We start from the raw sequence: 114703 nt of genomic DNA on the forward strand, positions 1-114703 counted from the left end.
AGGAACAGATTGCCGGTGAGGGTCGCGCCCTCGCTGTCGAAGGTGACGGTCTCGCGTCGGGTCATGTCGTGTCCTCCGTGGAAGCGTGCGGACGGAAAGGTGTGTGAGCGGACGGGGCGATCGAAGGGACGGTGCGGCCTGGGCGCCGGCGCACGGGTGCCCGGGCACGGACGCCGGGCACGGGCGGCCCTTCGGCCGCTGTTCAGGCGTACTGCCGTTCAGGCGTATTGGAGGTCGGCCCTGGTGATCAGGCCGTCGGCGATGTCGAAGCTGTACGCGGCACGGAAGCCGCCCGTGCCGCCGGGCTGGAAGCGGACCAGCATTGTGGTGCCGTTCGTGCGCGGGGTGTGGCCGAGCAGGGTGTAGACCCCGCCGACGACCTCGTCCGCCGCCCATTGCCGGATGGCGGCTCGGCCGCGGATCTCCCGGCCGACGTCGACGACGACGGCGTCGGCCGCGAACGCGGCGGCCACCGCGTCCGCGTCCTTCGCCGCGACGGCGTCGAGATAGCGCTGCGCGGCCGGGTCCAACGGGCCGGACGACGGACTCGGCGACTGCGAGCGCCGGGCGGCGTCCGGGGCGTCCGCGGGGCGCGGAGTCGGGGAGGTTCCACAGGCCGCCGTGGTCCCGGCGAGGGCCAGGACGAGCGCGGCCGCGCAGGCGGCGGTGACGGCTCTCACGGCAGCAGTCCTCGGTTGCCGTCGCCCCAGGTGGCGGTCATCGTCACGCCGGTGATGAGCCAGCCGGTGTCGAAGCGCGCGAGCTCGAAACGGTAGGTGCCGCCCAGTGTCCACAGCGAGCCGCCGAAGGCGCCGCGTCCGCGATGGGTCGCCTGGAACGCGGCCGTGCAGACGGCGGTGTCGCCGTCGATCGCCACCAGGTGGTTGGCGAGCAGGTGCTGGGTGGCCTCGTAGCCGCCGAGCACCTCCTGCCAGCCGTCCACGATCTGGTCCGGGGTGAGGGTGACGGGCTCACCACCGTTGAGGCTGGTGTAGTCGAGGCGCACCCGCGGTGCGAACACGCCCCTGAGGAGGTCCCATTCGCGCTGGTCGGCGTACCAGACCAGCCGGGTGCAGGCGTCGATGACGTCGAGTCGGTCCATGCGAACGATCATGTCGGCCCCCGTCCCGGGGGCGGCAGGGGCAATGGCTGCATTCGATACTGCAGGATCTTGCAGCCGCGCCCGCTACAGCCAGCCGAGTTCCTTGGCGCGTACGGCGGCCTGGAACCGGGTGGCCGCGCCGAGGCGGGCCAGCAGGTCGGCGACATGGGAGCGGAACTTGCGTACGGAGATGTTGAGGGAGCGGGCAGCGGCCTCGTCGGTGTCGTGCCGGGTGAGCGCGTGCAGGACCTGCTGCTCGATGGGAGACAGCGGCAGGTCGTCGAGGTCCCGGGCTCGTGCCCACATGCCGTCGAAGAGGTCGCCCAGCAGGGCGACAAGGCCGGGTGACCGGATCTGCAGGGCGCCTGACGCCGGGTCGGCGGGGTCGGCCTGGACGAAGGCGACCGACCGGTTGACGAGGGCCAGGAGCCGTACGGGCTCGGTGGTGACCCGGTGCACGTCCCCGAGCGCCTGCAGGGAACGCGCGTAGGCCTCCTGCCCGGGGGCCTGGAGGGCGTCCGAGGAGAACAGCGTCCGGCTGCGGAGCCCGGCCGCGAGGAGGCGTTTGAAAGGGGTGTTGTCGTAGACGTGGGCGGAGGACCGGGCCCGGGTCTTGAGCGCCATGTACGTGCCGGGGTGGTCGGTGAGCAGCGCCCGGATCCGGCGGGTGACCGCCCGCCCGTCCACCACGTGCTCGACCATCTGGAGGGGGCGGCCGCTGCGTTGCTCCTCGGTCAGTTCGGTGAGTACGTCCCAGGCGAGGGTGAGCCCGGTCAGCTGCCGCTGAGTCCGCTCGATGCGCCGGCGAACGAGCAGGTCGACGGCGGCGGCCGGGCCGACCGCCGTCAGCTGCTGATCCACCAGCCCCAGCTCGCGTAAGTCATGGGCGACCAGCCGGACATCCGGCATCGCCAGGTCGACGCGGGCGGCGTCCAGGCCGGCGTGCGGATTGCGCAGCAGGTAGCGGTAGAGACGTTCCTGCTCGGTGGTCAGCCCCAGGCTGGCCATGCTCATGCAGATCTCCCGGGTGAGGTGGGGCGGCCGTGGTGAGGAGGGCCGGGCGGCCGTCTTGGCCTCGACGGCGCCGGATCCTAGCCGGGTTGTGCGGTGTGGGTGCGCTCTGTCTCGTGGGCGCGCCTGACCGGCCGACAGGGCACCTTCGGCTGCGCCATGGTCCGGCGCGTCGGGCGGATGGTGGCGACGGTGCGTGCCCCGCGGCGCGCGGGGCCACGCCCTACGCGCTGGTCTGCGCCGCCCGATCGTCGCGCATCGCGCGGGCGGCCAGGGCGCGGAGGAATCGGACGTAGGGCGACCATCGGGCCGGGCGGGCCACTGTGCCGGTGCAGGCGAGTTCGGCGCGGTCGAAGCTGTCCTCCATGCAGGCGTCGTGCATCGGGCGCCAGGCCAGGGGCCAGGTGACGCGCGCCAGGCCGCTGGTGGACATCGTCAGGGTGTGGTGGAGCAGGGTGTGTTCGGGGTCGACGGGCAGGACGGCCAGCTCGTGGAAGCCGTCGAACCCGCGCGGCCCGGTGAATTGGAAGCGGATCCAGCTGCTCGGCACGTACCCGGCGATGGTGTAGCGCACCGGCCCGTGTCCGCCCACCGCGCCGACTCCCAGCGGACGGTCGAACTCCATCGGCCCCCAGTCGAGACCCGGCCACAGCATGTCGCCGTCCCCGCTCGCCAAGGTGTCGATGAGTGCGCCGACCTCGCTCTCCTTCGCGGCCAGCAGGCGCTCGTGGACGTTGTAGACGCCCATGGCGTCCTCCCCTCAACAGTATTGGAGACCTCTCTCCAATAAATTGGAGGGTACTCTCTTATTCATGGCGAGACCACCCCGCTTCACCACCGATCAGCTCCTCGACGCCGCCGTACGCCTCGCGGCCGCCGACGGACCGGCCGCCGTGACCATGTCGGCCGTCGCCCAGGCCGTCGGCGCGCCGAGCGGCTCGGTCTACCACCGCTTCCCGGGGCGCGTGGCGCTGCTCGCCGAGGTGTGGCTGCGGAGCGTGGAGCGCTTCCAGGAGGGCTACTTCGCCGTGATCGACAGGGCCGCCGAGCCGCTCCGGGCGGCGCGCGCCGCTTCCCGGTACGTCGTGGCCTGGAGCCGGGAGAACTCCGAGGAAGCCGCACTCCTCCTGTACGGCCCGGCCGAGTTCGGCCGGTCCGAATGGTCCGAGGAACACACCCGGCGCGCGGACGCCGGCAACGGGCGGGTGTTCGCCTCCCTGCACGACCTCGCCGAGGCCCTCGGCGCCAGGGACGAACCGGCCCGGGACCGCGTCACCCTGGCCCTGATCGACCTGCCCCTGTCCGTGGTCCGCCGCCACCTGCGCGCAGGCACCCCCCTGCCACCCCACGCCGAGAACCTGGCCGAGGAGTGCACGGCCGCCCTCCTGGGCGACGACCGGGGCGGGCCGGCGTAAGAGGGGGTAGCCGCGGAACACCGAGGTGTCGGCCGACCTCTATGGTCGCTGCGTCGGTACTGGCTGAAGTGCGGGCCAGCGAACGAGCATGCGTTGCCGCATGGCGGAGCTGAGGCCGCTCAAGCCGCTGAGAGAGGTGTGGTCGGCCGTCAACTGGCTGACGACACCCAGCCGGTGGACGAGCCGTTGACGGGCGGTCGCGGTGCCCCACTTCCAGTCACGGTGCGGAATCCGGGCCAGGTGATCAATGCTCTCGCGTCGTGCCCGCTCAACCAGCGCGTCACCGCGCAGCAGCCAGCCGGCGCACGCGTCGGCGAGCCCGTCTTGGGCTTCGTGGCCCGTCACAGCGCGCCACTCCTCGCGGTAGGCGCTCTCCGCCCGTCCCAGCAGCGGCTCCGACGCTGAAGTGACACACCAGCAAGTCGGAAAGCCGATGCGCAGATACGCCAGCTCCATCGAGCCGCTACCCAGTGAAGCCTGCTCGAAGTCGATGAACCGGATACCCGTGGCAGTGTGGAGATCATTACCGGGACAGGGGTCCCCGTGGAGAAGAGCATGCCCGGGTGCCTGGTCGAGCCGGTTCACGAGGGCATGGAGCTCGTCGGACACACCAGACGCGACAGGAACCTCCAGCGCCCCCGCCAGTCGTAGGAAGGACTCGACATCGGCCTGGTTCGGGCCCTGCCACCGGGGAAGTACTCCGACGTCCTCCGGACGGCCCACGGCATGCAGCCGTGCCAACGCGGCCGCGTAGCCGACGATCCAGTCGCCGGCCGGGCGCCCGTGATCCAGATGCTCCAGCACCAGGACCCGCTCGCCGGGATCGGTCGCCAGCACCGCGGGCACCACAGGCATGTCGGCTCGGGCGGCGAGCCGCAGGGCGGCCACCTCGCGGGCGTATCGCTCGTCGGCATCAGGACCGTCGACGATCTGCTTCACCACGACCGTTGCCTCGGGCAACTCGACGCGCCACACGCGCGAGCGGGGACTGCTGCTCAGTCTGCGCGAGCACCTGGGTGATCCCAGTTCGGCCCGTAACTGTTCCGCGAACGGCAGTCTCCACCCCATGGGCTCATCCTTCCACGCGGCCGAACGAGCGTGTGGCGCCTGTCCACAACGGGCCGTCCTGACGAGCGCCTCACTTCGGGGAGTGCAAGAAGCCCATGACGGGCGATGACCGGCCAACTTGCGGGAGTTGGCGTCGCGCGCGGAGGCTGTTCGAGTGAGATGCCCGGCACGGCGGATATCGTTCCCGGCGTGAACATGATCAAGCATTCTTCTGGTCGCCTGCCCCTCGTGGGGCTGGCGGTGATGATCCTGGCGGCGTCCTTGGTGTGGCTCCAGGCCGGATCGGCGCAGGCGGCGTACTCCGACTGTCCGCCGCAGAGCTTCTGCCTCTACACCCAGGCCGACGGGAACGGCGAGATGGTCCCCGTGTCGCCCGGGTCCCAGCTCGACTACAGCACGGCTCCAGAGCTGGCGGCGAAGTCCTTCGCGTCCTTCCGGAACAACACCACGTCCTGGGCCTGTCTGTACGACTCCCCGAGCTACGGCGGCACCGAGACGCAGGCCGTCCTCCCCGGGCACACCGGCGCCGACCTCCCCAAGAACCCTGACGGCCAGCCGCGGTGGACGCCCGCTTCGCACAAGTTCGCCAAGTCGAAGGCGGGCTGCCGGACGGGGTACGAACGCTGCAAGGTCACCCGCGTGTGCATCTTCCAAGGCCCCAGCGGGCGCGGTGTCGCCGGCGTGACGAACCAGACCGAGGATCTCGGCAACGGTGTCCTCGGCAACCGGGACTACTCCGTCACCTGGGACGACAAGGTCGTGTCCGTCGCGAACCGATCGAACAACGTCGTCTGCTTCTTCCCGGATCCCGGCTATGCCGGGAGGTGGGAGGTCGGCGGCGCGGCATTCCGGGCCTTCGTCGTCCCGCCCGGTCACGAGACGACCCTTCCCCGGACCTACCAGGCGTCCATCAGCTCCCACAAGCTCGCCGGCACGGAAGCGGGGTGCTGACCATGGGCAGGTCCATGAATTCCACCGAGAGTTCCAGCGGCCGCCGCCTGCGCCGCATCGCCGCGGTTCCCGTCGCCCTGGCGACCCTGGCGCTGACCCAGTCCGCGACAACCGCCGCGACCGCGGCGGCCGACCCCACGACCAACGATGTCGCCTCGGTCCTGGACGGGCTGACGCCCCACCGCCTCGTGGTGGCGGAAGGGATCGAGCGGACGACGTACTCCAGCCCCTCCTCGCCCCTCGTCGTCCGCGTGGCGGTCATCGATCCCGACCTGGGCGCGGTCACGCTGGACAGCACGGTGGGCGCGGCGGTGAGCGTGAAGGAGACGACGACCGCGATGCTGGCCACCGTCGGGACCACGGCGACGGACGCACCGTACGTCGGTGTCAACGGCGGCTACTCCGTCTCGCACAAGGGCCAGGACGCCGAGCGGAGGGCGATCTCCGAGGACCGGTCCCTGCCGATGGTGGCCTCGGTCCAGGAGGACGTCGTGCAGGGGGCCTCCTGTGCGAGGGGACAGAACGCCGTCGTCCTCCAGCACGGCCGGCCGCACTTCACCAAGGTCACGACCACGCTCGAGATCACGTCCGACCGGAAGACCGCGGACGTCACCGACGACGTCAAACGCTCTGTCGACGGGGTCAACCGGTACCCGGGATGGATCCCGTTCTGCCCGCAGGGGGCCTGTGACAGGCCCCTCCCGTACAAGAAGGACGCCGCCGGCGAACCGGTCCTGGACGAGGACGGCCACAAGGTCTACCTCGACGAGAACGGCCTGGAGATCAGCGGCGGCCCGTACTACGAGGACGACAGCGAGATCGTCGTATTCACCTCCGCCTACGGCCAGAAGACGCCGGAGCCCGGCCACACCTCGTGGGTGAAGGCGGACAACGTCCAGGGTGTCGAGGTCGCCGTCGACCAGCGCGGTTACGTCACCGAGAAGAGGTCCAGGCGAGGCGGCATGGAGATCCCGCCGAACGGCATGGTCCTGCAGGGCATCGGTACGACGCAGAGCGACGCCGGCGCGAAGTGGCTCGACGACCACACCCAGGTCGGAGCGAAACTCACGTACACGCAGCGCGTCACGGACATCGGCTTCCCCAGGGAAACGGCTACCGGCCTCGTCAACGACACGGCCGACGACGAAGACCTCGTCCTCGACCCGGCCTACCCGTCCCTCGACGTCATCAACGGCACCCACCTCCTGATGCGGAACGCCAAGGTCGCCGCCGCACCCGGCGACAACGACAACACGGACCCGCGGACCGCCATCGGAACGGACGGCTGGGGACGCACTCTCCTGGTCACCGTCACCTCCACGACCGACGGCGTACGCCACGGTGTGCCGATCTACGACCTGGCGAAGATCATGGAGGACCTCGGATCCGTCGACGCGCTCAACCTGGACGGCGGCGGCTCGACCACCTTCGTCGTCGACGGACAGGTGAAGAACGCGATCTCCAACGGGGGAGGGGTCGAACGCCCCGTCTACGACAGCGTCTACGCCGGCCGCGGCGGCCACGCCCTCCCGGCCCCCGCCAACTGACCCCCGGGACGCTGAAATCGCCCCGGCCCCCAGGACACGGGGGCCGGGGCGCCCGTACGAGCCGAGACACCGAACCCCAAACCCGCAGCGAGGCCCCAAATGACCGACACCCCCGCCACCTCCGACTCCTTCCGGTTCCACCCCGGTTCTCCGGACTCTCCCGTGATCCTCCATGTCCCGCACTCCTCCCGGGCCGTGCCGGCGGAGGTCCGCGCCGGCATCACGCTCGACGCGCCGGCGCTCGCGCGCGAACTGGACCACATCACCGACTCGCACACGGAGGAGATCGCCGCCAGAGCGGCCGAGCAGGCGCCCGTCACACCCTGGCGCTTCGTCAACCGGCTCTCGCGTCTCGTCATCGACCCCGAGCGGTTCCCCGACGAGCGCGAGGAGATGCTGGCGAGGGGCATGGGCGCGGTCTACACACAGACGACGCACCGCGAGGAGCTCCGCCCGGCCGACTTCGACGGACAGCCGCTGATCGAGCGCTACTTCCACCCCTACGCGGAGGCGATGACGGCCGCGGTGGCGGAACGGCTGGAGGCGGTCGGGCGCGCCGTGATCCTGGACGTCCACTCGTACCCGTCGAAGGCGCTGCCGTACGAGCTCCACGGCGACGGCCCGCGACCGCCGATCTGCCTGGGAACGGACCCCCACCACACACCCGCCCCCTTGGTCGAGGCCGCGCGGCAGGTGTTCGCGGGCTTCGGCGGCACGGGGCTGGACAGCCCGTTCGCCGGGACGTACGTGCCGCTGCGGTACTACGGCAAGGACCCGAGGGTCACGGCGCTCATGGTGGAGATCCGGCGCGACCTCTACATGGACGAGCCGGGAGGCCCGGCGGGCTCCGGCCTCGACGGCCTGGCGAGCGCGCTGGCGCGTCTCGTGGAGTGGGCTTCCGCCTGACGTCAGCGGTTGATCATGTCCCGGGTCTGGGCGTACACCGTCGCGTCGGTGAGCAGGCCCGTGTGGCTGAGGCAGGCGGTCCGGCTGTTGGCCGCGCCGGACAGGGACACGGAGCTGTCCGGGTTGATCACCGTGTCGCAGGGCGACCACCAGGTGGCGTACCGGGATGACCCTGGGGTCTCGTCGCCGGAGTTCAGGTCGATGAGGAAGCTGGAGCCGATGCGCATCTCGGTGCAGGACGTGTCGAAGCAGCTGTTGGCGGTGTCGGTCCCGTGGTTCGGGCCGCCCAGCGACACCCAGGCGTCGACCTTGGAGGTCCCGCCGAGGTTCTTGAGGTAGTGGCGCGAGGACAGCCCGCCCATGGAGTGGCTGACGATGTCGACCTGGGTCGCGCCCGTGGCCGCGAGGAGACGATCGACCTCGGTGGAGAGCTGCTGGGCGGTGACGGTGTTCGACTGGCGCGAGTCGTAGGTCCACTGGCGCAGATGGGAGGACGGCCATCCGTCGGCCCTGAAGCGGTCGGCCATGGTGTTCCAGTTGCTGCCGTCCCCGTTGTAGCCGTGCACGAACAAGACGGGGTTGCTGCCGGAGCCGAAGAGGGAGCCGGTCGATGCCTGGGCGGGAGCCGACGCCTGCACGGCGAGAAGGGCACCGGCTATGGCTACGGCTGCGGTCACGACGGAACTCTTCACACGGGCCTCCATGGGCAGGGTAAGGAAACGCGCTCGATGGGCGCGTTCTGGCGGAGAGATCGCGCTCGGGGCTTCCCGGATCACGGGAGCGGTACCTGCGGCACGTGGGGCGTGCCGAGCGGCCGGTTCGCCGCGGCCGCAGGGGGAGGGACACCGGTGTCGTCGAGGGGTGGGCTGAGCGTACTGATCAGTAGGTGCATGTGGTCAAGAGGTGTGCGTCGAGTTTCTCGCCCGCCCGCTCGCCGGGCCCTCGCATGCCTGCCCGGCCGCGTCAGGGGTACGGGGAAGAGCATGCAAGCACTGTCACAGGATGTGATCGAGTTGGTCCGTGAGGATATCGACCAGGTGAAGGCGGAGTTGGTGGCCGCCGTGTCCGAGGGACGCCGGGGATCGGCGGCTCTGGGGGCCGGCGGGGTGCTCGGCGTACTGGCCCTGCTGGCGGCTCAGGAGTCGGCGGTGCGAGCGCTGGAGCGAGTGTGGCCGGCGCCGCGGGTGGCGGGGGCGCTGGCGGCTGCGTACGGCATCGGTGCTGTGGCGTTCGCCGGGTACGGGTACGAGAGACTGCGCCGGGCCCGAGCCGCCTCACGGGAGGCGCTGGCAGGTTCGCTGGACGCGGTGAAGGAGGTGGCCGACGAGCTGGCGAACTGATGGGGTCGGCTGATGGGCCCGGCGGATGGGGCCGGTTCCGAAATTCTGGATGGCGCAGCGGAGTTTGCGTGCGGCGCGAGCGCGGCCTCCGGCCCGTGGTTCCCACGGATTCTCCGCATTTCATACGGATGTCCTGAGACTCGGGGGGCACTCGTACTCCGAGCTCGCCGATATGTGGGCGGGCGGGACAGCGGAAGGCCGACAACGGAACTCAGGGAGCACAGATGAAGGTCCGCCCGTGGCCCGCCGGACCGGATCTCCGGCTCACGGCCCACGCGATCGCCGGCCGCTATCGGCTCGACGACCTGTTGGGGCGCGGTGGTTCGGCTGATGTGTACGAAGGGCGGGACCTGCGGCTGGACCGGCCGGTGGCGGTGAAGGTCTTCCGGCCGGGCAGTGAGTCCCAGACGGAGGAACGTTTCGACGACGAGGGCCGCTTGCTGGCCCAGATGCGTCACCCCGGGCTGGTGACCGTGTACGACTCCGGTCAAGAGGACGGTCGGCCGTACCTGGTGATGCAGCTCATCGAGGGGACGACGCTGCGCAGGCGCATCGCCGCGGGTCCGCTGACTCCCGCCGAGACCTCCCGTATCGGATCCGCACTCGCCTCGGCGCTGGCCCATGTGCACGCGGCCGGCGTGGTGCACCGCGACGTCAAGCCGTCCAACATCCTCCTGGACGGGACGGGCGCGCCGCACCTGACCGACTTCGGCATTTCCCGGCTGCTCGACGCCACCATCCACACCCACACCGGCACCGAAACCGGCACTCTCGTGGGAACCGCGGCCTATATGGCGCCGGAACAGGTGCTGGGCAGAGGAGCGACGCCGGCCGCGGACGTCTACAGCCTCGGACTCGTGCTCCTCGAGTCCCTGAAGGGTGAGCTGGAGTACGCCGGTGCCCCGTTGGAGGCGGCGATCGCGCGACTGCACCGGCCCCCGGCCATTCCTCCGGACCTGCCGGCGGAGTTCGCCGAGCTGTTGCGGGCCATGACGGATTCGGAGGAGGCCGGTCGGCCCGACGCGCACGCCTGCTACCGGGCACTGGCCGCCATGGAGGCTGGGGACTCCGGCCCGTCGTCAGACGTCCGGTACGCGGGTGAGGGCCGGAACGCGGGTGACGACACGCTGCGGGCGGAGTACGCGAGTGTGCGAACGGGTGGCGCGGGTCTGCCGATGCCCGCGACGACGCCGAGCGACGGGCCCCCGCCGCCGGAACCCCTTTCCGCGGTCCCCGCTTCCCCTCGCTCCGGCCGCCGTGCCCTTCTTGCTACGGGGGCGGCGCTGGCCGTGCTCGGAGTCACGCTGACCGGCTCGATCGGTGGTCCGCCCTCCGAGAGCGAGGATGCGGCCTCCCGGCCACCGCGCCAGGCCACGACGGAATCCACGTCGGCCCGGCCGGAGCGGACGACCGAACCCTCGCCGGCCAGGACCGGGCAGCCGGACCCGTCCACCTCACCGGCGGCAACGCCCGCCGTCGCCCCTTCGCGGACGATGCCTTCCCGCACCGCCGAGGAGCCCACCGGGAAGCCCAGTTCCACGGCCGAACAGCGTAAGGATCCCGGCGGCTCGCAGGGCGAGGCCGTCCGGGGTCCCGTCCGCGGGGAGGCCGAGCCCCGCCCGGGGAAGGACAAGCCGCAGAGGAAGAAACACGGCGAATGAACCGGCCGTACCGGGCAACAAGGAAGTGACGTACAGACCAGGCCGCGTGTCCCGGTCGTCCCCGAAGGAAGGAAGTAGGCATGACCCCCGACATCTGGTCCTTCTCGGAGACCGCGAGCCACGCGTCCGACATGGACCTGACCGGATACAAGGTTGAAGCGACGGACGGTGGTATCGGAAAGGTCGACCGGCACTCCACCGAAGTCGGCGGCTGCCACCTGGTCGTGGACACCGGACCGTGGATCCTCGGCAAGCACGTCGTGATCCCGGCCGGCATCGTCACGACTGTGGACCCGGCGACCGAGACCGTCTTCGTCAGCCGCACCAAGGAGCAGATCAAGAACGCCCCGGAGTTCGTGCCGGAAAGGCCCGACACGGACGAAGACCACCGCATGAAGTTCGCGGACTACTACCTGGCGTTCTTCCGGTAACCGCGAGGTTCCATGTCCGCATTGTTGACCCGCATCAAGCGGCGTACTCGAACCGGGACCTCGTACGGCGCGGCTGCGGGAGGTCGGCGCCCGTGAAGCCGTGGAGGCGGCCCGGTGTGCACCCCGGACCTCCTCACCCGGAGTCGTACCCCCACCGGGCTGAGCCGTCCCTGCCCATGAAGCACTTCGCCGGACGCCCGTCGGAGGTTGTGGCGGTGGCTCCCACCGGGGAGCAGAACTGGCCGAAACCGATGCCGGTTCCGCCGCCGGTGCTACCGCCCGAGCCGTCCGAGCCACCGCTTGTCGAGCCTCCATTGCCGGACGACCCGCCACTGCTCCCGCCCGTCGTGCCGCCGCCCGAGGAGGAGTCGTAGGAACGCTGGGGACGCGGCTTCGGCTCCCAGGCCGGCTTCGGTTTCGGCTTGGGCTTGGGCTTCGGTTTGGGTTTCGGCTTCGGGGTCGGGCTGGGCGCGGTGCAGGAGTCGCCGGGACCGATGAGCCACAGGTCGACCTGTGTGGTGGTGGGGACCTCGATGCCGGCTTCTGGCTGCTGTCGGCAGACCTGCCAGTCCGCCAGGTCCTGCGACCGGTCGTCCAACTGCCGCCCGGTGTGAGCGTGGAAGCGCACCACGCGGCCGAGGCCGAGGTCCTCCAGGACGCGCGAGGCATCGCCGAACCGCTCGCCGACGAGACCCGGCATCACCACGCGCCGGGTGCCGTCCAGTTGCGCCGGGCACACTTCCCGTTCCGGCACCGCGTAGAGCGTCAGCGTCCTGCCGGACGGGCGTACCGTCTCGTCGTGGGAAGGGTTCTGGAAGCAGACGCGCCAGCCGGTTCGACCCGTCGTCACCGTCCGGTACGCGGAGGAGGCGTCGGCCGCCACCACCACCCGCCACCGATCCCGGCGCGCCTGCGCGGCGGCTGTGACCAGGGAAGCTCCGCGGAAGTCGGGGACGATCAGCGGGTGGTCCGTACCGTCCTGCGCCACGGCGTCGCCCTGTCCAGGCCCTGGGTTCAGGCCGGCGATGAGCACCGCGGCCGCCACCGCGGACACCGAGACCGGATGCCGCCGTACCCACGTGAGGGACCGCTTCCCGCCGCCGGGCCGCAGGGGTGAGCCAGGGGGCAGGAGTTCTCCCACGGCTTCCAGGAACTCCCCCTTGGGATCGAGCTTCGAGCCGTGCAGCTTGTGCGACCTCCCGTCGACGAGGATCTCGACGGAGTCGAACATGCCGTGCGAGCGGCGGAGGATCCGCAGGGGCCCGACCACACGGGTCGCCTTGGGCGCCACGAGATTCCGGAGGAGGATGAGCCCCTTCCTGGTGAGCACGGCGTAACCCCAGCCGTCGTGGTAGACGGAACGGACGACTTCACCCGGTCCGAGCTCCCGCAACAACACCTCCTTGTGACTCTGGGAGAGGGAGATACTCTCACCGGATGCGACCGCGGCGGTACGCGGGTCCTCGCTCAGCGGATCGGACACCGGCTTCCCTGTGCTCGGAGGTACGGAGGAGAGACCGAGGGATACGCGGCACGGCGATCTCGGACGTACGGATGCTAACGGCTGCCGATCTACGCTCGGACACCAGTACGCCCACGTGCGAGCCGGCCGGATCCTTGCACTCCCCGGTGCGCGCGTCGGCACGCGGCGAGAAGGGCATCCGGCTGCGGCGGCGGCCCGCTTCCGGCACGGGCCTGACCGTCTGCCACGGGATCAGATGTCGCCTTGGACGAGGGCGTGGAGGTGCTCGTCGTGCCATCCGTCCGCGTGGAGCAGCGCGCTGCGCATGGTGCCTTCGCGGGAGTATCCGGCCTTGTCGGCCACACGGCAGGATGCCGGGTTGGCCACCGAGTGGCACAGGCGCAGGCGATGCAGGCCGAGGTCGTTCAGGGCCCAGTCGCTGACGCGTTTCGTGGCCTCGACCGCTACTCCGCAGCCGCGCGCCGAGGGAAGGAGCCAGTAGAAGATTTCCGCGCTGCCGCCGCTGAGGTCGATGTCGCCCCACCCGATCAGGCCAACCGTCTCGCCACTCGGTCGTCCGATGGCCCAGATCGCGCTCATCTCGGCCCGCCAACGCTCGTGCATGCGTTCAATCCTCCGGCGCCCCTCTTCAGGCGTCTCCACCAGCAGCCGGTTCCACTGGCGAATTCCGGGATCCTGGCTGGCGGCTACCAACACGTCGGCGTCGGAGAGATGCCAGGGACGCAGCTCCAGGCCACTTGGAAGACCGAACACCGGCTGCTCCATATTGGCCATCTGACCCGTGGGAACGACCGCTGGTATGCCAGAGCTGGAGATCATCGCCGCATCCTGCCACAGGCCTCGGCCGGCAAACCGTCGACCGCCGCCCGTCGGTGAAAGGCCTGGCGCTAGACTGCCCGCCCTTGAATTGGCGAGTAATGGGGGCGACATGGCAAGTGACGGCAGCAGCTCCGGCAGAGCGCGACGCGTCGACTTCGCCACGGTCACGTTGTTCGGCGCGGTCTATGCCAGCGCGTTGTTTCTCATCGTGACTGGCTTCGTTGTGGAACCGAGCGGCTGCGGAGGGCGCTTCCAAGCGCCGTGCTCAGGTGAGTCGTACTGGCGCCTCGGCCTCGGCTTTGGTCTTATCGCGGTGGTGGGGCCCGTCCTTCACAAGGTTGTGCCGAGCGTTCCCTTCGAGCAGGGCGTCGGCCGGCCGGCTGCTGTCACCGCCATGCTGTTGGGCGCGACGGTTGGCATCGCGCTGACTGTGATGGCTTTTCGCATGGCCGGGTGAGGCTTGGGGACCACGCGGACCAGCTGACGGCAACGTCTCGATAGGAAACCCTCAGAAGGCACGCCTCAGGGGCTGTCCGGTGGATCATGTGATTACTAGGCTACGACGATGGAACGCTTAACCGATGCGCCCGAGAGTCTCGCCCGGTCCGCAGAACCGGCCCGGGTGAACGACTACGACAGTTTCGCCGAAGCCTACTCGGCGGAGAACGAGAAGAACCTCCTGAACGCGTACTACGAGCGGCCCGGGATGTTGGCCCTCGCCGGCGACGTGACCGACCGTCGGATCCTGGACGCCGGCTGTGGCTCTGGCTCCTTGTCCGCGGCACTGCGCGACCGGGGCGCGGTCGTCACCGGCATCGACGCCAGCGCCGGAATGCTGGCGTTGGCAAGACGGCGGCTGGGTGACGACGTACCCCTGCACCTGGTCGACCTGAGCGAACCTCTGCCGTTCGACGACGGCGCTTTCGACGACGTGGTCGCGTCGCTGGTGCTGCACTACCTGGAGGACTGGGGGCCGACGCTGGCCGAGCTGCGGCGGGTGCTCAGGCCCGGCGGCCGACTGATCGCGTCGGTGGACCACCCGTTCGTGGCCTACACGATCCAGGACCCTCGGCCTGACTATTCTGCGACCACCAGCTATTCCTTCGACTGGACGTTCGACGGGCAGTCCTTCCCGATGAAATTCTGGCGCAGGCCGCTGCACGCGATGACTGACGCCTTCACCACCGCTGGCTTCCAGCTTTCCGCCATCAGCGAGCCGCAGCCCGACCCAGCCGCCCGCGAGCTGTTCCCCGACGGCTTCCATGCCCTCTCGACCAAAACCTGCTTCCTCTTCTTTGTCCTCGAGGTACCGCCGTCGGCTACCGGCTGTAACGAATGCGTGGTCGTTTCGTAGCGGACGGCTCGTTTTTCGTCACGTGTGGTCATCCGGCCGCGAGGCGTGCTGCGGCCGCCCGGTCGTCCTACCGACGGGTGGAGGTCCGGCCTGCGGCGACGCGGCCGGACGGCCCCAGACTGGTGAACGGGGTGCGGAAAACGGCGGGAACTGGCCGTACGGTGGAGGAAAGGCGGGTCGTGGTGGCGAGCATGTCGTTCTCACCGCGCGAGACCGACTCTCCGCCCGCCCGCCCCGCCTGAGCTCCGAGCGGTAGGAGGCAGCTGTGCGCGCCCGTGACCTGGCCGAGCCGTATCCGTTCGTGACGACCGACGACGACGCCTTGGTCGCTGCGCGGATGTTCGTGGAGAAGTCGCTGCCGGCCCTGCTCGTCCTGGATGCCGACGGGCAGCCACACGCGATCGTGCCCGGCTCTCAGGTTCTGCGCCAGACGCTGCCCGCCTACGTGGTCGACGATCCCCTGCTGGCCTCCGCTCTCCAAGGCCGTGCCGATCGGGAGATCGTTGAGCGGCTGGAGGGGATCACCGTCGCGGAGTGGCTGCCGCGCCGCCTGTTTCCGCCTCCGTACGTCGGCCCGGACGCCCTGCTGATGGAGGTCGCCGCGCTCATGGCCCGCACGCACAGCCCCCTGATCGCGGTGATCGAGCGCGAAGCCGGCAAGGTCCGACTGCTGGGCACCGTGACCGCGGCCCGCCTGATGAACAGCTTCCTCACCGGGCCGCCCTCCGGTCCAGCAGTCCCCGGCCCGAGTGGTTGACCGGGCAGTCCGGTATCGGCGTCAGTCTGGGCACAGCCACAGGGCGAGCTCAGCCGCATCGCTGTTCGAGTCCGATTACCTCACCGTCGAACACGCGAAAATCTATGGTGGCTGGAGTAGACATTGGGCGGTGGTGTGGATATGTTTCTCTCGTAGCCAAGAGAGACCGCAGGGCCCGGCAGACACGAACTGCCGGGCAGCAGTACCGCAGTTGAAGTTCGCAGGACGGTGCGGTGGTGGAGTTTCGAAGCCAGGCTTGTTGCGGTAACGGCGACGGGACTGACGACCGGACCGGGTGGCCCGCAGTGATCAGGGGCCGCCGTCAGCAGTACCGCATTACCGCAGTACACGCAGTGGAAGTACCCCGGTGAAGGCGTCGGCTGCGGACGCGCGCACCGGGAAGTTCGGCAGTGGGGTTCTAAGCCAGAGCAGACGCAGGACGGGCGACGGGGCTGGCTGCCGAAGAGTGGCGCTGTCACAGGCCACTGAGCAGTTCGCATCACCAGCAGTACGCAGTCCCCTTTTGGTAGGCAGTTGATCACCGAGGGAAGAACGGAGGAACGGAGCACCATCAGGATCGCCCGGGCGGAGTCTTGAGCCCGGGTACCGCAGGACATCGATAGTGAGGTGGTCTCCGGTCAAGCAACCGCGATCCCCGCACCCCCGACAGCATCTCGGTCGGGTCGGCGGACACAGAAGGCCGGCGCAGTACCAGGGCCGGCAGATGGTGTAGCAGTTCCTTCGGGGCCCTGGCGCCAATATGGCACCAGGGCCCCTCCACGCGTTCCACAGAGAGGTGTAATGACCGCGGACGACTCGTACGGCCGTCTCGACGACGACGATTACCCCGCCTACACCATGGGCCGGGCCGCCGAAATGCTCGGCACCACGCAGGGCTTCCTGCGCGCCATCGGGGAAGCCCGCCTCATCACCCCGCTCCGATCCGCGGGCGGTCACCGGCGCTACTCCCGCTATCAGCTCCGTATCGCCGCCCGGGCCCGGGAACTCGTCGACCAGGGCACCCCCATCGAGGCCGCCTGCCGCATCATCATCCTCGAGGACCAGCTCGAAGAAGCCCAGCGCATCAACGCCGAATACCGCCGCAGCGCCGAATCACCGCAATCAGCGAACCCAACGGCCGCGGCCTGAGACAGCGCGCGCCCGCCGGAGCCCGGCGGACGCCGCGCATGTGTCGGGAGGGGACAGGCTGTGCGTGCGCCCCACGGCCACCTGCTGGCGGAGTCAGAACGTCGTCGATGCCCAAGGCGCGCCCGCTGAGGCTTGGTTGCGCCTCCACTTCGGACTGATCGACGCCGTCCTGGGGCACGAGATGGGTATGCGCGAACAAGACGCGGAGAGCAGACCCTCAACCTCACGCCGAACGGTAGGGTTCGCCGGCCTCCTTCGCCGGTGGTCCGGCTGCGCCGCCGTACTCCTCGTCCTGGGTGTGGCCCTGGTGGTGCTGGGGCGGTTGGTTCAGCTCCCCGGTTGGGGAGACGTGTTCGGGACGGACACCAAGGACCGTTCCGGGCCGGCGCTGCTGAAGTCGATCCAGGACATGCACCGGTACGAAGGCGCGGTCGGCAACTTCCAGGTCGTCGTCGACCTGGAGAAGGACGCCAGGTTCCTTCCCAGCTCCATCCGCGGCACCCGCACCCTGTACGTGGCGAGCGGCAGCGTGCGTGCGTACGTCGACCTCGGCGGCATCGGCCAGAACTCGGTGAGCGTCAACGAGGACCGCACCGCCGCCACCCTGCGGCTGCCGCACGCGCGACTGGCCGAACCCGCGCTGGATCCCAAGCGGTCCTACGCGGTCTCGAAGCAGCGCGGCCTGCTCGACCGGCTCGGTGACCTGTTCTCGGACAACCCGGCCGACGAACGCGCCGTGCACGTGCTGGCCGCCGACCACATCGGCGCCGCCGCCGAGGAGAGCGACCTGGCCCTTCGGGCCGAGCGGAACACGACGTCGATGCTTCAGGGACTGCTGCGCGCGCTGGGCTTCCAGCAGGTCACCGTCACGTACATCTGAGTGGGGAGGCGGATTCCGCTAGAGCGGGTCCTCCGCCACCCCGCCCCCACTCCCGCCCCGAGGGGCGCGGTGAGGCGGCGGAGGCGACGGAGACAGCGGGCGAATCGCACGGGCGCCCGGGACTCTGCCCAGGCAAGGACGGGTTTCAGCGGAACGGAGAGAAACCCTGCTCCTCCCTGGGCTGCCGGGAAAACCGGACATCGCTCCAGTCCAACGCCTGCCGCGCCTGACGCTGAGCCTGCTCCGCCACCTCGCGCGCCTCAACGAGGACGTCACCGCGTTCCTTCACCAATCCTCGGTAGATCGGCGGCTGCTCGTGTATCTCTCCATTGCTCATGAAGCTCATACTGACTCTTCGGCGACGTTCTGTCAGTCCAAGCCCGCCCTGTAGTTGTGAGATCGCCCGTGCCTCACGTCACACGACAGCCCTCGCGCCACAGTCCTCACCCTTGAACTTGCCCGTTTCCGCGAAGGAACGGGGAGAGTGCGGCGGCCTGTTCCTGCCCCGCCCACGGTCGGCCGCCGACGGTACTCCCGTATCCAGGCGGATCCATGCTGATCCAGTCGAATTCCTGGCCCCGCCGACTCTACAGATGTAGAGTCCGCAGTATGAGTGGGCTTGCAGACACGTTCGTTCCCCGCCCGGACTTCGGGTCCCGGCATCAGACGGTCATCCCGGCTCCGGTGGAGGCGGTGTGGGCTGCGTGGCAGAAGATGGAGCAGGCCGGCGGCGAGGGATGGGGCCCGGTCGTCCGGGCGCTGTTCGCCGTACGGGGGCAGCTCGGCCGCCTGAAACGAGGGGGCGGTGAGGCGCCGTCGTCACAGAAGGACCTCCGGGAGAACTTTCTGCTGTTGGCCGAAGATCCGCCGCGAGAGATGGTCCGGGGGATCGTGGGGCAGTGGTGGACCATGGGGCCGGCCGACGGACGGCCGGACGTCACAAGCCCGCGCGAGTTCATGGCATTCGACGAACCCGGCTACGCCAAGGCGACGTTCAGCATGCGATTCGCCCCCGACGCCGCCACCGGCGGCACGCGGGTCGTCACTGAGACACGGGTCCTGTGCCTCGACGAAGCGGCTCGTCGCGCCATGGGGCGGTACTGGCGGATCGTCGGGCCGTTCAGCGGCCTCGTCCGTCACATGATGCTCCGCGGTCTCAGGAAGCGGGCCGTCGCGTGAGCGGCGCCAGAAGCCCCCGCGTACAGGCGCTGCTCACCGCGGCGGTGGCGATCATCGCTGAGGAGGGCCTGCGAGGGCTCACCCACCGGGCGGTGGATGGACAGGCGAAGGTGCCGGCCGGGTCGACCAGCTACTACTTCCGTACCCGACAGGCCCTGCTCGCCGCCGTCGTCGCGTTCATCGCCGAACAGGAAGTCGCGGACATCGAAGCGGCGACCGTCTCGGAAGAGCTGGCCGACGCACCACCGATACGCCAGGTGGCCGACAGCTTCGCGGGCGTACTCGCCCACTGGCTCGGCCCCCGACGCGACCGCACCCGGGCCCGCCTGGAGATCATCCTCCTGACGGCGCGCCACCCGGAAGGGGAGCTGGGCACCGAGCTGCTCCGCGCCCGGGAGCGCTTCGTCGGCCAGGCGCAGCGGTTGGCAGCGGCGCTCGGCAGCCCCGATCCGGAGGAGGGCGGGCGGATCGTGGTCGCCTTCGCCGAGGGACTGACGTACGACGGGGTGACGCGACCCGGCCCGGACACCACCGACCGGGCGGCCCTGCGGCGGATGTGGGAGAAGGTCCTGCTCACCCTGGCTCCGTAGCCGGGTGGGGAGGGCCGCTGGGTTGCGGTCTCACTGACAGCTCCGACAGTTCGGAGAAGTTCGAAAGGTTGGCCTTCGATCGGACGTCACCGCAACACTCACACGTGACCAAGCCCCGACGACACGGATGAAAGGCACCGGCCATGACCCGAAAGCTCGGACTCCTCCTCGGCGCAGCAGCACTCACCGCAACCAGCGCCCTCCTCGGCGCCCCAACAGCCCACGCCGCCACAACCGCCACAACGGACACGTGCGGAGTCAACGGCACCACCGGAACCCTGTGGTGCAACAACAACGCGCCGAAGGCCCTCTACGCCCATCGCAGTTTCTACTCCGACTTCCGCGACAACCTGCGCACCACGTACAGCTCCTTCGCCTGCTACGGATGGGGCGACTCCCACCAAGGCAACAGCATCTGGTACTGGACCCAAGGCGACGACTACGGCGCATGGGGCAACATCTGGTCCGGTCACGTACACATCGACCCCAACCTCGCCATCCGCCTCGGCATGAAGAAGTGCTGACAACACCACTCGTGGCCCGGGGCGTGACCGCGCGCCGGGCCTGATCGCCCCGCAGCCGGTCACCCACTACCTCCGGCGGGAGCAGTCGCTTGACGGGGCCGTACAACGTGCCGCAGGCCAGATCGTCCGTCGGTGGCCGGTGTGTGCACCCCGCCGTGGGGAGTCCGGCCCGGGATGCGGCACGATGGCCGCATGAACGCACAACGGGGAAGCACCACAGAGGAATCCATCGGAGAGCTCGCCCGGCGACTCGTCGCGGCGGACACCGACGGCTGGACGCCGGAGGGCGTGAAGGCTGTGGCGGACGAGCTGGGATGGGCTTGGAGCGGCACATCGGACGCACCTGTGCTGATCACCGGTCGGGCCTCGGGCGACGCCCGGCTGCGCCCGGTCGGCCAGTACGAGAAGCGCTACGTCAACGGCGAGTCGTACGTGGAGATCGCGGTCCCGGTGTCGGCTCCCGAGCCGGACGCCGCAGCCCAGGCGGCCGCCTTCCGCGCCGCCAAGGAGGAAGTGACCGCGGCGCTGGGTAAACCGTCCATCATGGGCTCGCACGGCGACATGGGTCCCTTCTACGACAGCGAACCGCTCTGGGGAGCGCCCTTCCTGCGCTGGCGCGGCAGGCCGAACACTCTCGAACTGCGCGCCGGGAAGTCGGGGCCGGAGCTGGTGCTCCAGCCCACCGACCCGGCGGAGAACTGGTTCTGGCGCCAAGGCGTCGGCGAGGAGCACTCGATCAGCGGCTTCTTCGGCAGTACCCGTGACCAGGCCAACGCCGGCCTCGGCTTCCCCGGCGGCTGGACCGCCCGGAGCTGGGAGACCGTCACCCGCTCGCTGGCGGACTTCCTGGGAGCGCTGCCCGCCGAGACCACCGCCCTGGGCGTCAGGATCGGAATGCCGTTCTACGGGCGCAACGGCCAAAGCGCGCCTCTTCTTTTCGAGTTGGTGTGCGACGACCGGCTCTCGATCGGCTGCTTCGCGCCGGACGACGTCGATCCGGCCGCACTCGGCTGGGGCACGGTCGCCGAGCACCCCCACACGGCGTCGGTCTTCAGCGACGACGATCCCGCCTGGCGCGTGGACGCGGGCGGCCCCGGTGAACCGAAGGGACGCGCACTCGCGGAGATGCTCGTGGCGACGGCCAAGGCGGCGGGGGCCGGCGATCCGGCCGACCTGATCGTCGGCGGTGAGGCGGGGTACGTGGACGGCTACCACGTCACGTACTACGGACTCGGCCTGCCGACCGGCTGACCGGCCGCCCCCAAGGCGCGCAACGGCAGACCGGCACCGTGCCGCTCCGCGCTGCCACCGGGGTGCCGCGCGTCCGCGCCTCAACTGGCCCGCCCCGTCAGGCCCGTGCGTGAAGAAGACCGGTCCGTCGTTGATAGCTTTGCTCCCCTTGCCTTCTTTGCTCAATGGGATCAATGAGCCAGCCTCAGTTCCAGTCGCCGCAGCACAATCCGTACAACCAGCAGCCCGGCCAGCCACCGATGCAGCCAGTACAACCGCCGATACAGCCCTGGCAGCAGCAACAGTCGCAGATGCAGCACGGCCAGCCGTACCCGTATCCGTACCCCGCGCACCCTGCACCGTCCGGCCGGCAGCCGCGGCGGGGCCACCCTGTCGGTGCCTTCTTCCTCGGGTACCTCGCCTCGGTCGTCCTCTCGGTGATCTACAGCGGCATCACGGTGGCCACCTACAAGGAACAGTCGGCCGATACGGCGCAGATCCTGTACGTGCTCCACGGCCTCCTCAACGGAGCGGCGGTGGGCGCGTTGATCGGCCTGGTGGGCCGCAGCAGCACCGGCGCCCAGATCAGCGGGGCCGTCATCGCCCCGCTCGGTGTCTTCTTCGGCTACACCAATGCCTTCACGCTCATCATCGCCGACAGTCAAGGGGCCCCCGCCATCGGGGACATGATGGAGATCGACCCCTTCATACCGGCCAAGGCGTGGTGGGGCAGCCAGAGTGACACCGAGTGGCTCTCCCTGCTCGGTCTCGCGGTCGCCGCCGGAGCGGCCTGGGGCCTCGCCCACGTCATCGGGAAGCGTCGCTGAGGAGTCACACGCGCTCACGGGGGGCAGAGGCTCCCCTGCTATGGTGCGCCGATGTCATCGATCAAACAATTCCAAGTCACCTTCGACTGCGCAGAACCTGAACGCGTCGCTCGTTTCTGGTGCGAGGTGTTGGGGTACGTCGTACCGCCGCCGCCGGAGGGGTTTGCTACTTGGCGCGATTTCGATCGCTCGCTTCCGCCTGAGGAGCGGGGTTCATGGTTCGCATGCAGTGATCCCTCAGGGGTGGGCCCGCGACTGTACTTCCAGCGTGTCCCCGAGGGTAAGGTCGTCAAGAATCGGCTGCACCTCGACGTGCGGGTCGGAACCGGGCTCGTGGGTGAAGAGCGCCTGGCCACGCTTGAGGCAGAGTGCGCACGACTGGTCGCGCTCGGCGCGGTACGCGTGCGACTGCTGCCTGCCGATGAGGACAACGAGTCGTGCATCGTGATGCAGGATGTCGAGGGCAACGAGTTCTGTCTCGACTGATCATCCTCATAGACGGTGAGGTGGGCAGCAGCTGCCTGCCTTGAGCCGCTCTGAGAGGTGCTTCCGTAGAGGGAGGAGCCCTTCTTCGGGCATGTTGAGCGGATGGTGGCGGCGCCGGCCCCGAGTGGACCCCCGAGGAACTGGCGACGTGGGAGCGGATCAAGGTGGGCCGCCCGTGGTTCGACGGCCCGATCCCGCTCCTCCCCGTCGCCCAGCTCTACGCGCGCGACGTCCCCTTCCCATGCCTACCCGACGCGGACCTCCTCCAGGTCCTGTGGTGCCCTTTCGACCACGAGATGGCCCACCCCCGGACCGCTCTCTTCTGGCGCTCCTCCGCCACCGTCACCGACGTCCTCGACGCACCGCCCGAGCCGCCCATCGTTCAGATTGGACGGCGGCAGCGGGACCTGGATCCCCGAGGAGGAACGGATGCCCCAGCCCCCGCGTCCCTTGGGGGAACCGGACGGCAACTTCACCAAGATCGACATCACCGGCGGCAACAACCTCCAACTCCACGTCTGCCCGACATCCCCGGACCATCCGCACATCGAACTGCTCCAGTGAGCCATCGCGGAAGTCCTCCGCGCCACCGTGTACACCACGATCGGCACCGCGGTCTGGTTGGAGCGCGGCGGTGTCCGTCATGGTGAAGGGCTCGACCCCGGGACTCAGCCGCGGATGCCCGCGTACGCCGAAGGGGACATCCCACCCTCCGCGCCGGCCGAGCCGCCCGCGGTCCAGACCCGGCCGGTCGCGTCGGCTGTGGCACCGTACAGGTACCCGGCGCCGGGCGGCTCCTCGGTGCGCGTGAAGACGCCCTGAGCGTCGAGGGTCAGTACGTAGTTCCCGGACGGGTTGACCGCCGGGTCCTGGGTCTCGCCCACGGCCACCGGCCGGCCGGCGCCGTCGAAGGCTATGTCGTACAACTGGCCGGTCTCAGCGGGGGTACGGACCTTGCGCCACGCCTGCCCGTCGAAGTGCACGATCACGGGGCGCCGCCACAGGCGGGCGTCGCGCACGTGGCCCACGGCCCATATGTCGTCCGCCGCCCGCACCTCGATGCCGTCGAGGAGCGCACCGTCGAGCGTGCGCGGAATGCTCTGCTTGGTCCAGGCCGTGCCGTCGAAGCGCGAGACGCCGTCGCCGATCGCGTGGACGATCCCGCCGGGGCCGGCCTCGAGCTGGGAGACCCAGGCGAGTCCGGTGTCCCCGGGCAGCCGGGTCCAGCCGCCGCCCCCACCCGCGTCCCCCCGGAACAGGACCGACACGTACTGCCCGGCCGCGTCGGCGTAACCGCCGTACACCCAGACCGAGCCGTCGGCGTCCACGTCGACGGCGGACACCGACGTCTGCACCACCCCTTCCGGGAACGGGAGGACGATCTCGCTCCACGCCGCGCCGTCCCAGTGCTGGAGCAGCGCGCGCCCGCCGTCCCAGCCGTCTTCGCCCACGGTCTCGTGCCGGGTTCCCACCGCCCACACCTCGTCGGGCGCGCCGACGGCGACGTCCGCCAGGCGACCGTGCGCGGCGGGCTGCGCGGGTGCCTCCCAGCCCGTTCCGGTCCAGCGCATCGCAACCGGCGCGAAGGGGCGGGTGGTCGCATCCCTTCTCAGGCCGACCGCCCAGGTCGCACCGTCCGCGGTCTCGATGTCGAACAGCACGCTGCCGTCACTGTCGGACGGGCTGATGTCCCGCCAGGTGTGGATGTCCGCCGCGGCGGGTGAGGCGGCGGTGGTGACGGCCACGGCAAGGCCGACAGCGAGCGCGGTCGCCGCGCGGGGCAGGGAGAGGAACATCGATGGGCATCCTTGGAGTGAGTGGAGGACGTGTGTTACGTGCTCTCGCCCCATTGATGCGCCGGGTGATCGGAAATGTTTCACCCTCCCCGGCACGGCGCCGTCCGAACCTCCACCGCATCACGCGGCGTGTGGGCGTTGTCAGTGGGGGGTTGTAGCTTCGGAAGCGTTCGAGAGGTTGTGCGGGAGGGGTGGATTCGTGGGTGTTCAGGGTGCGTTGAGGGTCGTTCTGGTCGATGTGAACGACGAGGTGGTGGCTGCCTGGCGGTCCGCGTTCGCGGACACGCCCGGGGTCGAGATCCGTCGGGGCTCCATCCTCGATGTGGACGTCGACGCGTGGGTGTCTCCCACCAACGCGCGGGGCCGGATGGACGGTGGGGTCGACGCCGTTGTCAAGCGGCATCTCGGCGCCGGTATTCAGGTGCGCGTGCAGCGCGCGATACGGGACCGGTTCGGCGGGAGCCTGCCGGTGGGCAGCGCGGTGTGTGTCCCGTCCGGGGCAGCCGTGCCGCGGTATCTGATCTCGACGCCGACCATGCGGCAGTCCTCGCAAAACATCAGCGAGACGATGAACGTGGCGCTGGCGTGCGCTGCCGCGTTCCAGGCGGTGCATCTGCAGAACCGCGCCAAGCCCGGCAGCATCCGGTCGGTGGCGCTGGTGGGGATGGGCGCGCAGACGGGGCGGGTGCCCGCGCGGGTGTGCGCCAATCTGATGTGGACGGGCTACACCCTGTTTCACGATCACGGGTTCGCGGACTACGACCAGTTGCGGGCCGTCATGTTGGGGCAGCTGGACGACATCGAGGGCGCGGGGGCCTCGCGGCGGGTGCGGATCAACGTGCCGGGCGGCCCTCCTCCCGTCGCTGGGACGAACACGCCGCAGGGCGGGACTTCGCAGGGCGGCACCTCGCAGGCCGTGACCTCGCCGGGCGGGGACGCCGGCGACGTCCTTGTCGACGTTGCGGCCGCGGGTGAGGCGGGTTCCGCGGGCGGGGACCCGTTGGGCCTGGCCGAGCTGTTCACCGGTGGCGGTGAGCCGTGGTTGCCGTTGTTGGGGCCGGTTATCGAGGCTCAGCCGGGGGCTGCCGATTTCATCGGTCCCAAGCGCAGCCCGGAGGTGGTTCCGGTGCGCGAGTTGACGTTCCAGGCGTTGAAGCCGCACCCGCCGCAGAAGTGGAAGGTGGTGGTCTTCGGACAGAACCCCTACCCGCGGCCGGAGAGCGCGACCGGCATCGCGATGTTCGACAACACCTTCAACGACTGGAAGGACAGTCAGTTCGGTCGGGTGGTCAGCATTCGCTGCATCATCAAGGCGGCCGCGATGTGGAAGTACGGCATCGCCAAGAAGACGCCGATCGCCGACATCCGGGCCTTGTTGAAGAAGGAGGACACGGTTCAGCCGCCGGAGTGGTTCCAGGCGATGCTCACCCAGGGTGTGCTGCTGCTGAACGCGTCCCTGACGGCGAGCGCGGACGGGGCGTTGCCGACCGATCGGCACACGTCGTTCTGGCGGCCCGTCGCCGAGCAGATCGTCGAGGAGATCCTTCGCGCGAAGCAGGATGCCGAGGAGGAGGACCGGGGCGTCGTCTTCGCCTGGTGGGGCGCGCACGCCCGGAGTCTGAAGAGGGTCGTCCAGCGGCTGGAGAAGAAGTACCCCGGGGTCGAGGTCCGGCACCTGGACCACGCGAATCCGGCGGCGCAGGGGGACATCTTCTGCGAGGGGGACCACTTCGCCCAGGTGAACGACGCCCTGGGGGCGGTCGGGGCGGATCCGATCGACTGGTTGCCGCGGAAGGGCTGGGACCAGGAGACGGCAGGGGCGGCCGGTGCGTCGGAGGGTGGTGGCGTCGCGGAGCGGATGGGGGCGTTCATCGCGTCGACGATGGAGCTGCACCAGCTGTATCTGGAGCGGCTCACGAGCGTCAAGGACGAGGGGCTTGTCCTGCCGCCGATCACCGGAGTGTTCGACACGCCGCTGATGGATTTCCGCAAGGCCGTCGAGCCGGTGTCGGGGGTGCTGGCGAATCTGGACCGGCACATCGAGCGGTCGAGCCGGTTCGGGCAGGCAAAGGTCACGGAGGCGGCCACCGTGGGCGGGCTGTCCGGCGAGGAGGTGAGCGGGGAGGGATTGTCCGCCGACGCGATCTCTGCTCTGTACCTGTACACGTGCGAGTCGGCGTTCTACCGCGAGATCAACGCCGTGTTGCGTTCTTCGGACCGTGAGCGGGTGGTGCCGTATCTGCCGTACCTGCGGTTGCTGTTCTCGGCGGTGGCCGCGTTGCCGGCGCAGACACGGCCGTTGTGGCGTGGTGTGGCGTTGGACCTGCGGTCCCAGTATCCGACGGGGCGGACGGTGACATGGTGGGGTGTGTCGTCGTGTACGTCCGAATTGAGCGTGGCCCGGGCGTTCCTCGGAAGCCGTGGCAGGCGGACCTTGTTCGAGGTGAAGCCGGCTCGGGCGGTGGGGATCCGACGGTTCTCCGCGTTCACGGGCGAGGAGGAGTACATCCTCGCCCCGGGCACACAGCTGACGGTGACGGAGGTGAAGGCCGAGCGCGGGGGACTGTGCACCGTGCGGCTTACGGAGCTGGAGGGGCAGGGGTTGGTGTCGTAGAAAGCCGGCCCGGGGGAGGGGGGGAGCCCGAGCAGTGCGGGTGGCGCGCTGGCGTGGCGATGCCTCAAGGACGGTGCTCCTGCCCTTTGCACGAGCACTATCCCACTCGTCTAGAGTGCACCGCTCGGAACCACCGGCAGGCATTCGGCGAGCAGGCCGACGATGTCGCGCCAGGCTCGCCGCGCGTGCCGCGGGTGGTGGCCGACGCCGGGGACCACGGCCTGGTCGACCGGCGGGTGGTGGAAGGCGTGCAGAGCCCCGCCGTAGACCACGAGGCGCCAGTCGACGCCCGCGGCCTGCATCTCGGCGGCGAACGCGTCCCGTTGCGCGGGCGGCATGATCGGGTCTTCCGATCCGACCCCGGCCCACACCGGGCAACGGATGCGTGCCGCCTCGCCCGGTCGGCCCGTGGTCAGTGCGTTGACTGTCCCGATCGCTCGCAGGTCGACGCCGTCGCGCCCGAGTTCCAGCGCGATTGCGCCTCCGGTGCCGTAGCCGATGGCGGCGATCCGGTCGGGGTCGGTCCGCGGTTCGGCGCGCAGCACATCAAGTGCCGCGTGACCGATGTCCCGCATCCGGCCGGGGTCGGCGAGCAGCGGCATGCAACGGGCAAGCATCTCCTCAGGGTCGCCCAAATAGCGCCCGCCGTGGAGGTCGAAGGCCAGCGCCACGTACCCCAGCTCGGCGAGTACATCGGCCCGGCGGCGCTCGACGTCGCTGAGGCCCGGCCCTTCGGGCCCGATCAGGACGCCGGGCCGACGATCGGCATCGGCGGGGAGCGCCAGGTGCCCGATCATCGTGAGGCCGTCAGCCTGGTATTCGACCGTGCGTGCGGTGACCGTCGTCATGAGACCGACTGTAGTGATCGTCGAGCCCGGCCGGACCGGTCTTCACCGTCGGCGGAACAGCGAGGGCGTGGGCCCGCCCTGTGTCGCCGCAGCGGCCCGGCCTCTAGCCTGAGGTTCATGCATCAGTCCCGAAGGCGCGACCGACGCCTGGCTCGCCGGCTGCCGCCGGAGCCGGCCCGGCGCCAGGCTTCAGCGCTCAGGGTTGCGGGGGCTGATGTCGTGTTGGTCGGGTACTTTTCCGCGAAGGAGAAGGAATTCAAAACGCTCATGGAGTCGGCAGCCACAGCGCTGGCAGCACGTGGCGCACGGGTCGTCGGGCAGATCGTGCAGCGACGGGGCGTCTCGGACGGCGGGGCCCAGAGGATGGGCTTGCCCTACTCCTCGCGGACCCTGCTGAGCTATGGAAAGGTCCGAGAGGTAGCTGAGGCCGCCGAGCAGGCCAACGCTCACGCAGTGATCTTCACGGCCGCTTTGACCGAGCGCCAGCAGCGCGCGCTTACAGCGATACTCGGCTGCCCAGCCGTGGGTCTCTCGGAGATCCTCGCGCCCGAATGACCGCTGACTCGAGGGACGGGGCCGACGTGGTTCAGCCGAACCTGACGCATCGGTGGGGACGCAGCGTGACCGGCAGCGGAACCGGGAGAGGGCGTCATCGCCGCGACTCAGGTCGGCGGTCGCCACTCACGTCGCGCCCGAGGGCGACGAGGGGGAGGGGCAGCGGAGGGCTTCGGCGGTGACAGGGGCTCCTTCGGCCGTGTTGCGGTCGTAGGTGACGGTCTTGACCCGGACGAGCTCGGTACCGACGGTGACATCAAAGGCCTTGCCGTGGCCTTTGGCCGCTTGGAGACGGGCTCCGGGCAAGGCTGCCGCGAGGGTCGCCGCGTCCGCTTCCCCGCCGGACGCGTACCTGATGACCGGGGGACCTTCTGGACGTACGAGCGGTGCGGACTTCGAGGTGTCGGTGGCCTGGAATCCGTTGCTGCGCAAGGCTGCCGCGACAGCTGCGTCGTCGACGCGGACGGTGATCCGGGCGGGGTCGGTTCCGACAGGGTTTTCGGGGACTGGCTGGATCCGCACATCGCCGGTGATGGGCCGGTCGGCGGCGAGCGCGTTCCACAATGCCGCTGAGCGTGCTTCGTCCCAGACCAACGTCGAGCCGACGCCGGGGACCCGGTGGTCGAAGAGCCGGATGGGTACGGTGGCGAACTCGATGCGGTCGGCCTGGAGGCGGCCGAGCCTCCAGCCGACGCGTACCAGGTCGTCCAGCCCGGTGTTCTCGTCGGTACGGACGGATTGCAGCAGAGCTCGGGCTGTGCGGACGATGGCGGCGGGCCCCGAGAGAGCACCTTCGGCGGTGAGACGGGCCAGAAGGGCGTTGACAGTGCGCTGCTGGCGGCGGACGCGGCCGAGGTCTCCGGGCGGGTCGAGGCGCCGGGCGCGGACGTAGCGCAGTGTCTGGTCGCCGTTGGTGTGATGGATACCGGCGGGCATGTCGAGCCCTGAGCCGTCGTCCTTCAGGGCTTTGTCCGTACAGACCGTCGCGCCCCCCAGGTCGTCGACGGCCTGTTCGAAACCGGTGAATCCGGTCTCCAGATAGTGGTCGATACGCAGTCCGGTGGCCTGCTCGACGGTACGTACGGTCAGCGGGCCCGCTCCGACCGCGTACGCCCCGTTGATCTTTCCGAAGCGAGGCGACCCTGGGCCAGAGCGCCCGAGAGGCTGGTCGGCGTAGCGGACGTAGGAGTCGCGGGGGATGGAGACGACGCTTGCGCGGCGCCCACCGGCGGAGAGGTGGACGAGCATCATCACGTCGGTGCAGTTGCACCCCTTGCCGCCGACATGCAGGCGACGCTTCTCGGCGGCTGAGAGGCCCGCCCGGCTGTCGACGCCGACGACGAGGATGTTCGTACCCCGGCCGCCACCCGGCTCACGCTCGGCGGAAAGAGCACCTGGGCCCGCGTGGACTCCCACGGCAAAGGCGCCCAACAGCGTGATGGCAGCGATTCGTCGCAACGCTTCTCCCCTGATGTAACACCAGAAAGCCGCAGAGCGACGCTACCGGCGCTCACGACCGAAGGCGGCACTCCACGCCGGTGTTGCGGTCATTTAGCTCAGACTCCTTCGTCACCCCGGACACTGCGTACAGGACGCCGTTGACGAGTCCGGCTGCCCATCAGCCTCAGCCTGGTTCAGAAGCCGTTCAAGCGCCTACAGGCCAAAGGCATGCGGATCCGCAGCGAGCGCCCTGAAGTACTCGCGCGGGTCCGCGACCAGTTTGCGCTCCTTGAGGTCCAACAGACCGCCGACGGCGGCGATGTCGGCCGCCGCGGTGCCGTCGGCCTTGCGGATTCTCTGCTCGACGCGGAACGTCTTCCCTTCGCCCCACAGGAACCTGCAGTCCACTTCCACATCGTCGCCCGCGCGCAGCTCCCCCAGATACCGGATGGTCGTCTCCAGGACGACCGGGCCCACGCCCTTCTCCAGAAGGTCGCGCTGGTCGATCCCGCCATGCCGCAGCAGCGACCAGCGCGCGTGCTCGGCGTACTGCAGGTACACAGCCTGGTTCAGGTGTCCCTGCGAGTCGGTCTCGTATCCCCGCACCTCGATGCGCACGGAAAACGGCTCTGCCACGGTGGCCCCTTCGTTCTCGGCTGAGCGCTTGCTCACTGATCCAACCGGTCGCCACAGGACGGTATTCCACACGCTACGTGCACGAGATGGTGACCCGCGCGGCGGAGTGAGAGCGGGCGGGGATACGGTCCTCTTCGCGGCGGGCTCGAAAATCTGTGCGCGCCGCGACAGGGAGGGAAAGAATGCGCACATCACTGCTTCGGCGCCTGGCCACTGCGACCACGGCACTGGGGCTCACCTCGCTGGGCCTGTTCGGCGCGGGCGCCGCACCCGCGCGGGCCGCGGTCAGCGATTGCCCTTCGGGGTACTTCTGCGCGTGGAAGGACCAGAACGCCACGGGATCGATGTTCAAGACGAACACGAGCCAGGCGACGCTGGGTACCTGGGACAACACGTTCGTCACGGTCGTCAACCGCACGTCCATGATCGCCTGCCTCTATGACGATCCGAACCACGGTCTCACCCAGGGATACTTCACGGTCGAGCCCGATCCCATCGCCACCGACTTGGGCGGGTCCATCGCCGTCAGCTCGGTGAAACTCGTACGCACCGCGCGGGAGTGCGAAGCGCCCGCATACCCCAGCTGGTACGCGGCGACCGCGCCCAAGCTGTCCGGCTTCGGCGACATGAACGCCGACCGGAGGTCGGACATCCTCGTACGGGACGTCATCGGGCGGCTGTGGTTCCTGCCCGGCGACGACTCCGGTCGCCTGGTCGGCAGCGGCGGCTGGAACGCCTTCAATACGCTCGTCCGGCACGGCGACTACAGCCGCGACGGCCGAGAAGACGTGATCGCCCGCGAGACGGCCACCGGAAAGCTGTGGCTCTACCCCGGCACCGGGACCGGTACGCTCGGCAGCCGCAAGCTGCTCGGCAGCGGCGGCTGGAACGCCATGAGCCGGATCGTCGCGTACGGAGACCTGTCCGGTGACGCCCGCGCGGACCTGCTCACCGTCGAGAAGTCCACCGGCAAGCTGTGGCTGTACCCGGGCACCACCACGGGCGGCCTCGGCGCGCGCAAGCTCCTCGGCAACGGCTGGAACGGGATGAACGCCCTGGTGGGCGCCGGCGACATGAACGGCGACGGCCGGGCCGACCTGTACGCCCGTGAGGCGTCGAGCGGCAAGCTCTGGTTCTACCCGGGAAGGGCCGGGTACCTCGGTTCCCGTGTGCTGGTCGGCAGTGGTGGCTGGAACGCGATGAGTTCCCTCGTCGCCGTCGGCGACTGGTCGGCCGACGGCCGCCCCGACCTTGCCGCGCTCAACGGCGACTGGCTGGTCCAGTACAAGGGGCTCGGTACCGGCGGACTCGGCTCGGGTGTGAAGACCAACGCCACCTGGTGGAACGTGAACGGCGCCTTCTGACCCATCGCGCGGGCGGCCTATGCCGCCGGGCGCGGGCCCGCCGAGGGCGCGTCCTGCAGGCGGTAGCCGGTCCCGGAAGTGCCAGGATCCGCCGGGGCGCCGTGCTGCTGATCCAATGCGTCAAGGGCGCGGACGGTGGTCGGCGGGCTCCTCGGTGATCTTCACCTGTTGCGGGGCGTCTCGGGGGAAGGTCCAGACGCGGCCCGCGGTGCTGGTGGCGGTCACCGAGGTGGCGTCCAAGGTGACTCTGGTGAACGGGTTGGAGAAGCAGGAGACTGCCAGCCACTCCAAGGCGCCTTCGTCATCGTCCCGCGTCTCCCGCGTCAGGGCGACCCACCCGATACTCCCGTGGTCCAGGCCCTCGCCGCTCAGGGCACGGCTTCCCCGGTAAGTGGACGAGGCGTGCGTGATGTCGATGCTCATCCAGTCCGTGGGGGTCCACGCGGTGGCTCGTAGACTCTCCCCCCACTGCCAGTCCTCGGCCCGGGGGTCATCCCGTCGGTCGGGCCGGGAGAACCGCATGAGACTCATCACTGACAGGGAGCCGTCGGAGAACACGATGAAGTCTCCGAACGGCGCCTCGCGGGCCCTCCAACGTTCAAGTGCGTGATTGGTGTGGGGTATCGCGTCGAAGGAACTCACGCCCCCCATGATGACAGCGAGGACGGATTACGGACCGAACGGCGGCTGTGGTGAGGGTGCCGTGCCGCCGTGCATCGCGACGTCGATGGGAACATGGCCTGATGGGGACGACCGATGGCGAGACCGTCCAGTTCGTACGCTTCCAGTCGCCGCACCGGAACAGCCGAGGTCACTTCACCGGCGTGTTCGGACTCGTCAACAATCTGGCGAGGGAGGGGAGGCTCTCCGATGACCAGGAGTCCTTCCGCCGCAGCAACAATCGCTGGTACGACGCCGCATACACCGATCCCTCGACCGTCGACCCCACTGTCTACGACGACGCGATCAACCCTGGCGCCGCGGCCTGGTTCAAGCCGTCAGCCGTGCGTCTCCTCGATCGGGTCCCCGGCTATCTGAAGATCCTGGCCGCTCATGGCGTCGATTGCCAGGTGCTGCGTTCCGCGGATCCGGGGCGGGTGATCTACGAGGACGACGTACAGGTCGTGGTCGTGCCATACGCGTCGGATCCCATGGCTCACGCACACAAGAGCGCCAACGAGTAATGACGTACCGCGTCATCGCCCTGGCTACGCGTCAGGCCCCCCGTAGGTCGGCGCCGCGCGCCGCGCATCGCGGGGAGCAAGACCTGCCGACGTGGCGTGCCGGTGCCTCGGTAGAGTAAACACTTGCCATGGGGCAATGTTTCCATGCGGCTCATGCTCATCCAGTCGCCGCGAGCCCCTGTGCGGACGGCCTGCGCCGCCCTGTCCATCCACTTTTTCTATGAAATGGTCCTGACGTGACGAACCTTCTGGCTGCGTGGCGGGCTGTACGGTCGGCCGCACCCCATGCGCTCTTCGACGCGGTGCGAGCCGCCCTGACCGAGTATTACGGTGCCGTTGACGTCGACCTGCTCATGGCCGACTACAGTCTCACCTGCCTGCAACCGGTGACGGCCTTGCCTCATACGGCGAAACCGTTGTCGGTGGAATCCAGTCCGCAAGGGCGCGCGTTCGGCAGTCAGGAGCCGTTCGGTCGGTATGTGGTGCAGGACGGGTCCGTGGATCTGCACCTGCCGGTGACCGTCCGCGGAGACAGACTCGGGATCCTGACGGTGCGTCTGCCCGAGCACAGATGCACGCCCGACGTCGTCGAGGAGCTGACCGAGCTCGCTGAGGGGCTCGGGCACGAGATCATCGTCGCCGAGCGCGACACCGACCTGTATCTGCAGGCCCGGCGCGCCAGCCGCCTCACCCTGGCATCGGAGATGCAGTGGCAGCTGCTCCCGGCCCGAGCCTGCGCGCGTCCGGAGTACGCGATCGGAGCGCAGCTCGAACCCGCGTACGACATCCATGGCGACAACTTCGACTGGTCGAGCACGGCCGAGAACCTCACTCTCAGTGTCACCAACGGCATGGGTGACGGCATCCAGGCGTCCTTGCTCACCAACCTGGCCGTCAACGCCCTGCGCAACGCCCGCAGGGCCGGCATCGGCATCGCCGATCAGGCCGCCCTTGCCGACCAGGCCATCTACGCGCAGTACCGCGGAGACGTATACGTTTCCACCCTGCTCCTGTCCTTCGAACTGGCCACCGGGCGCGGCCGGGTGGTGGATGCCGGATCGCCTCAACTGTGGCGACAGAGGGGCAAGGTCGTGGAGCGTGTCGAATTCGAGGCGCAGCTCCCCTTGGGCATGTTCGACGAGACCGCTTATGTGGCCCAGGAGTTCCAAGCCCTGTCGGGCGACCGCCTGATCTTCGTCAGCGACGGCGTGTACAGCGCTCTCTCCGGTGCTGGTGAGGCGTACGGCGAGCGCGCCCTGGCGCGCGCCATCCAGTCTGTCGGCCTGCTGCCGGCCGCCGCGGTCCCGCGGGCGCTGCTGCAGGAACTGGAGTCGTACCGCGACGCGGACGCCGAAGACGACGCGCTGGTCTTGTGCCTGGACTGGTTCGGCCGTACCGATTCCCCTTCGGACCAGATCGGTCGCGGCGGGGCCCGGGCGCGCTTCCCATAGACGTGTGTCGCATGCTTATATTTGCATCACGGCAACAATCAAGCTGAGTGGACCACCCGGCCAGGGATTGCCGCCGGGGATTGCCGCCGGCGATTCGCGAAGGGAGTCCGGGTGAGCAGGAGCGAGGTGGCGGCGCGTAGGTGTGTCGTGAGCGCCATGGAGGGCCGCGTCGATGAGATCGCGGACCGTTGGGTCCAACTTCAGGCGCAGCAGGCCGCACTCGGTACCGGCATACGGGAGAGCGAGCTGCGCGAGGAGGCCGACGCCCTGGTGGCGGCCGTCACCGCCGGTCTCGGCAGTTCGTTGCCGGTGGAGCGCATCGTCGCCTCCCATGCCGATCTCAACCGTGCGGTCACCGAACTCTCCCTGCGCAGAGCCAGGAGTGGCGAGTCTCCGACGGCCACGTCGCTGGCCGTCCTCGCGCTGAAGAAGGCACTGCTGGAAGCGGTGCAGGAGAGCACGCAGGACAGTGGAGAGCTCTTCTCCGCGGCGCTGCTGATCAACGAGCTCCTGGACGCGGCAGGTGCTCTGTCCTTCGACACCTACGTCGAGGGGCGCGAGAAGATCATCCGTAGGCAGAGCAAGCAGCTCCTGGAGGTGTCCACCCCTGTCGTGCGGCTGTGGCGGCAGGTCCTGGTCGTGCCGCTCATCGGCACCCTGGACACCGCCCGTACCCAGGTGGTCATGGAGAACCTGCTGCACGCCATCCAGGACCAGGAGGCGACGGTCGCCATCGTCGACATCACCGGCGTGCCGACGGTGGACACCGCGGTGGCGCAGCATCTGATGCAGACCGTCAACGCCGTGCGGCTGATGGGTGCGGACTGCATCATCAGCGGGATCCGGCCGCCGATCGCGCAGACCATCGTCCAGTTGGGCATCGACCTCTCCACCATCACCACCCGCGCCACCCTTTCCGACGCGCTGTCCGTGGCCATCACACTCACCACCGGCACACTGCCGTTGACCGATGCGCCGGCTTCGCGGTGAACGGGCCGGTGGCCACGGGCGTTCCCATCCTGCGCCTGGGTGACATCCTGGTCACCGGGCTGCTCAACGAGCTGGACGACAAGGCCGCACTGGCCTTCACCCATGAGCTCACGGAGCGCCTCTCGGCGGACCGCGTACGCGGCGTCCTGATCGACATCTCCCGGCTCGAGATCATCGACTCGTTCGTGGCACGCACGCTCATGGAGCTGAGCATGATGGCCAGGCTGCTGGGAGCGCGCGTGATCGTGGCCGGGATGCGGCCACCCGTCGCCATCACGCTGGTCGAACTCGGAATCGAACTCGTCGGCGTGGAAACGGCTCTCCATGCCGACCAGGGCATGGCAGCCCTGGGCTGGCACCAAGGTTCGCAGCCCCCGGAAGGGGCCCGACATGACGCAACGCGCTAAGACAACCAGCCCCGACACCCCGACTCCCGCCCCTGTCGGGGACCGCCCCGCGCCCAGCGGCGCCACGGCGGAGCAACCCCCTACCGAAGTGGCACTGACCACCGAGGAAGATCTCCTCGCGGTTCGCCACGCGGTCCGGGCGGCGACCGTCGCCGTCGGCTTCGGCCTTGTCGATCAGACCCGGGTGGTGACGGCCGCCAGCGAACTGGCGCGCAACGCCTACATCCACGGCGGCGGGGGAGTCCTCACCATCGAGTTCCCGCACCGTCAAGGAGTGAAGGGCGTGCGGCTGACGATAAGCGATGAGGGGCCGGGCATCGCCGATCTCGAATCGGCGCTGATCGACGGCTTCACCACCGGGGTGGGACTCGGCCATGGCCTGGGCGGCGCACGTCGCCTGATGGACGACTTCGAGGTGCGTACGAAGCCGGGCGCCGGGATGACAGTGATCGCCACTCGCTGGGCGTACCGGTGACACGGACGGCGATCAGGCCGACCGCCTTCGCGCGCATCGATCACCACAGTGCCGTCCAGCCGGCCGCGGCCCTCGCCCACGACCACCGCTCCGGCCGGGACGACGCCACCGTGCTGACCGTGAGTGCCGCACCCCGGGAATCACCATGACCGGCCACCCTTATCACTCCATGCCACCGCTGCGCCGGGCCGTGCGCCGCCTTTCACGCGCGTACCGGCTGCCGGCGGACGTCAGAGCCCGCCTCGTGCTGTCCGTCGCCGGCCTGGCCGAAGACGAAGTGCGGGCCGGCCGTCCCGTCACTCTGCACACGTCCCAAGAAGCGGGGGCGGGCGCCGAGTCCTACGTCCTGGCTGTCACGCTGCGCTGCCCGCAGGCACCTGGCCCGCTGCCCGCGCCAGGCATACTGCTGCCCTCCGCGGAACCGGCGCCCAACTCCGTCACCTGGAGATTCACCATCCCCCTACCACCAGGTCAGCCGTTGTCCAGCAGCCTTCCGGACGACATCCGAAGCCGACGTGCTCCGTGGCCGGACCGGACACCCTGGACGGAGACCCAGGCCGTCGAGGAAGAACTCCGGGCGTCCTTCGCCCAGACCGACGCGCTCGGCGCCGAACACCGTCGCCTCAAGCACGAGCTCGCCGAGACCAACGCCGGCGTCCTCGCCCTCTACGTACAACTGGAAGAACGCGACGAACAGTTGCGTCGTGCGCACGCCCTCATCCTGCAGGAGCTCGAAGACGCGCTGCGCCCACCGCCGCTCACCGTCGAAGGTCTCGAGCTCGGTGTCCATTACGAACCCGCCGACCCCACCGCGCCCACCGGCGGTGACCTCTACGACTGGTTCACACTGCCGGACGGCACCCTGCACATCACCGTGGTCGACGCACTCGGCCACGGACTGGGCAGCACCCGCAGCGCTCTCAACGTGACGCACACCGTGCGCACCCTGGCCCTCGAAGGCCACCCGTTGGAGTCGATCCTGGCCCGCACCGACGAAATCCTCATGCCTCTGGTGCCCGACCTCATGGCGACGGCGCTCCTGGCCCGGCTGGATCCCGTGACCGGAAAGCTGCGACTGGCCAACGGGGGACACCCTCCCGCGCTCCTGCTCCGGACCGATGGCCAGGCCCGCTTCCTGGAGGCGAAAGGCAGAGGCATCGGCTTCCCGTCGCCGGGCAGCGAGCGGGTGCTGCATGCCGACATCAACCCGGATGACCTCCTGATCCTCTACACCGACGGTCTCACCGAAAGCCGCAAAGACCCCATCGACGGCGAGAAGCGCCTCATCGAGGCGGCACGCCGACACGCGTCCAGGCCGCTGACCGAAATCCCCGGCTCCCTCGCGGCCGACATGCGCTCCGTGGTCCTTCACTCCGACGACACCCTCGCTCTGGCCATCCGCATCACCGGGAGCGGGGCCGTCATGCTGTAGATCCAGGGCCTGGCCCGACCGGAGAGCGTAAGCGTGCGCAGAATGGACGAATGGGCGGGAGCTGACAAACCACTCTCCCGGGTGAGAGAGTGGTGCAATGCCCCGCAGTCTGCATTCCGTTGATCATGGCCAGGTGGCTCACGCCACATGCGCGGTGTCGGAGCTCCTTCACATGCTCTGGGGGCGTGGCCAGGAAGCCGCCCCCTCGGGCCCTGTCTCCCCTTCGCAGCTGCGTGCGCTCACGATTCTCGAGGGGCAGGAGGGCGTCAATCTACGAGCGTTGGGCGAGGCGCTCAGGACTCGGCCCTCATCGGTGAGCCGCCTGTGCGACCGGCTGGAAGCGGCCGGGCTCATCCGGCGATACCCGAGTACGACGAGCCGCCGAGAGGTCGAGGTGCGACTGAGCCGGCGAGGGCGCGCTGTGCTCGCCGAATTCCGCGAGTTCCGGGCGCGTGAGGTCGAGACGGTGCTGCGGGAAATGTCTCCGTCGCAATTGGCCGCGCTGGCCCAAGGTCTCGAAGCCTTCCAGACCGCCGCCGCGAAGGTCGGTCTCGCGGTGGATGCCGAGGGGAACGAGCGCGCTGCGGACATCGCCTAGAGCCACAACTGTCCGTGTCGCCGGTTTCGCCACCGCGTCTCCGGCACAAGGCTGATGCTCCTGCCTGATGCTGGACCATGAGAGAAGAGACCATGACTGACCAGTCCAGCGGTTGGCTCGGTACAGCCGAAAGCGCCCTGAGAGCGGCGGCTCCCACCCGCCTGTTGTCCACGGCGCGTTCCCTGCTCGCCACCTACCTGGATGCCCGCTGGGTGAGCCTGCTGCTCGCCGACTACGGCCTGACCGTGCTCCAACCGGTGACCCGCCTGCCGCGAACGGGAGAAGCAGTGCCCGTGCGCGGCGAGCACCCGGCCGGCCGCGCCTTCTCGACCCAAGCGGCTGTCGTGGAGGTCACGACAGAGCCCGGCATGGTCACCGTGCACCTTCCCATCACCGTACGCGGAGACCAGCTGGGCGTGCTGTCCGTGCATCTGCCGGAGCCGGCCAAGGGGACCCTGGGGGTCCTGGAGCTGGCGGCCTTCGCCACAGCGATGGGACACGAACTGCTCGTCGCCGAGCGAGACACCGACCTCTACCTTCAGGGACGCAGACGCAGGCGTCTGACCCTGGCGGCGGAAATGCAGTGGCAGCTGTTGCCCGGCCGGGGCTTCACCCAGGACGAGTACACCCTCGGCGCCCACCTCGAGCCCGCCTACGCGATCGGCGGGGACAATTTCGACTGGACCACCACCGACGACCACCTCACCATCACGGTGTCCGACGGCAAAGGGACGGGAATCCAGGCAGCGCTCCTGACCAACCTCGCCGTCAGCGCACTGCGCAACGCGCGCAGAGCCGGGATCTCCCTCGCCGACCAGGCATCACTCGCTGACCAAGCGATCTACGGCGAGTACGCGGGAGCGCTCTACTCCGCGACGCTCCTGCTGCGCTTCGATCTGGCCACCGGGCAGGTTCAGGTGGTGGACGCGGGCTCCCCACAGCTTTTCCGACTGCGGCAGGAGGCGGTGGAGCTGATCGAGCTGGATCCGCAGGCACCACTGGGCATGTTCGAGGAAACCGAGTACTACGAGCAGTCACTCACCGTGGAACCGGGAGACCGACTGGTCATCGTCAGCAGTGGCGTGCACCAGGCACAGTCGCGAGACGGCAGGTTCTTCGGACAGGACGCTCTGCGCGAGACCATCGCCGCTACGCGCAGCTCCACGACGCACGAGACAGCACGCGCCGTGGTCGACGGACTGGTGCAGTACCACGGTAGTCCCGAACTCTCCCAGGACGCCGCCGTCGTGTGCATGGACTGGCACGGAAGGCCCGCCCGTGCGTGACCGGCACTCCGCTCCTCCGACGGATCGGGCCGCCTACTCCTCCGCCGAGTCGGGTGCGGCGGGCTGAGCAGCGTCGGTGAAGGCCTGCAATCCGCTCAGGAGACCCGTACGTTCCGCTGACGGCATCCGGCTCAGCACCTCCCCGAACCGTGCGTACCGGCGGGCGAGGAGAGCACCGATCAGGTCATCACCCGCTACGGTCAGGACCAGACCGATCTCCCGCCGACTCGCGCGGCCGGGCTCGCGGCGCAACAGACCGGCCGCCTCAAGGCGATCGCACAGCCTGCTGACAGCAGGAGGAGCGGCACCGATCTCCACGGCCATCCGAGTCAGATTGATCCCCGGCTTGTGCCGCACGATCATCAGTGCTTCCCATTGAAGCGCCGACAGCCGGGGCGATGCGGCGTGAGACGCCTTCGTCCACGCGTCCACCAAAGCCTCCGCGGCCTCAGCCACCTGGACCGACAACTCGTGCAGGGGGCCCTCTGGTGCTCCCGCGAGGTCCATACGGCCGTCACTCCCATGAACAGTTGCGCACCCCAGCAGGAGGTTGACGCTCTCGCGGCACGTACTGGGCGAATCTATTCCTCGTCGTCTGCCCGCTCTGCCGAAAGTATCCCTGCCCGCGCGTGATAGTTACTGGAGCGGCACGAACCGTTCACTGCCGCCGTGAGAGGACGAATACAAGCGCTGCGAGAAAGGCGAGCACGATCAGAGCGATGCCCCATATCGGCAGCTCGGATGCTGACGGGGGCATGAGAGCTGCCAGCCTCATTCCCGCCCCCGCCCGGACAGGACGAACCATCCTCCGGCACCGATCAGTGCCACTCCCGCGATGACGGGAATCGCTGCTCGACCATGTCCGGCCGAGGCATCGCCGACTCCCATGACGAGCAGAAGCACGCCGCAACAGATGGCCACCAGCGCACCCGCGATCACTACACGTCGACGCATCGGATCCCTCCTGGGTGCAGGGGGAGGACGCTCCACAGCGCGTCCTCCCCCTGCGATCGTCAGTTGTTGTATACGGCTGTCGTGGCCGCTGCGGCACCCGCGGCGACCACCGAGCAGCCGGTGAATCCCGCGCCCAGAGACAATCCCAGTGTCGCGAACGTCCCGGCCGCGGCTCCCGCCATGCAGAGGCCCTCGATGCCGAGGCCCATCAGGATGCCCATCTTGGTCGCATTGGCGCCCTCCGCGTTTCCGGTCAATGTGTCGGTGACCAGGCTGACGGCGTCACCGATCCCCGTGATCCCCCCGAAGCTGAGGGTCCCGTCCGGGTCGATGCGGTTGACGGGGTCGCCTTCGGCGTAGAGGTAGGGGTTCTTCTCCCGGCCGGAGGGGTCGGGCTGCGTGAAGCGGCCGATGTTGGGGTCGTAGTAGCGGGCGGCGAAGTGGTAGAGGCCGGTGGCGTCGTGGTAGCCGCCGGCGAACTGGTACGGCTGCGGGGCCTGTTCCGAGGTCCCGGCGCGCTGGACGCCGCGGGGACTGTAGGAGTACGTGTTGACCTTCGTTCCGGCATCGTCGGCGAGCGCTACGACCGAACCGAGCGCGTCGGTGAGGTAGTAGTAGGACTTGCCCCCGGTGGTCATGGAGTTCAGGGTGCCCCCGGGTTCACGGTTGAATCCCATGTCGACGCCGCCGGTGCTCTTCGCGGACAGGCCCAGCGGCCCGTTGTGGAAGAAGGTGTCGCCGAGCTTGATCCGTTCGCTCTGGTCCGTCGAGCCGTACTGGCCGGCGTAGGTCTTGCCGCCCACGGTGACCGAGGTCATCTGGGAGTGGTCGGACCAGGTCGCGGCGGTGCGGGTGCCTTCGGGAGTGGAGGCGCCGGCGGTCTCGTTGCCGGCCTTGTCATAGGTCCAGTTCGTGGCGACGCCGTTCTTCGCGGTGATCTGCTGGGCGTCGTTGATCGTGTAGGTGGTGCCGCGGGGGCAGCCGGGGTCGACGCCCTGTGAGGTGAGGTTGCCGGCCAGGTCGTAGCAGTACTGCCAGGACGAGTTGAGGGCGGTGCCCTTCTCCTCCTTGGCGTAGGAGAACCGGCCCGCCCCGTCGTAGGTGTAGGTCGTCTTCATCCCGGCGACCGCGTCCGTGCGGGTGCGGATCTTGCCACCGTCCTTGAGGGGGGTGGTGGTGTTGGCGTCGTGGTCGTAGCCGTAGGTGTAGGCGAGGTCGACCAGCGTGCCCTTCGCGGACGTCGCCCGGACCTTCTCCGGACGGCTCGACTTGTCGAGCGTGACCTCCTGGGCGGTGCCACCGGGGTACGTCGTCTTCGTGCGGACGTCGTTGTTGTTGTACGTGTACGTGGTCACCTTGCCGGTCGGGTCCTTGAACTGCGTGAGCCTGTTGACCTCGTTCCAGGTGTAGTCGGTGAGGCCGGCCGGGTCCTCGTACGTGTCCACGTTGCCCGCCGGCGTGTAGGTCAGGCGCGTCTGCGAGCCGTTCTGCAAGGTGCGCACGGTCTCGCGGGACAGCGGGTCGAACGCGTACGCGGTGACGCCGGTGCCGTCCGAGCGCTGGGTGAGGTTTCCGTCTCCGTCGTAGGAGTAGGTGACGGTGGCGTAGCCGGAGGTGTCGACCTTGGTGATGCGGTCGCGGTGGTCGTAGGTGTAGAGGGTGGTGACACCGCGGCCGTCCTGGACGGCGGCAGGCCGCCCGAGGTCGTCGTAGGTGTACGTCGTCACACCGAGCGGGGCGGGCGGCGTGACCTTGGTCAGATTGCCCTTCGCGTCATACGTGAAGGACGTGGAGACCGACTTGGTCGACGACATCTTCGTCGTGACCTTGCAGCGCTGGCCCTCGAACCCGCCACAGGTGGCGGTGGCCGGGTTGTAGTCGAACGACTGTGTCCCGCCGCCGGTGCCGGTCACCGCGACCGACTTGGTGTTGCCGGCCGTGTCGTACGTGTAGTCCGTCTTCTCTCCGTCGGCCGTGGTCACGCTGCCGGGAAGGTCTGCCCCCGACAGGGTCTGATAGCCGCTCAGGGCCGACGTGGCTCCGGTGGGCAGCTTCGCCGAGGTGAGATTGCTGCGAGTGTCCCATCCGTAGGTGGTGACATTCCCACCGACGCCACCGACACCCATCGCGTCCGTCGCGGTCTCCACGTTGTTGTTGACGTCGAAGGTCTTGGACCGGGAGCGGCCAAGCGCGTCGGTCACCTTGGTGACCCTGCCCTCGCTGTCGTGCTCGTACTTCGTGGCGTGCCGCTCGGGGTCGGTGACGGTCGTCGTCCCCGCGTCGGAGGGCCAGGCGCCGGTGTAGGAGTACGTGTAGGTGGGCCCGGTGTGTCCGGACGTTCCGGTCTGGGTCGCCCGCAGCATGGAGGTGACCCGGTTCTCGGCGTCGTAGGTGAAGACCGTCACCCGGCCCTCCGGGGTCGTGACCTTGGAGATCCTCCCGTTGGCGTCGAAGGCGTAGGTTGTGCTCTTGCCTTCGGTGTCGGTGGTGCGCGAGAGGTTGCCGCCGCCGTCGAGATCGAAGACGGCGGTGCGGCCGGTGTGGTCCTTGGCCTGCCACTGGTTGGGGTACGTCTTGAGCAGGTCGATCCAGCGGCCCGAGCGGGTCTCGGTGAGCTTGAAGCCCTTGTGCTCGCCGGTCTCGTCGTGCTGGTCGACGGTGATCGTGCCCTTGTTGCGGTCGGTGACCTTGGTCAGCGTCCCGTTCGCGTCATAGGTGTCCTTCACCCCCGACTTGCGGTCGGTCAGGGTGTACGTGCCGTCCGCGTTCCTCTTCAGGTCCTTCGCATAGCCCTTGGGCGTGGTGAAGGTGCCGTCGGCGTTCTTCGTGAACCGGACCGCGTCACCCGTCGCGTCGTAGACCACGACCTCGTTCGTGAAGATCTGCAGGTAGCGCTCGTACTCCTGCCACCAGCGGTCCGAGACCTTGCCGTAGGGCGCGTTCAGAGAGTTGTACGTGCGTGCCAGGCGCAGCTTCTGCCCCACGCCGGCGACCTCGAAGTCGGTCGCGGCCAGCATCAGGTTGCCGTTGGACAGGTTGATCCGCGCCACGAGGGAGTCGGTGATACGGAACTCCGAGATCTGATGCCAGGGCACCGACCCCTGCCCCTCCGGCACCCACGTGAGCACACCCGCTTCCGCCGAAGGGGCCGCTGAGGAATGCTGCTCCTTGGACGGCGCCTTCGCCGAGGTGCGTACGCGCTCCCTCTGTGCCGAACGCCAGGCGGTCTCCTCCTTCGAGGGAGCCGCCTCGGCCTGGGAGGCCACCGGCTTCGTCGATCCCACCTTCACCGGCGGGACCTCCAGAGGCGCCGCCTTCTTGCCCCACACCGAGCCGGGACCCGGCTCGGCCGCGGGCGAGGCGGCGAACGCCGGCAGCGACGACGCGCCCAGCGCGAGGGCCGCTGCCACTGCGGTCAGGGAGTGTCTTGCCGTCATTGCCGTCATACGGGCACGCCGAGAAGGCGTGCCGGAAGCACGCGAAGTCATGCACTTCCCCCCACGAGAAGAGATGTCACAGCGGCCCCAACGGCCACCGGAGCCGCACACGCTGCCACAGCCGCTTTCCGAACGGCCGCTGCGTGCCCGGCATCCGGTCGCACACACGGGCGAGAACAAGCCGGAGTTGGGGCCGTTCCTTTTCCCGTCAAAACATGCCGCACGACAACACTTGCCTTGCGGAAGGGGCCGGGAGCCTGATGGGCAACGTGACCGGAAACCGACCACCCCATCAACGTTCGCTGATCCCTCTTCAGTATCACTCGCTGTGTTTACCGTCCGCCATATTGGAAACGCTGAGTAATCACAAGGTGTAAGGTTCAAGGCGAAAGGCGAGATTCATGTCCGTGAGCATCGGAATCATCCTCGTCGTGGTGATGGCAGTCATCGCTGCGATCGCGCTCGCCCCGGCGGTGGAACCCGCGGAATCCGATCTGGGAGCAGCCCGGTCCGGTGCGAAGGGCGCACGCAGGACCGGCCCGAGCAGGCGTTCCGCCCGTCGGCTGCGCAGCGTCCCACCACAGTCGACCCGGGACCGCAGGCGAAGCCTCGGCTGACTTCACCAGGTCGCCCCCGGCGGTGATCACGCCGGTGGAAGGGGCGATGCAACGTCGTCGCCCCCCGGCCCGGGCGGGCCGAGGGGCGACGACGGACGGCGGTCAGCGCAGATCAGAGAACGGTCACCAGGCGACCGGAAGACGTTCGGGGATGCGCTTCATGAACCGTGTGCGCCAGACGAGTTGGTCGACCGGGACCGCGAGGTGAAGGTCCGGCATCCTGTCGAGGAGCACCTCCAGGGCGATCTCGGCGTGCTTCTTGCCGAGGGCCGTGGCCGGGCAGTAGTGCTGGCCCCCACCGAAGGAGAGGTGTGCGCCGGCGTTGGGGCGTTCGATGTCGACGGTGTGGGGGTCGGGGAACACCGATGGGTCGGTGTTGGCCGCCTCGACCAGGACGAGAAGGAGCTCGCCCTTGCGGACCTCGACGTCGCCGAGGGTGACGTCCTCGAGGGCGAGGCGCGGCAGCCCGTCGGCGATGGAGAGGTTGACGCGCAGCAACTCGTCCACGGCGCCGGGGATGCGCTCCGGCTCCTTGCGGAGGCGGTCCCAGACGTCGGGGCTCTGGAGCAGGGAGAAGACGGCCATGGTGAGGAAGCCCATGGTGGAGATCACGCCGGCGCCGAAGAAGGTGACGCCGACGGTGGCGAGCATCTCGTCGGTCAGATGGGCGTAGTCGGGGTTCCCGCGCAGCGCGGCGAGCTCGGCCATGAGGCCGGTCGTGGCCGGGTCGTCCAGGCGCTCCACCATGTAGGCGATGTCGCGGTCCCAGTTGAGCCGGGCGCCGGTGACGGGGCAGGCCGAGTTCATGAACGCGATGTCGAGACTGGCGGCGAGACGCGGCGCGTCGGACTCGGGTATGCCGAGGATCCGGCAGTGGAGGTGCTCGGCGTAGGGGCTGGTGAAGCGGCCGCGCAGGTCGACGGGCGGGCCGTATGCGAGGAGTTCGTCGACGAGGTCGTAGGCGTGGCGGCGCATCCAGTCGGTGAGGCCGTCGGTCTTGGGGTTGATGGCCTTGAGGACGGCCTTGCGGAGCCCCGCCCCGGTGATGTTGCCCATGTTGTTGACCACCTCGGGCGGGATGGTCAGCGCGTACTGCCGGGGGACGCCGGGTGCCGAGGTGTCCTTGAGCGAGAAGCGAGGGTCTTCGAGGACCTGCTTGCACAGCTCGTAGGAGGACACCAGCCAGGCCGGGTCGCCGGCGATGGTGCGGACCCGGGTGACCGGCTGGGCGCGCAGGGACTCGATCTCGGGCGGCAGGCGATCGCCGCGGGCGGAGAACGGGAAGTCGATCGGCGTGTCAGTGGTCATCGTGTTCTCCGAGGATCGCGGTGACGATGGCGTGACCCTGGTTGCGGGAGGCGCGCAGCCCGGAGCCCCTGGAGTAGAGGAGTTCGGCCATCGGCAGCAGCTGGTGGTAGCAGTTGAGGGAGGAGGGGACACCGAGGATCGCGGGGGTGTCCAGGAAGAGCGGTGCCTCGGCGCAGATGTACTGGAGGCAGACCTCGCGCTGGCGGGCAGTGGGTGTCTGCCCTTCGAGGACCTTGGACGAGAGGAAGGCCGCGACGAGCTTCTCGCAGGTGGCGAGGAACTCCGCGTCCGTGGCGAGGAGATCGTCCAGGTGCTTGCGCAGGTGCTGGTAGGCGGGGATGTCGAGGAGCGCCGACATGGGGCGTCCTCGGAGTCGTTCGCCGCTGGGGTCGAGGGCGGCGACGGCGTTGTTGACCTTGGCGCGTACGCCGCGGAGGTTCTTCACCGTTTTGCGGCGGGCTTCGTCCGGCGGGTAGCCGAGTGCCTCGTACATGTCCGCGACATGCAGGTCGGTGTAGATCAGGTCGGTCTGTTCGAAGGTGCGCAATCCCCATGCGGCGAGGTCGGCCACCCGCTGGGCGGAGAAGTAGCCGTTTCCGGGGGAGATGCCGATGACGGCGTGGGCGCCTTCGGTGTGGATCACTTGGCAGTGTGGCGTATACGGCTGGACCTTGAAGCTGTCGGTCGCTGTCGTCAAAGGAAGAGATGTCCTTCGGGCCGCTAGTCCCGTCGGGGCCGTGTGCCCCTGGTGTGGCGGCGACGCCCTGAAGTTACCGGCGATCTTCGCAGAGTGACAATTCCGCCTGCGAGGTGGCTGAAAATCATCGGTACATGACCGAAAGTGATTGAAACTCAGAAACGGAAGTGTCACCTCCGCATGGGGGTCACGTGTGTGGATCGCTTTACCACCGACAGACACTCAGGTGGATTCCTGGTGAACAAACACCGCCGGGGGTGGCCGCGGCCGGCATCCCCGGCTGTCCGGGCGAGGCGCATGCGGACCCTCACGACGTGCGGCCCTTGCCCGTCGGTTGAACCGCGGACGAGAGCCGCAAGGGACCCTGCACCTGTCAGTCGTCGGTCAGTTGTGTCAGTCGGCCGCCGCCGGGCTCCTCAGGACGGTGCGGAGGTGGACCGTGGCGCCGTGCTCCTCCAGGGCACGCCCGAGGTCGGCGGCGTACGTCTCGCGGCCGGGTTCGGCGAGGAGGATCCAGGTGCCGGGCACGGTGGCCGGCGCGGAACGTTCGCTCGGCTCCCAGACGGTCCGGAGCAGCCGGTCGGCGAAGCGCTCCTCGGCGCTCTGCGCGGGCACGTGGGTGAACTCCACGCCGGTGGCGTCGACAGCCACCGTCCCGTCGTCGGCCCAGAGGCGGAAATCGGCCGTGTAGCGGCCGTCGGCGAACTGCCGGAGGGTGACTTGGCCGCGGGACGGTCTCCAGTGACGGACAGGGGTGTACGGGAGCGCGTCGGTGGCGACCGGGCGCTCCCTGCACCGCAGGTTCAGCCGTACGGCCGGGCTCTTGAAGGATCATCGGACGCGCGGGCCGTACTTGCCGGACCGGCGGGGGCAGCGGGAACGACAGCGGTGACGCCCACACGTACGCCGCCGCATCGGTCGGTGACGCACGGCCGGGAGTGGTGAGCACCGCTGCGCGTACCGTGCGGCTCGTCCGCGTCGAAGGCCGCGCGGGCCCGGATGGCGTTCTTCGGGTCCTGCGTCGTCCTCGCCCGCCGGCCGTGGAGACCGGCGCCTACCAGGTCGCGGGGAGTGCCTTGGGCCCGCGGATGAGGATGTCGGTCTGCCAGGAGACCTGTTCCCGGGGGGACGGCCAGGCGCAGGGTGGGCAGGCGGGCGGTGAGGGTCGACAGCAGTACCTCCGCTTCCATACGGGCCAGCAGCGGGCCGACGCAGAAGTGGGGGCCGTTGCCGAAGGCCAGGTGCCTGGGGCCTTGGCGGTCGAAGTCGATGTGGCCTGCTTGGGGGTAGACGCGTTCGTCCCAGTTGGCGGCCACGTAGGAGACGTAGACGTACTCGCCTTGGCGGATCAGTACATCTCCTACCCGGACGTCTTCCGTGGCGATGCGAGGCTGGCCCACGCCGTGCTTGTGCGGCACCCATCGCAGGAGTTCGTCCACGGCCCCGGGCACGGTGTGAGGCTCGGCGCACAACCGGTCCCACAGACCGTCGGTGGTCAGCAGGGCGTAAAGCATGTTGGAGGCGTTGTTGCACACCGCGTGCCATCCGTTCAGCCCGATGAGCGTGGCGAGCGCGAGCAGTTCCTCCTCGTCGATCGTCCCGTGGTCCATAGCCCGTACCAGTGTCGTCATGGTGTCGTCGCGCGGCTCGGCGCGCCGCAGCCGGGCAAGGCGCAGGAAGTAGGCGCGGCTGTCCTGCTTGACGCGTTCGGCGCGCTGGGCGGCCTGTTCGTCCGACGCTCTGCTCAGCAGGGTGGTCGCCCACTCCCGTACGTGGGCGTGGTCGGCCTCGGGGATGCCCATGACCAGGCCGATCACGGCGAGCGGGAAGGGGGAGGTGATGTCGCGGACGAGATCGGCCGGCCGCTGACCGCGCAGGAGCCGGTCGACCATGGCGTCGAGCAGCTCCTGCACGCGCGGCCGCAGAAGGCTCATCGCCGTGCTGCTGAAGGCGGGGGCGACGGTGGCCCGGACTCGGGCGTGGCCGGGCGGGTCGACGAAGCTGACCGCCCGGTCCAGCGGAATGAAGTGCCGGGTCATCTTGGGGATGGGACGGCCGGTGATGTCCCGGCTGAAGCGCGGGTCAGCGGTGACGAACCGTACGAGGTCGTAGCTCGTCACAAGCCAGCACTCGCCCTCCCCATGGGGCAGCCGGATCTGCCGGACGGGAGCCTCATGGAGTGAGGCGCGCAGGAACGGGTCGAAGTCCAGCGCTGGAAGGTCGTCGACGCGGTAGAGGGTTGTTACGGGCTCGCTGTTCACTGGTGCCTTTCCGAGTGAGGGCGACGCTGAAGCCGCCCAGATACGCTCCGAGGCTGCCCCTCACCAGGCCATGACGATCCTTTTACAGGCGCGTGGGCGGCGTGCGGCCTGTCCGCCAGGGGTGTGCTGAAGCCTCAGCGGCTCTCGATCGTGACCGACTCGATGATGACGTCTTGGATCGGCCGGTCGGTGCGGGGGTTGGTGTCGGTGGCGGCGATGGCGTCCACGACTTTTCTGCCTGCGTCGTTCGTGACCTCGCCGAAGATGGTGTGCTTCCCGGTCAGCCACGGGGTCGCGGAGTGCGTGATGAAGAACTGTGAGCCGTTGGTCCCGGGCCGGAGTTGGCCATGGCCAGCAGGTAGGGCTTGGTGAAGGTGAGATCGGGGTGGATCTCGTCGGCGAATGTGTAGCCCGGCCCTCCGGTTCCGTTGCCCAGCTGGTCACCGCCCTGGATCATGAAGCCGTGGATCACGCGGTGGAAGACGGTGCCGTCGTAGAGCCGGTCCGTGGTCTTACGGCCGGTCTCAGGATCGGTCCACTCACGTTCGCCCTTGGCGAGCTCGACGAAGTTCTTCACTGTCTTCGGGGCGTGGTCCGGCAGTAGCCGCACCTCGATGTCGCCCTGGTCGGTCTTCAACGTCGCGTGGAGCTGCTCAGCCACGATGCGCCTTCCCTCGTACGTCTGCGGGCCAGGCCACACTACGAACGCGGCCGAGTGGAAAGCGCGCGCCCACGCCGGTCACCCCCCTGTGCACCGCCAGATGCCGGGCACGCGGCCGAGGACCGCAGGACGCATGCCTGCGCCCGCTCCGGGCGAGGTTCACCCGGCGTCGGCCGGGGCCAGGCGGTCGGCCGACAGGCTGATCCCGGTGTGGGGATCCTCGAAGCCGTTCAGGGCGGCGACGCACCCGCTGTCGACGGCGCCGGTCGGGTACCTGATGGCAGTCGTCGGGTGCCATGTGCCGGGGGCGGTTTCGTCCCGCATGGTCGAGTCCGCCACCGGTGACCTGGCCGCCACCACGAGCAAGACCGGCGACACCGTCCTCCAGCGCCGGTGGCGCTCGACGGCGACGAGTACGGCAACCCCCGGCCCGGCCAGGCCGCCACCCGGTACAACTGGCTCGGCGCCAAGCAGCGCTCCACCGAGACCGTCACCGGCCTCACTCTGATGGCCTGATGGGCGTGTGCCTGTACAACCCGGCCACCGGCCGCTTCCTCCAGATGGACCCGGTCCGCGGAGGCTCGGCGAACGCCTACGAGTACGGGTTCGCGGATCCGGTCAGCAAGTACGACACCGACGGCCGCTGGGTCCCGCTGGTCATCGGCGCGGCGCGACTGGGCATGGCCTGCTTCCGGTACTGCGGCAAGATCTACCGGGGCGCACACGATGGCGTACCGGGCCGGCGAGTGCGGCGTCAGGTCCGCATGTACACGTACACCCGCACCTCGTGGGGCCACAGGTACAGCAGGCCCTCCATGCACTCGGCCCACCACCTGCGGAACGTCACGAGGGTCCGTCCGATGCCGGAAAATCCTGCACTTCCAGTTCAGGGGTTGGTGAGCCAGTGATCTTTCACCTCGACCGGCAGCAGCCGCCCACGCCGGGCTCTTCTCCGAGGAGAGCGACCCGCTCGCGCAGGTGCGGAGCGGCCGGAACCGTACCGAAAATCTCGGCGGGCCCGGTGAACCTCACCGTCCACCTGCCCACGGGGAAGGTCCTTTTCGCCTCGGGATACGCGCCCCGCGAGGGCTGGCGGCCGGGCACCGTGACGCCCCCACCCCGCCAGGCGGGCGCCGTGACCGTCACCGGGCTCGACGCTCTCCCCGGCATGGCCGTCCGCGTGGACGCCAGAAATAACGGGATCACACTCGACGGCCGTACCGGCTGGCTACTGGTGGCCCGGCGTCCCGACCCACGAGGCCCTCGCGTTCGCGGAGGGAACCGTGATCGTGGACGCCGACGGCGGCCTCAGCGGCCTCTGGCTCAAGCCGGAGTTCACCGACTGACCCGCTCATGAGCACGGCGAACGGCCCCGCCGGGCACCCGCCCGGCGGGGCCGTTCGCCACCCGTACCGGCAACTGGACGGGCTGCTGCTCGACATCACCGGCCGGACAGCTGAGGAGATCGGACCGGCGTCGCGCTGATGACCGAGTCCGGGCAGTTGGGCACCGGTGGTCGGGCCCGGTACGCCCCGCGTCCCGGCGAGAGGAACCGCTGGGACGGGTCCGGCGACACACCCGGACTCGCGGAGGGGTGACACCCGCACCCTGTCGTTCCCTGCTTCCACATGCTGTCGGGTGGGGAGGCGCACGCGGCCAGGGGGCGCGTCGCGATGTTCACGAGAACTGGCACTCTTCGTGCGGAGATCCGTTCATGATCGTTGCATGAGCATGCACTCGGTGACCTTGGACAAGATCATTGCAGAGGACTGGCCGGCCGTTCACTCGTGGGCGTGCCTTCCGGAGGTGTGCCGCTACCAGTCCTGGGGGCCGAACAGAGAGGTCCAGACGCAGGACTTCGTAGACTCCGCGGTCAAGGCCTGGTCGGCTACCCCACAGCGCCGGTTCCCTTATGTCGCCCGCGTCGGGCGGGATGCGGTGGGCATGGGTGAGCTGCATGTCCGCAGCCATGAGCAGCGACAGGGAGAGATCTCGTACATCGTGCATCCCCGGGTATGGGGGCAGGGCATCGGCACGGAAATCGCTCGGCAGCTGCTCGCGCACGGCTTCGGTGAGCTGGGCCTCCATCGGATCTATGCCACCTGCGACCCGAGGAATCTCGGCTCTTCCCGAGTGCTGTCCAAGATCGGCATGACGTATGAGGGGCGCCTGCGCCACACGGCGCTGCTCCATGACGGCTGGCGAGACTCGATGATCTTCAGCAGCCTCGAAGGGGAATGGCGCTCCACTGTGTAACTCCGTCGGCGGGCGGCTCCGGCTCCTGCTGGCAGAAACAGGGCAGCCCCGACAGGTTGCCTGCCACCTACCGCCGAACCCACGGCATCACTTACTTCCACGGCTGCTACTCCGTCGGTGACGACCGGTTGTGGGCAATCGACCGGCGTCGCAACGGCATCGACCACACCTGGGCGGCCTTGCGACCGATCCGGGCCGCCGTCAGGACGGCGCCCCTATCTACGTGATCCTCGAAGGCCTCTCCGCCCACCTGAACTGGAGAATCCGCAGGTGGGCGACGCGCAACAAAGTCGAGCTGTGCTTCACACCCACCTACGCGTCCTGGGCCAACCCCATCGAGGCCCACTTCGGGCCGCTACGGCAGTTCACCCTGGCCGACTCCAACCATCCGAACCACACCGTCCAGGCTCGGGCCCTGCACGCCTACCTGCGGTGGCGCAACAAGAACGCCCGCCATCCCGACGTCCTGGCCGCCCGACGACGCGAACGCGCACGCATCCGCAGCGAGAAAGGCATCCGCTGGGGTGGGCACCCACTCCACACGGCTGCCTCACCAAGCAGTGACCCAGAATGTCACGGCACCAGCGCCGCGCGGAGCACGTCGAACATCTCGCGCAGGTCCGGGGCGGGGATCGGATCGAGTTCCATCTGAAGGTGACACGCGGTGTCGTCCCCGTTGGGAGTCAGCCGCACGAAGAAGGCGAAACCGTCTCCGACGGGCTCGGCCTTCAGCGACAGGGGATTGTTGCGGCCAGGGGTCACCACGGCGGAGAACCCCGCATTTGACGTCTCGTTCAGACGCGAGAGCATCTGCCCCGCGAAGTCTGCGACCTCAGCATCGCGGAGGTCCGCGGTGAAGCCGGCTGTCAGCAAAGAGCACCAGTCGGCACTGACCCGCCAGGTGTCGCCACCGGTCCGGGTCAGGTCCAGCCACACATCATTGGTGCCGAGGCGCATCCGCGGCTCTTCCATCCCTGACCTCCGGCATCCAGTCCCGGGCTCAAGATCCTATAGCCGAATCACCGCCACCATGTCACTGCATATCACCCAACAGGCCACCGACCCGGTGAACCTAAGCGTCACAGCACTAGGGGAGCGAACTCGCCGACAAGACGAGGGCAGTAGCCGCCGACCTGATCCTGGGCTGGGTGGTCGCGGTAGCCGCTCACGGCCAGGCCCGGCGTTCGGAAACGAGGCCCACAACATCCCCCCTGCTGCCGTACTTCGCTACGCCTCAGGCGTCTCACCCGTCGAGCTTCGTTCAGCCAGTTGTCTTCTGACCGTATGTCTGCCGAGAAAGGGGCCTGAGTGACCTGCCGGAAGCGCTGAGGACGGCGGTGTGCGGCCGGTCTCGATTCACGTGGCAGAGCGGCCGACGACTCAGCGGGTCACCGTGGTCTCGCGGTCGATGCGTGACAGCTTCTCGGGATTGCGCACGGCGTAGAGTCCCGTGATGAGGCCGTCGTCGATGCGCACCGCCAGGACGGTATCGACCTTGCCGCCCAGTCGCAGAGTGAGCGCCGGGTAGCCATTTACCTGTGCCGGCCGCAGCAGCACCGCGGCGCCGATCCTGCCCAGCACATGGGCCACCCTGTCGGCGCCCACCACTGGCGCCGGCGCGGCCTGCACGACTCCGCCGCCGTCAGTCAGCAGGACGACATCCGGCGCGATCATGTCGAGCAGGCGCTGCAGATCGCCCGTCTCGATCGCCCGTTGGAACGCCTCGAGCGCGCCGCGGGTCTCGGCAGGGGAGACGACCTCGCGCGGTCGGCGCGCAGCGACGTGGGCCCGGGCCCGGTGCGCGATCTGGCGTACCGCGACTGGACTCTTGCCAACGGCCTCCGCGATCTCGTCGTATTCGAGACCGAATACTTCGCGCAGCACGAACACCGCTCGCTCGGTCGGGGTGAGCGTCTCCAGCACCAGCAGCATCGCCATCGAGATGCTGTCGGCCAGCTCGACATCCTCGGCCACGTCGGGCGCGGTCAGCAGCGGTTCGGGCAACCAGGGGCCGACGTAGGACTCCCTGCGCCGCCGGAGCGCCCGCAGTCGGCTCAGCGCCTGTCGAGTGGTCACCCGGACCAGGTAGGCACGCTGATCCCGCACGGTGTGGAGGTCGACGCCCGCCCAGCGCAGCCACGTCTCCTGGAGGACGTCCTCTGCGTCGGCCGCGGAGCCGAGCATCTCGTAGGCGACGGTGAACAGCAGATTGCGATGGGCGACGAACGCCTCGGTAGCAGGGTCCACATGGCCTTCAGGAGCGGGTGACTCGACTGCGTTCCCTGTCTGCTCGTTCATTGCCGGCTCCCGCTGTTCGCTCTCGACCGTGTCACGCACAAGACGCCGGCCCCAGCCGATCTGTGACACCCACGACCGGTGGCCTACGTCACATCACCGCGGTGTCACAGAGATCGGGCAGCCGGCATCTCGTGTTCGTCAGGACGCCGCGAACGATCCGCGCGGCACGCAACTCCACGAGTGAGGACGAAATCATGGAACCCCGTTTCAACCTGTTCGACAGCCCGACCGCCGCGAAGGTCGCCAAGCGGTTCTACAACGCCTCGCTGCCCCTGGAGCAGTCGACGCTGCCGAGGCCCTGAGGAAGTTGGTGGAGCTGCGGGTCGGCCAGATCAACGGCTGCGGTTTCTGTGTGGACATCCACACCAAGGAGGCCGCGGCCGCCGGTGAAACAGCGCTCCGGCTGGGCCTGGTCGCCGCCTGGCGCCACACCACCGTGTTCACCGAGGCCGAGCGGGCCGCGCTGGCGCTCGCCGAAGAAGGCACCCGGCTCGGCGACCACGGCGTGTCCGACGAGACCTGGGCCGAGGTACGCAAGCACTACGACGACGACCAGGTCGGGGCGCTGGTCTGCCTGGTCGCCCTGATCAACGCGGCGACCCGGATGAACGTGATCGTGCACAACCCGGGGGGTTCGTACGAGCCCGGCATGTTCGCCAGCATGTCGAACTGATCGGCAGGCTACATGCGACCCGGCCCAGGTGGTTCGTACGGGGCCGGTCTCACACGATCAACGAACAAAAACGGTGACTGGGTCAACGATGGCACCCTCGGCTCAGATTCAGCACGCGGCGATGGCGCCATGCCCGGCTTGTTGGGGCATGGACCGAGCACGGTCACGCAGTTCTGTCACTCGAGCCCTAGCTGTACGCGGGAACGGAACGGGCATCACTCCGCTGAATCCCATCTGATCGCAGGAACCGTCCGCACTTCGAGGCCGCGCCGGCCGTCGCCGGCGAGTCAATCGACACCCGCACCGCCCACCAGCCACCGCCTCACCCAGAACCTGTCCGCACTCGACATCATCCGGATCGGGTAGCCACCCGTGACAACGCCTCGTCCCCGGCTCGTAGCCGCTGGGGACGAAGCGCTTGCACTCTGAGGCCGGTAGTCGGCCGACTTAACCGGTCAGAGCCTTTCGTCCGGATCAGGCCGGGATGCGGGTCCCCGCCCCGCCAACCCTGATCCGCCGGTCGTCCGCCCGCAGCTCCACCGTCAGGACGCCGGGGCGACCCATGTCCTCCCCCTGGTGGAGGGTGAGAACCGATGCCTCGGGCACGACTCCGAGCTCACGGGCGTACGCACCGAAGGCCGCGGCCGCAGCCCCCGTCGCCGGGTCCTCCACCACACCGCCCACCGGGAACGGATCGCGTACGTGGAAGACATCCGCAGAAGCCCGCCACACCAACTGCACCGTCGTCAGGTCGAGCCGGTGCATCAGGGCTTCCAGACGGGCGAAGTCGTACGCCAGGTGGGCCAGGCGCTCCCGGGTCGCGGCGGCCAGGACCAGATGGCGGGCGCCCGCAAAGGCGATGCGGGGAGGCAGGGCGGGATCCAGGTCGCCGGCCGGCCAATCCAACGCGGTGAGCGCCTCCGCCACATCCTCGGCCGAGACCTCCTCGATGTGCGGCTCGACGCTCGTGAGCGTGGCCCGCAGCGTCCCACCCTCGCGCGTCACGGTGACGGGCACGGTCCCGGCCCGCGTGGAGAACACCAGGTCACCGGGGCCGATCCGCTCTCCGAGGGCCACGGCCGTCGCGACGGTGGCGTGACCGCAGAAGGGCACCTCAGCCTTGGGACTGAAGTAGCGGATGGTGTACGCGCGCCCCGCATCCGACGCGCCGGCCCCGGCCCCCTCGGACGACGCCGTCAGGAACGCGCTCTCGCTGTAGCCGACTTCGGCGGCGATCGCCAGCATCTCCTCGTCGCCGAGGCCCGTGGCGTCGAGAACGATTCCGGCAGGATTGCCTCCCTCCGGATCCTCGGAGAAGGCGGTGTAACGCAGGACCTCGGGGGTTTTCCGCACGGAGCTCATGCAGGGCCAACGGCGCCGAGCCCCGATGTGGTTCCCGACTGCAGGAACCGTAGGTCACGCATCTGCGGCAGTGGGTGCCGACCTTTGAGCAGGAATGGGCGACGGCGCAGGAGGAGTCCCGCCGGACGTTTCCCTCGCCGGGCCATACGAGGTAGTCCACGTCTGGCATGCCCGCGCCGCCTCCGCCCTGGCGCCCGCCGCCCGTCACCTAGCACACGCGCCGCTCCCTCTTCCGCGTGAGCTCCCGCCAGCGGGTTCCGAGCTGTTGCGGAGAAGCGCCTCCCATGGGTAACGGCCGCCCGTAGGGTCGGAGCAGTCGATGGGAGGAAGCACAGATGAGCTATGACTTCGACGAACTGGGCCGCGTCGGCAGCGTGCTGAACGAAGCTCTCACTCTGCTCGAAAACGAGCAGAAGCGCTTGGAGCAGCAGTACCGAGGACAGGCAACCGGCGCAGCCCAGAGCGCCGGCAGCCCCGCGCAGACGCTGCACGGGATCTCTGATCTGGTCAATGGCGTGCGCGAAAGGATCGAGTCCATCGCGCTCTGCGTCGGATACGCCTCCCTCGGCCTTATGGGGCCGGCCGACCGCGGAGCAGGCGCACCGCCAGCCGTTCTGTGTGCCCTCGGGGGCCGACCGTATGGCGCGCCCGCTCGGTGAGGACACGGTGCGTGCGCTCCACATGGTCCGCGAACTCAACGGCTTCTTCGACGGTGACATCGGCCCCAAGATCGACGAGGCCCTCGCCGCCCCGCAGGCGACGTACCCGCCGACCGACTGGGATGCATACCACAGAGAGCAGAAACTGAAGACGTCGGCGTAGAACAGAGCGTCCGCTGGAGCCCGGCCGAAGGCGGTGAGGTCGCAAGCCTCATAACCCGTTTCCGCGGGTACTTGGGAAGGCACAGGACCCTCGATCGACTGCCGCAACCCTGCCGGCCTGAGGAGTATGAGCAGCGACAGGAAGAGGGCCCAGCTTCGGCTGGCACCCGACGTTCTGGCCGCCGGCAAGAACGCCGCCGCCCGCGGCATGGATTTCAACAGGTACGTCGAACGCCGCATCGCCGAAAGCACCACCCGTGCCCGCACGGCTCGCGTGGCCGCTGCCCAGCGCCTCATCGACACCCACGGCGACTTCCCCGCTGCCTTGGAAGACGAGCTCGACACACAGGAAGCCCCCGGCGACGCAGAACCGGGGCGCCGCTACGTGAGCATGGCCATGTACGTCGGCCTGTCACGGGTCCTGGAAGTCGCCGAACGTGCCGGCGTGCATGATCCCGCACCCGATGATCTTGGCGTTCCGCTCGCCGCAGTAACCCGCGCAGAGCTTCTCGAGCAGCCCCTGCGCGGCGGCCCCTACGCCCGCGCCGCCGCCCTCGTGCACACCCTGGCCCGCTGCCGCGATCCCACCGCACTGTCGCCTGCGCCGCCGTTGGCATCCCCGCCGACCCCACCCGCGACCAGCCCACTGTTCTCGCTACGGAGCGGCGACACTGAGCCGTATCCGGCACGCGGCTCCGCGCGCTTCGGCTCTTGCAGCCCAGTGGTGTCCTTCCGTGACCAGCTCCGGCGTCGGTCGGTACCGGCAAAAGGCCGCTGCCCCCACCCGGTGACTCTGATCGTCGGCTCCCAGTCGGTCAAGGCCACGTCCACCGTCGACAGGAACAGCCGCGGTTGCGACCCCGTGATAAGCATCAACGGCCGCAAACGACATATCGCGGTCGACATGCTCGGCCTGCCCAGGATGATCACGGTGACGCCCGCCGACATCAGGACCGCGATGCCGCCCGGAACATCTTGGCGCGTGTGCCTCACCAACCGCAGATCACCCAGCACGCGACTACGAGCGGCTGGCCCCAGCACTCCTAACCCACTTCAACTGGGCACTCATCACCCTCATGGCCAGAAGGCTGACTCGCAGTCTCCGACCCGTGGTTGGAACCGGAAGCCTGCGGGCTACCCGGGACGAGTCCAGTCGAGAGCTTCCCTCAACCGGGCACAGTCCCGCTCTACCTACGCTCGTTCGTGCGGTACCGCGTATCCAGGGACGGAAGGCCATCGCACGGTCAGCACCACCGACTCTTCCTCCGCGACCCAAGAGTGGTCTACTCCGCGGCCCCAGACGACGTAATCGCCTTGCTGCTCCAGCAGAACGCTACGGCCAGGGAACTCGAGACGGAAGCGACCGCTGATGAGAACCAGGAGAGCCGTACGTTCCTCGCCCCGCACCCACTGCGCTCGCTCGTCGCCACGTGGGTGTACGCCCCACTTGATCTCTACGGCGTCACTCCGGCGAGGATCACCGTGCTCCTTGAAATGCCCGAGCAGCCATCCGCGATCCAGTGCCGCATCCTTGCCCGCATTACCCACGTAAACGCTGTCGTCCATGCGCCTGAACGCTAACAGTCGCCACCAGTGAACCAGGGCCCCAACTCGGCCAGGTAACGGCAGGTGGCGTTCGGCTACGACGACATCTGCGTCACACGTTCTCCGTCGGGGTTCTGACGGGTTGAAACCGACGAGTTCGCCGAATCTTGACCGCAGCCGGGTGACTCGGCCGAGGAGCAAGCCCACGGTCCCGGGGTCGGGGAGCGACGCAGTCCCCCCTCCGACGGGCCGACGGAGGACTGCTGGTGACACGACGACCGCCTGCCGGCTCACCGGCGACGTGCTCACACGGTGCTCCGACGCCGGGCGAACGGCGACCCCGTAAAACAGGTCCGACCCGACCTGACCGCCCCCACCGGCCACTGCACGGAGCGGGCAGGACTCGGAGGATCCGAGCTCGACCACCTACGTCACCGTGTTCGCGGATCCGGTGCACCGGAGTGGCGCATGAGCGCCGGGACGGAGAGAACCCTTCGCGTCGTGATCCACGGAGACGAGGACGACCAGAGCCCCGTTTCCGTTCTGCGCGGGGCGGCCGCGGCGATCTCCGGGAGGCAGGAGCAGCGGGTTGTCGATGTGACGTTCGAGTACGACGTCATGAACCTTCGCTGGAAGGGGTCCCTGTACTTCACCGAAGGATGAGTGACCGGTAGGGACCAGAAGGGCCGGGCGGCCGAGTGCCGCCCGGCCCTTCCGTGTCGGTGGAGTCCGGCGCTGCGCGCCAGGGCGAGCCCTACGCCTGTGCCCGGTGTGACTCACGCGAAGGCCAGCCCACGGGTTGTCGGCGTTCTCGACGGCGGGGCATCCCGTCGCCCGCAACGGCGCCCCCGTGAAGATCCGGCCCCGGGCGGCGACGCTCGTCGTGCCCCGGGGTCGGATCTTCACCATCGGGATGCGCTCGCCTACTGCGCGGCCGGTACGGAGTCCTCGAAGGCCGTGCCCGCTGACCGGTACGCCCCCACCTTGGCTGCCACCTGCGCCGGGGTGAGGACCTGGTCCTTGACGTGCAGGACGTAGTCGACCTTCTGGTCGTACGCGCGCGGCGTCGTCGAGGGCTGGCCGGCGAGGTCGATCAGCCACTGGTTGAAGTTGATGGACATGGGGCGTTCGGGGAGGTAGCGCGCGTCGTGACGGCCGAACTCCTGGCCGTCGACGTAGTAGACGATCGCGTTGTCGTCGATGGTCAGCACCAGGTCGTGCCAGCCGGCGTAGCTCGCCCGGACCTCGGAGTGCTGGTTGACGGCCTCCCACGGGTCGGGCCGGTAGGTCTCCCACGACGTGGCGTAGAGGATGTTGCCGGGCTCACCCCAGCCTCCGTTGGGAAGGTACTCGAAGTCGTACTCGGCGTAGTCGTCGGCCATCGGTGCCTTGAGGTCGTTGATGGTGAAGAACGTCTGGACGATGCGGTCGCCGTCCGGGCCGGACAGCGGCGCGTCCGAGAACCGCACGCGCGCCGCGTAGGTGCCGTTCTTGAACTTCGTCGCGCGCGTGAGGATCTCGGTGTGCCGGGTGGACTCGCCCGTGCCGGCGGTCGAGGTCCGCAGGTTCATGATCGAGTTCGTGCCCTCCTTCGCGAAGGTGACGTTCTCGGGAGCCCAGGTGGCGCCGGGCACCCCGGGCCCGCCGGAGTTGGAGCGCACGCTCCAGCCATGGCTGGAGATCGCGGGGTCGGTGTGGCCGGTGTAGTTGAAGTCGTCGAAGAGCGCGGCCCCTGTGGTCGGCGGGGTGGTCGGGTCGGTCGGCGTCGGAGTCGGCGTCGGTTGGTTGCCAGCGGGAGCGGTACCCCAGACCGTCACGCCGCTCACCGTCGCCGTGACCTTGGACCAGTTGGCGTACGTCGTCTGGCTCGGACCGAAGGAGTAGTCGTCGTTCTGGTTGAGCGGCTGCCAGTTGGAGCGGTGGAAGCGAAGCTGCATGTCACCCGTGTCCGCGCCGGGCGCGAGGGAGCCCGCGCCGGCGGTGAAGCCGATCTCGAGATAGCGGTCGGCGGTCGGGGTGGGACTGGCCAGGGTGCCGAAGGTGCCGGTGAGATTCGCGCAGCCCTTCACGGCCCACGAGCAGGCGTAGGTGTACGACGCTCCCGCATCGGCCTTGAAGTAGTAGCGCACCTTGACCTGGTTCAACGGGACGCTCGACGTTCCGGTGTTGACCACCTTGAGCCACGGCTCGACCTGGTCGCTGCCGGTGGCGCTCTGCCGGTACTGGACGGTGACGGCCTCACCGGCCGCCGCCGCGGGAAGCGCGGTGAGCGCGCTGAGCGCGGTGGCTCCGAGCCCGGTCACCGCGGCGACGGCGAGCGCGGTACGGATCCGCAGGTTCCTGTTCCTGTTCTTGTTCCTGTTCTTGTTCCTGTTCCTGATCGGGTCGCTCATGGGGATTCCTCTCCTTGATCGGGGTGGTACGGGAGTGAGGGCTGGTACGGGGAGTTCCTGGCCGGCCACGCGCGCGTCACGGGAACGTGGGCCAGGCGGAGGCGGAGGCGGAGGCGGCGGAGGCGGGCGTGAGGAGGGGCACGGTGGTCGCGGCAAGACGGCGCGGCACCCCCAGGGCGTCGAGCCGGGTCCTGTGGTGGCGGAGGCGTTCCTGGAAGCCGGCCCAGTCGTGACGGCCGGTCCAGACGACCTCCGCGAGGGCGCAGAGCCGGGGGAAGGCGAGGTACTCGGCGTGCGCGGCGGTGGGGACGTACTCGGTCCACAACTGGGCCTGCGCGCCGAGGACCTTGGACGACTCCTCCGTACTCCACTCCGTCGGCGCCAGGTCGGTGGCGTGGACGGCGCGCAGGTCGACGATCCCCCCTCCCTGGCCGGGCGGCTCCCCGGGCCCCGCGGACTGCGGGTAGTCGAGGTAGGTGGTGCGGTGGGGTGTCATGACGACCTGGTGTCCGCGGCGGGCGGCCGTGCGGCCGTGGTCGGCGTCGCGCCACGGCATGACGGTGAAGTACGGCGGGAGGTCGGCGCCGCTCTCGGTCCAGCCGACCGGCCGGCGGCCGGCGTCGAGAAGGTGGCGACCGATCCGTTCCATGAACCAGCCGTGCAGGGCGTGGGGACCGGCCAGTCCCTCATCGGCGGCCCGGCGACGCGCGTCGGGGGAGGCGTGCCACTCGGTGGTGGGGCACTCCTCGCCGCCGACGTGGATGTACGGGGAGGGGAAGACGTCCGTCACCTCGTCCAGGACGGTACGGCAGAAGTCGAGGGCTTCGTCGTGGACACCGAGGACGGTGTCGCACACGCCCCATCGGTCCCAGACGTCGTACGTGCGGCCCGGCTGATTGCCGAGCTCGGGATAGGCGGCGAGGGCGGCGCGGACATGGCCGGGCATCTCGATCTCGGGCACGACGGTGACACCGCGCTCCGCCGCGTAGGCGACCAGACCGGCGAGTTCGGCACGGGTGTAGGCGCCGCCGTGCGGCAGCCCGCCGACCTCGGTGAGCCGGGGGAGTGCGGCGACCGGCATGCGCCAGCCCTGGTCGTCGGTGAGGTGGAGGTGGAGGACGTTGAGTTTGTGGAGGGCGAGGAGGTCGACGTAGCGCCGCAGGAAGGACACGGGGCGGAAGTGGCGCGCGACGTCGAGCATGGAGCCGCGCCAGGGGAAGCGGGGTGTGTCGGTGATCTGCGCGCAGTGGACCGACCACTCGATCGCGCCGGCGGGTTCCGCTCGGAGGACCTCGACGGGCAGGAGCTGACGGAGCGTCTGGATTCCGGCGAGGAGGCCCTGAGTGCGGGCCGCTCGCAGCAGCACCCCTTCCGCGCCGATGGTGAGACCGTAGCCCTCCTCGCCGAGGCCGGTGAGGGCGCGGTCGAGGGCCAGGACGACGGAGCCGTCCGGACGCGCGGGGAGCGGCAGACCGGTGGCCGGGCCGAGCAGGGCGCGCAGCAGTCCGGCCGCGGCCTCGGCGCCGGGCGTGACCTTGAGCGCGGTCGTGTCGTCGAAGGTGAACCTGCCGGACAGGAGGGAGAGTTGGGTGGGCTCGGGAACGAGTCGGGGCTGGGGCATCGCGGTGCGTTATCCCTTCACGGCTCCGCCGGTCATTCCGGCGGCGACCCGGCCCTGCAGGACCAGGAAGAGGACGAGGACGGGCAGGGCGAAGAGGGTGGAGGCGGCCATGGTGGCGCCCCAGTCGGTGCCGAAGACGTTGGAGAAGGACGAGAGCCATACGGGCAGGGTGCGGTCGTCCTGGTTCTTGATGATCAGCATGTTGGCGAAGGCGAACTCGTTCCAGGCGGTGATGAAACCGAAGAGCGAGGTGGCCAGCAGACCGGGGGCGAGGAGAGGCAGGGTCACCCGGCGGAAGGCGGCGGCACGCGTACAGCCGTCGACCTGCGCGGCCTCTTCCAGCTCGGCCGGGACGGCGGCCAGGAAGGAGCGGAGGGTGACGATGGTGAAGGGCAGGGTGACCATGAAGTAGATGAGGCTGAGGGTCGCCAGCCGGTCGAGGAGGTCGGCGTCCCGGACGATGACGTACATCGGGATCAACAGCGCCTCCCAGGGCGCGACTTGGGCGATGAAGACCATGAGGACGAAGCCGCGCCGGCCCCGCCATCGCATGCGGGCGACGGCGAACGCGGCGGCGAGCGCCACCACCAGCGCGAGCAGGACGCAGCCGACGGTGACCAGGAGACTGTTGCGCCAGAAGATCCAGAAACCGTCGGCCGCGACGGCGTCGCGGAAGTGCTCCAGAGTGACGGAGACGGGCAGGAACTGGGGCGTCTCGGACTGGATGTCGCGGGTGGGCCGGAAGGCGGTGAGGACCATCCAGTACACCGGGAAGACGGCGAGGAGGAAGACGAGTGCCGCGGCGGTGTTCAGCGGGAGTCGGCGCAGGGCGCGCGGTTTCACCGGTCGGCCTCCTGTCGGAGCATCTGGCGGAAGTAGGCGATCAGCGCGGCGACGAGGATGAGGACGGTGAGAGTGGAGACGGCCGCTCCGAGGTCGTACCGGTGCAGGGACTGTGCGACCCGGTAGGCGTAGACGGGCAGGGTGGTCGTCGCCTCCCTGGGCCCGCCCTTGGTGACCGCCCAGATCTGGGCGAAGCAGCGGAAGACCCAGATGACCTCCAGGCAGAGGACGAGTCCGAAGAGCGGCCGCAGAATCGGCAGCGTGACCGAGCGGAAGATCCGCCAGCCGCCTGCCCCGTCCAGCCGGGCCGACTCGTACAGCTCGGTGGGGACGGTCAGCAGCGCGGAGTGGAGCGTGATGGCGGCGAAGGGAACCGACTGCCAGACCACGAGCAGGACCAGGACGGTGAACGCGGCCGGGCCGTCGGCGAGCCAGGAGTAGCCTTCGAAGGACTCGAACCCGAGCTGTACGAGCACCCAGTTGACCACTCCCAGCCGGGAGGCGAAGAGCCACTGGAAGACGGTCGTGGTGGCGATCACCGGGCTGGCCCACGCGAGGACGAGCCCGCTCGTCACCACGATCCGCATGCGTCGGCCGAGTCGCTGCATCATCAGCGCCACCAGCGTGCCGATCACCGTGATCAGTACGACATTGACCACGGTCCACCAGAAGGTGCGCCGGACGACCTCCCAGAACACGGGGTCGGTCAGGACGGTCCGGTAGTTGCGGAAGCCCACGAAGCCGGCGTCGCCGCGGATGAGTTCGCCGATGCCGTACTGCTGGAACGAGATCAGCAGATTGCGGACGAAGGGGTAGCCGAGGAGGATCATTCCGCCGAGGACGGTGGGGGCCACCAGGAGGTAGGGCCAGAAGGCCGGCCGGTCCGGTCGCGTCATGAGTCGTGCGCCCGTCTCACGTCGTGCGCCCGTCTCACGTCGTGCGCCCGTCTCATGTCGTGCGTCCCGTCTCACGTCCCGTCTCATGTCGCGCGTCCCGTCTCACGAGCCGAGGGTCTTGGTGATGCTCCGGGAGGCGTTCGCGGCCGCCCGCGCGGGATCGGTGCCGGTGAGCACGGCTGTCATGTACTGCTTGATCGGGTTGGTGGCCTCGACGGCCGCCCACTGCGGGGAGTTGGGGGTGGCCCGGCCCTGCGCGGCGCCCGCCGCCATGGCGGCGGTGCCCTCGTCGTTCTGGATGACGCCCGCGAGGGACGTCCGGTTGGGGACGTAGGCCATGGTTCTGGCCATGTCCGTCTGCCACTTGTCACCCGCCAGCGCCTTGACGACCTCGTAGGCGGCCTCGGGGTGGGACGAGGCCGCCGGCACGATGAGGTCGGAGCCGCCGGTGAAGACCGCGCCGGGCTTCTTCGCCGTCTTGCCCGGGATCGGGAAGAAGCCGAGCTTGCCCTTCAGGGCCGGGTTGAGCTCCTCGACGATTCTCGCGCCGCCGGGTACGGCGATGATCTGGGCGACGTCGCCCTTGGCGAAGACCTCGGCCTGCGGGGGCTTGGCCTCGTCGGAGTCCTTGGGCCCCTTGCCGAGGGCCTGCAGCCGCCGGTAGAAGTCCATGCCGGCGAGGGCCTGGGGCGTGTCGAGCGTCCCCTTCCAGGCCGTGCCGTCCTTGACGGCGAGATCCCCGCCCTCCTCCCAGATGAAGCCGGACAGGGCGTACCAGTTCTGGCCGGGAAGGTAGATGCCCTGCGTCTTGCCCCGGTTCAGTTTCGCCGTGACGGCGAGCCACTCCGCCTGTGTCCTCGGCGGCGCCGTGACGCCGGCGCGGGAGAAATGGTCCTTGTGGTAGATCACGACGCGGTTGGCCGCGTACCAGGGGATGCCGTACTGCTTGCCGTCGACCTTCCCGGGCTCCGCGAGCCCGGGAAGCCAGTCGGCGCCGTTCAGCTCGGCGGTTCTGTCGGTGAGGTCCCGAACGCCCCCGCTCGCCGCGTACTGCGCGACCTGGGTGTTCCCGACCTCGATGACGTCCGGGGCGTCCTTGCTGGCGAGAGCGGCCGTGACCTTCTCGCCGATGCCGTCCCACTCCTGGATCTGGATGTCGAGGTCGATGTCCTCGTGCTCCGCCTCGAAGCCGGTGCGGAAGCGGGTGAGGAAGGCGTCGGTGACGCTGTCCTTCATGATCCATACGGTGAGCTTCTCCGGTCCGCCGGAGGCTGCGGGGTCGCCCGAGCCGCTACAGGCCGTGGCGGTGAGAGCGACGGCCGCCGCGAGTGCGACGGGGGCGACGAAGGGACGAGTTCTCACGGGCACCTCGATGAATGGTTGACCAATTGGTCAAGTGGTCAGGTGTGTGACCAGAAGGTGGCACGGCGCGCCTCGGCCGTCAATCCCCGGAAAAACATGAGTCGTTCACCCAGTGACAGGTCAACTGATGCGGGTAGCATCGCACTTACCAGTTGACCAGTCAGGGAGAGTGGCATGAAGGACGGCTCCTCCAGCGGCATGCTGAAGCGGGAGCGGGTACGAGAACACCTGCTGGGCCTCATCGAAGGAGGCGGCCCGGGCGACCCGATCCCGTCCGAGCGCACCCTCTGCGCCACGCTCGGGGTCTCCCGCCCGACGCTGCGCGCCGCCGTCGACGAGCTCGTCGCCACGGGGGCGCTGGTACGGGAGCATGGCCGCGGGATGTTCGTCGCACCCGACAAGATCATCCAGCGACTCGCGCCGGACGACGTCCCTTTCACCGTGCCCCGCGCATCGGGCAGTTGGTCCAGCACCGTCCTGGAGACAGCCAGGATCCGGGCCGGCGCCCGCATCGGCCGCCGGCTTCGCCTCTCACCCGCGGCCGAACTCCTCTACGTCGCACGCCTCCGTCTCGTCGACGGCTCGCCCATGGCCATCGAGCACCTGCACATCCCGGCCGACCTGGTCGGCGCCGCCCTCACCCCGGAGGAGCTCGAGGCGGGCGACCTCTACGACCACCTGCGGGAGCACCACCAGGTCCACGTCCAAGAGGCCACCCAGTCGATCGAACCCACCGTCGTCAGCGAGGACGAGGCCGCACTCCTGGACGTCCCCGTCCTCTCGCCCGCCCTGCTGATCGAACGCCTCACCCTCGACACCGCGGGCCGTCCCGTCGAATACGTCCACTCCGTCTACCGCGGTGACCGTTACCGCATCGTCTCCCGCCTCGACTTCACCCGCGACGGCCTCGTGACGTCCTCGACCGAGGGAGATGCATACTGACCCCAGCCGACGGCGCACCGGGGAGGGGACAGGATGGAGCTCAAGCGGGAGCGCGTCCGCGAGCATCTGCTGACCGTGATCGACAGCCGTCGTCCGGGTGACGCCATCCCCTCCGAACGCACCCTCTGTGCCACCCTCGGCGTCTCCCGTCCGACGCTGCGCGCCGCGGTCGACGAACTCGTCGCCACAGGCCTGCTGGTACGGGAGCACGGTCGCGGCATGTTCGTCGCGCCCGACAAGATCACACAGGAGCTGGTCGCCGAGCATCATGCCGCCGAAGCCCCCCGGAGCCGGGGCAGTTGGACGAGCACGGTGCTCGACCTGCGTATCGTGCACGCCGGCGCCCGGATCGGCCGCCGACTCGCGATCTCCCCGGCGTCCGAGCTGGTCCACGTGACCCGTCTCCGACACGTCGACGGCGCCCCGATCGCCCTGGAACACCTCCACGTCCCGGCCGACCTCGTTCCCGGACTCACCGCGGCCGACATGGAAGGCGGCTTCTACGCCAACCTGCGCCGGCGACGCGGTATCCGACCGGCCCACGCGGTCCAGTCGATCGAGCCGACCGTACTGAACGAGGAAGAGGCCGCCCTCCTGGAAGTGCCGGTCCTGTCACCCGCGCTGCTCTTCGACCGGACCACTTCGGACACGGCCGGCAGGCCGGTCGAGTACGTCCGCTCCCTCTACCGCGGCGACCGTTACCGCATCGTCTCCCGCCTCACCCTCGCCGAGGACCGGGCCGACACCCCGTCGGCGGACATGGAGGGGGGCGGGGCGTGGTGGGGGACGGTCGAGTGACGGCCGGCCGGCGACGCAGTACACGCCGGATCACTGCGTACAGTGCGGCACGGTCGAGGTGCCCCTTTGAGACGTCAACCGGACACCGCCCGCGATCCCCGCGACCGACCGACGACAGGCCCGTGAAGGCAGAAAGAGACAAGGCCGTACGGCACATTGGAACGACACGTCCAATGAACCCTACGGCCCTGTTCACGTTACGGCCCGATGCCTTACGGCCCGACGCCTCGCTGATCGCACACAGCCGACGACGCGCTGGACATCGCCACTGTGACAGTCCTGAGGATCGGTGCGAGTTGGGAAAGCCCCTTCAGTCCTCGGGGTCGCGCAGGCCCACGCAGTCAAAGGCCCAAAACGCCCCCGAGTATACGAAGGTGCCCGTCATCCACGGCTCGTGAGCGGACAACCGGGCGACCTAAAACGCGGCTTCAGGGATACGCAGCGACGGCGAACGGAAACCCACCGCGCCAGCACCCTCGAAGCCGCGCGTGCCGTAGTAGTGCGGCGAACCCTCCAGGAACACTAACGGCACACCCTGGCTGTCGGCCGCATCGAGGGCGTGGGCGATGAACTGCGTACCGATGCCCCGACATGTCGGTAATCGTCAGCGGTCTCTTCCCGGATCACCGGCCACCACTACTGGGAGCGATCCGGGAGGCAGCAGGCGCATCGTGTGACGTCATGGCCGCGAGCGTAGATCGCAGGGTCGGCTCAGCACGAGGCGATTGCGCACCAGGCCGTAAACGGCAAAAGGTTCGGGGAACGGTCACAGTGACCGTTCCCCGAACTCCTCGCTGCTGATGCAGGTGAGATTCCGGAGCAAGGGCCGAAGGTCACTGTTGTGACCCTTGTCGTGACCCTTGGCCGGAATGGCAGTGGTTCGCACTACCGACCTGTCACCAGCCCGCCTTCTGGCGCCCGATCACGGCCGGCGGGACGGTTGAGAAGCGACATTCACAGGACGTCGAACGCGAACTCGTTCTCGTTCGCGCTGGCCTCGGCTCCGTTCGCCGGCAGGACGGGACCGTTGGCGCAGATCTGCTGGCTCTGGCCGCCCGACGACCCCTCGCCGCTGCCGAGGAGGAGCCCCAGCCCCAGATCGGCGACGTTGATGAGGCCGTTGTTCACCGTCCCATGGTGGGCCTCCTGGTGGCAGAGCGCCGGGTCTGCTGCGATACCGCTTCCGTAGGAAGACGCGTTGTCGGCGGAGGCCACGCCCGCCCCGAACATGCTGACGCTCCCGAGAATGGCAGCTACAACAGTGGCCTTGCGAAGGTTACGCATGACATCTCCACTTTCGTCGGACTCGGCACGAGTCGCTCGTGCGTGATATTGCCGAACCAGACGCTATGGCTGAATTGCCCCTTTTGGGAGGCGGCGCGCCGATGTCCGGACGCCAAGCACCGTCGCTCGCGACGCGCCGGGCGGTGGGGCGCTGCTGAGCACGGTGGAGCAGGCCCCGATTTCGTGGGACGGCTGCGCCGGAATCTCGGGTCGGTCCACGTGGTGGTGTTCGCCCGGATGCCCGCACGGCCGACCTCCACCAGCTCCGGCGGCGCAGGTGGTCAGCGAGCCCGAGCGGGGTCCGACCCGGCCATCCACACCGACGAGCGCGGGCAGCTGTCGTTCCGCGCCTGAAGCGTGTCGCGGAACCTTGAGGAAGACCGCGCAGGACGTCACTCCGGAGATCGACAGGCGACGCCGACAGCTACCAGGAAACCGGCCTCGCTTGCCCCGCTGCACCCCAGCCGTCGAACACAACGGCCAGGGCCTGAGGGGCGCCGCGTCACGCTCAGTTGCTCGTTGTGGCCAGCTTGGCCGCGAAACCGAGGAACAACGCCCCTGCTCCCGTCGTGAGGCCCGCTGACAGCTTCCGGCGCCGGCGGAACTGCGTGGCGAGGTACGTACCGCCGAGGATCAACGCGGTTACGTACGCGATGCTGATGACTTGGTAGACGAGTGCGAGCAGCGCGAAAGACAGCCCCGGATACGCGTAACGGGGGTCGACGAACTGGACGAAGAACGAGATGAAGAACAAGATCGCTTTTGGGTTCAGGAGCGTGACCACCAACGAGCGCCGGAACAACTTTCCGCCCGTCGACGGATCAGAGGCGGCCGACGCATTCGTCACGGTCCTCTCATTGCGGCGTCGCCACATCGCCCAGGCCGCTCGGATCATGCCGACCGCGATCCAGGTGAGGTAGCTGGCCCCGGCGTACTTCACCATGGCGAACAACAGCTCGTTGGTCTGCAGCAGCGAAGCGAGGCCGGCAGCCGTCGCCACCACGAGCAGGGTCTCGCCCAGGAACACCCCTGCCGCGGCACGACAGCCGGCCCTGACCCCGAGCCGTGCGGCGACCGACAGCGTGAACAACGAACTCGGCCCAGGAAGCAGAATGATCAGCAGCGCCCCGACGGCATAGGTCAGCAGGTTCTCCACTCCCAGCATTCCGGCGCCCTCCTTTTTTTGAGCCGCCGGGGCCCGGCGGCCGACCGACCTCGCCGACGCGCTCCAGAGCGTACTTGTCGGCCCTGTCGCCGAGGGCCGTGGCACCGGCGCGCAGGTGTCCGGGGCCGCCGTTGAGCTGGTCTGCTTTGACTTCCGCATACCGATCGGTGGGCTTGATCAGTCGAACAGGGTTCCTTCTCCATTCAGACTGAACGGTTACGTTCGGAAAGCGGAAGGCTTCTCGGTAGGGGAGTGGGGCGCGTTACGAGGTCTTCGCCGGGAGCTGTCGGCGATTCTGGGAACCATGGGGATCCTGCTCTCGCTCGTCTCGGTGCTCGCCGCCGTAAACGTGATCATCAATTGGTTGGCCCCCGGCCTCTACGTGCCGCTCTGCGTCATCACGGCGGCCATGCTCCTGCTGATCGCGCGGGTCTCGGGACTCACGGCGGACGATCTGGGGCTCGGCCGGGACTCGGTCCGCCGTGGACTGCGATGGGGTCTGATCCTGGCGGCGGCCGTCGTCACGGTGTATCTGGCGGGGCTCGCCGTGCCGTTCACCCGGGATGCCTTCCAGGACCAGCGCGCCGCGGGTCTGACCGCCGGCGAGCTGGTGTACCGCGTCCTGGTCCGCGTGCCGCTGGGCACGGTGCTGCTGGAGGAGATCGCCTTCCGTGGTGTGCTGTGGGCCATGGTGGAACGACGGTGGGGCCACCTCTGGGCGACGACCCTCTCCTCCTTCCTCTTCGGCCTCTGGCACGTCCTGCCGTCACGCGGGTTGACTCGCGCCAACGCGGCGGCCGAGGCCCTCTTCGGCACCGGTCCCGCCGGAGTGGCCCTGTCGGTGGGGGCGGCTGTCGTCGGAACAGCCCTTGCCGGGGTCCTGCTCTGCGAACTGCGCCGCCGATCGCGGAGCCTGATTCCGCCCATGGCACTGCATTGCGCGCTGAACAGCACGGGGTACGTGCTGGCCTGGGCCGCGGGACGCTGGTGGGGTTCCCCGTAGCCCCTCCCGGCCTCCGAGCCACGACACCGGACGGCCCGGCTTGGAGGGTCGCGGCGGGCAGCCGGAGGGCTACGTCCACAGCAGAAGTTCGACGGGAACGGCTACGCAGTCGAGGACGGCATCATGCCGCTCGATGCCGTCGACCAACGGCTCACCGGCAGCTGCCCCTGGCGGTGGTGGCCGGAGGAGCGACAAGGGATCGCTGGGTGGGCCGTGTTCTGGATCCGCCCTCTTCATGGCCCTGCTTCGAGCAGAGGGCACTCACCACCATGGGCACCGACATCGGCCGCTGCGATCAGCAGCTGGCCGCCACGCGCGGCCGCACCCAGAGGCGGGTCGCCGCCGACGCGCTGGAAGCGATACGGGCCATCGGCCACGCCCCGGGGGGCAATTGGGCCCCGCCCTGCGGCTCGCCGCCTTTCGCGTGTCGGCCCCGGCGTGAGGGCTGCCGCCGTCCTGGCGGTTCCCGCGGTCAGGATCGGCTGGGACGTCGACGCGGCGGGGCACGGCGGCCTCCAGTAGTTCAGGGGCCCAGGACCGTGGTCCAGGTGCGCGATCTGTGCGTCCACGACCAACGGCCCGGCCTCGCCGACGGACCCGGTCTCACTCCGCCCACACCGCTCCCATGAACCACCGAACTCGCCCTCGATGACGCCCTGTAGACCGGGCCGGTTCGGCCCGCGAGACTGAACCGCGTGCGTCCGTCCGCGCCGGGCGGAACACGCGACTGCGGTCATTCGACGACATCCGGGGAAGACGATATGCGCACGAAGGTCACTGCCGCGCTCGGCACCGTAAGCCTCACCGCCGGGCTGCTCTTCGCCCTGCCGGCGACTTCGGCCGCCGCTGCCGAAGCGTCCCTCTACACGTTCGACGCCAGCTTCGGCCAGACCTACACAAGGGGCAAGGTGACCTGGTACAACCGGTCGGTGGCCATCGAGGGGGAGCAGAAGTCCGTCAGCCTGACCTCCTGCCGCAGGACCCTCGTAGACACCTTCACTGCCGGCGGCGTCTGGCTGTCCAGCCGAAGCAGCAGCCCGGTGTGCGGCCAGTCGGCCAAGATCTCGTTCTCCGTTCCCGCTGACGTGGCGGGGGGTGCCGGGAGGGTCACCGTCTATCTCGTCCATGAGGAGACCCAGGAGGTTCTCAGTTACGACATCGTCATCAAGTGATCCGCGACTGCGGCCCGCCACGGCGAGGCGGCGCGGCCAAGGCGCCAACCCAACCCACGACAACGCCGTCGTCACGCTCAGCCCGCACCTGTTCCGTCCCGCATACATGCTCCGGCGGAGGTTCGCGCTCCTACCATCGACCACTGGAGGGACATCACACGGCCGCCGGTTACAGCGGCACCGTCAACCACAGCGGCGGCGGTACAGGGGAGTGCACCGTTCCCCTTCAGGCTCAGCTCGCAGGAGTGCGCGCAGGGAGACACCCGTGTCAGCGGCGTGCCGTACGTAGAGAGCTCGGGTGGCGAGGGCGGTGTCGGCGGCGCGGGGGTTCAGCCCTTCACCGGCCCGGTGAGGGGTCAAACGTAGAGGCTGCCCTCACCAGCGGTGGTCGTCCCCGACCTATTGCGCGTGCTGTTCTGCCGCATCCGCCCCTGGGCGGCTTCGTTTAGTTGCGGATCTCGGGGCCCGTGGATGTTCACGGGAAGTAGAAGCAAGCGGGTGTGACGGTCGGTTCTCGGGCTTGAGTATCAAGGGGGGACTGATGGGAGCCGCCGCTATCGTCCTTCCGTGACTGGTTACGTGCAGCGTCCCCTGCTGTTTCTCGATGTCGATGGGCCACTCATCCCGTTCGGCGCGGTGTCTCCGTATCCGGTTTATGCGACGGGCCCTGACCTGCCCGGTGCGGACACGAATCCGCTCCTCACCAGGATTGATCCCGAGCACGGGCCCCGGCTGGCGGCGCTGCCGTGCGAGGTGGTCTGGGCGACGACGTGGATGGCGGACGCGAACGAGTACATCGCGCCCCGCATTGGTCTGCCGCAGTTGGCGGTGGTGGTCTGGCCGGAGCCGTCCGATATCGATGACCAGGACGAACGGAACGGACTGCACTGGAAGACGCGTGCCCTTGTCGAATGGGCTGCGGGGCGCCCGTTCGCGTGGGTCGACGACGAGATCACGAACACCGATCGGGCGTGGGTCGCTGCCCGTCATCAGGGGCAAGCCCTGCTCCATCGTGTCGATCCCCGCCGCGGCCTCGCTGACAGCGACTACGCGGCTCTGGAGTCGTGGCTGCGACAGCTGGTCTGACACACAGCTGGAGAGCATGAAGGAGGCCGCGGGAACGACCTGGTGGCTGTGGGGCGGTCCGCTGCTCGTGAGGGCGGCGACCGTCGAGACCAGGAGACCCGCCGGCGCCCACCAGGACCTGTACGCCCTGGACACGACACCCATGCCAGCGGGGCTCGTGACTCTGAGCGGTGGAGATCGTTTGCCTGGCATGAAGAACACCAAGCGCACGTTCGCCGCTGTTGCCCTCGCCGGGGCCGCTCTCGCCCTGTCCGGAGCCTCGCCCGCAGTGGCTGACACTCCGGTCGGTGGCGGCCTCCTCAACGGCTTGGGCATCGCCGGGGCCGCCGACAACAGCGAGGAATCCTCCACCCCTCACAGCGCGGCCTCGGGCAGCAATGAGGGGCTCTTTGGTGACGGCCTCTCCAATGCCCCGGCGGCGACTGTCAGCGGGAACTCAGCAGATCAGAGCATCGGAAGCTGAACCCGGAGCAGCATCCGCGCGAGGGCGAATGACTCCCGCCGCACACCGGTCAGGCGGCCTTCCGCCGGAACACCGTCTTCTTCGTCGTGCTCTTCTCGGTGGCCATCTTCTTCGCGGGCGTCTTCTCTGCCGCGGCCCCGCCCGATGACTGCCAGATCGCCATGCCCTGCGGCTCCCGGCCAGGCAGAGACTCCCGGCCGTGGTCGCGAACCGGCCCACCACCGTGGAGTTGCCGACATCGTTCAGGTCGATCGTGGTGATGGACGAGGGTTTCCCCTCGGAGCCTTCCAGCAGGTACGCGTACCGGCCATAGGCGGCGAAGCCCTGGAACGGGTTGGCCTTGCCCCAGTCGCCGCGGGCCGGCAGGGCCCTCTCGACCAGCCGGTATCCGCTGGTGAGCCGCCCGGCGCGGGCATCAGTCATCGAGAAAGCGACGATGCGACGCTGGTCGGTTCCGACGTTGTAGCGCACCAGTAGCCGGTGAACGGGTCGATCACCGGCTGCGGATTGATCACCGTGTCGGCGTGAGGTCCTGGACCGAGGGGTCGTTCTGCTTCAGCACGCCCCCGTTGACGAACGGGAACCGTCCGATCCTGGTACCGAATCCGCTGGCACTGGTCTTCCACTCGGTCCACAGGTAGACCTGTCCGCCGTACGGCTTCACCGCCGTCGAGACCCCGTGACCAAACCCGTGCAGGCCATGGACCCCAGCTGGTTGCCCGCCGTATCGGCCTTGGTGACCCACAAGTCACCGTTCGTCGTTCCCGGGTTCGTCTGCAGGAAATAGACGTGCTGGTGGACGTTGTCGTATCCGAACGACTGCAGCACCCAGTTGGCATGCAGCCTCCACCACACCGGAGGTCTTCGTCTTTCACCGTAGTGCTCAGATCGAGCTGGACCGCCCACCGTCCATCCTCGCCAAGGAGCTGACCGAACGCGTCGCGCTCGAGCGCTTCGGCTCGTCCGCCTCAGATCGTGCGGCAAGGGGCTGGTCGGCGCGGGCCCCGCGCCGGGCGCCTTCGACCGGTCCCGCTGGAACCGGCGACACTCCGACCGCTGCTAGGGTGTCGTGCGCTCGTCAAAGAGTCGTTCTTTAGTACCACTTACAACGGGGATTGAAACATGAAGATGCGTCATGTCCGCGCGATCGCTGTCTTCGGCATCGCTGTCGTCGCCCTGACCGGTGCCCGCGGCTCGGGCGGCGGTTGCGACAACAACAGCAGCAGCTCCAGCAGCAACAACCACGGCAGCGACAACGACAGCACCTCCGGCGGCACGTCCGGCGGCTCCCTGCCCGGCGGCTCCAGCAGCGCCGACAAGGCCGCCCGTGACGTGACCATCGACGAGTGCACGTACGACCCGGCGACCAAGAACCTCGTCGCCCGGGTCACCGTCAAGAACGACGGCGCGATGGACTACGACTACAACGTCACCATGAAGTTCACCGGCGCCGCCGGCGGCAGTGTCGTCCCGGCGACCGCCATCAAGACCGCCATCGCGGTCGCGTCGGGCGCGTCCGTCAAGGCCGAGTTGACCACTCCGTACCCCGGGACCGGCGACGGCTCCGAGTACACCAAGTGCGAGGTCTCGCGAGCCTCCCGCTCCTGACCGCCCAAGGCCCCGGGGTCGACCCCGGGGCCTCGCACTCATCCGATCGAGAAGTAGGCGAACTCGAGGCCGCTGAAGCCGATGTGCAGGGCCGTGGGTGCGGCGGCCCCATCGCCAACAAGCAAGCCATTCGTCTCCGCCTGGGCACGCCGACGGGCCCGTATCCGGGGCTGCCACCGACCCAGGACCGCCTCCTCGATCGTCCGGACCTGCAGCGGAACCGGCGGACGACGTGCTCCGGACTTCTTCGTCACCCACCGCTGTACTGCGCCGTGCCCCCAGCGCGGTGGCCACCGACCTGCTCCCTCTGCCATCGCTCCCGCTTCGCCCCTCCTCTCCTCAGCCTCCGGCATCCGCTGCTTCCTCCCGCCTCGTGGTCGGCCAGCCTCGCCTCCAGCGTTCGCGTGCGCGGCACGGCATGGTGCCGTCTTGGGGGCGTAGCTGCTGTCGCGTTCGGCGCGGCAAACGGACACAGCGGCGGCGCGCTCCTGCCGCACTGGTTGGAGCCTCACCGCCCCCGTCGGCGAGGCCCTTGTGTCCGCTGTCCGCCCGCGGCTGCGCCGTCCACAGACGCGAAACGGCCCCGCCGTGGGCGGGACCGTTCGTCGGGCCGAATCAGCGCGCGTCGCGATCGACGCGGCGGCGCTGGGGGCGGGGCGGCTCGCTGCTGGTGCGCAGCGCCAGCTTGAGGGCGGCGCGGTCCCGCTTGTGCGCCGCCCGCTGAAGCCACGTCCGGCTGCCGTCCTTCAGGAAGGGGGCTGGCCAGGGTCGCTCCTCGTACTGCAGGGGCGCGGGGCGGTCGTGGAAAGTACGGGCCGGGGGGCTTGTGGTTCGACGGCGCGGCCTCAGGCGGGCCTGCGACCGGGGGGCAGCGCGCGTCCAAGCCCGGTGCTCAAGAGCGGACCAGCCCGCGCGGGACAGCCCGGCAGCACCGGGACGGGCTACATCAACGGCCGGCACCGGCCTGAGGCACCTCAGAGGAAGTTGCGGTGGCTCGGATGCCCGGCTTGCCATCCGGCAGCTCACAGGTGGGTGTCGTACCCGGGTGACAGAGTCCCCGCCATGGACATTCACGAGTTCTGGGGCGTCATCGAAACCGCACGCTCGGCCGTTACGGCGGACAAGGTTTTCGCCGAGGCCCTGGTTGATGGGTTGGCTACCCGCACCAAGGGCGACATCCTCAGTTACCAGGAACGCTTCGATGAGGTACATGGGGCCGTCTATCGATGGGACGTTTGGGCCGCTGCCTACTTGATCGGTGGCGGATGCTCGGACGACAGCTTCATGGACTTCCGGGCTGGCCTGATAGCTCTGGGCCGTGACTGGTACGAGAAGGCAGCAGCCTGTCCGGACAGCCTTGCCGGACATCCCGTCGTGATCGACGCAGCTCGTGCGGGGCATGACGAGGCCGTCTTCGACGAGGATGCCAACTACGCGGCCAGTGATGCGTTCGAGCGCCTTACCGGTGACGACCACGCCTTCTACGAGGCCTGGGACGCATACAAGACCTCCTGCGGTCGGCACGAACAGGACGCCGATGACATGGGTGAAGACTTCGACTTCGACGACCCTGACGAGATGCGGCGCCGTTTCCCACGACTCGCCGCTCTCTACCTGCGCGACACCGGTCACTGAGCCGCCAGCACTACCCGCCGGGGAAACGACCAGCCTGAGCGGGACGGGCTATGCCGATGACTCTCGTCATCTGCGCTGACGAGCAGGTTCCCTCGGTGCCCCAGAGGGACGAGCCAACAATGGCGCGTGGCGCCGGCACTCCAGCTCCGGGCTATGGGACATCAGGGTTCGCCGACATCGTTCCTTGGGGTGCGGTCTCGGGCGGGGGCCTGGGAGGAGGGAGAGCTTGTCTAGACCCGGGAGGGCGTCTGTGCGGCGATTTCCTGGGCTGCCGCCTCCTCCCGCGCCTCATCCGGGCCGGCTGCATGTGATTGGTGCTCAGATCCCACAGAGCGACTCGGGTTCACGTCGACACCCGCGGCCGGTATGGGTACGCCGCCGCCCCAGGCACCACCGACGACGCATGGCTGCGCCATCTCACCGTCGCCCTGCCGCCCGAGTACACCGCCCGTCTCTTCGGCGCCCGCGACCAGGGCGCCGATGACGCGAGCTGTGGCAGATCACCGCCGACGCGCTGGCCGAGGTCTACTTCCAGGGCCGTGGCCGCCGGGCCCAAGGCCTGGTGGTCGAGTACACCTCCGTGGACCACATCGAGTTCGGCCTGTAGGCGCGCCTCGGGGGGCCCGCCCTGCGGGTTACGCCTGAGCCCGGCCCAGTACGCGGGCGTCAAGGACGACCCGGCGCCGCACGAAGAGGCCGCCCGGGCCGGCCGCGACAGGGGCCTTCCTGCGGCGGTGGCAGTCGCGGCGAGCTTTCGTGCCGCCCTCAGTGAGCTTTCGTGCCGCTCCTCTTCGACACCCGTGCGGCCTATCACCGCACAGAAGGGTGCGCACGGCGCCTGTTGATGCCGGGACAGGTGTGTGCGCTGTGGTACGGGATAGCAGGAGCCAATTCGGGCCGTGATCGCGAAGGGTGTCGCCGGTGTCTCAGGAGCAACGCAAACGGGGCCAGAGGTTGCGGCTGCCGGTGAAGGCGGCCCTGCCCGGCCGCCACCCGCACGAGGACCAGGCGCCCGTCACCGACCGGGTGGTCTTCGGGGTGACGGCCGTGCTGACCTCGGGCTTCGTGATCTGGGGCGCCACAGCCACCGGCGCCCTGGAGAGCGTCTCCGACACCCTGCTGAACGCCCTGATGCACAACGGCGGCTGGGCGTTCGTCCTGGCCGCCTCCGGATTCGTCGTCTTCGCGCTCTGGCTCGCCGTCAGCCGGTACGGACGGATCGAGCTGGGCCAGGAGCACGAGAAGCCGGAGTTCAGCACCGTCTCCTGGGTCGCCATGATGTTCAGCGCCGGCATGGGCATCGGCTTGATGTTCTACGGCGTCAGCGAACCTCTCGCGCACTACACCACTGCGCCGCCGGGCACCGACCCCGCCGACTCGGCGGACGCCATGCAGACGGCGCTCGCCACCACGCTCTTCCACTGGACGCTGCACCCGTGGGCCATCTACGCGGTGGTCGGCCTGGCCATCGCGTACAGCACCTTCCGGCGCCGCAGGCGGCAGACGATCAGCGCCGTCTTCGTCCCGCTCATCGGGAGGAAACGCGCCGAGGGCGGACCCGGCCGGGTGATCGACATCCTGGCGATCTTCGCCACGCTGTTCGGCTCGGCCACGTCCCTGGGACTAGGCGCGCTCCAGATCGGCAGCGGCATGCACGAGGTGGGCTGGCTGGGCAGGGCCGGGACGGGGCTGCTCGTCGCCATCATCGGCGTGCTGACGGTCTGCTTCGTCTTCTCCGCCGTCTCCGGCGTGGAGAAGGGCATCCAGTGGCTCTCCAACACCAACATGGTGCTGGCCGTGATCCTCGCGGTCTTCGTGTTCATCGTCGGGCCCACCATCCTGGTCCTGGACCTGATCCCCACCTCCCTCGCCGCGTACTTCGGCGAGCTGCCGCAGCTGATCGGCCGCACCGAGGCGTCCACCGGCGGCGGTGACGTCGCCGACTGGCTGAGCAGCTGGACGGTCTTCTATTGGGCCTGGTGGATCTCCTGGACGCCGTTCGTCGGCATGTTCATCGCCCGCATCAGCCGGGGACGCACGATCCGTCAGTTCGTCGGCGGCGTCATCCTGGTGCCCAGCACCGTAAGCCTGGTCTGGTTCGCCGTCTTCGGCGGTACGGCCATGCGCCTGAAGGAGCAGGGAAGCCTCGGCGAGGCGACCACGCCCGAGGCGCAGCTTTTCGGCGTGCTCCAGGAATTCCCGATCGCCGGTGTGATGAGCCTGCTCGTGATGATTCTGGTCGGCATCTTCTTCGTCTCCGGCGCCGACGCGGCGTCGATCGTGATGGGCACCCTCTCCCAGAAGGGCACTTTCGAACCTGCCCGGTTCATCGTCGTCTTCTGGGGCGTGGTGACCGGTGGCGTGGCGGCCGTGATGCTGCTCGTCGGCGAGGGCAAGGGCGACGCCCTCGCGGGCCTGCAGCACCTGACGATCCTCGTCGCGGCCCCGTTCGTCCTGGTGATGATCGGCATGTGCTGGGCCCTCTTGCGGGACCTCCGCCAAGACCCGCTGATCGTCCGCCACGAACTCGCCGAAGAGGCGGTGGAGGACGCCGTGATCGCGGGCCACGAGAAGTACGCGGGCGACTTCGAGATCCGCATCGGCCCGGCGCGGGACGAGGCCCCGCCAGGGGAAACGCGGGACGGCCGCGACCACAAAGACCCGGGAGCCCCGCCTCCGGCCTCCTGACCGATAGCAGGCGGCCACTGTGCCGGTCTCAGCCGAGACAAGGCCCGCGTTAGCGACCTGGGCCTTCGTCTCATGGTGACCCGCACACCACGTAGCTGGGGCCCGCACCGCCGATCGCCGTGCTGGGGCTGTGGCCCAGGCCCGGTCGCGGAGGTTCGCTGCCGATGTCATCCCTTTCAGCCTCGTGGTGGTCCGCTGCCGAGGAGTGGCGCTGCCGTATTGACCGGCTTCCTGGGCTGGCCCCGGTCGGGGGCGGCCTGCGGGTGCCGGCTGCTTGGGGCGCCGAACCGCTCCCGCTGTGCTTGGGCGCTTGCGCATACGGGAGGTCGCCCAGAGCCGGCCCCGTGGTGACGGAACCCCTCTCGTGGTCTACGGGAGTGCGGGGTGTCTACGGGAGTGCGGGGTTGGGGGTCAGGACGCGGCGCAGGACGGCTTCGACGTCGGTGCGGTCGGGGGCTGTCGTGCCGGCGAGGCCGCGCAGGGTGAGTCCGTTCATGGCGGCGGCGGCCGCGGCGGCGGTGACCGGGTCGGTGTAGTGGGCCAGGGCTCGCACGGTGTGCTCGCTGTACTGGTCCGCGATGGGGCGCAGGGCAGGGCGACGCAGGGCGGCGAGGTAGAGCTCGAACTCGGTGACCTGCTGGTCGCGCTGAGGTCCGAAGCATCCCAGCAGGACGTCGGTGAGCAGGATGACCAGGTGCTCGCAGCTCAGGACGGGCCGCTGGGCGACCCAGTCGTCCAGGTAGACGCCGTAGCGGTCGACAGCCCGGCTCAGCGCGGCGGTGATGAGGTCGTCCTTCGTGGCGAAGTGGTAGGTCGTCGCACCCAGGGGCACGTCGGCTTCTTCAGCGACCGCGCGGTGGGTCAGGCCCTCGATGCCCCGCTGCGCGATGATCCTCTCGGTGGCCGCGGCGATCTCCTCGATCCGCCGCTGTGGATCCCGACGGCGAACAGCCTTCTCCACGGCCATGAGGCTCCTTCTCTCCATCCAGTCAACCGTGTAGTACGTACGTACTGTACAAGCCCGCACTCTCGGGCCTGCTCACCCGCGCCAGCCCGAGGTCTCGCCCTCCTCTCGTGAGCTGTGCCCCGGACATGACCAGGGAAGGTATGCCCGTAGTGCGCCATGGGCATCAGCGACGTACAGTACAAATGTACTGCTTCGATGGGCGGGGTTCCTTCTCCCGTCCCTGCGTCACCCCGGAGGAAGCCCCCGTACCCCGTAGGGGCAGCCGTCTGCCTGCGTCGGTGCCGAACTCCGGCCCTCCACGAAGAGAGAAAGAGGAAGACTCATGCCCTTCGCTCCCTGTTTCAGCGTCAAGGACACTGCCGCGAGCATCGCCTTCTACAAGACACTGGGCTTCGATGTGGACTCCAGTACCGCCCAGCCCGGCGACGACATCCACATGCTTCTTTACAAGGGCGAGTTCCTCGGAATGATCTACGCCAACAGTGACCTGAAGACGTTCCTGCCTGCCCTGAAGGACACTCCTGTCGGCTTCGCCGGCATGTTCTACATGGGCGTGGACGACCTTGAGGGAGTCCGAGACGGCATCGCCCAGCACACCGAGATCGTCAAGGACATCAGTGGCGACCACACCGGTCAGCGCATGTTCTACTTCCGTGACATCGACGGCTACGTCATCGGCGTCAACGAGAAGGCCGCACTGGAAGCCAGCGAGCTGGGCAAGTACGCCTGAGCGCCCCGAGCCGCCCGGGGCCGCAGACCTGCCCCGGGGGCGGGTGGAGTGATCTTGAAAGCGAACGGCCTCGCTTCTCGTTGGTGTCGGCGGCAAACCGGCGGCCCGCCGGGCCGAGGTCCACGACTCCGGGTGGCTACGGCTGGACCACTAAGCGGCGCCGTACGTGCGCCAACGACCTCAGCGGCGACGTCACCCTCGGCGGCGTCACGGCCTCCTCGAACCGGCACAAGAGCGACCAGGATCCGGCAACGCGGATGCCCGCCCCGGCTGTGCGTTGCTCATTCCCGCCGATCGCGCACCGCTGGTGTGGGCAGGCGTGAGGAGGGCAGGCTGAGAAGTGCACCGGTCGGAGTACACCGCCGTGTGACCGCCGTGTGAAGGGAACCGTGATGATTCACAGTGCGGATATCCGCGAGTGGCGGACCCATGACGTCGTCGACGTCGGTGGTCACAAGATCGGCGTGCTGGAGGCCGTCTACGTGGACACCAGCAGCGACGAGCCGGCCATGGCCACGGTCCAGGTCGGGCTGCCCGCCCGCCGCCGCCTGGTCTTCGTCCCGCTGGCCGACGCGATCGTGGGCCCGGGCTACGTCAAGGTCAATTACGACAAGTCGCTGGTGAAGAAGTCCCCGGCGATCGGCACGGACGACGTCCTGCCCGCCGAGGACGAAGCCGCGGTCTTCGCGCACTACGGCCTGTCCTACCAGCCCGGCGCGAACGGTGAGCGGCAACTCGCCCGCCGCTGACCGGCTCACCGAGGAGGTGTCTGACCCATGACGCTGTTCCTGATCCTCGTCATCACGGCGATCGTGCTGGGCATCATCGGCGCCGTTGCCGAAGGGCTGTTCTACCTGCTGGTCATCGGCATCGTGGTGTTCGCCGCCGCCCTCGTTTATCTCGGGATGCACCTGCGGCGATCCGGCCGCCACAGCCGCGCGCTCCGCTGACCGGCTGCGCCGGCGTCTTGGTGCTAGCGGGCGAGGAGTGCGGTTACGGTTTCGCCGCCGGTGCCCTGGCGGCTGCTGGTGGTCCACCTGGAGCGGGCGGCCGACTCATGGGTCGAGCTGACCAGCCCGCGCGGCGTCGGCGCGCTTCCCCAGCAGATCCTCACGCACGGCTCCTCGCTCACGCGGGCGGTCGTCCCGGTCCCCGCCGACGGCCGGGACACGGTCCACCTGGAGATGCACACTCGGCGGGGGTGGCGGATCTGGTTGCACCCGCCGGAGAAGATCCCGCTCCTGAGGGGGGAAGTGGGCTCGACCGGCTCGTATGTCCCGCGGCATCGTGGCGGCCGGGACCCGCTGCAGGTCACCCAGCACGACGGGGCCGCCTTCTCGCTGCACGCCCCGCGGGCGGGCTTCCGGCCCCGGGGAGCTCCTGCACGAGGGGACCGGAGCATTTACGGCGGCGGCCTGTCTGAGTTCGTGCAGGACCAGGGGCAGCGCGCCGGCACGCCGACTCCAGGCAATCCGCCGACGATGGCGCCCTCCCCAGGCGTTGCCGATTGCGCGCATTCAGAACTGGGCAGCTCGGCCGTCACCCAGCCCAGTAGCCCGGCGAACCCGAAACCGGGCGCGCGGCCGGATCTACGGCCAGGAACACGACCATCCCCGGCCCGTTGGCGGCCTCCGCCGCCGCGACGGCCTGCTGCTCGACATCACCGGCTGGACAGAGGACGAGATCCAGACCGGCACCGCGCTGAAGACCGAGCTCGGGCAGTTCGGCCCCTGTGGCCGGCCCAGCGACGTTTCAGTACGGCAGGCTGCCGCGTCAGCTCTCCGTCCCCGGTACGGCTCTCGCGCCGTCTGGTGTTCGGCCAGTGGGGCCGAGGCAGTGGAGCCGGGGCAAGCGGACCTCTGTGTCGTACATCACTGCAAGAGCTAGTGCATGGTTTTCGGTTTTGACTGCCCTTGGGTGTCTTTTTACCGTTCCCCTCCTCGGTAAATTCACAGTCGCGTCGCAACTCTGATGCAACTAGACACAATTGACTGAGGAATGATGACGGTTCACATACCTGCGCCCGAGGAGCGCGGGCGTCCCTGGACCGGGGAAAGCCTGCGCTACATAGCGGGAAGTCTCGCCCTTGCCTTGACGGTGGGGTTGTTGAGCAGCGCGTCGGCGGTGGCAGCGGAACCCGCGCGCCCCACGACGGTAGAGAAGCCGACGGTCACGCAAGCAGCGGACATCGCCTCCGCGCGTGTGGCCGCGCGGTTGTCCGGCAAGAGGGTCGAGGCCCTGTCGGAGCGCACCGAGACATCCACGACGTGGGTGAACAAGGACGGCTCCCTCACGACCGAACTCACAGCCGGCCCGGTGCGCTTTGAAGACGAGTCCACCGGCGAGTGGCGAGATGTCGACTTGGGCCTGGTGAACTCCGTCGGCGGTTTTGTTGAGCCGAAGGCCCACCCAGAAGGATTGAAGCTGGCAGGCGGGACAGGCACGCCTGCGCCTTCTCTGGCGAAGGCGCGGCAGGCGAAGGCCGTCGACCTGGTGACGCTCGGCGAAGGTGACCAGCAGATCACCCTGCAGTGGAAGGGCGGGCTGCCCGTCCCGAAGCTGGAGGGTACGCGCGCGGAGTACGTGAACGCCGTGCCGGGTGCCGATGTCGTGGTCGAGGCGACCCGTACGGGCTTCGAGCAGTTCGTCGAGATCAAGCAGAAGCCGACGGAGCAGGACTACACCTACACGCTGCCTTTGCGTGCCAAGGGCTTGAAGGCATCGCAGCAGGCCGACGGAAGCGTGGTGTTCACCGACAAGAAGAACAACAAGCGGGCCGTGATGCCCGCGCCGGTGATGTGGGATGCGACCGTAGACCCGGTTTCCGGCGAGCACACCCGTCGGGTGCCCGTGGCGATGAAGGTGGTGCAGAAGGGCTCGACCGTCGATCTGGTCGTGACGCCGGATGCGAAGTTCCTGGCCGATCCGGCGACGAAGTACCCGGTGACCGTGGATCCGTCGACGTCGGCGCTGTCGAACGTGTTCGACACTTATGTGCAGCAGGGGGAGACCCGCGACTGGTCCACGGACGTCGAGCTGGACCTGGGCAACCCGGGCACGAAGAACGCCGACGGCACCCCCCGCATCGCGCGGTCCTTCATCTCCTGGAACACCGCACCGATCGCCGACGCGCTGGTCATGGACGCCAAGCTCAGCCTGTGGAACTTCCACTCCGGCAACTACACCGGCACCTCCTGCCCCAACCAGCCGTGGGAGGTGTGGTCCACCGGCGCGGCGACCACGTCGTCACGGTGGACGGCTCAGCCGTCGTGGATCGCGGAGAAGGCCACCTCCTCGGAGACCAGGGGCAACGCCTCCTGCAGCACACAGCCGGACGGCTGGATCAACGCCAACGTCACGACGCTGGTGCAGGAGTGGGCGTCGGCCAAGGCGGCCAGGTCCCACATGGGCCTGCGCGCCTCCGACGAGACCGTCACGGGGCAGTGGAAGCGGGTCAACTCCGCCAACGCCGCCTCCAACCCGCCCAAGCTGGTCGTCACGTACAACTACCGGCCCCGCACGGGCACCAAGCAGGAGGCGGGCCCGCCGTACTTCTCGTACAACGGCGCCTACGTCGTCAACACCGTGACCCCGACGCTGCGAGACACCTTCGTCGACCCCAACGGTGACAAGGTCCAAGGCGCGTACCAGATCTACGACACCGCCACCAACACCCAGGTCGGCGCCGTGCTGCGCTCCGGGTTCGTGCCCTCCGGCCAGCCCGCCCCGGTGACCGTGCCGGCCGGCGTGCTGACCAGCGGCAAGACGTACCAGTTCCGCAGCAGCCCGTACGACGGCACGCACTACAACCTGGGCTGGTCGGCGTGGAAGACCTTCACGGTCGACACCACCAACCCGTCCGCACCGACGAACATCACCTCGACGGACTACCCGGCGAACGCGTGGGTCAAGGGCGCGGGCCAGGCCGGCACCTTCACCGTCACGCCGAACGGCACCGACCACAACTGGCTCGAGTGGTCGCTGGACGGCGTGACCTGGACCAAGGTCGCCACCGGCGGCGCCACCGCCGCCAAGGCCATCAGCGTCACCCCGCCCAAGGACGGCACGCACACCCTCCAGGTGCGGCAGGTCGACAAGGCCGACAACAAGTCCGAGCCCATCGAGTACACCTTCCACGCAGGCCCCGGCGGATTCGTCCAGCCGTCCGAGGGCGAGCGTACCGCTCGCCGCCTGCCGCTGGCAGCCGAGGCCGAAGCGGGCAAGTATGACGCCGTGTCGTTTTCCTGGCGCCGTTCGGAGGCCGATCCGTGGGTGAAAATCCCGGCCAGTGATGTCACCGCTGGTGGAACCGTGCTCTCCACGTGGCCGGTGCCCCTGGTCAACGGCAAGAACGCCGCCCTGGTCTGGAATGCCAGCAGCACGGTCGATCCCGACGGGACGGTGCAGATCAAGGCCGACTTCACTGGTCCCAACTCCGCCACCGGAAGCACGGCGCCGCTGAGCGTCGTCGTTGACCGCAACGCCACCGGCGCGGCCGACGAAGAGGTCGGCCCGGGCTCGCTCAATCTGCTGACCGGTGACTTCACCCTGTCCGGCTCGGACGCATCGGCGTTCGACATCGCGGTGTCACGCACCGCCTCCTCCCGAACCCCGGACAAGGGCGCCAAGCAGGAGGGTCAGGCGCCGATCTTCGGCAAGGAGTGGGTTTCGGGCACGGCCGCCGAGATGACGGACTCCGACTACAGTCACGTACGCCGGGTCTCCGACACAGCCGTCGATGTCGTGACCGTCGACGGTGAGGCGATGAGCTTTACCGCGAACGCGGCAAAGACCGCGTGGATCCCTGAGCCGGGGGCCGAGGACTTCGCCCTCCAGGGCAGCGTCACGAGCTCGTTCACGCTCAGCGATGCCGAGGGCACCGTCACGGAGTTCACCAAGCCCGATCCCGCGGCGCCGACCTGGCAGGTCTCCAGCACGCTGCTGGACGGACTGACAAACTCCGCAACCACGGTGGTCTCCGAGACAGTCACCGTCGATGGCAAGAAGCTGGCCCGCCCCAAGCGGATCATCGCACCCACCTCGGCGGTAACGGCCGCCACCTGCACCGCCACGCCTTCCACCAAGGGCTGCCGCGTGCTGGAACTCGTCTACGCCACCTCCACAACGGCGACCACCACGGCCCTCGGTGACTTCACCGGTCAGGTCAAGGACATCCGCCTGTGGGCAACGGAACCGGGAGCCGCCGCGGCGACCTCCAAGACAGTCCAGACGTACCGCTACGACGACAGTGGTCGACTGCGCGAGGTGTGGAACCCGCTGATCTCTCCCGCGCTGAAGACCACATACACGTACGACAGCGCGGGCCGCGTCACCGGCTACACCCCGCCAGGGGAGCTGCCCTGGACGTTCGTCTACGGCAAGGCCGGATCCAGCTCGGCCGCCGGCGAAGGCATGCTGCTGAAGGCGTCCCGACCCGCCCTGAAGCAGGGCACCACCGACACGGTCGAAGGCGAAGCCGTCACCAGCGTCGTCTACGACGTGCCCCTGACCGGTACGGCGGCTCCGTACCAGCTCGGGGCCGCCGACGTGAAGACCTGGGGCCAGACCGACATCCCGACGGACGCGACCGCTGTCTTTCCCGCCGACGCCATACCGGCCGCGCACTCCGGAGCCGCGCTGGGCGCCGCGGACTACCGGCGCGCCCAGATCAAGTACCTCGGCGTGTCCGGCCGTGAGGTCAATGAGGCCGCTCCCGGCGGACACATCGTGACCACCGAGTACGACGCCTTCGGCAACAACATCCGCGAACTGACCGCCGCCAACAGGTCGCTCGCGCTCGGACTGACCGCGGAAGACCGTGCTATGCAGGCGGAACTGGGCATCGCCCAGCTCACCTCCGCCGAGCGCGCCGATCTGCTGTCGACCCGGTCGGTCTTCAGCCCGTCCGGCACCCGCGAGGTCGAGGAGTTCGGACCTCTCCGGAGGATCGACCTGACGGAGGACCTGAAGTCCGGCACCACTGTCCTGGTCCCCGCGGGCAGCTCGGTCACGGCCCGCTCCTGGACGGTGAACCAGTACGACTCCGGCCGTCCCACCGACGGCACGGCCAAGGTCAAGGACCAGATCACGCGTGTCGTGCTCGGCGCGCAGGTGCGTGAACACCCGTCCGTCCACGCCGAGACGCGGACCAGCGACACGGTCTACGACTGGGCCAAGGGCCTGCCTGTCAAGACGATCGCGGATCCCGCCGGCCTGGCACTGACGACAACCAAGCAGTACGACAGTCAGGGCCGGGAGACCAAGGTCGTCATGCCGGGCGGTACCGAGACCTCGGCGACCACCCACGTGACCACGTACTGGTCCGCCACCGGCACCGGACCCTGTCAGGGGCGCCCCGAGTGGGCCGACCAGGTGTGTTCCACCGGTCCGGCCGGAGCGATCACGGGCGGCGGTTCCAACCCCGTCGAGTTGCCGACGACCACGACCGAGTACGACTGGTGGGGCAACGAGGCCAAGGTCATCAAGACCGCGAACGGCAGCACCCTCACCGCCACGACCACCTACGATGCCGCAGGGCGTGAGTCCAAGGTCAGCACAACCGGTGGACCGGGACCCCTGGTGCCGGAGACCACCACCGAGTACGACCCGGCGACTGGACGAGAGGTCAAGACCGTCTCGCCGACCGGGGGCACCATCACCATCGCTCACGACAAGCTCGGTCGGCAGATCTCCTACACCGATGCCGACGGCGGAACCACCACCACTGAGTACGATCTGCTCGACCGGCCGGTGAAGGTCACCGACAACACCCCATCCACCACGACCTACACCTACGACCACACTGCCGAGCCACGCGGACTGGCGACCCGGACGACGGATTCCGTCGCCGGTGTCTTCCAGGCCACCTATGACGCCGACGGCTCCGTGGCCACCGAGAAACTGCCCGGCGGCTATACCCTCTCCATCACCGAGGACACCACCGGTGTCCCGGTGGCCCGCACCTACACCCGTGACAGCGATGCGACGACGGTCTACACCGACGCCGTCACCGAGTCCGTGCACGGACAGGTCACCACGCACGCCGGCTGGTCCTCACAGAGCTACGGCTACGACAAGACCGGCCGGATGACCTCCGTGGAGGACACGTCGGACACGGTGTGCACACGGCGCAGCTACGTCTTCGACAGCAGCGCCAACCGTAAGTCGCTCACGAGCGCCGTCGGCACCCCCGGACTGGCATGCCCGACGTCCGGCGGAACCACCACGTCCCACGCCTACGACAGCGCCGACCGTCTTGTCGACGCCGGCTACACCTACGACGCCTTCGGCCGGACCACCGCGCTGCCGGGCAGCACCATCAGCTACTACTCGAACGACCTCGTCCACCAGCAGACCACCGCCACCCAGCGCCAGACCTGGACGCTCGACGCGGCGCTGCGACTGAGGGGCTGGAAGACCGAGAGCGGCGGCGGAACCACGTGGACCCAGACCGCCTCCAAGGTCAACCACTACGACGGCGAGGGGGACAACCCCCGCTGGATCGTGGAGAACACCACCACGGGCGAGCTGACCCGGAACGTCGACTCCGTCTCCGGTGACCTCGCGGCCACCACCGGCGCGAGCGGCGACGTCGTCCTCCAGCTGACCAACATCCACGGAGACATCGCCCTGCAGCTGCCCCTGGCAGCCGGCGAGGCCCCCGTGGCTCTGGACAACGACGAGTACGGCAATCCGCGCGCCGGTCAGGCGGCGGTCCGCTACAACTGGCTCGGCGGCAAGCAGCGCTCCGCCGAGACGATCACCGGCCTCGTTCTGATGGGCGCCCGCCTCTACAACCCCGCGACCGGACGTTTCCTCTCGATCGACCCGGTCCGGGGCGGCTCGGCGAACGCCTATGAGTTCTCCTTCGCCGACCCGGTCAACCGCCCCGACGTCAGTGGCCGCTGGGTGCCCCTGGTCATCGGAGCCATCCGGGTGGGAGTCGCCTGCTGGCGGTACTGCGGCAAGGCGTACCGCGCGGTGCGGACGGGCTACCGTGCCTACAAGAAGGCCCGGTACGCCAAGAAGTACCTGAAGCCCTGGAAGCAGTGGAAGGCGAAGGGCGTCTCGTGGAACCACAACCGCTGGTTCGGCGAGAAGAGCAGGCTCTTCGGCGACTACGCCCGCGGACGCCAGGGCTGGCTCAACCGCAAGAACTGGGGCGTGGGCTGGAGCGCGCGCGGCTTCAAGAAGGACTGGGGATACAAGGGGAAGAGGAAGTTGCCCTTCCCCGTCGCCAGGACCGTCTTCAGGGTGAAGTTCGGCAAGGGCCGTAAGATCGACCTGTTCATGGGCAGGTGGTTGTGAGGTGGCACGGGTGAAACCGGAGAAACTGAACATCGCCGCCGAGGTCTCCGCAGCGATGCGCAGCCTCGGTGACACAGATCCGGAGATCGAGGAGCGCGAACTCGACGGCGGCGGCTGGATGACCGAATGCGTCATGCGGCTGGACGGCGAGGAAGTGCAACTTGACGTCATGCACTACGAACGCGTCGACGCGTCCGCCCGCCTCATCCTCGAGGGATGGCAGTTCGAGCAGGTCGCCGCGTCGGATCTCCGACAGGTCATCACCAAGATCCTGTCGGGTGATGCCGTGATCAAGCCCAGGCGCACGTTCCTCCGCCGCAACGACCATGTCCTGGAGGTGACAACCGACACCGGCACGTACTACGCCTCGAGCGAGTCGTTCGCGAAGGAGCGAGCCTCTGTGTGGGAGACGCGTCTCCTCCTCGCCGCTGAGAGCTAGGACGGTCCGGCGACACGCCTTGACCCGTCACAGCGGGCCGCACGGAAACTCCGTGCGGCCCGCTGCTGTGCAGGTGTCTCGCCATCGACAGCGGTAGAGGAGTCGAGCACCGCTGGGTCGCACTCGGCGATACGATCCCTCTCCCCGGCCCCGCTCGAGCTGACTGACTCCACGCCGGACTTACTGCATCGCACGAAGCACGACCGGTACTCATCACGGCACCCGTTCCCTCGGCCCACATGCGCTAGTTCCTGCCTCCAGCCGCCTGCGGCCCGATGCCGGGCACATCCTCGGAGCCCGCACACCCCATCCCCTCCTGGCCGGCCCTCATGGGTCTACGGCAGCCCCTGGCGTTCCCCGCGAACTCGTCTACCTGCGAGGGCCTTTGGCAAGGCCCCCTCCCGCATGCGTGCCGAGGCCCGGTGTCACAGGCCGGGGCTAGGCTCCGTGTGTGACGATTCCAACTCCTTCTCTTGCCGACATCGACGCAGCGATAGCCCGTGCTTCACGCAGCGGCCGGCCCGCAGACGCTCAAGGCAATGGTGTGCCGCACTTGGCTGCGGCCCTTGGAGTGCTGCGCCGTACCGATGAAGGACAGATGCTTTCCGGCGAGGTGCTGCTGGCTGCTCATGACCTGCTGTTCGAGCAGGTGCCTTTCCCGTTCGGTGAGAGCAGTCTGCGCCGGCTGGCCGAGGTGCTCGTCGGCAGGGGAGTGGTGCCCAAGAGCAGCGACTACGAAGGCCGCTGGTATTTGTGGTGGCCCAAGAACGGGCGCGGCCCTTGCCGTGCCTGCGGCAAGACGCGTTCGCTGACCCGTTTTTCAGGGCGTTACGGTGACGACTACCGCTACCTGTGTGCTCGGTGCCGGGCCACGGAACGAAGCATGATCGCCAAACGAGCAGAGCAACTGCGCACCAAACCCGGCATGGCGGGCGCGCCGTCCGCCTCGGTGGCCAGTCCTGGTCCGGCGGGGACGAGGAGCGCAGGGCGTTCCGAGACGGACGTGCCTTCTTCGCAGGAGTGGAGCAAGTACGCGACGCGGCTGTACGAGATGCTTGCTCCGCTGGAATGGGCAGGATTTGAACTGCCGGAACAATGGGACACAGACTTCGGCCGCCCCCACGGCGCACTGCTCTTCGAGACACTGTTGCGCGGTGACGGCTGTGTGGACGTCAGCTACCACCCGCACAAGGACAAGGTGGTGCTGGGGCCCTTCGAGGACGTCACAGGGGAGTGGCCTTACTCCTACTCCTTGCTGGAAGCCAGTCTGGAGATCCCGGTACCCAGGCCCGGCCGGGAGGCTGCTGCCGCTGTCGAAGCCGCGGCCGGCCAGGCCGGGCTGCTGGACGCCGCGCACGTATATGTCGCCGAATCGGCCCCCGCGGAAGCTAAGCAAGACTTCGCTCTGCGTAGAATCCGCCGCATCTTCCAGCCGGCCGCCGAGTTCCGCCGGCTGCCGCTGACCGAAGTGCTGCGTGAGATCACCGAGGACCAGTGGCTGAGCAGCTACCTGGACTGGGTGGTCGGAATGACCGGGCAGGATGTAGCACCCGACATCGTCCCGGACGCGGCCGCACGGGGCGTGGCCGCCTGGTGCTGGCGCAACAACACCGCGGTGGAAGACCACCATGTGGAGACGGACGTGCTGATGGCGCGCGTCAACATCGCCGTCACCCGTCTGACCCAGCAGCACATCTGCCCCGTCGAAGGCATCGACTGGGACGGTATCAAAGACGCGCTGATGGACCCGGATTGGGCCCTTCCCGATGCCACCCCCATCCGCTCTCTGTTCGGGGAGGGATGGACGGAAGTGGCCGCCACCGTCTGCACGGAACTCGACCGCTGGCGCCGACTCGACCATGAACGGCTCGGCCCACAGACCACGCTGATCCTGATGACCATCGGTGGATCCACCGGCTACACCGACTCGTGGTGGGGGCAGGGTCGCTGGCACAGCATCTGCCGTCACATCCTCGACGAAGCCATCGCCGCAGGCCTGACCTTGCCTGCCCCTTACGACCCGGAAGGCCCCGATGTCTTCCTGGCCGACCTCCAGGATCCCGACCGTCTTCCCGACACCGTGCTCGACTGGTTCATCGACCTGCCGGACGCCGGTATCGAAGGGCCTCGCGGCCTGCGCATGAACAGCATCACCCGCCCGCCCCGGTACTGCTGGGACCCTTTCTGGCTGACCGAAACCGGCGCCTGACCTCCTCCGGCCGCCCCACCATCCGCGGGAGGGGTAGTCGGTCCAGGCAGTGCTGAGGACTGCAATAGCACCTTCACAGGCGACTGTTGCCGTGTTGCCGTATGTGCCGCGGCAGACCGGTCACTTCCCTGGCCAGCCGGGCAGGCGCGCGTACTGACTCCCCTCATGAGGAACAACCAGGTCAGGGCCGGCGGCCCGGCGTCCGCACTCCCGGCCGACCGTGTCCGGTGCCCGGCCCAGTGGCCGGGTCGCCTCGACATCACCCGGCAATCACCGGGCAATTCGGTGCTGCGACGGTGCCTGCCTCACCGGCAGGCACGGGCCCGCAGCTTGTCGCGTAGGCGGTTGGTGACCTGCCGCCACTGTCGGGCCTGTCCCGGGCGGGGGAACCACCCCCGCTCAGTTTCAGCGTCCAGGCTGCTGAGTTCGTCGAGCCGACTCAAGTACCTCTCCGCGTCGATCGTGCCGGAGCCAGAAGCCGAGATCTGGATGAGGTGGTGCAGTCGGTGTGCTGCCCGGTAGTAGGCGACCTGGGCGTCACTGAGGCGGCGCACCGCGTACCCGCCGCACTTGCTGCACGGATCAAAGGCCTTGGCGCGCAGCAGCTCCTCGATGGTCACCTTCTCGTCCTGGCGATCAACCCCGGCGTAGGGGCGCCGGTGCGCGCAGCCGGGGGAGTGGGCCCGGCCATGGAAGCGACCGAACGCATCCGTGGTGTACGCCTGCACGGAGGCGAGCACTCCCAGAGGAAGGCCAGAGCCGTCGGCCCAGTACTCGTCTCCCTCCGATGCGAAGGGTTCCAGGTCCAGCTGTTCCATCGCCAGCAGTCCGTTCCACACAGCCGCAGCGAACGGCCTGAGCAGATAGCCCTGCTCGTCTTCCGCGACGGCCTCGAGGTCCCGCAGATCCGGCAACGAACGCGCCAGGGCCAGAGATTTCAGAGCCTGACGGGTATCCCACCTCTCCCTGCACAGCCGCACCACGACTCGTTCGCCCTCCGCTGCGCTCAGACTCCGGCCGAACGCATCCTCCTCCGGGTCGTACACAGGACGGACCCACACGTCGTCGTTCTCGGCCGGGTCTCCGGCGTACGGCTGCAAGGCGGAATCGATCAGGGCGTCGGGAAGGTCACTGGCGGCGGCGAGGATCACACCCTGCCAGCCGGCCGCACAGCGCTGTTCTAGAGCGCCCAGCGTCACGACTTCCACACCGGCGTTCACGCCCAGGACTGCGTACAGCTGCTCCGCGCCGCCCGCTGTGTCGCGCAAGGCCCGCAGGTGCTCCTGCCGCACCAGTTGGCGGTCATGCACCGGGGTGTCGTCGAACACCCCGGGCCCAAGACCAGGGCCCGCTTCCAGAGCCGACGCCTTGTCTCCGGCTGGAGGCTTCTCCTCGGCCCGGGATTTGTACACGAGTGGGGAAGCCTGCGACAGCAGGCGGGCCGCGATCGGTTCCGGCACCCGCAGCGAGATGACCGGCTCAGCCCCCGCCCAGTCCACCGAGGCGGTGTACGAGGCGAGCACACCCCGTTCCCACTGACTGAGCCGGTCGAGCGCAGACGTGCTCCGGCCGGATGCCACCAGACCGCCGCCAAGACCTACGGACAGCACCCGCTCTCCACAGCCGGCCGTGACCGACCCGGCAGCTTCCTCCGCCCAAGCCTCCAGCAGCGCCTGGGCCCGCTCCAGCGCCTGATCCCGCCCCTTCCGCCGACTGCTCATCCCGCGGGTCAGCCGATAGGCGAGATAGTCCTGCTCACACGGATGATCCCAGCTGTCCTCCACCGCGCTGTGCCACTGCCGCCACAGGGACTTCAATGAGTCCGTCACCTCGCTGCGTGCACCCAGCACGGCGAAAGCGGGATCATCGACAGGGAGGTCCGGTTCCTTCATGCCCGACACCGCTGCCGCCAACGCCAGCGCATCAGGGGCGATCAGCCGGCCGGCCTGAGTGCGCAAGACCTGAAGGCGGTCCAGCTTCCGCTGTACTCGCGGCTCAGCCCAGGACCTCATCCAGGGAAACAGAGCCAAGACGCGGTGGACGCGGTGCAGGCTGACCATTGCGTCGAAGTACTCGGCCACGACGGATTCACGTACCTGCCGGGCTTCCTGTACCTCCTCCCAGCGATCGTCCTCATCTTCCTCGACGTCGGTCTGCGCGTTCTCCTTGCTGTTCGCAGAGGCCGGCAAGAGCAGCGAGGCAGCTTCGTCCAGCTCCACGTCATCGAAGCTGTCTTCGTCGGCATCGCAGCAGCGGTCCAGTTCATACAACAGCCCCATGCCTGTGACCGCGCTCACGAAGACGGCCAGCCCCGTCCCGGGGCGTGCCCAGGATCCGTACGACGCGCACTGGGTGCACAGCTGGCCGAGAGCCGAAGCGTCCAACTGCACCAGCCGCTCGGCGACACGAGCGGAACGCACATAGGGACAGGAGGACTTGGAGTGCAGCTTCGCATCCCTCGCCTGCGTCGACCACAGAGTGACGACAGAGCCTTCGAACGGACCGAGCGGTACGTCCGGCGTCAGCAGCCCGTACGACATTGGGACCTCCCCTTAGCGATGACGCGAGCATAGCGACGGTCACCGACACCGAGGTGCTGCCGCCGGTCTTCACGGTGTCTTCTCCCCTGATGGAGAGCGAGCGCGCAAGACCTCCGTCGAGGTCCTCTCCGGACGGCTGCCCGGGAGAAGAAGACTGCGGAAAGGATCACGAAGGGGAAAGCTCCAGAATCCGCTACGCAGTCCGGTGGAGCGGCTGCGGGAACCGTGGGCGGTTCCCGCAGGAGCAGCCAAAAGCGAAGAGCCACCCTTGCCCGCCGGCTCCCTCCCTACGCCGGATCCGTTCCCTCAGGGCGCCTGAATGCCACGGGATGCGCAAGGAGACGGGCGCGTCCGTACTGCAGACTCCATCCCTCGCCGTCCGGTTGGACGTGGGTGCCGGCAAGCCCGATGACGGGACCGGTGAGGGCGGCACGAAGGTCTTCCGGGTACGGCTCGGAGTCCCAGTGAAGGGTGCACCGGTCGCCTTCGACGGACAGCCTGCGGTGGTGGGCGTGCCCGCGGCTGGGCCGCTCGGTGAGGTCGTTGAACCACATGCCGATGTCCCAGCTACCGTCCGGGGCGTGGGCGCACAGCCTTACGGACAGAGCGGCGAGAAGGGTCTCCATGTCGGCGCTCAGGCGGGGGAGGACGTTCAGTACGGCGTGCTCCTCGTCGCTGACCGGAACGTCGGTGGTCCACAGGCGGGCGTAGTTGCTCTCGCGGTCCAGGGGACCTTGCAGGCGGCCGTGGCGGTCACCGGTCACGGTCACAGTGGCGCCGGTAGGCAGGTGACGCAGACGCCAGCCGTCGTCGTAGGAGCTGTCCACACGCAGCCCCGGCAGTCCGATCTGCGGGAGCCTGTCACGGCCGACCAGCCAGCAGGCCACGTTGTAGGGCGCTCGGGCGGTGATCACCAGATCGTCGTGCCGGGGGGAGACGACGAAGGTGTAGCGGGTCACGTCGGCCAGCGTGATGTGGCGCGGCCACCAGCTGGTGGGACCGCTGTTGAACATGCCCAGGGCCAGTAGCGCACGCAGCCGCCGCTGCGGCGCCGAGCAGGTGTCGAGCCCCAGACCGCTGCGCGGCGGAAGCTTATCGCTGTCGCGGCGGATGATTCCGAGGGCGGCGAGTGAGGCAGTCTCCCGGGTGTAGGACGCACGGAGACGGGCGGTCCGGCGGCGAAGTGAGGCGGGCACGGTGAGTCCTTCGTTGTCGCCCGGCCGACTGGATCACCACGCAGTGCGTGTTAACGGATGGCATCCAAGCGCGAAGTGGGTGCCCCACACCCTCTATTGGTGACGTTGAGCGTCCGGGACAGCTCTGTCACACGGTTCAGTCCTTCGCAGACCGGCCACCAGACCGTAGCACCGCACGGCGCCGTGGCCTGAGTGACGCGCCGACGCCAAGCAAATCACAGCGGGTGAACCTGGCCTCATGGCCGAACCGGCTTGCGGAGGACGGCCGACCGGCACGCAATCCGCCCCTCAGCACAGACGGCACAGACGGCTCCAGACAGAGAGAGTCACCCTGAGGAGCTGGGCGGACGCAGGCGCTGGCCGAGCGCCCCACACCGCTCGCCACCTTTACCGGACAGCCCTACGAAGCCGGGTTGCCGGCCCACCCATGCGCCATGTCAGTACGCGATGCAAGGATGAAGCGCTGGCCTTCATACGAAGTCAGCGTCGGCCGGTAGACACACCATGGGGGTGGATTTTGGCGAGTCAGGAATCCGAGCTGTGCCGTAACTGCGGAGAGGCGATCACCCGCTTCAACGGCCGCTGGTCGCACGGGTACGGCGGATGGGGGACTGTCGGGTGCAGCGCCTACAGCTTCACCCTGCGCGGTCAGTGGGACAGCCGCCTGACCAAGGCCGAGAAGGCGAGCCCGCGGACCAAATCCCAGCTCGCCGGCAGGGAGGAGTTCCCTTCATGGCCCGGACTGCAGCAGCAGCGCCGAGAAGCCGCAAGTAAGGAACAGGAGGCTGCCGCGCTGGCCGCCACCCGCTTCTCGCCGAAGCTGGCCAAGGCTGTCCAGGCCGCGGAAACGGTAGCGGCCGACCCTGGAAGCCACACCTTCCGCACCCTCGAGCGCCGACGCCAGGCAGTGATCCTGGCCATGGAGGAACAAGCCCGCCGCGCCGCTGCCCGAAAGGGCCACGCGGAACTGGGCAGCATCACGGTCAACGACGAGCTGGCCCGGCTCATGCAACTGACCCGAGACGTACTGCGCTCCCTGCGCGCGGCAGAAGACCTCCTACCGCCGCTAGAGGCACTCAAAGCAGCAGCAAGCCGCTACAGCGCCCGTATCGACCAGATCGCTACTGATCGCTACGGCTCCTTGCCGCGGCAGGCAGACGGCGCCTCCACCGAGCGGCACACGCTACAGGTCGCACGCCAACGCGTAGAACGTCACCAGCAGGCTCCTTGACCAACAAGCGCCGACGTCGAGCGAGCGTAGCTCGCTCCACATGCTCGGCAGCCGAATAGGGGATCCGGGCGAACGCGGGGCAAGCCGACGGGCACCCTTCAAGGGCGGTACAGGGAGGAGGGGGCTGGCGCCGGGGTAAGGAGGCAGGCGCTTCACACCCCGCCCCCTATGATCATCATCATGATTCGCCCCACATCCGGACCCCCTACATGGAGACACCTGGCCTCGGCGCTGGCGCTCGTAACGCTGATCGCGATCTGCTGGTACGCCATGCAGCTGGTATACGCAGAATGCGTGTACTTCGGAAACTACTCCATTGAAGAAGCTGTCGAGTCCGGGCAATGCGACCCTCCGCAGATGCGATGGAGGACATGGACGCAATAACATCGGTCAGTCATTTACCAACTGGCGCTGACAGACCGTGATGGATTCGTTGTGACCTTTACGGCAAAAGATCACGCCTTCCCTTCCCGGCAGCTGCGGAGTTTGCACAGGGCAGAGTAGTCTGGCCTTGCCGCTGTCATGGGTCTGGGTAATTGAGCCAAGCGGCTGCTGCGGCAGGGGTCGTCGGTGTCGTGGGGCTGGGGCGGAACACGCTGGCCCGCCCTGCCGTCGCCGCGAGTCCGTCCGGCGACGTGGTCGGCAAGGTGACCTTGGGGTACCAGGGATGGTTCGCCTGCGCAGGGGATGGCGCTCCGATCAATGGCTGGTGGCACTGAGCCCAGAACTGGGGCCAGTTACCGTCCACGACCAACAAGGCCATACGGTACTGCCTGCTTGTCCGACTACTACCTGCGCCTGACGGGCGACGGCGGCCAGATGCTGAAGGGTCAGCCCCCCGGCCCACCCCGCCGGTTCTCGGTGGCGACGCCGTACCGCCGACCGTCCCGGGGAACTTCCGGGTGACCGGCCGGAGTGACGGGACGCAGTGGCGCAGGCAGCACGCAACCTTAAGGACGGCCGCCCACGAACGTCCGCCGAGGTGAGTGCAGGTTTCAGCGCTCGCCGAAGGACACGATGGAGTTTTGGACTAGGCAGTGTCCCGTGGATCGCCGCATGAGGTCATTGGTCAATGAGCTACTTCATGCATGACGTCATTGGGCGGGACGGTCGACGAGCCTGATCCGGAGACGTTGAGGCGGGTGCTCGACGGTCTGGCGCAGGCCGATCTATGTTCCGCCCCTATCAGCCCGGACCCGTCACAAGGGCGCGAAACCGTCCGCGCGCTCCGGGCAGGCGGCCTACGCTGCGCGCATGTTGAAGAAGTGGCTTGCGAAGAACGGGATACAGAGCATCGACGACGGCGCCCGAAGCGCACACGAACGAGGGGACACGACCTTCACGTATCGGTTCCACCCCAGTCCGTTCAAGGCCGTCAAAGACTCCGAAGTCAACGGTGCGATCAACCGCGTTGAGGTCTTGGGCTGGAAGCTCCACAGCCGTGAACTCGAAGGGCTGGGACTGGAGCGCTGCTGGAACCTGACCTTCGCCCGCCGCTGACGAGCAGCGGCGCCGGCGCCCGGCAGACCACCAGCTGGCCAGCGCGCTCGTCCGCTCAGTCGACTTCGACGTACGTGACGACGAGGATGCTGCCGGGCGCAGGACCAGCTGCCCCCTCTCCGCGTGGAAGGCGACGGAGGCGACGTGCGCGTGCAGTTCGGGGAAACGGTGGTCGCGATGGCCGGCCACTGGTCCAGGACGCTGCCGCGAGCGGCCGGGACGTCCCAGGCCCGGTCGGCCATCAAGCCCTGGAGCACGGCGGCGAACCCGGTCGGCTCCCGGCCCGTCGCGCCGGACAGTCCGAAGTGCGGGTGCAGCGCTTTGCCTTCCGGGTGCCGTCCTCGCCGCGGGCCTTGGCGGCCTCACGCGGCTGGAGCAGCGCGACCCGGGCCAGGTCGACACCGAACAGCTCCGGGGCCGGCCGCTCGCCGTCGCAGCCGCCGCAGACCGGCCCCTGCGGGTGCGCGCCCAGACATCGGCCTCACCGTTCGACGGGGGGCTGACGGTCGCCGTCCTGGTTCGACCTCGGCCCGCCCTGGTCCGGCCCCGATGGCGGCGGCCCCCGTGCAGCTCGGCGACCTGCCGGTCGACCGGTGCGGGATGGTTCTCGGCGACGCTCAGGCGCTGGACGGCTCGTCCACTGATGGCCTGGCGGCGGGCGTCACCTACTGGGGCGAGTACGCAGACACCGTCCATGCGCAGTTCGGAGGTGACCGCATCCCTCAGCACCCCAGCGGACACGGCCCGCGCGGATGGCTCGACCCTCCCCTGGTCGAGGCCGAAGCCGTCGCCGAACGGCCCCAGACCTGGACCCGCGAAGGGCCTGGCAGCGGCCTGATGGTCGCGGTCGACGCCCACACCGACTTCCACCGATTAAACCGGGCCGGATGGAGTCACCCACTGCTCGCGGGCGCCGTCGAATTCGAAGGATGTTCAGTGCTGGGTCTCAGTTGGGACTCTAGGGACCACTCCATGCGCCACCGCGGAGAGCGGGCCTACGGACAGGTCTACCCCGCCAGCCTCGAAGCCCGCGCATGCGCAGCGGTACTGCGCTGGACCATCCCGCCGTACGGCCCTGGCCGGTGAACTACAGCCCGGCTGGAGGGAGGCCAGAAGAACCCGGTTGAGCTGGACGGTTCAGCCAGGAACACTCGCCCAATGAGCCACAGAACGCAGCCGGGCCGCTGGGACGGGCCCTGGTGCCGGGTTCGCATGGAGCACTTCGAAGCAGCCTTCCTGTCGAACGCAGGCGAGGATCTGGAGTCGGTGGACCACGTCGACGTCTTCGTGGACCTCAACGACGGATCCCGTTGGAGCGCGACCATCACCGCCCTCGAACAAGTCGAGGTCATCATGGCGAGATGGGCCGAAAGCGGGGAAGCCCTGGGTGGCCGCTACTTCTGGTCCTCGGACGGTCTCATCGTCCGCGATCGGCATCAGCACCATGACCCAGGTACTCACGGGTCTGATCGAGTCCGACGAGTTCACGCAGATCCTTGACCGACTCGACGTCTGACCCGGCACTGTCCGGGCCCCGCGGCGGTTACTCAGTTGAAGCCACCGAGCAGCCCCAGGTCCTCAGTTGTAGATCGGGAAAGATGCCTGGAACGCCAGGCGCTCGTCGGCAGTGTCGCCGATGCGAGCGAGAACCCCGTCGAGCGCGAGGAACTCCTCCCATGCCGCCCGGCCAGTCGCTTGGGCCAGGCGTGCCACGACGAGATCTTCCAGATCCGGGACGCGCTTGTTCTTCCAGATCTTGTCGGCGAGGCTGACCAGCAGGTCGTCCAGGCCGACCCGCGCGTCCACCCATGACGCGTGAGTCGCGGCGAAGCGCGCCAGCTCCGGGCTGATGCCGTGGCCGAGCAGAAGAACCTGCCCAGCCTCCTCGTGTACCGATCCGGGCCCGGAGAGCTCGGCGAGGTGCACCGTCTTTCCTATGTCGTGCGTGGCCGCCCCGAAGAGCACCGCCTCGCGGTCGAAGATCACGGCGGGGTAGTGCTGTTCCACCCAGTTGACCAGCTGGTGCGCGACGTCATGGACGGCGCGCAGGTGAGCTGCCAGTCGCGGTGGGCTTCCTAGCTCCGACAGAAGTTCTGCGACACGATCCGGCAGCGGGAGCAGGGGCGGGTTGATAGTGCCGCTCATCGCTCTAGACAAGAGGGTGTTGGTCATCACCGCGTCAGGGTACTGACAGCGGCCTCCTCCTGTGTCCGCAAGGGGAACCCCCAACGAACAGTGATGATCTTGACAGACGCGAGAGATCGATCTGCGCTGACGGCGTCTCATTTAGGGTGTCCGGTGATCTGTATGCTGAGCGGGGGCTTACGTACGCTCCAGGCATGAGTGAACGCGTCGGCTACGCGAGATGCAGTCTGGACAAGCGGGACCTCACTGCCCAGCGCGAGATCATGCTTGGCCGGGGCGTCCCCGAGGACCGGATCTACCTGGACCACGGACTGACCGGAACCAACCGCGACCGGCCCGGGCCCTCGCGGCCGTGCGCGCCGGAGACACCCTCGTCGTCCCCAAGCTTGATCGCCTCGCACGCTCGGTACCCGGCGCCCGCGACATCGGCGACTCCCTCACCGCCCGCGGCGTCAAGCTCTCGCTCAGCGGCACCCTCTACGACCCCGCCGACCCGATGGGCAAGATGTTCTTCAATATCCTGGCCACCTTCGCCGAATTCGAGGTCGACCTCCTGCGCATGCGCACCCGCGAAGGCATGGCGGTGGCGCGGGCCAAGGGCAAGCTCAAGGAGAAGCAGCCCAAGCTCAGCGCCCGCCAGCAGAGCCACATGGTCCAGCAGCACCAGTCCGGCGAGCACACCATCGCCGACCTTGCCGAGCTCTTCTCCGTCAGCCGCGCCACCGTCTACCGCGTCCTTGAACGCCACCAGAACGCATCCGCACCGTCGACCTCAGGCGGGCAATGACGTGCTGCCCTATGTCTACCAGGTCACCTACGACCCCGCCGACCGCGATCAGCACGGCCACTACGTCGGCGTCGAGCCTGCGACCAGTGACCACGGACCGGTCGAAACCGCATATCTGCAGGCCATTGCCGCCTTTGCCGAAGAGACCGGTGTCGACCAGTTGGTCATCCGCGAGCCGCAGATCGGCGGTTTCGTCCACTTCGGCTTGGAGCCGCCGGTCGACGGCTACGGCCTGGCCGACCTCTTCCCAGCTGGCCTCACCGGGTTCCACGACGGTGCCCTGGTACCGATGGCCGCCGGCATGGAACTCGTCCGGGCTATGCTCCGCGACAACGGGGCCTGGTGCCGATTGGAGGCGGAGGGAGCGTTCGCCGTGCACGTCGGCTGGGACCAGTACCTCTACATCGGCAGCAACCTGCCCTGCGAAACCGCACTGGCCCGCACCCGCGCGCTCGGCCTGTTCCCGGAACGCCTGGACGCCTCGCCGTACGACTTCGCGCCCGACGACCCCGCGTACGTGCAGCGGCCGGCCGACGCCGACTTCTGGGCCCGCCTGCACTGGACCGTCAGTGCCCACCGCGCGGTGTTCATGGAGGAGGTCTCCGCCGTCAACGCCTCCCGGTGGCACCGCCTGACCCGCGACAACGTCGAGACTGTGCGCTCCCAGCTGGCCCCACGCGCACAACTGGCAATCTGGCCAGACCTGCTCACCGAGGTCGACAAGGCCGTGGCCGCTCTGCCCGCCGAAGGCCTCGCGGAGATCGTGTGGGAGGACGAGGACGGGCAGATCACGAGCACGGTCATGGACGAGACCCAGTTCGAGGCAGTGACCTCCCAGCTCGCCAGCGCGCGTGCTGCCGGCGTCGTATCCATGTATGCCGGTGAAGATCTCCCGCTGTTCACCGCTGTGCTGCCCGACAGCGACGGCGTTCTGCGCGCTCGCTGGCAGACCGAGCCGACGCCCAGCGACCGGGACTGGGCGCTCCTGAAGACCCTGCGGCGCGGCCAGGTCGTCACCGGCACGGTGACGACCATCGCCAGCTGCGGCGTCACCTTCGTGGACATCGGCGGCTTCACCGCGATGATCAACATCCCGGAGCTGTCCTGGCGCCCGTTCGACCACCCGTCCGACGTCGTCAGCGTCGGCCAGGAGGTCACAGCCGAGGTTCTCGACGTCGACATCGTCCGGGAACGGGTGCCTCTGTCGCTCCGAGCGGTGCAGGAAGACCCGTGGCCACAGGTAGCGCAGCGGATCGGCCAAGTGGTCATCGGGCCGGTCACCAAGATCGTGCCGTTCGGCGTCTTCGTCCGCATCGAAGACCGAGAGGACGGCTTCCAGGGGCTCCTGCACACCAGCGAACTGGATGAATCCTCCGGAGACGTCGTCGAGGTCGGCGACGCCCTCACCGTGAAGATCATTGAGGTCGACATCGCGCGCCGTCGCATTTCCTTGTCGCATACCCAGGCCCGGACAACCCGCTCTGAGGGCGGCATTGAGGGTGGATCGGCATGAGGAGGCAGGAGGCCGAGCTCGACCGGGACATAGCCGTGCTCCTGGCGGCCATGGCGTTTACCGAGATACGGCATCTGGCCGGGATGCCACAGCGCGGGGAGCAGGACACCTCCCATGACGAGGTTCTGGACCGCATCAGGTTCCTGGCCAACTTGAGCCACAACCTTCCGGGTGTCGCACGGCCACGTGCCAGGAGGCCCTCCCGCCAGGGCGAGCCCATCGGGAGCTTCGATCAGGCGATGACCGAACGGCCGATGAGTTGGGTGTGGAACACCGCCGGCCCGGACGCTCGTGCATGGATGCTGCGTCACATCGAACAGGCAGGGCGAAGCTGGACGCCACCCCCGCCTCTGCCACAATCCCGCAGGGCCCCGTCGCCGATGACACCGCGGCAACGGGTGGGCCTTCTGCTCAGACGCTGGCCGGTCAAGGCCCCCGCCGGGCGGCAGCCGCTACCCGCAGAAGCGAACGTTCTCAAGGCCCTCGACACCGAAGCGGTCTGCGCCCTGCACGACGAGGCCCGACGGCTCCGGCTCGGCCTGGGTGGAAGCGTGGCATGGCTCCGGGCTCACCTGGCCTCCGGCGCCGTCCACTATCTGCTCCCCGACCCGGCCCACTACTACTGGCCTGGCAACTCAGACGGTCGCGGCGGCAAGATCGGCTGGTGGCAGTGCACCACGCTGCTGCAGATGTGCAACGGAGAGCAGGTCAGCGGCCTGGTCGCCGTACGCCCGGAGACCTTCACAGCGTTGCCCTCGACTCTGCCCCGCAAAGCCCAGCTGCGGCTCGTTCACCGTGTCCGCTCCATCGAGCGAGACACCTCCCAATGGGGCCGAGACCACGAGGCCGAATGCGCACCGCAGCTTTGCGGCTACGTCCCCGAGCCGACCGACAACGCTCCGACGACCACATGACTGCCGACAATGACGGCCGACGGGATCGAGCGTCAGCCGCAGCTAGACCATGGCGACAGCATCGGGAACGCAGGGCCGATATGGAGTGGAGTCAGGGTGGCTGCGCAAGGCAGAGTGGGACAGTGAGTGAACTGTGGGCGCATGCCCTGACGTGGGCAGATGTGGATCCGGCTCGACATTCGTTCGAGATGGACGCCGTTGCGGCGGAGGAGTTGGCGGGCCTGGTCGTGCCCTTGCTGCCCAGCGCTGAAGTCGCTCGCGAGGACCGCTGGCGTTCATTGGAGCCGGTCACCGAGTTCCTGGCGGGCCGGTACGGCCGCTGGGTCTGCGGATGGAACTGGTCGGTCGGTGAGGGTGACGTCGACGGAGGCGTCGTCGAGGTGTGGTGCTGTTCATCCGACTCCGTGACAACCCCGGGGGCGACTGCCCCACTGGTTGTCGAGGCCCTTCAGGAATGGCGTGGCTGGCTGGAGGACCTGGCGGAGCGGTTCGCGGCCCTGGCCCCGCCGGAGAACACCGCGATGTCTTCGGCGGACCACTGGTACTGGGGGCGGGCGTGCACACGCCTGGTCACCGTGGTGGCTGACCGCACCCAGGCCGAGAGCGGCTGGTACGGGCACTGTATGCAAGTCCTCCGATGGTTCCTCGCCTACAACGGCATCGACGAGGGCCAGGCACAGAAGATTGTCGAGGGCGCGGTCGGCGGTCGGTTCGGCACTTGGATCGCACCTGACGTTCCGGTGGTCGACGCGTTGAGCTCGCGGTTCGCCAGAGGCGTGGGCGAAATCAGATGACTCCCGCACTCGGCCAGCCGAAGGACAGCCTTGCCGACTGGCTGCTCATCCGGCCGGAAATCTCCTGGCCGTCCTGGCGCGGCACACGCCTCGTCTCGGAGGCGCCGGCCCGCGACGGCTTCCGGAATTTCTTCTTGGCAACGCGAGGCGGACGTGACAGCAAGGGAAACGCGCGAGTACTGACCGCCCTCGACTTGGCTTTCGCCGACGCGGAGCAGGGCAGGCCGCTGACCTTCGCCCTCATGGCGAAGTGGCAGCGGACCGTGCTGGGCCGCGACTTCGTCGGTTTCCGCACGATGCCGGCCTTCGCGAAAGCCGGACAGGAGCGCTACGGCCTGGCACCCGAGTCGCGGGCACGATTCGAGCGCTGCCTGTCCGAGAGCGCTCAACCTGATCTACCCCTCGCCTCACGCGCCGCCCGGACCTACCTCGACATCCTCTTCTTCCATCCGTTCGAGGACGGCAACGCCCGCGCGGCCATGCTGGCGTTGGCCTTCGTCCTGGCACGCGAAGGCGTCCTCCTCGACCAGGTTCACCCATTGCAGGCCACCCGCTGGGCCGACGACGCCGAAGGCGCGGCCGATTTGGCGGTGCTGCTCGGAATCCTGATCACCGCTGCGGAGCGGCGTCTGTCCGACGGGAGGCAGTCATGAACGAACGCGACGTCCTGCTCAACGAGCTCGCGCAGGGGATCCGCCCGATATCAGAGGGCATCGAATGGTTCGACGGCCTCGGCCAGGAAGAGCAGTCTGAGGCGCTGCTGTTCCTGCGCCACCACTGCGTCCAGGCGCGCGCAGTCACCGAGGACGCGCCGGAGAGCATCCGCCGTTCCGAGCTGCGCCCGACGCATACGCCCGCAGTGCTGATCTCACGAGGCCGGATCGACGAACAACTGGGGAAGATCGCCTGCCTCACACTCCTCGACGAACGCCGCAAGGCGTTCAGGCTGCTGATCGCGGTGCTCTCGATTGCCGATGCGCGGCGCCGCGAGCGCTTCTGCTCCGGCGGGTGCAGTCACGGGTGGCACAGACCGCCCGTCGCCTGACAGCCCAGCACACCTGAAAGCCACTTCCTTGTCGAACGTCTTCTGGGGAGCGGATCAGTCCCACCAGAACTCCCAGTGGTGGGCATCGCTGATCCGCTCGGCGTATGCGGCCAGTGTGTACGGCCTGTTGCCCTGCCAGATGTTGTCCGGGCAGAAGGCGAAGTGCTCGGCCGCGACCAGGAGAGCCTCGTGCTCGTCCACTGGAGGCGAGGCGACGCTGAGGTGCAGCGTGGAGAAGCCGACCGCTACGACACGAGCACCGAACCGGTGCTCCCAACCTCGGACCACTGCGGAGAACTTCGCGGTGTCGTTGTCGTAGTTGCAGGGCTCGGACCAGCCCGCGGCCGTCAGCGCCTCGGCACCGGATGCTGCGGTGACCAGCCCGAGACGTGTCTGGGGGCGGTTGGCGAGGAACGCCTGCGCGTACTCGGCGGCCAGTTGATCGGGGTTCGTTGTCGTCTCCCGCCGGGACGCGAGGCCGGGCCAGGTCTGTCCGAAGGGCGCCGTAACGGCGAGGCGCCTGTCGGTGTCGAGCATGTCGTCGTCTTCGTCGACGGCTGTGTAGGTCGCCCACCACTGTGCGAGGAGGCCCGCAGCGGCGTGGCTTGTCGGGGAGGACATTTGCTCGGGGAAGACTTCCCCGGATCCCCACGGGCGGAATTCGCCGTCATTCGGATCCAGCGAGTCGAGCAGCAGCGGCCACAGGCCGGAGCGTGTGTGTTCGGCTTGCATCCGCGTCCACAGCTCGGCCGTGGCAGGACCATCACTGAGCCACAAGGGCTGTACATCTCCGTCGCCCTCATCAGACGTGACCATCCGACCGGGCGGAAGCATGCTTTCAAGGCCCAATCGGGTTTCAGGGTGGACGGGGCGGATGCTGGCGGTGTGACCGGGAGGTATCACTGAGAGGGTCCCACCCCTCGATCGCGAAACTGCTGGAAAGCGTGCCAGCCCGACGTCTGCCCCTGGAGTGATCAAATCCCCTTCGGCACAGTCGAGCGCCTTGCACCGCAGAGCCTTGGCAAGACGGAGGACTGGCATCAGCACATCGTCACCGGAGCCCCGGATGTGGAGCATGACGGAGTCCACCGGATCGTCTGAGCCGATGTTGAGTTCGATGGACCACGCGGGGCCGGAAAGTTCACCCCACGCCGGGTCCGAGAGGTCAACATCGGGAACGGCCTGGGTGACAGCCGCGAGCACGTCGTTGCGCCGGCCGAGCGGGGGCGAGGTGTAGTCGGCGGGGATCTCCTCCATCGAGGTGACATCGTCGGGCAGGTGGAGGAGAAGTACGTCCCAGCTCATGATGGCCTTCCGGTTCGAGTAGCGGTTGCGGTGGGTCAGAGCAGGCTGAGCTGGTCTCCGGGCGGCTTGGGCAGGAGCACGTTCTGCAGGCGGCGAACGTTCGCACGCCAGGGTCCGCCGTCCGATTCCGCCCATAGGTCCATCAGCTCGGACGGCTCGGTCGTGACCCGGTCGAGGGCGTGTAGGGCGAGTTCCGTAGACCGGTGAGGTCGGGAAGGGACTCTTCCGGCCCATAGACCGGATCGGCCGGCTCACCCCCAGGGCATTGCGCGGCAACGAGGCCAGCCCCAGCCACGGCTTGTTCAGACTCGGGTGCTTCCAGATAGCCCGCGGTGTCGATCGCACGGGTGAGAATGCTACGAATCAGGCCCGTGCGCTCGCCTGCGGCTGCCTCATCAAGTTCGCCGCAGAAGTCCGCTGCGGTGTCGTTGTCGAAGGGGCCGACGTCCCAAGTGCCCATGCTCTCTCCATCACGATATTGACCGGGGCATCCTGACAGAGGCCACTGACAGCACCTGCGCAGTCCAAGGGATGCTGAGGAGCTGGCTGACATCGCCGTCATCTGGCGCTGCTCCAGGACACGACGTTCACCTGCGCTACCGTCCGGATCCGGTGACGTCTTCCGTCCACACTCCCACGTCCGATCATGTGGATGGTGGCGGGGATGATGGCGCCGTGACGAACATCAGTGACGACCATGTGAAGGTCCACTTCCGGATGGACATTGACGAAGACGGCTGGCCGCCGGCAGCGTCGAGAGCCTGTGGGCCGTGGACCTCGGCGACGGCACTGTGCGGCTGGACAACACCCCGTGCTTCGTCCGTGGCGTCGCCAGCGACGACATCATCCGGGTTGAGATCGACGATGAGGGCATCCGCTGGGCTGGAGAGACAGTCCCAGCTTCGGAGAACTGCACGATCCGGCTGATCGTGCTCAAGGACGGCGGATCAGCCGCAGCCCGGCAGAGCGTCCTGGAGATCTTCCACAAGCTCGGCACGACAGGCGAAGGTATCGAGAGATTCCGGATGGTCGCACTGGATATCCCGCCAGGGGCGGACCTGCCGCGGATCCGAAAGCTCCTGGAACACGGTGCGACGGAGGGCTGGTGGCACTGGGAAGAAGGGTGGCATCGCTGCTTGGAAATCCACGGCCACGGACTGAGCGGCCGCGTGTGCAGCGGGAAGGCCGCCGAGGTCTTGGTGCGGCAGGCCCGAGACCTGATCGAAGAGTTCAACCGCGTGGTGCTGGGCGGCGCGAAGGACCTGTCGGCGCCCGCTCTGCCGGAGGCCACCCAGGCGCTGAAGTCGTTGGTCGACCGGCTCCCGCAGGCGTTCGAGCAGACTGCCGACGTCCTGGAGATGCTGGCCGCAGGCGACAAGACCACGATGGAGCAGGGCAGCGACCCGAAGGCCGAAGCGGCCACGACTGCCGCAGAACTCCGTACCGTTGCGGCGGACAGCGAGCAACTGGCCAAAAGCCTGTCCCACCCCGCCTCGGCCCTGTTCCTCGTGGGCGGCCGCAAGATGCCCAACCTGTCCTCGCCCGAAGAGATCGAAGCCACCCGCACGCCCGCCGGCGGTTGGAAGCGTGACCAGCTCGCCGCCTGGGGCGTGCCGTGGCCGCCGCCCAAGGGATGGAAGGACGAGCTGATCGGGCGCTGGGAGGCCGCGCGCCAGGACGGCGCACCGCCGCCGCCCCTGCCCCGTCCGGCCCCGGCCGACTTCGCACAGGAGACGCTCGACTTGGCTGACGAGACGACAGCGGGGCCGGACAGGATCACCCTGCCCGGCCCCGCCGTCGTTCCCGGCTGCTCACTGATTCAGGCGGCTGTTGGGGCCACCGCGTTCGCCGTCGACGGAGGATCAGGGCGTTCGCCCCGTCAGAGTGTGAAGTGGACTGCTGCCGCCCAGAGCAGGGAGGCGCCGGTGAGCACGGGACCCAGGGGCATGCCGTGTTGGGCGGAGGAGGACGGGCTGGTGGGGCGCAGGTTCGGGTGGTGGAGGAGGGGGTGGAGCGTGGCGGCGGTGCGGGCGGCGGTGGGTGGGCGGCCGAGGCGGCGTTCGAGCCACGGCCAGCCGACGGGGGACAGGCAGGCGTCGTTGTCGTTTGTGGTACGGATCCAGATGTTGCCGTGGTCGGCGTCGACGGCGGTGATCTCGTCCCAGGGAAGGTGCCGGACGCGCCAGGGACCCCTCAGCCATAGGCCGGCGCTGTCGGCGGTGATACGCCAGCTCAGGGCGGTGGCGGCCGAACTGATGAGCCCGACGAGGAGGAGGGCCGCGACCGCCCACTGCCAGGAGAGACTTTCGGAGAACATGCCCCAGATGGCGGCGGCCTGGAACGCGAGGACGGCGATCGCCATCACGCGTGAGGTCTGGTCGGCCGACTGGACCAGTGGCGACCCCTTGGTGGCGGGAAGCGCCCCCCACGCCGGTGCGGGGTGGATCGTGGCGATGGCGCACGCCGTGAGCGGTCCGCCCCCGGCGCGGGCGGCAACTAGGGTGAGCCTCGCACCGCCCGTGTGCGGGGTGCCGAACAGCACCGCTTCGCGCAGCGAACCCGGGTACTCGTCCCGCTCCTCGTCCGCCTCCTCTTCGTCCTCGTGCACTGCGTCGACGTACAGCACCGGCCTTGCGCCCGCCCGGTCGTCCGCCGCGTACACCCAGGTCCGGTGCTCATCGCGGTCCCCGCGGACCAGGACCCTCAGAACCGGCTGAGGACCGGAACGGGGGGCCGCCGCGCGGCTGGCGAGGAAGGCCAGGCCGGGCACCGCGGTGAGCAGGACGAGGAGTTCCCAACCGAACGTGTCGTACGGCTCGGTCGCCAGCCGCACCCAGCCGTCGTCCACCAGCACGTCCACACGTGCGCTGGCCTCGTACTGCTTGGGGAACAGCACGTCGAAGGTGTGGGTGCTGTCGTCCACGAAACGCACCTTCAAGGTGAGGTCGTCCTCGCTGGCCTTCACGACGACGGCGCTGGTCGTCTCCGCCCGTGCGGCCCGCTCGTCGTGGTCGAAGGCGACCCGCAGCCCCTGCCACACGGCGAAGACTGACACCGCGAGCAGCAGCGCAGCCGCCAGAACGGAGAAGAGCCGGTTCCGGGGAGCCGCGGTCAGCGGCGCGCGCGCCGAAGCAACCGCGCCCGCCGCGGCCAGGGCCAGCGAGCGCTGCTGCCGCACGGCGTTCACCCGGTGGATCAGGGTGGCCGTGGTGTAGAAGACGGCGAGCAGCAGGGCCGTGTTCGGCACGGACGGCTCCATGAGGGTGCCGTCCACGAACAGGGACACGATCGACGCGGTCAGGGTGAGCAGCGCGAGGCCGGGCCGCCGCCAGAGCCAGACCAACGTCAGCACCTGGACCACCGCCCCCGCTAGACCCGACCAGTCCGACGCACAGGGTGTGGCCGTGGAACACACCGGGTGCGGGGCGTCCGCGAGCGCCCAGACCGCCGTGGCCAGCAGGGGGAGGAAGGCCCACAGCGGGTCGGCCCAGGGCCGCGGCGCAGCCTCGCGCCAGCGTTCGGCATCCCCGGAGCGCCACGCGGCCGCGCCTGGCGGTATCGCGTCGGCAACCAGAGGAAGGGGGCCCGCAGAGGGAGAGTCGCTCACCCGCGCATTATGGGTGCAGTGGGAACTCGACGGCCCGGGAGGGTGGGCACAGCACCTCCCAGTGGTGAGGGATCGCTCGGAAGTGAGTGGACGGGACCCGGCCGGTCGATCATGGTCGTGAGGCGCCAGGCATGATGCCGTGGTGAGCATCCTTGAGTCTGGAACAGAACCAAAGGCCCCCACTCACCAGGCGGGTCAGGGCGCGATCGGCGGCGGTGCGGCGGACAGGAGGGGACGTCGGCGGGCGGCCACTGCGGCGCGCGGGCCAGTGTCTGACCAGTGTCGGCGCAGGCCCACGCCAGGTTCGTCACAGTGAAACGGGGATCTGGCTCAACTTCGGTAAACCCGTTGAGCGTTGCCGGGGGACGCCCCCAGCATTGGCCCATGACGCGAAGGAGACCCTGTGATCAGGCAAGGAGTACAGGTCACGGGCCGGTGCAGTGCCTGCGGAGGCACGACGATCTGCGAGTCGGCCAGTTCTTCGACCGTGGCACGCTCCGGTGGGGCACCGAAGGGCGATGTGTGGACTGCCCGCATGGGTGGTGCGAGGAAGGCAGCGGCCCGGTCACGCCCGAGAACATTCGCCAGGCCCTGCTCCAGGCGCATGGGCCGACGCGGCTTCGTCTGACTGGAGATGTGCCGAATCCCGTTTTCCTTTACCGGCTTTTCAAGACTATGTGCAACCACTCATCTGAGTGATTCCACCCTCTCTGGTGGCATCTACAGTGCGAGAGCAGGGCTCTTGGCACTCAGAACGAGGCAGTGAGGGCGCGTATGAGTCGTGATCAATAGAGGTCTCAGGTGAGGTTCTTGAGCCAGATCACCGAGGCACGCAGGTGGAGTCCGGCAAGGTAGGGCCGGGTGGGTGGTAGCTGGGGCGCCGGCGCAGCCCCACCGGCTGGCGCCCGGCCACCCTCCACACCGACGACTGCTTCGTGAAGCCCGCAGGCAAGACCGAGCAGCTCATCGTCGGCCAGGCACGCGCACTGTTGGCACGTCTCGATGTCGGCACCTGCCCCGGCTGCCGCGCCCCGGCTGCCGCGCCCCGGCTCCCGCCGGCTCGGGCACGCCGGAACTCCGGCAGCCATGACAGCGACCAGCCGTGGCCCGGGGGATCACGGGGATGTGTGCAGCCGGACAACGCGCAGCACGACCGTGTGGTCACGGTGGTCTTGCCCGCCTTTGGGCACTGTCCGGCGGATCATGTGACTGTCGGATCGGTGACTCGTTGTTCCCAGCATGGGGCGGGGTCGACGCCCCGGCACCACCGCCCTGACGAAGGGTTTGGACGGTCGCGGGGCGGTCTGACCCGCAACTTCATCTCGCCGGCGAACGCGGCTGCCGTCCGCTGGCGTTCCTGGTCACGCCGGGCCAGTGGGGCGACGCACCGCAGCTGCTCGAGGTCCTCGAACGTGTCCGCGCTCCCCGCCCGCAGGGCGGACGGCCACGCATCCGACCGGACCACCTCGGCGGTGACAAGGCATACAGCTCACGCCGCAACGCTACCTGCGAAGACGTCAGATCAAGCACACCATTCCCGAGCCGAGGGATCAGCGGGCAACCGCAGACGGCGCGGCAGCAAGGGCGGCCGGCCCACCGGCTTCGACAGCGAGATCTATAAACGCCGCAACGAGGTCGAGCGGACGATCAACCGGCTCAAGCACTCGCGGGCTGTCGCCACGCGCTACGACAAGAGGGCCCTACGTCTTCCACGGCACCGTCACCGTCGCTGCGGTCCGGCTTAGGCTCCGTTCCTGATTGTCACCCCTGGAAGACCTGCCACGTCGTGCCGGAATCCTCATCCCGGGTCGCGACGTGGCCCAGTTGCAGAGCCGGGACGCTGGCCAACGACGGATCGCGCTCCAGCAGGTGAGCCGCGTGAAGCAGCCGGGGGCGTCCGAACCAGCGTCGTTCGGCACCCGAGAACGCCTGCCAGTCTCCGTCCTCGTCGAGGTGCACACGCATGACTCGGCTGCCCGCGAAACACGCGCTTGGACCCGAACACGTGATCATCAGGGGAGAGGCCCCGCACGGGCCACAGCCTTCATGCACGCTGTGCGGCACCACTGCAGTCCCGTGCCTTGAAGGACCACGAGGTGACTGCCCGGGAGGGCTGAGGTCTCGGCCATGGCGGACAGCAGTCCGTCGGCCACTGCGGTGCCGTCCTTCTCGGAGAGCGGCTCGGCGCCCGATCCGTAGGGGAGGACCAGGTGGTGGTGAACCTCGTCGCCGCCTTTGACGACGAGCCTTTACATACTGGGACGACTGGCGTTCCCAGTTGACCTGCACGATCGTGTCCGTCCGGCACCGTCCGGCTGCCGGAGACGGTGCTCTGTGCCCGCACCCAAAAACCTCCTGCATCCCATGAGTCCTCGCCCTCCTGTCCTGCGGCTATGTCGACGCCTCGATTCTGCTGTTCGGGGATCACCGGGGGAGGGAAGTTCGCGGAACAGCAGCCGACCAGGGCGGCACACGGCACCTGGTGGCCTGGCCTGAGTCCATGGCAGGCAAACCGGCGGAAGTCACTAACCCGCTGTAGCAAGAGGTCCAAGTTGCGCACTTCCCGTGAAAGAGCGCGGAGTTTCCTGGGAACGGCAGTACGCCGGGTGTCGCCTGTAGGGCCGCATGGCTGGGGAGGGTTGCGACTGGGGTCGGATCGCGAATCGACTTGCGAGGGATGGCACGAACAGGGCGGAGGTCCGGAGGCAGAGACTGCCGCGATGTGCGTTCTAAGGGTGACTTTTGGCGCTTTTAGCGGCACTTGTTGGGATCATGGTCTGGCTGAATTCGACCCCTAGGAGTTCGCTCATGCGTCATTCCATCAGCGCGGCAGTGTTCGCTGCCGCTCTGGCCCTGTCTGTGCCGCTGGTTGCAGCGCCGACGGCGCAGGCTGCGGTCGGCGAGGTCTGTCTCTACACAGAGCCCGGGTACCGAGGCGCATCATGGTGCTACCGCCCGTCGGGTTATGCGGATGTACCGGGTTTCCTGCATGACAGGGCTCGGTCTTTCGAGTCCAACTCGGACGTGGTCGTCTATGCGATCGATCACTCCGGCGGCCACTGCTATCACCGACGCATCTGGCCCGGCGACCGGGACCCCGACTGGGCATGGGGCAGCAGGATTGATGGCGTCGCTACTGACCCTCAGGGCTGCGAGCCCAGCTGAGAGACATGTGGCCTTTGAGCCCCTAACGAAATGATCTTCAAGGTGGTTGGATCGCTTCGGGAGCGTTGATCGGGGCGCGGGGTGGCTCGGCCGAAGCCGTGAGAAGTCGAAGACGAGTTGTGGGCTGCTGCTGCCCAGGATTGAGCTTCGGATCCGGCATCCGGGACGGAAGCGGCACCTGACCGGTTGGTGTTTCAGGGCATCCTGGGCAGGCGCCTCATTCACGGGATTCAGGGGCTGGCTGAGGCCAGCCCCTGAACGCATCAATTGCCCGCGAGGTTACGCCGGCCGTCCAAGCCGCAGGCGAGAGCGGCTGCTTTCGTGGCCATCCGTGCCTTCGCGGATCGCCTGCGCTCGATCCATCTTCGCCCACCCGGCGCCGCCTTCGGCGTGCGTCTCCTGGCGGACGTCCCTGATTCCATAGTGGTCGAACAACCGCTGCTCCTCGGCCACGGACAACACGCCGTTAGGGTCCACACCAGCGCAAGGTGCGCTCTTGATGAGGGACTCGGGGTAGGGCACGGTCAGATGGCCGTCCCCCAATTCGGCTTGGCGCAGTGGGACGAACGCCCCTCCCGGTCCCGCGACCTGGTCGGTGATTCGCACCCAGTCCGGCCTCCCTGTGGTGTCGTCCACGAGGAAGTAATCCAGCAAGCCCACTGGCTGCCCTTGTA

102 protein-coding genes and 9 pseudogenes (2 of these 111 cut by a window edge) are annotated in these 114703 nt (G+C 68.7%); 66 read left to right on the forward strand and 45 right to left on the reverse strand.

From position 1 onward, the window contains the following. The 5 genes from ACF06X_RS14395 to ACF06X_RS14415 all read right to left on the reverse strand — a co-directional run. Positions 1 to 65: the 5' portion of an alpha/beta hydrolase gene (locus tag ACF06X_RS14395; protein WP_392287560.1), read on the reverse strand. Its footprint begins 829 nt before the window's first position; the window shows 65 of its 894 coding nt (coding positions 1-65); the start codon lies at positions 63 to 65; its stop codon lies off the left edge, out of view. A 153-nt stretch (positions 66 to 218) separates the two neighbouring features. Next, on the reverse strand, positions 219 to 680 hold the full coding sequence (locus tag ACF06X_RS14400; RefSeq protein ID WP_392287561.1) for a nuclear transport factor 2 family protein: 462 nt from the start codon (positions 678 to 680) through the stop codon (positions 219 to 221). Beyond that, the gene (locus tag ACF06X_RS14405) at positions 677 to 1102 is read right to left on the reverse strand and encodes a nuclear transport factor 2 family protein (RefSeq protein ID WP_392287562.1); all 426 of its coding nucleotides are present in this window, start codon (positions 1100 to 1102) and stop codon (positions 677 to 679) included. Before ACF06X_RS14405 ends, ACF06X_RS14400 begins: the two co-directional genes overlap by 4 nt. 84 nt (positions 1103 to 1186) lie before the next feature. Further along, on the reverse strand, positions 1187 to 2116 hold the full coding sequence (locus ACF06X_RS14410; RefSeq protein WP_392287563.1) for a hypothetical protein: 930 nt from the start codon (positions 2114 to 2116) through the stop codon (positions 1187 to 1189). 220 nt (positions 2117 to 2336) lie between these two features. Then, complete coding sequence (locus ACF06X_RS14415; protein WP_392287564.1) at positions 2337 to 2861, reverse strand: SRPBCC family protein; 525 nt, start codon at positions 2859 to 2861, stop codon at positions 2337 to 2339. Between the two features lie 64 nt (positions 2862 to 2925). Between ACF06X_RS14415 and ACF06X_RS14420 the strand changes: the two genes are divergently transcribed. Beyond that, complete coding sequence (locus ACF06X_RS14420; RefSeq protein WP_392287565.1) at positions 2926 to 3528, forward strand: TetR/AcrR family transcriptional regulator; 603 nt, start codon at positions 2926 to 2928, stop codon at positions 3526 to 3528. A gap of 39 nt (positions 3529 to 3567) precedes the next feature. Here ACF06X_RS14420 and ACF06X_RS14425 read toward each other — a convergent pair whose 3' ends face one another. Then, on the reverse strand, positions 3568 to 4596 hold the full coding sequence (locus ACF06X_RS14425; RefSeq protein ID WP_392287566.1) for a phosphotransferase family protein: 1029 nt from the start codon (positions 4594 to 4596) through the stop codon (positions 3568 to 3570). Between the two features lie 195 nt (positions 4597 to 4791). Between ACF06X_RS14425 and ACF06X_RS14430 the strand changes: the two genes are divergently transcribed. The 3 genes from ACF06X_RS14430 (at position 4792) to ACF06X_RS14440 (ending at position 8000) form a co-directional block, all read left to right on the forward strand. Continuing rightward, positions 4792 to 5547, forward strand: coding sequence for a peptidase inhibitor family I36 protein (locus tag ACF06X_RS14430; RefSeq protein ID WP_392287567.1), 756 nt, complete (start codon positions 4792 to 4794; stop codon positions 5545 to 5547). A gap of 14 nt (positions 5548 to 5561) precedes the next feature. After that, positions 5562 to 7094, forward strand: coding sequence for a phosphodiester glycosidase family protein (locus tag ACF06X_RS14435; RefSeq protein ID WP_392287568.1), 1533 nt, complete (start codon positions 5562 to 5564; stop codon positions 7092 to 7094). Between the two features lie 99 nt (positions 7095 to 7193). Further along, positions 7194 to 8000 carry an N-formylglutamate amidohydrolase gene (locus ACF06X_RS14440; protein WP_392287569.1) on the forward strand — a complete coding sequence of 269 codons (807 nt, stop codon included), beginning with the start codon at positions 7194 to 7196 and terminating at the stop codon, positions 7998 to 8000. A 2-nt stretch (positions 8001 to 8002) separates the two neighbouring features. Here the strand turns inward: ACF06X_RS14440 and ACF06X_RS14445 are convergent, their stop codons facing one another. Then, positions 8003 to 8677 (reverse strand): esterase/lipase family protein, encoded by a 675-nt coding sequence (locus ACF06X_RS14445; protein WP_392287570.1) that lies wholly within the window; start codon positions 8675 to 8677, stop codon positions 8003 to 8005. Between the two features lie 306 nt (positions 8678 to 8983). Here ACF06X_RS14445 and ACF06X_RS14450 point away from each other — a divergent pair, with 306 nt between their 5' ends. The 3 genes from ACF06X_RS14450 to ACF06X_RS14460 all read left to right on the forward strand — a co-directional run bounded on the left by ACF06X_RS14450 (position 8984) and on the right by ACF06X_RS14460 (position 11432). Further along, positions 8984 to 9340 carry a phage holin family protein gene (locus ACF06X_RS14450; RefSeq protein WP_392287571.1) on the forward strand — a complete coding sequence of 119 codons (357 nt, stop codon included), beginning with the start codon at positions 8984 to 8986 and terminating at the stop codon, positions 9338 to 9340. 224 nt (positions 9341 to 9564) lie between these two features. Then, positions 9565 to 11001, forward strand: coding sequence for a protein kinase (locus tag ACF06X_RS14455; protein ID WP_392287572.1), 1437 nt, complete (start codon positions 9565 to 9567; stop codon positions 10999 to 11001). 80 nt (positions 11002 to 11081) lie between these two features. Continuing rightward, positions 11082 to 11432: a PRC-barrel domain containing protein gene (locus ACF06X_RS14460; protein WP_392287573.1), complete on the forward strand. Its 351-nt coding sequence runs from the start codon at positions 11082 to 11084 to the stop codon at positions 11430 to 11432. A gap of 133 nt (positions 11433 to 11565) precedes the next feature. Here ACF06X_RS14460 and ACF06X_RS14465 read toward each other — a convergent pair whose 3' ends face one another. Together ACF06X_RS14465 and ACF06X_RS14470 are read right to left on the reverse strand one after the other, a co-directional pair. Continuing rightward, complete coding sequence (locus tag ACF06X_RS14465; protein ID WP_392287574.1) at positions 11566 to 12825, reverse strand: hypothetical protein; 1260 nt, start codon at positions 12823 to 12825, stop codon at positions 11566 to 11568. Positions 12826 to 13146: 321 nt separating this feature from the next. Beyond that, a complete protein-coding gene (locus ACF06X_RS14470) occupies positions 13147 to 13734 on the reverse strand; it encodes a GNAT family N-acetyltransferase (protein ID WP_392287575.1) in 588 nt (195 codons plus the stop codon). A gap of 109 nt (positions 13735 to 13843) precedes the next feature. Between ACF06X_RS14470 and ACF06X_RS14475 the strand changes: the two genes are divergently transcribed. The 5 genes from ACF06X_RS14475 to ACF06X_RS14495 all read left to right on the forward strand — a co-directional run bounded on the left by ACF06X_RS14475 (position 13844) and on the right by ACF06X_RS14495 (position 17874). After that, entirely contained in the window at positions 13844 to 14191 is a 348-nt protein-coding gene (locus ACF06X_RS14475; protein ID WP_392287576.1) for a hypothetical protein, read from the forward strand. Between the two features lie 108 nt (positions 14192 to 14299). Further along, positions 14300 to 15088, forward strand: coding sequence for a class I SAM-dependent methyltransferase (locus ACF06X_RS14480; RefSeq protein WP_392287577.1), 789 nt, complete (start codon positions 14300 to 14302; stop codon positions 15086 to 15088). Positions 15089 to 15353: 265 nt separating this feature from the next. Next, positions 15354 to 15845: a CBS domain-containing protein gene (locus ACF06X_RS14485; protein WP_392287578.1), complete on the forward strand. Its 492-nt coding sequence runs from the start codon at positions 15354 to 15356 to the stop codon at positions 15843 to 15845. An 801-nt stretch (positions 15846 to 16646) separates the two neighbouring features. Continuing rightward, the gene (locus ACF06X_RS14490; RefSeq protein ID WP_392287579.1) at positions 16647 to 16994 is read left to right on the forward strand and encodes a MerR family transcriptional regulator; all 348 of its coding nucleotides are present in this window, start codon (positions 16647 to 16649) and stop codon (positions 16992 to 16994) included. Positions 16995 to 17181: 187 nt separating this feature from the next. Then, entirely contained in the window at positions 17182 to 17874 is a 693-nt protein-coding gene (locus tag ACF06X_RS14495; protein WP_392287711.1) for a DUF4230 domain-containing protein, read from the forward strand. Positions 17875 to 18019: 145 nt separating this feature from the next. On the opposite strand, the gene ACF06X_RS14500 is transcribed toward ACF06X_RS14495, so the two are convergent. Then, on the reverse strand, positions 18020 to 18211 hold the full coding sequence (locus ACF06X_RS14500; RefSeq protein WP_392287580.1) for a hypothetical protein: 192 nt from the start codon (positions 18209 to 18211) through the stop codon (positions 18020 to 18022). A 272-nt stretch (positions 18212 to 18483) separates the two neighbouring features. Here ACF06X_RS14500 and ACF06X_RS14505 point away from each other — a divergent pair, with 272 nt between their 5' ends. From ACF06X_RS14505 to ACF06X_RS14535, 7 genes are all read left to right on the forward strand, one after another. Next, complete coding sequence (locus tag ACF06X_RS14505; protein WP_392287581.1) at positions 18484 to 19053, forward strand: hypothetical protein; 570 nt, start codon at positions 18484 to 18486, stop codon at positions 19051 to 19053. Next, entirely contained in the window at positions 19050 to 19643 is a 594-nt protein-coding gene (locus ACF06X_RS14510; RefSeq protein WP_392287582.1) for a TetR/AcrR family transcriptional regulator, read from the forward strand. The genes ACF06X_RS14505 and ACF06X_RS14510 overlap by 4 nt, the downstream gene beginning before the upstream one ends. A gap of 143 nt (positions 19644 to 19786) precedes the next feature. Next, positions 19787 to 20167, forward strand: a complete 381-nt coding sequence (locus ACF06X_RS14515; protein ID WP_392287583.1) for a hypothetical protein — start codon at positions 19787 to 19789, stop codon at positions 20165 to 20167. Between the two features lie 192 nt (positions 20168 to 20359). Beyond that, positions 20360 to 21418 carry a hypothetical protein gene (locus ACF06X_RS14520; protein ID WP_392287584.1) on the forward strand — a complete coding sequence of 353 codons (1059 nt, stop codon included), beginning with the start codon at positions 20360 to 20362 and terminating at the stop codon, positions 21416 to 21418. Between the two features lie 173 nt (positions 21419 to 21591). Continuing rightward, a complete protein-coding gene (locus ACF06X_RS14525; RefSeq protein ID WP_392287585.1) occupies positions 21592 to 22224 on the forward strand; it encodes a hypothetical protein in 633 nt (210 codons plus the stop codon). A 51-nt stretch (positions 22225 to 22275) separates the two neighbouring features. Next, complete coding sequence (locus tag ACF06X_RS14530; RefSeq protein WP_392287586.1) at positions 22276 to 22710, forward strand: VOC family protein; 435 nt, start codon at positions 22276 to 22278, stop codon at positions 22708 to 22710. Positions 22711 to 23139: 429 nt separating this feature from the next. Further along, the gene (locus ACF06X_RS14535; protein WP_392287587.1) at positions 23140 to 23274 is read left to right on the forward strand and encodes a hypothetical protein; all 135 of its coding nucleotides are present in this window, start codon (positions 23140 to 23142) and stop codon (positions 23272 to 23274) included. A gap of 104 nt (positions 23275 to 23378) precedes the next feature. Here ACF06X_RS14535 and ACF06X_RS14540 read toward each other — a convergent pair whose 3' ends face one another. Continuing rightward, entirely contained in the window at positions 23379 to 24506 is a 1128-nt protein-coding gene (locus ACF06X_RS14540) for a hypothetical protein (RefSeq protein ID WP_392287588.1), read from the reverse strand. Between the two features lie 199 nt (positions 24507 to 24705). On the opposite strand from ACF06X_RS14540, the gene ACF06X_RS14545 reads away from it, so the two are divergent. After that, entirely contained in the window at positions 24706 to 27120 is a 2415-nt protein-coding gene (locus tag ACF06X_RS14545) for an ADP-ribosyltransferase domain-containing protein (protein WP_392287589.1), read from the forward strand. Positions 27121 to 27230: 110 nt separating this feature from the next. Here ACF06X_RS14545 and ACF06X_RS14550 read toward each other — a convergent pair whose 3' ends face one another. Further along, positions 27231 to 27968 carry a dienelactone hydrolase family protein gene (locus ACF06X_RS14550; RefSeq protein ID WP_392287590.1) on the reverse strand — a complete coding sequence of 246 codons (738 nt, stop codon included), beginning with the start codon at positions 27966 to 27968 and terminating at the stop codon, positions 27231 to 27233. 117 nt (positions 27969 to 28085) lie between these two features. On the opposite strand from ACF06X_RS14550, the gene ACF06X_RS14555 reads away from it, so the two are divergent. After that, positions 28086 to 28523, forward strand: a complete 438-nt coding sequence (locus ACF06X_RS14555) for a hypothetical protein (protein WP_392287591.1) — start codon at positions 28086 to 28088, stop codon at positions 28521 to 28523. 126 nt (positions 28524 to 28649) lie between these two features. On the opposite strand, the gene ACF06X_RS14560 is transcribed toward ACF06X_RS14555, so the two are convergent. Continuing rightward, entirely contained in the window at positions 28650 to 29981 is a 1332-nt protein-coding gene (locus tag ACF06X_RS14560) for an LCP family protein (RefSeq protein WP_392287592.1), read from the reverse strand. Positions 29982 to 30176: 195 nt separating this feature from the next. Further along, on the reverse strand, positions 30177 to 30599 hold the full coding sequence (locus tag ACF06X_RS14565; protein ID WP_392287593.1) for an acyl-CoA thioesterase: 423 nt from the start codon (positions 30597 to 30599) through the stop codon (positions 30177 to 30179). Positions 30600 to 30781: 182 nt separating this feature from the next. Between ACF06X_RS14565 and ACF06X_RS14570 the strand changes: the two genes are divergently transcribed. After that, entirely contained in the window at positions 30782 to 31963 is a 1182-nt protein-coding gene (locus ACF06X_RS14570; RefSeq protein ID WP_392287594.1) for an FG-GAP-like repeat-containing protein, read from the forward strand. Positions 31964 to 32083: 120 nt separating this feature from the next. Here the strand turns inward: ACF06X_RS14570 and ACF06X_RS14575 are convergent, their stop codons facing one another. Further along, positions 32084 to 32386 (reverse strand): hypothetical protein, encoded by a 303-nt coding sequence (locus ACF06X_RS14575; RefSeq protein WP_392287595.1) that lies wholly within the window; start codon positions 32384 to 32386, stop codon positions 32084 to 32086. 320 nt (positions 32387 to 32706) lie between these two features. Here ACF06X_RS14575 and ACF06X_RS14580 point away from each other — a divergent pair, with 320 nt between their 5' ends. From ACF06X_RS14580 to ACF06X_RS14615, 8 genes are all read left to right on the forward strand, one after another. Next, the gene (locus tag ACF06X_RS14580) at positions 32707 to 33147 is read left to right on the forward strand and encodes a hypothetical protein (RefSeq protein WP_392287596.1); all 441 of its coding nucleotides are present in this window, start codon (positions 32707 to 32709) and stop codon (positions 33145 to 33147) included. Between the two features lie 236 nt (positions 33148 to 33383). Then, complete coding sequence (locus tag ACF06X_RS14585; RefSeq protein WP_392287597.1) at positions 33384 to 34598, forward strand: PP2C family protein-serine/threonine phosphatase; 1215 nt, start codon at positions 33384 to 33386, stop codon at positions 34596 to 34598. A 156-nt stretch (positions 34599 to 34754) separates the two neighbouring features. Then, positions 34755 to 35588 carry an STAS domain-containing protein gene (locus tag ACF06X_RS14590; RefSeq protein WP_392287712.1) on the forward strand — a complete coding sequence of 278 codons (834 nt, stop codon included), beginning with the start codon at positions 34755 to 34757 and terminating at the stop codon, positions 35586 to 35588. Between the two features lie 8 nt (positions 35589 to 35596). Further along, on the forward strand, positions 35597 to 35995 hold the full coding sequence (locus ACF06X_RS14595; protein ID WP_392287598.1) for an STAS domain-containing protein: 399 nt from the start codon (positions 35597 to 35599) through the stop codon (positions 35993 to 35995). Between the two features lie 88 nt (positions 35996 to 36083). Then, positions 36084 to 36470, forward strand: coding sequence for an ATP-binding protein (locus ACF06X_RS14600; protein WP_392287599.1), 387 nt, complete (start codon positions 36084 to 36086; stop codon positions 36468 to 36470). Between the two features lie 145 nt (positions 36471 to 36615). Then, complete coding sequence (locus ACF06X_RS14605) at positions 36616 to 37902, forward strand: PP2C family protein-serine/threonine phosphatase (protein WP_392287600.1); 1287 nt, start codon at positions 36616 to 36618, stop codon at positions 37900 to 37902. 97 nt (positions 37903 to 37999) lie between these two features. Next, the gene (locus tag ACF06X_RS14610) at positions 38000 to 38500 is read left to right on the forward strand and encodes a MarR family winged helix-turn-helix transcriptional regulator (protein ID WP_392287601.1); all 501 of its coding nucleotides are present in this window, start codon (positions 38000 to 38002) and stop codon (positions 38498 to 38500) included. Positions 38501 to 38592: 92 nt separating this feature from the next. Next, complete coding sequence (locus ACF06X_RS14615) at positions 38593 to 39786, forward strand: PP2C family protein-serine/threonine phosphatase (protein WP_392287602.1); 1194 nt, start codon at positions 38593 to 38595, stop codon at positions 39784 to 39786. Between the two features lie 33 nt (positions 39787 to 39819). On the opposite strand, the gene ACF06X_RS14620 is transcribed toward ACF06X_RS14615, so the two are convergent. Next, entirely contained in the window at positions 39820 to 40293 is a 474-nt protein-coding gene (locus ACF06X_RS14620; RefSeq protein WP_392287603.1) for a MarR family winged helix-turn-helix transcriptional regulator, read from the reverse strand. 506 nt (positions 40294 to 40799) lie between these two features. After that, the gene (locus ACF06X_RS14625) at positions 40800 to 44177 is read right to left on the reverse strand and encodes an RHS repeat-associated core domain-containing protein (RefSeq protein WP_392287604.1); all 3378 of its coding nucleotides are present in this window, start codon (positions 44175 to 44177) and stop codon (positions 40800 to 40802) included. A gap of 407 nt (positions 44178 to 44584) precedes the next feature. Here ACF06X_RS14625 and ACF06X_RS14630 point away from each other — a divergent pair, with 407 nt between their 5' ends. Then, a complete protein-coding gene (locus ACF06X_RS14630) occupies positions 44585 to 44794 on the forward strand; it encodes a hypothetical protein (protein WP_392287605.1) in 210 nt (69 codons plus the stop codon). A gap of 123 nt (positions 44795 to 44917) precedes the next feature. On the opposite strand, the gene ACF06X_RS14635 is transcribed toward ACF06X_RS14630, so the two are convergent. The 6 genes and pseudogenes from ACF06X_RS14635 to ACF06X_RS14660 all read right to left on the reverse strand — a co-directional run bounded on the left by ACF06X_RS14635 (position 44918) and on the right by ACF06X_RS14660 (position 50045). Next, complete coding sequence (locus ACF06X_RS14635; protein WP_392287606.1) at positions 44918 to 46102, reverse strand: cytochrome P450; 1185 nt, start codon at positions 46100 to 46102, stop codon at positions 44918 to 44920. Continuing rightward, a complete protein-coding gene (locus ACF06X_RS14640; RefSeq protein ID WP_392287607.1) occupies positions 46092 to 46799 on the reverse strand; it encodes a tRNA-dependent cyclodipeptide synthase in 708 nt (235 codons plus the stop codon). Before ACF06X_RS14640 ends, ACF06X_RS14635 begins: the two co-directional genes overlap by 11 nt. 393 nt (positions 46800 to 47192) lie before the next feature. Further along, positions 47193 to 47450 (reverse strand): hypothetical protein, encoded by a 258-nt coding sequence (locus ACF06X_RS14645; RefSeq protein WP_392287608.1) that lies wholly within the window; start codon positions 47448 to 47450, stop codon positions 47193 to 47195. Positions 47451 to 47602: 152 nt separating this feature from the next. Then, positions 47603 to 49060 carry a cytochrome P450 gene (locus ACF06X_RS14650; protein ID WP_392287609.1) on the reverse strand — a complete coding sequence of 486 codons (1458 nt, stop codon included), beginning with the start codon at positions 49058 to 49060 and terminating at the stop codon, positions 47603 to 47605. Positions 49061 to 49194: 134 nt separating this feature from the next. After that, positions 49195 to 49721, reverse strand: a pseudogene (locus tag ACF06X_RS14655) (peptidylprolyl isomerase). Positions 49722 to 49880: 159 nt separating this feature from the next. Beyond that, a complete protein-coding gene (locus ACF06X_RS14660) occupies positions 49881 to 50045 on the reverse strand; it encodes a hypothetical protein (RefSeq protein ID WP_392287715.1) in 165 nt (54 codons plus the stop codon). On the opposite strand from ACF06X_RS14660, the pseudogene ACF06X_RS14665 reads away from it, so the two are divergent. From ACF06X_RS14665 to ACF06X_RS14680, 4 genes and pseudogenes are all read left to right on the forward strand, one after another. Next, positions 50026 to 50368 (forward strand): annotated as a pseudogene (locus ACF06X_RS14665) (RHS repeat-associated core domain-containing protein); the annotation flags it as partial. The gene ACF06X_RS14660 and the pseudogene ACF06X_RS14665 overlap by 20 nt on opposite strands. A gap of 706 nt (positions 50369 to 51074) precedes the next feature. Next, a pseudogene (locus ACF06X_RS14670) lies at positions 51075 to 51319 on the forward strand (hypothetical protein). A gap of 127 nt (positions 51320 to 51446) precedes the next feature. Further along, complete coding sequence (locus ACF06X_RS14675; RefSeq protein WP_392287610.1) at positions 51447 to 51977, forward strand: GNAT family N-acetyltransferase; 531 nt, start codon at positions 51447 to 51449, stop codon at positions 51975 to 51977. A gap of 44 nt (positions 51978 to 52021) precedes the next feature. Next, a pseudogene (locus tag ACF06X_RS14680) lies at positions 52022 to 52506 on the forward strand (transposase); the annotation flags it as partial. Positions 52507 to 52550: 44 nt separating this feature from the next. Here ACF06X_RS14680 and ACF06X_RS14685 read toward each other — a convergent pair. Then, on the reverse strand, positions 52551 to 52934 hold the full coding sequence (locus ACF06X_RS14685; RefSeq protein ID WP_392287611.1) for a hypothetical protein: 384 nt from the start codon (positions 52932 to 52934) through the stop codon (positions 52551 to 52553). A gap of 423 nt (positions 52935 to 53357) precedes the next feature. Further along, positions 53358 to 54275: an RNA polymerase sigma-70 factor gene (locus ACF06X_RS14690; protein WP_392287612.1), complete on the reverse strand. Its 918-nt coding sequence runs from the start codon at positions 54273 to 54275 to the stop codon at positions 53358 to 53360. A 194-nt stretch (positions 54276 to 54469) separates the two neighbouring features. Here ACF06X_RS14690 and ACF06X_RS14695 point away from each other — a divergent pair. Next, positions 54470 to 54948 (forward strand): annotated as a pseudogene (locus ACF06X_RS14695) (carboxymuconolactone decarboxylase family protein). Positions 54949 to 55422: 474 nt separating this feature from the next. Here ACF06X_RS14695 and ACF06X_RS14700 read toward each other — a convergent pair. Then, a complete protein-coding gene (locus ACF06X_RS14700; RefSeq protein ID WP_392287613.1) occupies positions 55423 to 56310 on the reverse strand; it encodes a PhzF family phenazine biosynthesis protein in 888 nt (295 codons plus the stop codon). Positions 56311 to 56645: 335 nt separating this feature from the next. On the opposite strand from ACF06X_RS14700, the gene ACF06X_RS14705 reads away from it, so the two are divergent. After that, positions 56646 to 56969, forward strand: a complete 324-nt coding sequence (locus tag ACF06X_RS14705) for a hypothetical protein (RefSeq protein WP_392287614.1) — start codon at positions 56646 to 56648, stop codon at positions 56967 to 56969. A 7-nt stretch (positions 56970 to 56976) separates the two neighbouring features. Further along, complete coding sequence (locus ACF06X_RS14710; protein WP_392287615.1) at positions 56977 to 57132, forward strand: hypothetical protein; 156 nt, start codon at positions 56977 to 56979, stop codon at positions 57130 to 57132. Between the two features lie 411 nt (positions 57133 to 57543). On the opposite strand, the gene ACF06X_RS14715 is transcribed toward ACF06X_RS14710, so the two are convergent. Both ACF06X_RS14715 and ACF06X_RS14720 read right to left on the reverse strand, forming a co-directional pair. After that, entirely contained in the window at positions 57544 to 57693 is a 150-nt protein-coding gene (locus tag ACF06X_RS14715) for a hypothetical protein (protein ID WP_392287616.1), read from the reverse strand. Between the two features lie 629 nt (positions 57694 to 58322). Next, the gene (locus ACF06X_RS14720; RefSeq protein WP_392287617.1) at positions 58323 to 58697 is read right to left on the reverse strand and encodes a signal peptidase I; all 375 of its coding nucleotides are present in this window, start codon (positions 58695 to 58697) and stop codon (positions 58323 to 58325) included. A 480-nt stretch (positions 58698 to 59177) separates the two neighbouring features. Between ACF06X_RS14720 and ACF06X_RS14725 the strand changes: the two genes are divergently transcribed. After that, positions 59178 to 59339, forward strand: a complete 162-nt coding sequence (locus ACF06X_RS14725; RefSeq protein ID WP_392287618.1) for a hypothetical protein — start codon at positions 59178 to 59180, stop codon at positions 59337 to 59339. Positions 59340 to 59599: 260 nt separating this feature from the next. On the opposite strand, the gene ACF06X_RS14730 is transcribed toward ACF06X_RS14725, so the two are convergent. From ACF06X_RS14730 to ACF06X_RS14750, 5 genes are all read right to left on the reverse strand, one after another. Next, positions 59600 to 61069, reverse strand: coding sequence for a cellulose binding domain-containing protein (locus ACF06X_RS14730; protein WP_392287619.1), 1470 nt, complete (start codon positions 61067 to 61069; stop codon positions 59600 to 59602). Between the two features lie 76 nt (positions 61070 to 61145). Continuing rightward, on the reverse strand, positions 61146 to 62690 hold the full coding sequence (locus ACF06X_RS14735; protein ID WP_392287620.1) for a beta-N-acetylhexosaminidase: 1545 nt from the start codon (positions 62688 to 62690) through the stop codon (positions 61146 to 61148). Between the two features lie 9 nt (positions 62691 to 62699). After that, positions 62700 to 63533, reverse strand: a complete 834-nt coding sequence (locus ACF06X_RS14740) for a carbohydrate ABC transporter permease (protein ID WP_392287621.1) — start codon at positions 63531 to 63533, stop codon at positions 62700 to 62702. Beyond that, positions 63530 to 64429 (reverse strand): carbohydrate ABC transporter permease, encoded by a 900-nt coding sequence (locus ACF06X_RS14745; RefSeq protein WP_392287622.1) that lies wholly within the window; start codon positions 64427 to 64429, stop codon positions 63530 to 63532. Before ACF06X_RS14745 ends, ACF06X_RS14740 begins: the two co-directional genes overlap by 4 nt. 102 nt (positions 64430 to 64531) lie before the next feature. Beyond that, complete coding sequence (locus ACF06X_RS14750) at positions 64532 to 65791, reverse strand: extracellular solute-binding protein (protein WP_392287623.1); 1260 nt, start codon at positions 65789 to 65791, stop codon at positions 64532 to 64534. A gap of 174 nt (positions 65792 to 65965) precedes the next feature. Here ACF06X_RS14750 and ACF06X_RS14755 point away from each other — a divergent pair, with 174 nt between their 5' ends. Further along, a complete protein-coding gene (locus ACF06X_RS14755; protein WP_392287624.1) occupies positions 65966 to 66733 on the forward strand; it encodes a GntR family transcriptional regulator in 768 nt (255 codons plus the stop codon). Between the two features lie 33 nt (positions 66734 to 66766). Then, complete coding sequence (locus ACF06X_RS14760; RefSeq protein WP_392287625.1) at positions 66767 to 67531, forward strand: GntR family transcriptional regulator; 765 nt, start codon at positions 66767 to 66769, stop codon at positions 67529 to 67531. Between the two features lie 954 nt (positions 67532 to 68485). On the opposite strand, the gene ACF06X_RS14765 is transcribed toward ACF06X_RS14760, so the two are convergent. Both ACF06X_RS14765 and leuE read right to left on the reverse strand, forming a co-directional pair. After that, positions 68486 to 68761, reverse strand: coding sequence for a hypothetical protein (locus ACF06X_RS14765; protein WP_392287626.1), 276 nt, complete (start codon positions 68759 to 68761; stop codon positions 68486 to 68488). 562 nt (positions 68762 to 69323) lie between these two features. Further along, a complete protein-coding gene (gene leuE, locus ACF06X_RS14770) occupies positions 69324 to 69980 on the reverse strand; it encodes a leucine efflux protein LeuE (RefSeq protein WP_392287627.1) in 657 nt (218 codons plus the stop codon). 304 nt (positions 69981 to 70284) lie between these two features. On the opposite strand from leuE, the gene ACF06X_RS14775 reads away from it, so the two are divergent. The 7 genes from ACF06X_RS14775 (at position 70285) to ACF06X_RS14805 (ending at position 79635) form a co-directional block, all read left to right on the forward strand. Further along, positions 70285 to 70983: a CPBP family intramembrane glutamic endopeptidase gene (locus ACF06X_RS14775; protein ID WP_392287628.1), complete on the forward strand. Its 699-nt coding sequence runs from the start codon at positions 70285 to 70287 to the stop codon at positions 70981 to 70983. A 761-nt stretch (positions 70984 to 71744) separates the two neighbouring features. Next, positions 71745 to 72155 (forward strand): hypothetical protein, encoded by a 411-nt coding sequence (locus ACF06X_RS14780; protein ID WP_392287629.1) that lies wholly within the window; start codon positions 71745 to 71747, stop codon positions 72153 to 72155. Positions 72156 to 72722: 567 nt separating this feature from the next. Beyond that, on the forward strand, positions 72723 to 73241 hold the full coding sequence (locus tag ACF06X_RS14785; protein WP_392287630.1) for an HAD domain-containing protein: 519 nt from the start codon (positions 72723 to 72725) through the stop codon (positions 73239 to 73241). Positions 73242 to 73431: 190 nt separating this feature from the next. After that, entirely contained in the window at positions 73432 to 73704 is a 273-nt protein-coding gene (locus ACF06X_RS14790; RefSeq protein WP_392287631.1) for a hypothetical protein, read from the forward strand. A gap of 1122 nt (positions 73705 to 74826) precedes the next feature. Next, complete coding sequence (locus ACF06X_RS14795; protein ID WP_392287632.1) at positions 74827 to 75312, forward strand: hypothetical protein; 486 nt, start codon at positions 74827 to 74829, stop codon at positions 75310 to 75312. A gap of 1062 nt (positions 75313 to 76374) precedes the next feature. Continuing rightward, on the forward strand, positions 76375 to 76947 hold the full coding sequence (locus ACF06X_RS14800; protein WP_392287633.1) for a DUF4240 domain-containing protein: 573 nt from the start codon (positions 76375 to 76377) through the stop codon (positions 76945 to 76947). A 960-nt stretch (positions 76948 to 77907) separates the two neighbouring features. Beyond that, positions 77908 to 79635: a BCCT family transporter gene (locus ACF06X_RS14805; RefSeq protein WP_392287713.1), complete on the forward strand. Its 1728-nt coding sequence runs from the start codon at positions 77908 to 77910 to the stop codon at positions 79633 to 79635. A 388-nt stretch (positions 79636 to 80023) separates the two neighbouring features. Here the strand turns inward: ACF06X_RS14805 and ACF06X_RS14810 are convergent, their stop codons facing one another. Further along, complete coding sequence (locus tag ACF06X_RS14810) at positions 80024 to 80620, reverse strand: TetR/AcrR family transcriptional regulator (RefSeq protein WP_392287634.1); 597 nt, start codon at positions 80618 to 80620, stop codon at positions 80024 to 80026. A gap of 304 nt (positions 80621 to 80924) precedes the next feature. Between ACF06X_RS14810 and ACF06X_RS14815 the strand changes: the two genes are divergently transcribed. From ACF06X_RS14815 to ACF06X_RS14840, 6 genes are all read left to right on the forward strand, one after another. Continuing rightward, positions 80925 to 81332: a VOC family protein gene (locus ACF06X_RS14815; RefSeq protein WP_392287635.1), complete on the forward strand. Its 408-nt coding sequence runs from the start codon at positions 80925 to 80927 to the stop codon at positions 81330 to 81332. Positions 81333 to 81724: 392 nt separating this feature from the next. After that, on the forward strand, positions 81725 to 82081 hold the full coding sequence (locus tag ACF06X_RS14820) for a PRC-barrel domain-containing protein (protein ID WP_392287636.1): 357 nt from the start codon (positions 81725 to 81727) through the stop codon (positions 82079 to 82081). A 27-nt stretch (positions 82082 to 82108) separates the two neighbouring features. Then, complete coding sequence (locus ACF06X_RS14825) at positions 82109 to 82282, forward strand: hypothetical protein (RefSeq protein ID WP_392287637.1); 174 nt, start codon at positions 82109 to 82111, stop codon at positions 82280 to 82282. A 1051-nt stretch (positions 82283 to 83333) separates the two neighbouring features. Then, entirely contained in the window at positions 83334 to 89639 is a 6306-nt protein-coding gene (locus ACF06X_RS14830; protein WP_392287638.1) for a DNRLRE domain-containing protein, read from the forward strand. A 10-nt stretch (positions 89640 to 89649) separates the two neighbouring features. Next, positions 89650 to 90078, forward strand: a complete 429-nt coding sequence (locus ACF06X_RS14835; protein ID WP_392287639.1) for a hypothetical protein — start codon at positions 89650 to 89652, stop codon at positions 90076 to 90078. A gap of 451 nt (positions 90079 to 90529) precedes the next feature. Then, the gene (locus tag ACF06X_RS14840) at positions 90530 to 92287 is read left to right on the forward strand and encodes a hypothetical protein (RefSeq protein ID WP_392287640.1); all 1758 of its coding nucleotides are present in this window, start codon (positions 90530 to 90532) and stop codon (positions 92285 to 92287) included. Between the two features lie 305 nt (positions 92288 to 92592). Here ACF06X_RS14840 and ACF06X_RS14845 read toward each other — a convergent pair whose 3' ends face one another. Next, complete coding sequence (locus tag ACF06X_RS14845; protein ID WP_392287641.1) at positions 92593 to 94827, reverse strand: hypothetical protein; 2235 nt, start codon at positions 94825 to 94827, stop codon at positions 92593 to 92595. Between the two features lie 287 nt (positions 94828 to 95114). Next, positions 95115 to 96023 carry a hypothetical protein gene (locus ACF06X_RS14850; RefSeq protein WP_392287642.1) on the reverse strand — a complete coding sequence of 303 codons (909 nt, stop codon included), beginning with the start codon at positions 96021 to 96023 and terminating at the stop codon, positions 95115 to 95117. A gap of 517 nt (positions 96024 to 96540) precedes the next feature. Between ACF06X_RS14850 and ACF06X_RS14855 the strand changes: the two genes are divergently transcribed. The 4 genes and pseudogenes from ACF06X_RS14855 to ACF06X_RS14870 all read left to right on the forward strand — a co-directional run bounded on the left by ACF06X_RS14855 (position 96541) and on the right by ACF06X_RS14870 (position 100270). Then, a complete protein-coding gene (locus tag ACF06X_RS14855; protein ID WP_392287643.1) occupies positions 96541 to 97254 on the forward strand; it encodes a hypothetical protein in 714 nt (237 codons plus the stop codon). Between the two features lie 1254 nt (positions 97255 to 98508). Then, positions 98509 to 98754 carry a hypothetical protein gene (locus tag ACF06X_RS14860; RefSeq protein ID WP_392287644.1) on the forward strand — a complete coding sequence of 82 codons (246 nt, stop codon included), beginning with the start codon at positions 98509 to 98511 and terminating at the stop codon, positions 98752 to 98754. A 549-nt stretch (positions 98755 to 99303) separates the two neighbouring features. Next, on the forward strand, positions 99304 to 99840 hold the full coding sequence (locus ACF06X_RS14865) for a hypothetical protein (protein ID WP_392287645.1): 537 nt from the start codon (positions 99304 to 99306) through the stop codon (positions 99838 to 99840). Between the two features lie 72 nt (positions 99841 to 99912). Beyond that, positions 99913 to 100270, forward strand: a pseudogene (locus ACF06X_RS14870) (hypothetical protein). A 62-nt stretch (positions 100271 to 100332) separates the two neighbouring features. On the opposite strand, the gene ACF06X_RS14875 reads toward ACF06X_RS14870, so the two are convergent. After that, a complete protein-coding gene (locus ACF06X_RS14875) occupies positions 100333 to 100926 on the reverse strand; it encodes a phosphohydrolase (protein ID WP_392287714.1) in 594 nt (197 codons plus the stop codon). Between the two features lie 325 nt (positions 100927 to 101251). Between ACF06X_RS14875 and ACF06X_RS14880 the strand changes: the two genes are divergently transcribed. From ACF06X_RS14880 to ACF06X_RS14905, 6 genes are all read left to right on the forward strand, one after another. Further along, on the forward strand, positions 101252 to 101686 hold the full coding sequence (locus ACF06X_RS14880; protein ID WP_392287646.1) for a recombinase family protein: 435 nt from the start codon (positions 101252 to 101254) through the stop codon (positions 101684 to 101686). A 1-nt stretch (position 101687) separates the two neighbouring features. Next, positions 101688 to 103199: a S1 RNA-binding domain-containing protein gene (locus ACF06X_RS14885; protein ID WP_392287647.1), complete on the forward strand. Its 1512-nt coding sequence runs from the start codon at positions 101688 to 101690 to the stop codon at positions 103197 to 103199. Continuing rightward, positions 103196 to 104113: a hypothetical protein gene (locus tag ACF06X_RS14890; RefSeq protein WP_392287648.1), complete on the forward strand. Its 918-nt coding sequence runs from the start codon at positions 103196 to 103198 to the stop codon at positions 104111 to 104113. Before ACF06X_RS14885 ends, ACF06X_RS14890 begins: the two co-directional genes overlap by 4 nt. 122 nt (positions 104114 to 104235) lie before the next feature. Then, positions 104236 to 104907 (forward strand): hypothetical protein, encoded by a 672-nt coding sequence (locus ACF06X_RS14895; protein ID WP_392287649.1) that lies wholly within the window; start codon positions 104236 to 104238, stop codon positions 104905 to 104907. Continuing rightward, the gene (locus ACF06X_RS14900; protein WP_392287650.1) at positions 104904 to 105560 is read left to right on the forward strand and encodes a Fic family protein; all 657 of its coding nucleotides are present in this window, start codon (positions 104904 to 104906) and stop codon (positions 105558 to 105560) included. The genes ACF06X_RS14895 and ACF06X_RS14900 overlap by 4 nt, the downstream gene beginning before the upstream one ends. Beyond that, positions 105557 to 105952 (forward strand): DUF5958 family protein, encoded by a 396-nt coding sequence (locus tag ACF06X_RS14905; RefSeq protein ID WP_392287651.1) that lies wholly within the window; start codon positions 105557 to 105559, stop codon positions 105950 to 105952. The genes ACF06X_RS14900 and ACF06X_RS14905 overlap by 4 nt, the downstream gene beginning before the upstream one ends. A 54-nt stretch (positions 105953 to 106006) precedes the next feature. On the opposite strand, the gene ACF06X_RS14910 is transcribed toward ACF06X_RS14905, so the two are convergent. Beyond that, entirely contained in the window at positions 106007 to 107257 is a 1251-nt protein-coding gene (locus ACF06X_RS14910) for a DUF4253 domain-containing protein (protein ID WP_392287652.1), read from the reverse strand. 35 nt (positions 107258 to 107292) lie between these two features. Continuing rightward, positions 107293 to 107717: pseudogene (locus ACF06X_RS14915) on the reverse strand (DUF4259 domain-containing protein). 331 nt (positions 107718 to 108048) lie between these two features. Here ACF06X_RS14915 and ACF06X_RS14920 point away from each other — a divergent pair. Beyond that, a pseudogene (locus ACF06X_RS14920) lies at positions 108049 to 108312 on the forward strand (DUF4265 domain-containing protein); the annotation flags it as partial. Here ACF06X_RS14920 and ACF06X_RS14925 read toward each other — a convergent pair. Then, a complete protein-coding gene (locus tag ACF06X_RS14925; protein WP_392287653.1) occupies positions 108205 to 108744 on the reverse strand; it encodes a hypothetical protein in 540 nt (179 codons plus the stop codon). The pseudogene ACF06X_RS14920 and the gene ACF06X_RS14925 sit on opposite strands and share 108 nt — an antisense overlap. Positions 108745 to 109136: 392 nt before the next feature. Next, the gene (locus ACF06X_RS14930) at positions 109137 to 110864 is read right to left on the reverse strand and encodes a PH domain-containing protein (RefSeq protein ID WP_392287654.1); all 1728 of its coding nucleotides are present in this window, start codon (positions 110862 to 110864) and stop codon (positions 109137 to 109139) included. 1217 nt (positions 110865 to 112081) lie between these two features. Here ACF06X_RS14930 and ACF06X_RS14935 point away from each other — a divergent pair. Further along, positions 112082 to 112622: pseudogene (locus tag ACF06X_RS14935) on the forward strand (IS5 family transposase); the annotation flags it as partial. A 3-nt stretch (positions 112623 to 112625) separates the two neighbouring features. Here the strand turns inward: ACF06X_RS14935 and ACF06X_RS14940 are convergent. Both ACF06X_RS14940 and ACF06X_RS14945 read right to left on the reverse strand, forming a co-directional pair. Then, a complete protein-coding gene (locus tag ACF06X_RS14940; protein ID WP_392287655.1) occupies positions 112626 to 112823 on the reverse strand; it encodes a hypothetical protein in 198 nt (65 codons plus the stop codon). Positions 112824 to 114308: 1485 nt separating this feature from the next. Beyond that, a protein-coding gene (locus ACF06X_RS14945) for a PRC-barrel domain-containing protein (RefSeq protein ID WP_392287656.1) crosses the window boundary here: on the reverse strand, positions 114309 to 114703 show its 3' portion. The gene runs 52 nt beyond the window's last position; 395 of the gene's 447 nt are visible here — the last part of the coding sequence; its start codon lies off the right edge, out of view — the gene reads right to left on this strand; its stop codon occupies positions 114309 to 114311.

Source organism: Streptomyces sp. NPDC015346, from assembly GCF_043078785.1.
Classification (GTDB): Bacteria; Actinomycetota; Actinomycetes; order Streptomycetales; family Streptomycetaceae; genus Streptomyces.

Bases quoted from the DNA above. Each gene is read 5' to 3' on its own strand.
- ACF06X_RS14460 (WP_392287573.1), top strand. From the start codon at position 11,082: ATGACCCCCGACATCTGGTCCTTCTCGGAGACCGCGAGCCACGCGTCC.
- ACF06X_RS14530 (WP_392287586.1), top strand. From the start codon at position 22,276: ATGTCATCGATCAAACAATTCCAAGTCACCTTCGACTGCGCAGAACCT.
- ACF06X_RS14555 (WP_392287591.1), top strand. From the start codon at position 28,086: ATGCATCAGTCCCGAAGGCGCGACCGACGCCTGGCTCGCCGGCTGCCG.
- ACF06X_RS14745 (WP_392287622.1), bottom strand. From the start codon at position 64,429: ATGACGCGACCGGACCGGCCGGCCTTCTGGCCCTACCTCCTGGTGGCC.
- ACF06X_RS14685 (WP_392287611.1), bottom strand. From the start codon at position 52,934: ATGCGCCTCGGCACCAATGATGTGTGGCTGGACCTGACCCGGACCGGT.
- ACF06X_RS14755 (WP_392287624.1), top strand. From the start codon at position 65,966: ATGAAGGACGGCTCCTCCAGCGGCATGCTGAAGCGGGAGCGGGTACGA.
- ACF06X_RS14535 (WP_392287587.1), top strand. From the start codon at position 23,140: ATGCCCCAGCCCCCGCGTCCCTTGGGGGAACCGGACGGCAACTTCACC.
- ACF06X_RS14810 (WP_392287634.1), bottom strand. From the start codon at position 80,620: ATGGAGAGAAGGAGCCTCATGGCCGTGGAGAAGGCTGTTCGCCGTCGG.
- ACF06X_RS14900 (WP_392287650.1), top strand. From the start codon at position 104,904: ATGACTCCCGCACTCGGCCAGCCGAAGGACAGCCTTGCCGACTGGCTG.
- ACF06X_RS14910 (WP_392287652.1), bottom strand. From the start codon at position 107,257: ATGAGCTGGGACGTACTTCTCCTCCACCTGCCCGACGATGTCACCTCG.
- ACF06X_RS14660 (WP_392287715.1), bottom strand. From the start codon at position 50,045: ATGCGGGACGAAACCGCCCCCGGCACATGGCACCCGACGACTGCCATC.
- ACF06X_RS14615 (WP_392287602.1), top strand. From the start codon at position 38,593: ATGACTGACCAGTCCAGCGGTTGGCTCGGTACAGCCGAAAGCGCCCTG.
- ACF06X_RS14425 (WP_392287566.1), bottom strand. From the start codon at position 4,596: ATGGGGTGGAGACTGCCGTTCGCGGAACAGTTACGGGCCGAACTGGGA.
- ACF06X_RS14735 (WP_392287620.1), bottom strand. From the start codon at position 62,690: ATGCCCCAGCCCCGACTCGTTCCCGAGCCCACCCAACTCTCCCTCCTG.
- ACF06X_RS14610 (WP_392287601.1), top strand. From the start codon at position 38,000: ATGCCCCGCAGTCTGCATTCCGTTGATCATGGCCAGGTGGCTCACGCC.
- ACF06X_RS14450 (WP_392287571.1), top strand. From the start codon at position 8,984: ATGCAAGCACTGTCACAGGATGTGATCGAGTTGGTCCGTGAGGATATC.
- ACF06X_RS14875 (WP_392287714.1), bottom strand. From the start codon at position 100,926: ATGACCAACACCCTCTTGTCTAGAGCGATGAGCGGCACTATCAACCCG.
- ACF06X_RS14435 (WP_392287568.1), top strand. From the start codon at position 5,562: ATGAATTCCACCGAGAGTTCCAGCGGCCGCCGCCTGCGCCGCATCGCC.
- ACF06X_RS14775 (WP_392287628.1), top strand. From the start codon at position 70,285: ATGGGGATCCTGCTCTCGCTCGTCTCGGTGCTCGCCGCCGTAAACGTG.
- ACF06X_RS14590 (WP_392287712.1), top strand. From the start codon at position 34,755: ATGGAGGGCCGCGTCGATGAGATCGCGGACCGTTGGGTCCAACTTCAG.
- ACF06X_RS14675 (WP_392287610.1), top strand. From the start codon at position 51,447: ATGAGCATGCACTCGGTGACCTTGGACAAGATCATTGCAGAGGACTGG.
- ACF06X_RS14515 (WP_392287583.1), top strand. From the start codon at position 19,787: ATGACCCGAAAGCTCGGACTCCTCCTCGGCGCAGCAGCACTCACCGCA.
- ACF06X_RS14505 (WP_392287581.1), top strand. From the start codon at position 18,484: ATGAGTGGGCTTGCAGACACGTTCGTTCCCCGCCCGGACTTCGGGTCC.
- ACF06X_RS14705 (WP_392287614.1), top strand. From the start codon at position 56,646: ATGAGCTATGACTTCGACGAACTGGGCCGCGTCGGCAGCGTGCTGAAC.
- ACF06X_RS14575 (WP_392287595.1), bottom strand. From the start codon at position 32,386: ATGAGCATCGACATCACGCACGCCTCGTCCACTTACCGGGGAAGCCGT.
- ACF06X_RS14495 (WP_392287711.1), top strand. From the start codon at position 17,182: ATGCGCGAACAAGACGCGGAGAGCAGACCCTCAACCTCACGCCGAACG.
- ACF06X_RS14720 (WP_392287617.1), bottom strand. From the start codon at position 58,697: ATGGACGACAGCGTTTACGTGGGTAATGCGGGCAAGGATGCGGCACTG.
- ACF06X_RS14730 (WP_392287619.1), bottom strand. From the start codon at position 61,069: ATGAGCGACCCGATCAGGAACAGGAACAAGAACAGGAACAAGAACAGG.
- ACF06X_RS14470 (WP_392287575.1), bottom strand. From the start codon at position 13,734: ATGATCTCCAGCTCTGGCATACCAGCGGTCGTTCCCACGGGTCAGATG.
- ACF06X_RS14815 (WP_392287635.1), top strand. From the start codon at position 80,925: ATGCCCTTCGCTCCCTGTTTCAGCGTCAAGGACACTGCCGCGAGCATC.
- ACF06X_RS14520 (WP_392287584.1), top strand. From the start codon at position 20,360: ATGAACGCACAACGGGGAAGCACCACAGAGGAATCCATCGGAGAGCTC.
- ACF06X_RS14765 (WP_392287626.1), bottom strand. From the start codon at position 68,761: ATGTTCGGGGCGGGCGTGGCCTCCGCCGACAACGCGTCTTCCTACGGA.
- leuE (WP_392287627.1), bottom strand. From the start codon at position 69,980: ATGCTGGGAGTGGAGAACCTGCTGACCTATGCCGTCGGGGCGCTGCTG.
- ACF06X_RS14405 (WP_392287562.1), bottom strand. From the start codon at position 1,102: ATGGACCGACTCGACGTCATCGACGCCTGCACCCGGCTGGTCTGGTAC.
- ACF06X_RS14865 (WP_392287645.1), top strand. From the start codon at position 99,304: ATGGCGGCGGCCCCCGTGCAGCTCGGCGACCTGCCGGTCGACCGGTGC.
- ACF06X_RS14795 (WP_392287632.1), top strand. From the start codon at position 74,827: ATGAAGATGCGTCATGTCCGCGCGATCGCTGTCTTCGGCATCGCTGTC.
- ACF06X_RS14570 (WP_392287594.1), top strand. From the start codon at position 30,782: ATGCGCACATCACTGCTTCGGCGCCTGGCCACTGCGACCACGGCACTG.
- ACF06X_RS14800 (WP_392287633.1), top strand. From the start codon at position 76,375: ATGGACATTCACGAGTTCTGGGGCGTCATCGAAACCGCACGCTCGGCC.
- ACF06X_RS14480 (WP_392287577.1), top strand. From the start codon at position 14,300: ATGGAACGCTTAACCGATGCGCCCGAGAGTCTCGCCCGGTCCGCAGAA.
- ACF06X_RS14490 (WP_392287579.1), top strand. From the start codon at position 16,647: ATGACCGCGGACGACTCGTACGGCCGTCTCGACGACGACGATTACCCC.
- ACF06X_RS14690 (WP_392287612.1), bottom strand. From the start codon at position 54,275: ATGAACGAGCAGACAGGGAACGCAGTCGAGTCACCCGCTCCTGAAGGC.
- ACF06X_RS14620 (WP_392287603.1), bottom strand. From the start codon at position 40,293: ATGGACCTCGCGGGAGCACCAGAGGGCCCCCTGCACGAGTTGTCGGTC.
- ACF06X_RS14825 (WP_392287637.1), top strand. From the start codon at position 82,109: ATGACGCTGTTCCTGATCCTCGTCATCACGGCGATCGTGCTGGGCATC.
- ACF06X_RS14700 (WP_392287613.1), bottom strand. From the start codon at position 56,310: ATGAGCTCCGTGCGGAAAACCCCCGAGGTCCTGCGTTACACCGCCTTC.
- ACF06X_RS14440 (WP_392287569.1), top strand. From the start codon at position 7,194: ATGACCGACACCCCCGCCACCTCCGACTCCTTCCGGTTCCACCCCGGT.
- ACF06X_RS14790 (WP_392287631.1), top strand. From the start codon at position 73,432: ATGAAGAACACCAAGCGCACGTTCGCCGCTGTTGCCCTCGCCGGGGCC.
- ACF06X_RS14580 (WP_392287596.1), top strand. From the start codon at position 32,707: ATGGGGACGACCGATGGCGAGACCGTCCAGTTCGTACGCTTCCAGTCG.
- ACF06X_RS14860 (WP_392287644.1), top strand. From the start codon at position 98,509: ATGTTGAAGAAGTGGCTTGCGAAGAACGGGATACAGAGCATCGACGAC.
- ACF06X_RS14845 (WP_392287641.1), bottom strand. From the start codon at position 94,827: ATGTCGTACGGGCTGCTGACGCCGGACGTACCGCTCGGTCCGTTCGAA.
- ACF06X_RS14525 (WP_392287585.1), top strand. From the start codon at position 21,592: ATGAGCCAGCCTCAGTTCCAGTCGCCGCAGCACAATCCGTACAACCAG.
- ACF06X_RS14820 (WP_392287636.1), top strand. From the start codon at position 81,725: ATGATTCACAGTGCGGATATCCGCGAGTGGCGGACCCATGACGTCGTC.
- ACF06X_RS14625 (WP_392287604.1), bottom strand. From the start codon at position 44,177: ATGACGGCAAGACACTCCCTGACCGCAGTGGCAGCGGCCCTCGCGCTG.
- ACF06X_RS14830 (WP_392287638.1), top strand. From the start codon at position 83,334: ATGACGGTTCACATACCTGCGCCCGAGGAGCGCGGGCGTCCCTGGACC.
- ACF06X_RS14500 (WP_392287580.1), bottom strand. From the start codon at position 18,211: ATGAGCAATGGAGAGATACACGAGCAGCCGCCGATCTACCGAGGATTG.
- ACF06X_RS14420 (WP_392287565.1), top strand. From the start codon at position 2,926: ATGGCGAGACCACCCCGCTTCACCACCGATCAGCTCCTCGACGCCGCC.
- ACF06X_RS14760 (WP_392287625.1), top strand. From the start codon at position 66,767: ATGGAGCTCAAGCGGGAGCGCGTCCGCGAGCATCTGCTGACCGTGATC.
- ACF06X_RS14430 (WP_392287567.1), top strand. From the start codon at position 4,792: ATGATCAAGCATTCTTCTGGTCGCCTGCCCCTCGTGGGGCTGGCGGTG.
- ACF06X_RS14890 (WP_392287648.1), top strand. From the start codon at position 103,196: ATGAGGAGGCAGGAGGCCGAGCTCGACCGGGACATAGCCGTGCTCCTG.
- ACF06X_RS14475 (WP_392287576.1), top strand. From the start codon at position 13,844: ATGGCAAGTGACGGCAGCAGCTCCGGCAGAGCGCGACGCGTCGACTTC.
- ACF06X_RS14410 (WP_392287563.1), bottom strand. From the start codon at position 2,116: ATGAGCATGGCCAGCCTGGGGCTGACCACCGAGCAGGAACGTCTCTAC.
- ACF06X_RS14550 (WP_392287590.1), bottom strand. From the start codon at position 27,968: ATGACGACGGTCACCGCACGCACGGTCGAATACCAGGCTGACGGCCTC.
- ACF06X_RS14540 (WP_392287588.1), bottom strand. From the start codon at position 24,506: ATGTTCCTCTCCCTGCCCCGCGCGGCGACCGCGCTCGCTGTCGGCCTT.
- ACF06X_RS14635 (WP_392287606.1), bottom strand. From the start codon at position 46,102: ATGACCACTGACACGCCGATCGACTTCCCGTTCTCCGCCCGCGGCGAT.
- ACF06X_RS14780 (WP_392287629.1), top strand. From the start codon at position 71,745: ATGCGCACGAAGGTCACTGCCGCGCTCGGCACCGTAAGCCTCACCGCC.
- ACF06X_RS14455 (WP_392287572.1), top strand. From the start codon at position 9,565: ATGAAGGTCCGCCCGTGGCCCGCCGGACCGGATCTCCGGCTCACGGCC.
- ACF06X_RS14605 (WP_392287600.1), top strand. From the start codon at position 36,616: ATGACCGGCCACCCTTATCACTCCATGCCACCGCTGCGCCGGGCCGTG.
- ACF06X_RS14905 (WP_392287651.1), top strand. From the start codon at position 105,557: ATGAACGAACGCGACGTCCTGCTCAACGAGCTCGCGCAGGGGATCCGC.
- ACF06X_RS14415 (WP_392287564.1), bottom strand. From the start codon at position 2,861: ATGGGCGTCTACAACGTCCACGAGCGCCTGCTGGCCGCGAAGGAGAGC.